Source organism: Glaciecola punicea (assembly GCF_001756615.1).
Lineage (GTDB): Bacteria > Pseudomonadota > Gammaproteobacteria > Enterobacterales > Alteromonadaceae > Glaciecola > Glaciecola punicea.
The window spans coordinates 172,415-287,757 of record NZ_LZXY01000004.1; the positions used below are offsets into that span (position 1 = coordinate 172,415).

96 protein-coding genes, 2 pseudogenes and 1 riboswitch (1 of these 99 cut by a window edge) are annotated in these 115,343 nt (G+C 43.6%); of the genes and pseudogenes, 46 read left to right on the forward strand and 52 right to left on the reverse strand.

Features of this window, described 5'->3' with window-relative positions; genetic code table 11:
- On the reverse strand, positions 1–44 hold the 5' end (the start) of the coding sequence (locus BAE46_RS06780; protein WP_070112093.1) for a heme/hemin ABC transporter substrate-binding protein. 829 nt of this gene lie to the left of the window's left edge; 44 of the gene's 873 nt are visible here — the first part of the coding sequence; it begins with the start codon at positions 42–44; its stop codon lies beyond the left edge, outside the window.
- Positions 45–123: 79 nt separating this feature from the next.
- Here BAE46_RS06780 and BAE46_RS06785 point away from each other — a divergent pair, with 79 nt between their 5' ends.
- Both BAE46_RS06785 and BAE46_RS06790 read left to right on the forward strand, forming a co-directional pair.
- A complete protein-coding gene (locus BAE46_RS06785; RefSeq protein ID WP_070112096.1) occupies positions 124–2,367 on the forward strand; it encodes a TonB-dependent hemoglobin/transferrin/lactoferrin family receptor in 2,244 nt (747 codons plus the stop codon).
- A 327-nt stretch (positions 2,368–2,694) separates the two neighbouring features.
- A complete protein-coding gene (locus BAE46_RS06790; protein WP_006005567.1) occupies positions 2,695–3,165 on the forward strand; it encodes a TspO/MBR family protein in 471 nt (156 codons plus the stop codon).
- A 125-nt stretch (positions 3,166–3,290) separates the two neighbouring features.
- Here BAE46_RS06790 and BAE46_RS06795 read toward each other — a convergent pair whose 3' ends face one another.
- Both BAE46_RS06795 and BAE46_RS06800 read right to left on the reverse strand, forming a co-directional pair.
- Positions 3,291–4,100 carry a ferredoxin--NADP reductase gene (locus BAE46_RS06795; protein ID WP_006005566.1) on the reverse strand — a complete coding sequence of 270 codons (810 nt, stop codon included), beginning with the start codon at positions 4,098–4,100 and terminating at the stop codon, positions 3,291–3,293.
- A gap of 409 nt (positions 4,101–4,509) precedes the next feature.
- On the reverse strand, positions 4,510–5,511 hold the full coding sequence (locus BAE46_RS06800) for a YhdH/YhfP family quinone oxidoreductase (protein ID WP_070112098.1): 1,002 nt from the start codon (positions 5,509–5,511) through the stop codon (positions 4,510–4,512).
- Positions 5,512–5,921: 410 nt separating this feature from the next.
- Here BAE46_RS06800 and pckA point away from each other — a divergent pair, with 410 nt between their 5' ends.
- A complete protein-coding gene (gene pckA, locus BAE46_RS06805; RefSeq protein WP_070112099.1) occupies positions 5,922–7,532 on the forward strand; it encodes a phosphoenolpyruvate carboxykinase (ATP) in 1,611 nt (536 codons plus the stop codon).
- Here the strand turns inward: pckA and BAE46_RS14575 are convergent.
- Positions 7,471–7,761: pseudogene (locus BAE46_RS14575) on the reverse strand (RNA polymerase sigma factor); the annotation flags it as partial. The gene pckA and the pseudogene BAE46_RS14575 overlap by 62 nt on opposite strands.
- A gap of 227 nt (positions 7,762–7,988) precedes the next feature.
- On the opposite strand from BAE46_RS14575, the gene rimK reads away from it, so the two are divergent.
- Both rimK and BAE46_RS06815 read left to right on the forward strand, forming a co-directional pair.
- Entirely contained in the window at positions 7,989–8,894 is a 906-nt protein-coding gene (rimK, locus tag BAE46_RS06810) for a 30S ribosomal protein S6--L-glutamate ligase (protein WP_006005558.1), read from the forward strand.
- A gap of 3 nt (positions 8,895–8,897) precedes the next feature.
- Positions 8,898–9,926 (forward strand): succinylglutamate desuccinylase/aspartoacylase family protein, encoded by a 1,029-nt coding sequence (locus BAE46_RS06815; RefSeq protein ID WP_006005556.1) that lies wholly within the window; start codon positions 8,898–8,900, stop codon positions 9,924–9,926.
- A 23-nt stretch (positions 9,927–9,949) separates the two neighbouring features.
- Here BAE46_RS06815 and BAE46_RS06820 read toward each other — a convergent pair whose 3' ends face one another.
- The 3 genes from BAE46_RS06820 to BAE46_RS06830 all read right to left on the reverse strand — a co-directional run bounded on the left by BAE46_RS06820 (position 9,950) and on the right by BAE46_RS06830 (position 12,898).
- A complete protein-coding gene (locus BAE46_RS06820) occupies positions 9,950–11,083 on the reverse strand; it encodes a flavohemoglobin expression-modulating QEGLA motif protein (RefSeq protein ID WP_006005555.1) in 1,134 nt (377 codons plus the stop codon).
- 17 nt (positions 11,084–11,100) lie between these two features.
- On the reverse strand, positions 11,101–11,934 hold the full coding sequence (locus tag BAE46_RS06825; protein WP_006005553.1) for an HAD family hydrolase: 834 nt from the start codon (positions 11,932–11,934) through the stop codon (positions 11,101–11,103).
- A 595-nt stretch (positions 11,935–12,529) separates the two neighbouring features.
- A complete protein-coding gene (locus BAE46_RS06830) occupies positions 12,530–12,898 on the reverse strand; it encodes a rhodanese-like domain-containing protein (RefSeq protein WP_006005550.1) in 369 nt (122 codons plus the stop codon).
- A 280-nt stretch (positions 12,899–13,178) separates the two neighbouring features.
- Between BAE46_RS06830 and BAE46_RS06835 the strand changes: the two genes are divergently transcribed.
- The gene (locus tag BAE46_RS06835) at positions 13,179–13,883 is read left to right on the forward strand and encodes a DUF445 family protein (protein WP_070112101.1); all 705 of its coding nucleotides are present in this window, start codon (positions 13,179–13,181) and stop codon (positions 13,881–13,883) included.
- 80 nt (positions 13,884–13,963) lie between these two features.
- Here the strand turns inward: BAE46_RS06835 and BAE46_RS06840 are convergent, their stop codons facing one another.
- The 4 genes from BAE46_RS06840 to BAE46_RS06855 form a co-directional block, all read right to left on the reverse strand.
- Positions 13,964–15,862 (reverse strand): DNA topoisomerase III, encoded by a 1,899-nt coding sequence (locus BAE46_RS06840; protein WP_006005546.1) that lies wholly within the window; start codon positions 15,860–15,862, stop codon positions 13,964–13,966.
- A gap of 148 nt (positions 15,863–16,010) precedes the next feature.
- Positions 16,011–17,084 (reverse strand): hypothetical protein, encoded by a 1,074-nt coding sequence (locus BAE46_RS06845; RefSeq protein ID WP_244884993.1) that lies wholly within the window; start codon positions 17,082–17,084, stop codon positions 16,011–16,013.
- Positions 17,085–17,086: 2 nt separating this feature from the next.
- Positions 17,087–17,584, reverse strand: coding sequence for a hypothetical protein (locus BAE46_RS06850; RefSeq protein ID WP_006005542.1), 498 nt, complete (start codon positions 17,582–17,584; stop codon positions 17,087–17,089).
- A 135-nt stretch (positions 17,585–17,719) separates the two neighbouring features.
- Positions 17,720–19,330, reverse strand: coding sequence for an NAD(P)/FAD-dependent oxidoreductase (locus BAE46_RS06855; protein ID WP_070112104.1), 1,611 nt, complete (start codon positions 19,328–19,330; stop codon positions 17,720–17,722).
- A 242-nt stretch (positions 19,331–19,572) separates the two neighbouring features.
- On the opposite strand from BAE46_RS06855, the gene fdxA reads away from it, so the two are divergent.
- The gene (gene fdxA / locus BAE46_RS06860) at positions 19,573–19,896 is read left to right on the forward strand and encodes a ferredoxin FdxA (RefSeq protein WP_070112105.1); all 324 of its coding nucleotides are present in this window, start codon (positions 19,573–19,575) and stop codon (positions 19,894–19,896) included.
- Between the two features lie 71 nt (positions 19,897–19,967).
- Here fdxA and rlmE read toward each other — a convergent pair whose 3' ends face one another.
- Entirely contained in the window at positions 19,968–20,588 is a 621-nt protein-coding gene (rlmE, locus tag BAE46_RS06865) for a 23S rRNA (uridine(2552)-2'-O)-methyltransferase RlmE (RefSeq protein WP_006005537.1), read from the reverse strand.
- 324 nt (positions 20,589–20,912) lie between these two features.
- Between rlmE and BAE46_RS06870 the strand changes: the two genes are divergently transcribed.
- Both BAE46_RS06870 and BAE46_RS06875 read left to right on the forward strand, forming a co-directional pair.
- Positions 20,913–21,659: a TrmH family RNA methyltransferase gene (locus BAE46_RS06870; RefSeq protein WP_006005536.1), complete on the forward strand. Its 747-nt coding sequence runs from the start codon at positions 20,913–20,915 to the stop codon at positions 21,657–21,659.
- Between the two features lie 129 nt (positions 21,660–21,788).
- On the forward strand, positions 21,789–22,133 hold the full coding sequence (locus tag BAE46_RS06875) for a hypothetical protein (RefSeq protein WP_006005535.1): 345 nt from the start codon (positions 21,789–21,791) through the stop codon (positions 22,131–22,133).
- 267 nt (positions 22,134–22,400) lie between these two features.
- On the opposite strand, the gene katG (BAE46_RS06880) is transcribed toward BAE46_RS06875, so the two are convergent.
- Positions 22,401–24,608, reverse strand: coding sequence for a catalase/peroxidase HPI (gene katG / locus BAE46_RS06880; RefSeq protein WP_070112108.1), 2,208 nt, complete (start codon positions 24,606–24,608; stop codon positions 22,401–22,403).
- A 252-nt stretch (positions 24,609–24,860) separates the two neighbouring features.
- On the opposite strand from katG (BAE46_RS06880), the gene BAE46_RS06885 reads away from it, so the two are divergent.
- From BAE46_RS06885 to BAE46_RS06895, 3 genes are all read left to right on the forward strand, one after another.
- On the forward strand, positions 24,861–25,877 hold the full coding sequence (locus BAE46_RS06885) for an energy transducer TonB (protein WP_070112110.1): 1,017 nt from the start codon (positions 24,861–24,863) through the stop codon (positions 25,875–25,877).
- Between the two features lie 511 nt (positions 25,878–26,388).
- Positions 26,389–29,556 (forward strand): TonB-dependent receptor, encoded by a 3,168-nt coding sequence (locus BAE46_RS06890; RefSeq protein WP_006005528.1) that lies wholly within the window; start codon positions 26,389–26,391, stop codon positions 29,554–29,556.
- 184 nt (positions 29,557–29,740) lie between these two features.
- Positions 29,741–29,989, forward strand: a complete 249-nt coding sequence (locus tag BAE46_RS06895) for a GlsB/YeaQ/YmgE family stress response membrane protein (RefSeq protein WP_006005527.1) — start codon at positions 29,741–29,743, stop codon at positions 29,987–29,989.
- Between the two features lie 94 nt (positions 29,990–30,083).
- Here the strand turns inward: BAE46_RS06895 and BAE46_RS06900 are convergent, their stop codons facing one another.
- From BAE46_RS06900 to BAE46_RS06915, 4 genes are all read right to left on the reverse strand, one after another.
- Positions 30,084–32,657: a TonB-dependent receptor plug domain-containing protein gene (locus tag BAE46_RS06900; protein ID WP_070112112.1), complete on the reverse strand. Its 2,574-nt coding sequence runs from the start codon at positions 32,655–32,657 to the stop codon at positions 30,084–30,086.
- Between the two features lie 270 nt (positions 32,658–32,927).
- On the reverse strand, positions 32,928–33,368 hold the full coding sequence (locus tag BAE46_RS06905) for an OsmC family protein (RefSeq protein WP_006005523.1): 441 nt from the start codon (positions 33,366–33,368) through the stop codon (positions 32,928–32,930).
- 49 nt (positions 33,369–33,417) lie between these two features.
- A complete protein-coding gene (locus BAE46_RS06910; protein WP_006005521.1) occupies positions 33,418–34,002 on the reverse strand; it encodes a hypothetical protein in 585 nt (194 codons plus the stop codon).
- 303 nt (positions 34,003–34,305) lie between these two features.
- Positions 34,306–35,838 carry a DUF3612 domain-containing protein gene (locus BAE46_RS06915; RefSeq protein ID WP_070112114.1) on the reverse strand — a complete coding sequence of 511 codons (1,533 nt, stop codon included), beginning with the start codon at positions 35,836–35,838 and terminating at the stop codon, positions 34,306–34,308.
- 295 nt (positions 35,839–36,133) lie between these two features.
- Between BAE46_RS06915 and BAE46_RS06920 the strand changes: the two genes are divergently transcribed.
- Both BAE46_RS06920 and BAE46_RS14775 read left to right on the forward strand, forming a co-directional pair.
- Positions 36,134–37,732 carry an isocitrate lyase gene (locus BAE46_RS06920; protein ID WP_006005514.1) on the forward strand — a complete coding sequence of 533 codons (1,599 nt, stop codon included), beginning with the start codon at positions 36,134–36,136 and terminating at the stop codon, positions 37,730–37,732.
- A gap of 253 nt (positions 37,733–37,985) precedes the next feature.
- On the forward strand, positions 37,986–38,159 hold the full coding sequence (locus BAE46_RS14775) for a hypothetical protein (protein WP_006005512.1): 174 nt from the start codon (positions 37,986–37,988) through the stop codon (positions 38,157–38,159).
- A gap of 27 nt (positions 38,160–38,186) precedes the next feature.
- On the opposite strand, the gene mnmH is transcribed toward BAE46_RS14775, so the two are convergent.
- The 3 genes from mnmH to BAE46_RS15100 all read right to left on the reverse strand — a co-directional run bounded on the left by mnmH (position 38,187) and on the right by BAE46_RS15100 (position 40,590).
- The gene (mnmH, locus tag BAE46_RS06925) at positions 38,187–39,314 is read right to left on the reverse strand and encodes a tRNA 2-selenouridine(34) synthase MnmH (RefSeq protein ID WP_083256820.1); all 1,128 of its coding nucleotides are present in this window, start codon (positions 39,312–39,314) and stop codon (positions 38,187–38,189) included.
- Complete coding sequence (selD, locus tag BAE46_RS06930) at positions 39,311–40,363, reverse strand: selenide, water dikinase SelD (protein ID WP_006005508.1); 1,053 nt, start codon at positions 40,361–40,363, stop codon at positions 39,311–39,313. Before selD ends, mnmH begins: the two co-directional genes overlap by 4 nt.
- Positions 40,364–40,467: 104 nt before the next feature.
- Positions 40,468–40,590, reverse strand: coding sequence for a hypothetical protein (locus tag BAE46_RS15100; RefSeq protein WP_006005506.1), 123 nt, complete (start codon positions 40,588–40,590; stop codon positions 40,468–40,470).
- Between the two features lie 250 nt (positions 40,591–40,840).
- Between BAE46_RS15100 and speA the strand changes: the two genes are divergently transcribed.
- Positions 40,841–42,802 (forward strand): biosynthetic arginine decarboxylase, encoded by a 1,962-nt coding sequence (speA, locus tag BAE46_RS06935; RefSeq protein ID WP_006005505.1) that lies wholly within the window; start codon positions 40,841–40,843, stop codon positions 42,800–42,802.
- A 31-nt stretch (positions 42,803–42,833) separates the two neighbouring features.
- Here the strand turns inward: speA and BAE46_RS06940 are convergent, their stop codons facing one another.
- Positions 42,834–44,033, reverse strand: coding sequence for a serine hydrolase domain-containing protein (locus BAE46_RS06940; RefSeq protein ID WP_083256821.1), 1,200 nt, complete (start codon positions 44,031–44,033; stop codon positions 42,834–42,836).
- A 124-nt stretch (positions 44,034–44,157) separates the two neighbouring features.
- Here BAE46_RS06940 and BAE46_RS15210 point away from each other — a divergent pair, with 124 nt between their 5' ends.
- The 7 genes from BAE46_RS15210 (at position 44,158) to BAE46_RS06970 (ending at position 50,849) form a co-directional block, all read left to right on the forward strand.
- Positions 44,158–44,262: an Ada metal-binding domain-containing protein gene (locus BAE46_RS15210; RefSeq protein WP_141567259.1), complete on the forward strand. Its 105-nt coding sequence runs from the start codon at positions 44,158–44,160 to the stop codon at positions 44,260–44,262.
- Between the two features lie 8 nt (positions 44,263–44,270).
- Positions 44,271–45,170 carry an AlkA N-terminal domain-containing protein gene (locus BAE46_RS06945; protein WP_070112116.1) on the forward strand — a complete coding sequence of 300 codons (900 nt, stop codon included), beginning with the start codon at positions 44,271–44,273 and terminating at the stop codon, positions 45,168–45,170.
- A gap of 46 nt (positions 45,171–45,216) precedes the next feature.
- On the forward strand, positions 45,217–45,762 hold the full coding sequence (locus BAE46_RS06950; RefSeq protein ID WP_006005499.1) for a methylated-DNA--[protein]-cysteine S-methyltransferase: 546 nt from the start codon (positions 45,217–45,219) through the stop codon (positions 45,760–45,762).
- Positions 45,763–45,828: 66 nt separating this feature from the next.
- Entirely contained in the window at positions 45,829–46,716 is an 888-nt protein-coding gene (locus BAE46_RS06955) for a DMT family transporter (RefSeq protein WP_083256822.1), read from the forward strand.
- Between the two features lie 126 nt (positions 46,717–46,842).
- Complete coding sequence (gene glmU, locus BAE46_RS06960) at positions 46,843–48,219, forward strand: bifunctional UDP-N-acetylglucosamine diphosphorylase/glucosamine-1-phosphate N-acetyltransferase GlmU (RefSeq protein WP_006005494.1); 1,377 nt, start codon at positions 46,843–46,845, stop codon at positions 48,217–48,219.
- Between the two features lie 7 nt (positions 48,220–48,226).
- Positions 48,227–50,065 (forward strand): glutamine--fructose-6-phosphate transaminase (isomerizing), encoded by a 1,839-nt coding sequence (glmS, locus tag BAE46_RS06965; protein WP_070112120.1) that lies wholly within the window; start codon positions 48,227–48,229, stop codon positions 50,063–50,065.
- Positions 50,066–50,480: 415 nt separating this feature from the next.
- Positions 50,481–50,849, forward strand: a complete 369-nt coding sequence (locus BAE46_RS06970; RefSeq protein ID WP_070112122.1) for a serine hydrolase — start codon at positions 50,481–50,483, stop codon at positions 50,847–50,849.
- 248 nt (positions 50,850–51,097) lie between these two features.
- Here the strand turns inward: BAE46_RS06970 and BAE46_RS06975 are convergent, their stop codons facing one another.
- Positions 51,098–53,812: a TonB-dependent receptor plug domain-containing protein gene (locus tag BAE46_RS06975; protein ID WP_006005488.1), complete on the reverse strand. Its 2,715-nt coding sequence runs from the start codon at positions 53,810–53,812 to the stop codon at positions 51,098–51,100.
- Between the two features lie 662 nt (positions 53,813–54,474).
- Here BAE46_RS06975 and BAE46_RS06980 point away from each other — a divergent pair.
- The 5 genes from BAE46_RS06980 (at position 54,475) to BAE46_RS07000 (ending at position 61,889) form a co-directional block, all read left to right on the forward strand.
- On the forward strand, positions 54,475–56,190 hold the full coding sequence (locus tag BAE46_RS06980) for an amidohydrolase (RefSeq protein WP_070112124.1): 1,716 nt from the start codon (positions 54,475–54,477) through the stop codon (positions 56,188–56,190).
- Positions 56,191–57,062: 872 nt separating this feature from the next.
- A protein-coding gene (locus BAE46_RS06985) for an IS5 family transposase (protein WP_141567265.1) occupies positions 57,063–57,804 on the forward strand; the annotation gives its coding sequence in 2 pieces (ribosomal slippage) (positions 57,063–57,167 and positions 57,169–57,804; 741 coding nt in all).
- Positions 57,805–57,949: 145 nt separating this feature from the next.
- A complete protein-coding gene (locus BAE46_RS06990) occupies positions 57,950–58,627 on the forward strand; it encodes a response regulator transcription factor (RefSeq protein ID WP_070112126.1) in 678 nt (225 codons plus the stop codon).
- A complete protein-coding gene (locus BAE46_RS06995) occupies positions 58,573–61,341 on the forward strand; it encodes a hybrid sensor histidine kinase/response regulator (RefSeq protein ID WP_171901012.1) in 2,769 nt (922 codons plus the stop codon). Before BAE46_RS06990 ends, BAE46_RS06995 begins: the two co-directional genes overlap by 55 nt.
- Before the next feature lie 128 nt (positions 61,342–61,469).
- Positions 61,470–61,889, forward strand: coding sequence for a hypothetical protein (locus BAE46_RS07000; protein WP_070112130.1), 420 nt, complete (start codon positions 61,470–61,472; stop codon positions 61,887–61,889).
- 223 nt (positions 61,890–62,112) lie between these two features.
- Here BAE46_RS07000 and BAE46_RS07005 read toward each other — a convergent pair whose 3' ends face one another.
- From BAE46_RS07005 to katG (BAE46_RS07085), 17 genes are all read right to left on the reverse strand, one after another.
- Entirely contained in the window at positions 62,113–63,432 is a 1,320-nt protein-coding gene (locus BAE46_RS07005; RefSeq protein WP_006005867.1) for a dicarboxylate/amino acid:cation symporter, read from the reverse strand.
- 27 nt (positions 63,433–63,459) lie between these two features.
- The gene (locus BAE46_RS07010; RefSeq protein ID WP_006005865.1) at positions 63,460–64,308 is read right to left on the reverse strand and encodes a substrate-binding periplasmic protein; all 849 of its coding nucleotides are present in this window, start codon (positions 64,306–64,308) and stop codon (positions 63,460–63,462) included.
- Between the two features lie 49 nt (positions 64,309–64,357).
- A complete protein-coding gene (locus BAE46_RS07015; protein WP_171901013.1) occupies positions 64,358–65,623 on the reverse strand; it encodes a DcaP family trimeric outer membrane transporter in 1,266 nt (421 codons plus the stop codon).
- Positions 65,624–65,716: 93 nt separating this feature from the next.
- Positions 65,717–66,493 (reverse strand): pentapeptide repeat-containing protein, encoded by a 777-nt coding sequence (locus tag BAE46_RS07020; RefSeq protein WP_006005861.1) that lies wholly within the window; start codon positions 66,491–66,493, stop codon positions 65,717–65,719.
- 7 nt (positions 66,494–66,500) lie between these two features.
- On the reverse strand, positions 66,501–68,240 hold the full coding sequence (locus BAE46_RS07025) for a hypothetical protein (RefSeq protein WP_158309266.1): 1,740 nt from the start codon (positions 68,238–68,240) through the stop codon (positions 66,501–66,503).
- A gap of 137 nt (positions 68,241–68,377) precedes the next feature.
- The gene (locus BAE46_RS07030) at positions 68,378–69,364 is read right to left on the reverse strand and encodes a TAXI family TRAP transporter solute-binding subunit (protein ID WP_006005858.1); all 987 of its coding nucleotides are present in this window, start codon (positions 69,362–69,364) and stop codon (positions 68,378–68,380) included.
- Positions 69,365–69,959: 595 nt separating this feature from the next.
- Positions 69,960–71,054, reverse strand: a complete 1,095-nt coding sequence (locus BAE46_RS07035; protein WP_006005854.1) for a PTS sugar transporter subunit IIC — start codon at positions 71,052–71,054, stop codon at positions 69,960–69,962.
- 315 nt (positions 71,055–71,369) lie between these two features.
- Positions 71,370–73,247: an NAD(+) synthase gene (nadE, locus tag BAE46_RS07040; protein WP_006005852.1), complete on the reverse strand. Its 1,878-nt coding sequence runs from the start codon at positions 73,245–73,247 to the stop codon at positions 71,370–71,372.
- A 55-nt stretch (positions 73,248–73,302) separates the two neighbouring features.
- Positions 73,303–74,541: a nicotinate phosphoribosyltransferase gene (pncB, locus tag BAE46_RS07045; protein WP_006005850.1), complete on the reverse strand. Its 1,239-nt coding sequence runs from the start codon at positions 74,539–74,541 to the stop codon at positions 73,303–73,305.
- Between the two features lie 253 nt (positions 74,542–74,794).
- Complete coding sequence (locus tag BAE46_RS07050; RefSeq protein ID WP_070112134.1) at positions 74,795–75,571, reverse strand: 3-oxoacyl-ACP reductase; 777 nt, start codon at positions 75,569–75,571, stop codon at positions 74,795–74,797.
- A 68-nt stretch (positions 75,572–75,639) separates the two neighbouring features.
- Positions 75,640–76,758 (reverse strand): 2-iminoacetate synthase ThiH, encoded by a 1,119-nt coding sequence (gene thiH / locus BAE46_RS07055; RefSeq protein WP_070112136.1) that lies wholly within the window; start codon positions 76,756–76,758, stop codon positions 75,640–75,642.
- Positions 76,745–77,515 carry a thiazole synthase gene (locus tag BAE46_RS07060; RefSeq protein ID WP_006005843.1) on the reverse strand — a complete coding sequence of 257 codons (771 nt, stop codon included), beginning with the start codon at positions 77,513–77,515 and terminating at the stop codon, positions 76,745–76,747. The genes thiH and BAE46_RS07060 overlap by 14 nt, the downstream gene beginning before the upstream one ends.
- Before the next feature lie 3 nt (positions 77,516–77,518).
- Positions 77,519–77,734, reverse strand: a complete 216-nt coding sequence (thiS, locus tag BAE46_RS07065) for a sulfur carrier protein ThiS (RefSeq protein ID WP_006005841.1) — start codon at positions 77,732–77,734, stop codon at positions 77,519–77,521.
- Positions 77,731–78,573, reverse strand: a complete 843-nt coding sequence (locus BAE46_RS07070; protein ID WP_070112138.1) for a HesA/MoeB/ThiF family protein — start codon at positions 78,571–78,573, stop codon at positions 77,731–77,733. Before BAE46_RS07070 ends, thiS begins: the two co-directional genes overlap by 4 nt.
- Positions 78,570–80,162 (reverse strand): bifunctional hydroxymethylpyrimidine kinase/phosphomethylpyrimidine kinase, encoded by a 1,593-nt coding sequence (locus BAE46_RS07075; RefSeq protein ID WP_070112140.1) that lies wholly within the window; start codon positions 80,160–80,162, stop codon positions 78,570–78,572. Before BAE46_RS07075 ends, BAE46_RS07070 begins: the two co-directional genes overlap by 4 nt.
- A gap of 151 nt (positions 80,163–80,313) precedes the next feature.
- A riboswitch (TPP riboswitch) is annotated at positions 80,314–80,435 on the reverse strand.
- Between the two features lie 229 nt (positions 80,436–80,664).
- Complete coding sequence (locus BAE46_RS07080; RefSeq protein ID WP_070112143.1) at positions 80,665–81,861, reverse strand: FAD-dependent monooxygenase; 1,197 nt, start codon at positions 81,859–81,861, stop codon at positions 80,665–80,667.
- Between the two features lie 306 nt (positions 81,862–82,167).
- A complete protein-coding gene (gene katG, locus BAE46_RS07085) occupies positions 82,168–84,471 on the reverse strand; it encodes a catalase/peroxidase HPI (protein WP_070112144.1) in 2,304 nt (767 codons plus the stop codon).
- Positions 84,472–85,006: 535 nt separating this feature from the next.
- Between katG (BAE46_RS07085) and gnd the strand changes: the two genes are divergently transcribed.
- From gnd to rlmF, 4 genes are all read left to right on the forward strand, one after another.
- Positions 85,007–86,458, forward strand: coding sequence for a decarboxylating NADP(+)-dependent phosphogluconate dehydrogenase (gene gnd, locus BAE46_RS07090; RefSeq protein ID WP_070112146.1), 1,452 nt, complete (start codon positions 85,007–85,009; stop codon positions 86,456–86,458).
- Positions 86,459–86,537: 79 nt separating this feature from the next.
- Positions 86,538–86,885 (forward strand): hypothetical protein, encoded by a 348-nt coding sequence (locus BAE46_RS07095; RefSeq protein WP_006005823.1) that lies wholly within the window; start codon positions 86,538–86,540, stop codon positions 86,883–86,885.
- Between the two features lie 31 nt (positions 86,886–86,916).
- Positions 86,917–87,246, forward strand: a complete 330-nt coding sequence (locus tag BAE46_RS07100; RefSeq protein WP_238528963.1) for a hypothetical protein — start codon at positions 86,917–86,919, stop codon at positions 87,244–87,246.
- Positions 87,247–87,336: 90 nt separating this feature from the next.
- Positions 87,337–88,272: a 23S rRNA (adenine(1618)-N(6))-methyltransferase RlmF gene (gene rlmF, locus BAE46_RS07105; RefSeq protein ID WP_006005820.1), complete on the forward strand. Its 936-nt coding sequence runs from the start codon at positions 87,337–87,339 to the stop codon at positions 88,270–88,272.
- Between the two features lie 286 nt (positions 88,273–88,558).
- Here rlmF and BAE46_RS07110 read toward each other — a convergent pair whose 3' ends face one another.
- A complete protein-coding gene (locus BAE46_RS07110; protein ID WP_006005818.1) occupies positions 88,559–88,906 on the reverse strand; it encodes a NirD/YgiW/YdeI family stress tolerance protein in 348 nt (115 codons plus the stop codon).
- Positions 88,907–89,298: 392 nt separating this feature from the next.
- On the opposite strand from BAE46_RS07110, the gene BAE46_RS07115 reads away from it, so the two are divergent.
- Positions 89,299–91,191 (forward strand): propionyl-CoA synthetase, encoded by a 1,893-nt coding sequence (locus BAE46_RS07115; RefSeq protein WP_070112252.1) that lies wholly within the window; start codon positions 89,299–89,301, stop codon positions 91,189–91,191.
- 3 nt (positions 91,192–91,194) lie between these two features.
- Here the strand turns inward: BAE46_RS07115 and BAE46_RS14325 are convergent, their stop codons facing one another.
- Entirely contained in the window at positions 91,195–91,530 is a 336-nt protein-coding gene (locus BAE46_RS14325; protein ID WP_081483938.1) for an Mpo1-like protein, read from the reverse strand.
- Positions 91,531–91,862: 332 nt separating this feature from the next.
- Here BAE46_RS14325 and BAE46_RS07120 point away from each other — a divergent pair, with 332 nt between their 5' ends.
- The 6 genes and pseudogenes from BAE46_RS07120 to BAE46_RS07140 all read left to right on the forward strand — a co-directional run bounded on the left by BAE46_RS07120 (position 91,863) and on the right by BAE46_RS07140 (position 97,014).
- Complete coding sequence (locus tag BAE46_RS07120) at positions 91,863–92,840, forward strand: sodium-dependent bicarbonate transport family permease (protein WP_006005812.1); 978 nt, start codon at positions 91,863–91,865, stop codon at positions 92,838–92,840.
- Between the two features lies 1 nt (position 92,841).
- The gene (locus tag BAE46_RS07125; RefSeq protein ID WP_006005810.1) at positions 92,842–93,150 is read left to right on the forward strand and encodes a P-II family nitrogen regulator; all 309 of its coding nucleotides are present in this window, start codon (positions 92,842–92,844) and stop codon (positions 93,148–93,150) included.
- Between the two features lie 92 nt (positions 93,151–93,242).
- On the forward strand, positions 93,243–93,626 hold the full coding sequence (locus BAE46_RS07130; protein WP_070112148.1) for a SpoIIAA family protein: 384 nt from the start codon (positions 93,243–93,245) through the stop codon (positions 93,624–93,626).
- 62 nt (positions 93,627–93,688) lie between these two features.
- Positions 93,689–93,784 (forward strand): annotated as a pseudogene (locus BAE46_RS14590) (hypothetical protein); the annotation flags it as partial.
- A gap of 138 nt (positions 93,785–93,922) precedes the next feature.
- The gene (locus tag BAE46_RS07135) at positions 93,923–94,459 is read left to right on the forward strand and encodes a superoxide dismutase family protein (RefSeq protein WP_070112151.1); all 537 of its coding nucleotides are present in this window, start codon (positions 93,923–93,925) and stop codon (positions 94,457–94,459) included.
- A gap of 425 nt (positions 94,460–94,884) precedes the next feature.
- Complete coding sequence (locus BAE46_RS07140; RefSeq protein WP_006005804.1) at positions 94,885–97,014, forward strand: TonB-dependent receptor family protein; 2,130 nt, start codon at positions 94,885–94,887, stop codon at positions 97,012–97,014.
- 121 nt (positions 97,015–97,135) lie between these two features.
- Here BAE46_RS07140 and moeB read toward each other — a convergent pair whose 3' ends face one another.
- On the reverse strand, positions 97,136–97,888 hold the full coding sequence (gene moeB / locus BAE46_RS07145) for a molybdopterin-synthase adenylyltransferase MoeB (protein ID WP_006005802.1): 753 nt from the start codon (positions 97,886–97,888) through the stop codon (positions 97,136–97,138).
- Between the two features lie 167 nt (positions 97,889–98,055).
- Between moeB and BAE46_RS07150 the strand changes: the two genes are divergently transcribed.
- Together BAE46_RS07150 and moaC are read left to right on the forward strand one after the other, a co-directional pair.
- The gene (locus BAE46_RS07150) at positions 98,056–98,838 is read left to right on the forward strand and encodes an AsmA family protein (protein ID WP_006005800.1); all 783 of its coding nucleotides are present in this window, start codon (positions 98,056–98,058) and stop codon (positions 98,836–98,838) included.
- Positions 98,831–99,328, forward strand: a complete 498-nt coding sequence (gene moaC / locus BAE46_RS07155; RefSeq protein WP_006005798.1) for a cyclic pyranopterin monophosphate synthase MoaC — start codon at positions 98,831–98,833, stop codon at positions 99,326–99,328. Before BAE46_RS07150 ends, moaC begins: the two co-directional genes overlap by 8 nt.
- Before the next feature lie 36 nt (positions 99,329–99,364).
- Here the strand turns inward: moaC and BAE46_RS07160 are convergent, their stop codons facing one another.
- Positions 99,365–100,951 carry an ABC-F family ATPase gene (locus BAE46_RS07160; protein WP_070112152.1) on the reverse strand — a complete coding sequence of 529 codons (1,587 nt, stop codon included), beginning with the start codon at positions 100,949–100,951 and terminating at the stop codon, positions 99,365–99,367.
- 405 nt (positions 100,952–101,356) lie between these two features.
- On the opposite strand from BAE46_RS07160, the gene BAE46_RS07165 reads away from it, so the two are divergent.
- On the forward strand, positions 101,357–102,148 hold the full coding sequence (locus BAE46_RS07165; protein WP_006005794.1) for a CLCA_X family protein: 792 nt from the start codon (positions 101,357–101,359) through the stop codon (positions 102,146–102,148).
- A gap of 44 nt (positions 102,149–102,192) precedes the next feature.
- Here BAE46_RS07165 and BAE46_RS07170 read toward each other — a convergent pair whose 3' ends face one another.
- The 3 genes from BAE46_RS07170 to BAE46_RS07180 form a co-directional block, all read right to left on the reverse strand.
- Positions 102,193–102,432 (reverse strand): TIGR02647 family protein, encoded by a 240-nt coding sequence (locus BAE46_RS07170; RefSeq protein ID WP_070112154.1) that lies wholly within the window; start codon positions 102,430–102,432, stop codon positions 102,193–102,195.
- Between the two features lie 307 nt (positions 102,433–102,739).
- Positions 102,740–103,597, reverse strand: coding sequence for a class I SAM-dependent methyltransferase (locus BAE46_RS07175; protein WP_070112156.1), 858 nt, complete (start codon positions 103,595–103,597; stop codon positions 102,740–102,742).
- Between the two features lie 200 nt (positions 103,598–103,797).
- Positions 103,798–104,265 carry a GNAT family N-acetyltransferase gene (locus BAE46_RS07180; protein ID WP_070112158.1) on the reverse strand — a complete coding sequence of 156 codons (468 nt, stop codon included), beginning with the start codon at positions 104,263–104,265 and terminating at the stop codon, positions 103,798–103,800.
- Positions 104,266–104,466: 201 nt separating this feature from the next.
- On the opposite strand from BAE46_RS07180, the gene efpL reads away from it, so the two are divergent.
- The 4 genes from efpL to ylqF all read left to right on the forward strand — a co-directional run bounded on the left by efpL (position 104,467) and on the right by ylqF (position 107,528).
- Positions 104,467–105,033, forward strand: a complete 567-nt coding sequence (gene efpL, locus BAE46_RS07185; protein ID WP_006005782.1) for an elongation factor P-like protein EfpL — start codon at positions 104,467–104,469, stop codon at positions 105,031–105,033.
- 99 nt (positions 105,034–105,132) lie between these two features.
- Entirely contained in the window at positions 105,133–105,411 is a 279-nt protein-coding gene (locus tag BAE46_RS07190) for a hypothetical protein (RefSeq protein ID WP_006005780.1), read from the forward strand.
- Between the two features lie 146 nt (positions 105,412–105,557).
- On the forward strand, positions 105,558–106,466 hold the full coding sequence (locus tag BAE46_RS07195; RefSeq protein ID WP_070112160.1) for a cache domain-containing protein: 909 nt from the start codon (positions 105,558–105,560) through the stop codon (positions 106,464–106,466).
- 63 nt (positions 106,467–106,529) lie between these two features.
- Positions 106,530–107,528: a ribosome biogenesis GTPase YlqF gene (gene ylqF, locus BAE46_RS07200; RefSeq protein WP_070112162.1), complete on the forward strand. Its 999-nt coding sequence runs from the start codon at positions 106,530–106,532 to the stop codon at positions 107,526–107,528.
- A gap of 152 nt (positions 107,529–107,680) precedes the next feature.
- Here the strand turns inward: ylqF and BAE46_RS07205 are convergent, their stop codons facing one another.
- From BAE46_RS07205 to BAE46_RS07215, 3 genes are all read right to left on the reverse strand, one after another.
- Positions 107,681–108,958 (reverse strand): O-acetylhomoserine aminocarboxypropyltransferase/cysteine synthase family protein, encoded by a 1,278-nt coding sequence (locus tag BAE46_RS07205; RefSeq protein ID WP_006005772.1) that lies wholly within the window; start codon positions 108,956–108,958, stop codon positions 107,681–107,683.
- 379 nt (positions 108,959–109,337) lie between these two features.
- Positions 109,338–110,231, reverse strand: coding sequence for a putative RNA methyltransferase (locus BAE46_RS07210; RefSeq protein ID WP_244884994.1), 894 nt, complete (start codon positions 110,229–110,231; stop codon positions 109,338–109,340).
- 62 nt (positions 110,232–110,293) lie between these two features.
- Positions 110,294–110,827: a DUF2058 domain-containing protein gene (locus BAE46_RS07215; protein ID WP_006005767.1), complete on the reverse strand. Its 534-nt coding sequence runs from the start codon at positions 110,825–110,827 to the stop codon at positions 110,294–110,296.
- Positions 110,828–111,344: 517 nt separating this feature from the next.
- On the opposite strand from BAE46_RS07215, the gene BAE46_RS07220 reads away from it, so the two are divergent.
- Positions 111,345–112,571: a threonine/serine exporter family protein gene (locus BAE46_RS07220; RefSeq protein ID WP_006005766.1), complete on the forward strand. Its 1,227-nt coding sequence runs from the start codon at positions 111,345–111,347 to the stop codon at positions 112,569–112,571.
- Between the two features lie 92 nt (positions 112,572–112,663).
- Here BAE46_RS07220 and BAE46_RS07225 read toward each other — a convergent pair whose 3' ends face one another.
- The 3 genes from BAE46_RS07225 to hppD are packed head-to-tail and all read right to left on the reverse strand — an operon-like array spanning position 112,664 to position 115,340.
- Entirely contained in the window at positions 112,664–113,674 is a 1,011-nt protein-coding gene (locus BAE46_RS07225) for a fumarylacetoacetate hydrolase family protein (RefSeq protein ID WP_070112164.1), read from the reverse strand.
- A 32-nt stretch (positions 113,675–113,706) separates the two neighbouring features.
- Positions 113,707–114,249, reverse strand: coding sequence for a VOC family protein (locus BAE46_RS07230; RefSeq protein WP_070112166.1), 543 nt, complete (start codon positions 114,247–114,249; stop codon positions 113,707–113,709).
- Positions 114,249–115,340, reverse strand: a complete 1,092-nt coding sequence (gene hppD, locus BAE46_RS07235) for a 4-hydroxyphenylpyruvate dioxygenase (RefSeq protein WP_070112168.1) — start codon at positions 115,338–115,340, stop codon at positions 114,249–114,251. Before hppD ends, BAE46_RS07230 begins: the two co-directional genes overlap by 1 nt.
- Between the last annotated feature and the right edge of the window lie 3 nt (positions 115,341–115,343).

Sequence of the window (115,343 nt, forward strand, 5' to 3'; positions counted from 1 at the left end):
GAGACTAAAATATGCGTAGTAAAAATTAATTTGCCGTTTTTCATTATAATTTCCATTTTATCTATTGCTAATGATAATAATTATCATTAGCATTATAGTCAACTACTAGGTAAGGAAATATTTATGAAACCTCATTTTACAGCGTTCGCTTTTCAATCGTCACTTTGCTCACTAGCCGTTTGCCTGGCATTAACAGGCGCTGCAAATGCCTCAGCAACAGAGGCTAATACTGAATCTGCAATAGAAACTATTTCAATCAGCGGCACTAAAACAGCGCGTAAAATAAATGAAATAGCCGCCACGGTAACCCGCATCAGCAGTGAAGAAATAGATGCAATAGGCGCAACCAATATTCGTGACCTTCTTCGCTATGAGCCGGGTGTATCGGTAGAAGGTGGCGGGCGCTTTGGACTGTCCAGCTTTAATATTCGGGGTATTAGCGGTGACCGAGTGCTCATATTGGTTGACAATATTCCCATTGCCGATGAATTTAGTTTTGGGCCTAACCTGTCTGCGCGGCGAGACTTTGTGGATGTAGATCTTATTAAATCTGTGGATATTGTGCGTGGCCCTGCCTCTACCCTGTATGGCAGTGACGCAATAGGCGGGGTGGTGGCGTTTACCACTAAAGATCCAGCCGATATTGTGGCCAACGGCGAGTCATTTGCCGGCAGAGCAAAGCTTGGTTACGTGAGTCAGTCAAACGCGTCCTACGTAAATGGTATGTTAGCGGGTGTAAGCGGTAATTGGCAATGGTTGCTTAACAGCACTTATCGTGAAAGTGGTGAAACGCAATCGTACTTCGACGATGATGTCTTGGGAAGTGATCGCAACAGCGCTAATCCACAAGACAACGAATCTCTTAGCATGTTGGGAAAACTCATTTTTCAAAGTGATAAGGCGCATAGATTTGAGCTTGTCGGTGAGACCTTCGAGCAAAACAGCGATACCGTATTATTGTCTGATATTGGCTCTGTAGTACGCGGCACCATGACGCTTTCTAGTGAAGGTTTTGACGAACAAGAACGTTCGCGGGTTTCGGGGCGTTATCTTTATCAGCCTGTGTCGCAGCATCACTTGAAACGTATCGATTTACTTGCGTTTTACCAAGAGTCTTCTAGCAACCAGTCATCTGAATTAGTAAGGCGCAGTTTAGCACCCGATGCATCTTCGTTTTTTAGAACTCGCGATGGACTATTTGAGCAAAGCACCATTGGCCTTAATGCACAATTTGACCATGCATTCACATGGGGCGGTGAGCACTATTTGATTTATGGATTAAGCGTTGAAACCACTGACTCAGAAGGATTAAGGGAAGGCCAAACGCAAGATCAAGCCACTGGTGCCGACATTCGTGAGTTTAGCGTGTTTCCCGCACGAGATTTTCCGCTTTCTGAACTGTCTGAACAATCTTTATTTATTCAAGACGAAATTCAGTTCTTAGATGGACGACTATTGCTCAGCCCTGGCTTACGCTATGACCGTTTCAAGCTTACGCCCGAGTCGGACTTACTGTTTGAAACAGCAAACCCAGGTGTGCAAGTGTCGAGTTTTAACGACAGCCAGTTATCAAAAAAACTGGGCGCTGTTTACTCCTTAACTGAAAATTATAATATTTGGCTGCAGTATGCAGAAGGTTTTAGAATACCGCCCATGGATGATGTAAACGTGGGCTTTACAAACTTTGCCGGGCGTTACACCTCATTATCAAACCCAAACTTAAAACCTGAATCGGTGGCCAGTGTTGAAGTCGGATTAAGGGGCTTTACCGACGCGCTAAGCTGGAGTGTTAGTGCCTATCAAAACGACTACAAAAATTTTATTGAATCCTTAACCTTTGTGGGCATAGACCCAAACAATGGCTTTATACGTTTTCAGTCTGTTAACGTAGACGATGTGGAAATTCGCGGCATTGAAGGACAAATTACGTGGTCTTTGGGCGACACTTTTACAGATGCACAAGGCTGGCAGGTAAGAGCTAGCTACAGTATTCAAGATTCTGAAAATAAAGCTACCGGTAATGAGCTTGATTCCATTTTACCTAATCAAGCGGTTCTAGGTCTACAGTACCAAGACTACAGCGATCCATGGCGTATAGAGATAGCGAGTACTTATTCGCAAGACGCCAAAGCAATTGCTGACGCTGGCGACGCTGAATTTTTTAGTGCGCCAAGCTACACCACTATAGACATACTTGGACATATTAATATTACGCCAAACATCAAAGTGAACGCGGGTATATTTAATATTAGCGATAAACAATATTGGCTTGCTTCAGAAGTACGCGGACAAGCTGCTAGTGCTAATTTGCAGCCGTTTACAGCGCCAGGTCGCAATTATTCTATCAATGTGGTGGTGCAATTTTAACGTAAGTTTGTTGGGCACTTGGGAAGTAAAAACGGATGTTGTTGGCGTGAGTGCTCCAGCAACCCTCGGCTTCGCGATTTTAGGCCTTGCTTTATAGCCTGCAGAAAATTATTGCATAAGCGCTATAAAATCTAATGGAGTCACCCACAAGTTTTTAACTTCACATAATGCGTAATAAAAGTAAATTTACTACGACTATGCATCGTTTAGTTTTAATGGCGCTTTAACAATGCAATCGTTGTGGGATAACGCCCTTCAGTAAGTTGCCTACACCTAACTTTTAGCTTAGTCTTGCCCAATTTGAAAGCAATAGGGGATTATCTGTTAATGAACACAACGCTAATCAAATACATTGTCATTTTTTTCATCATCAATTTTGCGGCTTTAGGAATAGGCAGTTTAGCCACAGGCGCTGCAGTAAGCGGTGAATGGTACACGAGCATAAATAAAGCACCTTGGACGCCACCGGGTTGGGCATTTGGAGCCGCGTGGACCACCATTATGGTCTTTTTCTCGGTGTTTATGGGGTTTGCTTACAACGAGGTGGCCGACAAAAAGAAGCTAGTAGCCTTGTATACGGCTCAGTGGATTTTAAATGTAAGTTGGACACCCGTATTCTTTATGCTTGAACAAGTCATACCGGGTTTAATTATTATCGGAGCGCTAAGCGTGCTGGTGGGATATTTTCTAGTGCACTACCGCGCTGTCTTGAAGGTGAAAGTATTGCTTATGCTGCCATATTTTGTATGGTTGCTAATCGCTACCTCCCTAAACGCGTATATTCTGTTTAATAATTAACAGCAGCGCGTTGAATAGAGCGCTTATTCACCGCATATTTTGCGGTGAATATATTACTTCCGCTTATGTTTACCTAATATAATAACGGGCGAAATCGACATTTCGTCACTGCATTTTTGCAATGATTACTTGTCAATAAATGCCTGCTCAATTACATAATCGCCTTTCACACGAGAGGTGGCCCTAGAAAAGCCTAAATCATCGAGCAGTTTCATGGTGTCTTGCAGCATATCGTTATTGCCGCACAGCATGAAACGGTCATTGTTAGTGTCTAGTGCTGGAAGCCCAATATCACTGCTGAGTTTGCCACTGGTAATAAGCGTAGTGATGCGCTCATAGTGCATTTTTATATCAGCGCCTTGTTCAAGCTGCGACGCCACGTTTTTTTCACGGGTAACACTTGGGTAATAAATGAGTTTTTCTTTAATTAAGTCACCGTAGAATTCGTTTTCAGGCAGCACATTGAGTATTTCATCTTGATAGGCTAGCTCTGATGCGTACCTAACACAGTGCACTAAAATTACTTTTTCAAATTCGTCATAAATAAACGGGTCGCGGATAATACTCATAAAAGGTGCTAAGCCGGTTCCGGTACCTAACAAATACAGATTTTTACCAGCGTTAAGATAGCCTGGTACCAGCGTTCCCGTTGGCCTGGTGGTTACAATTACATCGTCACCTACTCCTATTTTTTGGAGTTTAGAGGTTAGTGCGCCGTCGGCGACTTTTATACTAAGAAATTCTAATTCGTCAGCATAGTGGGGGCTGGCAATACTGTAAGCTCGTAACAAAGGTCTGCCGTCTACTTCTAAACCGATTAGGACAAACTGCCCGCTTTCAAACGTTAAGCCCTGTCCGCGAGTAGTTTTGAAACTAAATAGCGTGTCGTTCCAATGATGCACCCAAGTTACTTTTTCTATTACCGTGTTACGCATTTACCACTTTCCTTTCAAACAAGCTTTAAAAACAATATTATTACCGTAAAAATTAAGCCAGATATTATACAGGTTTAGTACCACAGAAGTTTAGTATTAACGTAATAAAGATAGGTTCAAATCACTTAATATTTTACACCTCAATAAATTAAGGTAGCTAAGAGCTTGTGTGATGGGATGAATTGACACGCTACTTTGCCTACTGACGGCCTAAGGCATTTCAGTGAAATTATGTAAGAAACCAAAGCCTATGGTTTTGAGAAAGTATGTCAAGAGCAGGCAGAACTATGCAAGCAGGTTAGAGCATTGTTGGCTCAATAAGGCTTTGCCGCGAGGCGTAAATGTGGTTTGCATGCCTTCTTGGGCAGAATCACCATTATCGAAGCTAAGTTCGTCAAGCGCGGTTTCCTTAGCGCATGTTCACCACGTATCGCCCCACTACTTTGCTAGCAAAGAAACGGTCTAGGTACTCAGGTGTTTGTGCGAGGCTAATTTCTTCACAATACTGATCGAGTTGCTCTAGCTTCATGTCGGTGGCAACGCGCTTCCATACCTGTTGTTTTTCAGCCAAAGAAATATAAACCGAATCGACTCCAAGTAACGATACCCCGCGCGTAATAAAAGGAATAACCGTCATTGCAAGTTCAGGAGAAGAGGCTAGCCCACAAGACGCGACCCCGCCGCCAGATTTTAGTTGTTTGAGCAGGTTGGCTAAATATGCACCGCCTAAAGTGTCGATGCCGTGGGCCCATATCTCTTTGCCAGCAGGTTTGCTATTTTCTTCAGCGATGGTGTTTCGGTGCAACACTTCTATTGCGCCTAGTGCTTTTAAATGCTCACTTTGTTCGGGTTTACCCGAAAAAGCGACTACCTCGTAACCTAACTGCGCAAGCAAGGCAACGCTCATACTGCCTACACCTCCTGTTGCACCTGTTACAGCAATTTTCCCGTCACTTGGCTTCGCGCCCATTTTTTCTAACTTTTGAATGCACAATGCTGCGGTTAAGCCGCCAGTGCCATAGGTCATCGCTTCTTTGAGTGAAAGCGTGGCTGGGCAAAGCACCGCCCAATTTGCTGGAATTGATATCATTTGACCAAGACCACCGGCGGTATTCATGCCTAAATCATAGCCAAAAACTAACACCTCTTGGCCCGCTTTGAAAGTGTTTGAAGTGTCGCTAACCACCACGCCTGCAGCATCTATGCCGGGCGTATGTGGATAATGCTGGGTGATACGCTTATTGCCGCTGGCAGACATAGCATCCTTAAAATTAAGCGACGAATAGTGCACTTCAATTAACAGCTCGTTGCTTGGTAAATCACTTATAGCTCTTCGACGAATGTACTTGCTGAAAGTGTTATCAGCGTTTTCTTCAACCACCAGCGCGTCAAAATGGGTAGGTGTTGCCATAGTTACTTTCCTTTATGTAATGAATGTAGGTTGGAAGAGATGAACATCAAGAGATATTGGCTTCCAACCGAAATCGTTAATGTTTGCGTTAATGTTTGCGTTAATGTTTGCGTTAATGTTTGCGTCAATGTTTGCGCTCATACCAATTAGCATAAACATTGTAATTGATTCATGCAACCGACCTTCGTCGGTACTAAAGTTAACTTTACCTGAACCTTCTGCATTTTGATCATAGCGCTGTAAGTATACGAAAGCGATTTCTTCAATTTAAAAATGCGAAAACAGACTTTAGTCGTAAACAGTGACGTATTCGTGCTTTTTATCGCGAGTATGTGCTTAAGGGGTGGAGGATTTGCGCTAAAGACTATAAACTAAAAACATATATTGACTAAATATGAAGAGAGCCTTAGGTGAATTTGATCGATGCGTTGAAACAATACAATATTAATACCAATTCTGAAATTTTACACAACCCTGACTACGACACTCTGTTTACTGAAACCACTAAACCCGAGCTCTCAGGGTTTGAAAAGGGAGATGTTACTGAGTCGGGCGCTGTTTGCGTTAAAACCGGTAAATTTACGGGTCGCTCTCCAAAAGACAAATATATTGTAAAAGATAGCATCACCCAAGATACCTTGTGGTGGTCTGATCAAGGTAAAAACGACAACAAAGCTATAACCCAAGATACTTGGGATCAACTTAAAACCTTAGTGACAGACCAGCTTAGTGGCAAACGCCTGTTTGTGGTAGACGCTTTTTGCGGCGCTAATCAAGACACGCGTATGTCGGTGCGCTTTATCACAGAAGTTGCCTGGCAAGCACATTTTGTCACCAACATGTTCATTACGCCTACCGCACAAGAACGAGCGGATTTTGCCCCCGACTTTATCGTTATGAACGGCGCCAAAACCACCAATCCAAACTGGCAAGCGCAAGGCCTAAACTCAGAGAACTTTGTTGCATTTAATTTAACTGAGCGCATCCAGCTCATTGGCGGCACATGGTACGGCGGCGAAATGAAAAAAGGCATGTTCGCGATGATGAACTACTACCTGCCGCTGCAGGGAATCGCGTCTATGCATTGCAGTGCTAACGTAGGCAAAGAAGGTGACGTGGCAATATTCTTTGGCTTGTCAGGCACCGGCAAAACCACGCTTTCAACCGATCCTAAAAGACAGCTTATTGGCGATGATGAGCACGGCTGGGACGACTACGGTGTATTTAACTTAGAAGGCGGCTGCTACGCTAAGACAATAAACCTAAGCCAAGAAGCAGAGCCTGATATTTACGCCGCCATTTGTCGTAACGCATTGCTTGAAAACGTGACGCATAATGAAGCCGGCGTTATTGACTACAGTGACAGCTCTATTACTGAAAACACCAGAGTGTCGTATCCGATTAACCACATTACCAATATCGTTAAACCAATTTCTAAAGCAGGACATGCTAAAAAAGTTATCTTTTTAACCGCTGATGCTTTTGGTGTACTGCCGGCAGTGGCTAAATTAACACCGGAGCAGGCGCAGTATTACTTACTGTCGGGCTTTACAGCCAAACTAGCTGGCACTGAGCGCGGGATCACTGAGCCAACCCCAACGTTTTCAAGCTGCTTTGGGGCAGCCTTCTTAACCTTGCACCCTACCCAGTACGCAAATGTATTAGAAAGGCGTATGCAGGCGGTTAACGCGCAGGCCTATCTGGTAAACACCGGTTGGAACGGCAGCGGTAAGCGTATATCTATTAAAGCGACCCGCGCCATAATAGACGCTATTTTAGACGGCAGCATGGACGAGGCTGAGGAGCAATTATTACCCATCTTTAATCTTAGCATTCCCACTCAGTTGGCTGGAATTGCACCTGAGATCCTAGATCCAAGAGGCACTTACACCGACACTCAAAACTGGTATGAGAAGGCAGAAAACTTAGCGGGTCTATTTGTTGATAACTTTGAGAAGTTTACTGATACAGCGCATGGCCGCAGTTTGGTGGCAGCGGGGCCGACTGCAAGCGGCTCTTAGCCGCCTTAACTAAGCGGGGCAGCGCTAAAATAGCTTCAGTTTCACGTAAAGCTAACTCATCGACTTGGGCGGTATATTCATCCACGGCGAATAATTCATTAATTTCATCACTCTTTTTGTTGTCTCTCAACACATCCATGGCATTGTTTCTAACGATAGTAATGACCCATTGAAAGAAGCGTTCATTGTCTTTTAATTGATGGATGTTGTTCCAAGCCCTTGAGAAAGTGTCTTTAGCAAGGCATTCGAATAATACAGTCGTAAAATGCCGTTAATGATGGGCCTTTTTTTACGCACATATTTAACGGTGATTTGCATACAATAACGGCATCTCAACATATAATGAGTCGCTTTGCTTTCTAATGTAGTGTCTAATTAAGGTAAGGTAAGATAAGTTGTGACTTTTTTCTTCACCGTCACGTCTACCCACCATATAAAGTCAAGAACGGAAGTAAAATGAAAATCGCTATTTTATCTAGAAACAAAAATCTCTATTCCACGCGCCGTTTAAAAGAGGCTGGTGAAGCCCGTGGTCACGACGTCGATATAATAGACACGCTTCACTGCTATATGGACATTACCAGTAGCCGTCCAGTGGTCAGGTATAAAGGTAAAGAACTGCCTCAGTATGATGCAATTATTCCGCGTATCGGTGCTTCTATCTCATTTTATGGCACGGCTGTTGTGCGCCAGTTTGAAATGTCGGGCAGTTTTTGCGTGAATGAATCGGTTGCTATAAGCCGCTCCAGAGACAAGTTACGCTCCACCCAGTTGTTGTCTAGAAAAGGCATTGGCTTGCCTAGAACAGGGTTTGCCAACCGTCCTGACAACATAAAAGATTTAATTAAAAATGTGGGCGGCGCGCCCTGCGTTATTAAGCTATTAGAAGGCACGCAAGGGATAGGTGTGGTGTTAGCTGAAACAGCCAAAACCGCCGAAGCGATAGTTGAAGCATTCATGGGCTTAAATGCAGACATTCTTATTCAAGAGTTTATTAAAGAGGCAGGCGGCGCCGACATTCGCTGTTTTGTAGTGGGCGATAAGGTCGTTGCGGCCATGAAACGCCAAGGCGCTGAAGGCGAGTTTCGCTCAAACCTTCACCGAGGAGGCTCAGCGGTGCTAGTTAAGCTAACGCCAAAAGAGCGCGCTACCGCCGTTGCCGCGGCTAAAATAATGGGCTTAAACGTATGCGGTGTTGACTTACTGCGCGCTGAACGTGGGCCGGTGGTAATGGAAGTAAACTCATCTCCTGGTTTAGAAGGCATAGAAACTGCGACTAAAAAAGACGTTGCAGGACTCATTTTTGCGCACATTGAAAAGCATGCAAAACCGCATGCTACGCGCACAACTGGTAAGGGTTAATTTGTGGCTGCAGGAATACAAATAGGCGACACCTTCGTAAAGCCGGGAACTCGCGTAAAGCTTGAGTTGCCGGCGGCGCGTTTATACACCGATACAGAAATATCGATACCGGTAGAAGTCATTAATGCCAGGAAAGCCGGCCCCGTCATGTTCATCAGCGCCGCCATACATGGCGATGAGCTAAATGGCATTGAAATTATTCGCCGTTTATTACAAATGAAGTCATTTAAACTGATAAAGGGCACTTTACTCGCTGTGCCGATTGTAAACGTATATGGCGTGCTTAACCAAACCCGTTATATGCCCGACCGCAGAGATCTTAACCGCAGTTTTCCGGGCTCACCAAAAGGCTCATTAAGCGGCAGATTAGCGCACTTGTTTTTAACCCAAATTGCGCAAAAATGCGACTACGGAATAGACTTGCACACGGGCGCTATTCATCGCAGTAATTTTCCGCAAATTAGAGCGGATTTAAGCGATCCTGAAACGACCGAAATGGCGCGCGTATTTGGCGTGCCGCTGCTGTTAAACTCGGTCTTAAGAGATGGCTCGCTGCGTGAGTCAGCCTCGCAGTCAGGCACCAAAGTATTACTGTATGAAGCGGGTGAAGCTTTACGTTTTGACGAGCTTTCTATTCAAACGGGTTTGAAAGGGATACTTAATGTACTGTCATACCTTGGTATGATCCGCAAAAGAAAGCAGCGCACAAAAGCGGTCGAGCCTTTTATAGCATATAACAGCGCGTGGATAAGAGCAGATTCAAGCGGCATGGTGCGCGACATTAAAAAATTAGGCGACTATGTTAAAAAAGGGGAAGTACTGGCTGAGATATCTAGCCCAACCGGCACTTTTTCAAACAGCTTAATAGCGCCTAAAAGCGGCGTTATTATTGGTAAACAGAATATCCCCTTAGTGCAAGAAGGCGACGCTATGTTCCACGTAGCAATCTTCGAAACACCCAGTGACGTAGCCCAGCACATTGAGCAACTGCAAGACAACGTGGTGCCCGAATATGAGGTGGTACGGGATTAAAAGTAGCTTTCTTCAAGCTGCTTTTATTTTATAGCGTGAGCAATGAACTGTTTTATTTCGTTTAACTCGTTAGGCTGTTTGAATATAGGCGAAATGTGTTCAGGCTCATTCAATATGCCTTTTTCTACCAAGCGGCTAATATGAGGTAGGTAATTAATTGAGGCTTTGCCTGTAAAGAGCAAATTGAAATTAGGCTCGTTCTCATAAGCGTGGAGCATGGTGTGAAAGCCCTGCAGATACAAATAATCTTTAACAAAGCCGCCGCCTCTGTATATTCTGGCACAGACTGAAAAAGCGAGTTCATCGGCCGCGCCGTATTCTTCTTTAAGCAGTGAAAAAGTCCTTCTAAAGCTTCTTTCTTTTATCATTGACGCAACGGCCACTACCCTTAGCGCTAGTATCTTCAAGCGGTTAATGGTGAGATTATCTGATAAGTACTCGCTTAATATCGCCAAACCTTCTTGTGTCATGGTATTTAAGGGGTTGCCTACTTCAAGAATTCTTAAAGGTTGCGCGCGTGCATTGAGGGTGGTGACTAAGTGCACGCCTATTTCATGATGCGCCAGTGCGCTTGTGTTGCTTAGCGATAGCTGCGCATTTTTATTGACCTTTATAGTGGTGCCTGCGGCTATTGCGTTTGCCACCATATTGTCTTCCACTTTCATGGTGTGCTGCAAGTTATTGTTACTAGCAAATTCACTCAAAACATTAACTATTTGATCTAAGCTTAACAGCGTTTCGTTTTCTTCATTCACGTTGCCAGGCAAGTGCAAAATGAAGCGTGCGTTGCTAATATCCTTGGCTGTTGGTTCGCCAAAATAACGCAAAGAGTCGTACATGAAATCGGGCGTGCCTATGGAGTTAAACTGGTCAACTTTGTCTACATAGCTGTTAATCGTATCAAAGTAGATTTTGTGAAGATCTTCATCAATAACAGCCTCAAGGGGAAGGGTAAACAATTGTCTTTTTGTTGCAAATACATCCACCGTTCTAGCCAAATAGCTAAAGTCGGGCTGCGTAGAGAAGTGGCTGTCAAAAAAGGCCTGCTTTTGCGCTTGAAAATTTACAGGGTTAACGGCGCTTAAAATATTTACGCTTCTTACCGTATCAAATAATTGCTTGTCAAATTCGAGTACTTCACACGATATACTATTCATTGTATATAAAAGCTGCCTTATAGTGAGAAACGCTCACGCAAGAAATGCGCTATGCCGTCTTTGTGATTGTGGCCAATAACTGCGCTAGCGGCCTGTTTAATGTCGGTCGTTGCATTTTCTGGAGCATAGCTCTCATCGGCAAGAGCAAACATACTCATGTCATTGTCGCTGTCACCAAAACAAATAACATTGCTGGCCCCTAGCTGCTCTTTCAAGTTAATAACAGCACTGCCTTTATTGGCTAGGCAGTGATGAACATCCATCCATCTGTATTTTTTCCCTTCCAAAGCGGGACCAGAATAAGCAATTAAATTTTCGTGCGCATTTAGTTCTAACCACATCTTATGGATAGGCTCGGCCAAACCAATCATACTTATATTCGTGACTCTGCTATTTTCCGGCAGCGCTTGTAGCGGCATCAATTTGGCATCGGTGCGCGAATAATATTTATTCACTAAGTCTTTTTCTACCTCGTGATGGGTTAGTGAATGAAAAATAAAGTGATGATTTTCGTTACTATCGTGTCTATCTATGGTGTTCACAAAAGGGGCAATGCCTTGGGCAAGCGCAACATTGATAACGGTTGAAATTTCAGCCTTACTGAGCAAGTTATCAAGCGTAAGCTGTTCAATTTTAGGATCCCACACCGCTACCCCATTATTATATATTTGGGGCAAGTTGAATTCATGTCCGGCAACAATACCGCGGGCCGAGAGCATAGTACGTCCTGTGGCTACCGTGTAGGCAATATCATTTTCTTTTAACAGGCCTAGCGTTTCTTTGGTAAATATCGATATTTCAGACGCATCGTTTAATAGCGTGCCGTCTAAGTCAAAACAAATCAGATGCATAGCGTTATCTTTAGTTGGGGACGGGAGTCTTGATTGAGGCTTACATACTAACGCTGTTGCTCAATTTCAGCAATTGTAAAACGAAGTAAAACAGCTGTGTAAATTCTACTTAGTTTTTGTAAATTCGACTGGTCAACGCATTATAATATAAATAAGATTTCGTAATACTCTCGCAAATTCAGCGGTTTAAGCTTCGATTATTTAGGAACGCTACTTGCTAAACAATAGTATGTGTCTGCGGCTCATGACAAAAATTTAATTACAGGAACAGATATGTCAAACCAGACCCAAAAAGTGCAAAAAGTAAGTGATATAATTCAGGTAATGAAATCAGGCACCGATTTTACAGCGGCGCGTCCAATGACGCTGAGCAGTTTGCTGGTGCCATAAGCATATTGACGGCCCTAAGAGCAAAGGCCTAAACGATGCATGATGAAATGATAGCAGTGCAAAAATCACTGGGTAATTAACAATAAATCTTAGTTCACCGCTCCCGAGCGATTGCCATGTAGCGTTCTACGTTACATGGCCTTTTTGTATTTTACACTGCTGAAAAAAATCAAGCCACTCGCAATATTGCGCTGTGTTTAAGCTCTTATTCGCGCGTCTTATCTGTAGGAATAATCAGTTCGCTAATACCGCCAGCGTTTGTCACATCAGTAAAACCTTGATCTTCCAAAAATGCTTTAGCCTGCCCAGCACGACCACCAGTGCGACAATACAATACGACGGGCTTTGTTTTGTCTAAGTCAGCGAAGCCTTCTCCTTGCAGCATGGTTGTGTGAGGAATGTGCAGGGCTTGTGAAAGATGGCCTTCGTTAAATTCGGCATCGGTGCGAACGTCAATGACTTGTATATTGTCATCAAACGTCTTATATTCAATTTTTTCTTGGACTAAAGCCCCAGCGCTTAGAGAAAATGCTATGGCGAAAATGGCAATAATGGCGGTCAGAAACTTTTTCATTAATATGTCCTTGTTAAGAATATTGGCTCTTTAGTAGCTTACACTACTTGCTAATCAGGCAGTAGCATATTGTGAGTAAAAGGAGCTACCTTGGCTTTATTTAGTGATTTCACTGATTTTCTTGATAGCAAATATTGACAGCGTTTTTTTAACTGATATAAACCATGCTGAACCTAGATACTTAAACATAAATACATGATTTTAAATACGTGATCATAAGCCGGCGTATATAATTACTGGGTCATGAGTACACGAATTTACTCAACCATGGAGTCTTTTTTTGAATAAAAGCATCATCACCAATGCTCTCGCCTTAGGGCTCGTGACGCTTGGCTTTATTGTGAACAACGATATCATTAAAACAGTCGGCTTGTTCGCAGTGTCGGGCGCGCTCACCAACTGGATAGCGGTGCACATGCTATTTGAAAAGGTACCTGGATTGTACGGTTCAGGCGTCATACCGGCACGCTTTGAAGACTTTAAGAGCGGTATTCGCTCCTTAGTAATGGAGCAGTTTTTCAGCCAAGAAAATATTGACCGTTTTTTAACACAAAGCAAGCAAATTACCAACGTAGACCTAAGCCCAGTTATCAAAAAAGTAGACTTATCGCCTACATTCGATTCGTTGGTAGAGCTTATCAAAGCCTCTTCATTTGGTCAAATGCTGGGCATGATTGGCGGCGTTGAAGCCTTAGAGCCTATGCGTCAGCCTTTTGTCGATAAGATGGCGCTATCATTAACTGAAATTACGCAAGATCCTAAGTTTGCACAATTATTACAAGAAGAGTTGACTCAATCGGATATGCCGCACGACCTGCATGAAAAAGTCAGCCAAATAGTGCAGCAGCGTTTAAATGAACTAACGCCTACAATGGTGAAAGATATTATACAAACCATGATTAAAAAGCACTTGGGCTGGCTAGTGGTATGGGGCGGCGTGTTTGGGGGCTTTATAGGGCTATTAGCAGCCTTATTTACTGCTTAAACGCTTACTTTTTTACTAGTATTTCCCGCGCATATGTAAACAAACTATTTGTGTGCCTGTCCGTTTTCGAATCAATACAATTAAGATTTCTTTTTGTAGAAGCGCTTCTTTGCGACTGGCTTTACGCTTTTCAAACCTGCGAACTTGCTGGTATCAAGCTGCTGGCTGCTGTTTATTAACTGTGTTATAGATTCAGTTAAAGGCTTCATAAAGGCTTCATAGCGCAGTTGCTGATGCGCTATTTTGGTCAAGTCTGCCTCCCAAATAGCGGTCATGTCAGGATGCGTAGTTTCACTTGGTAAGGCGTTTATTAACGCGCTTCCAGTTTGCGTGGCATGAATTTCTTTTCCCACTTTTTGCATAAACTGGCGTTTAAAGAGTAAATCGATAATTGAGGCACGCGTGGCTTCGGTACCAAGGCCGTCGGTCTCTTTCAGAATTTTCTTAATTTCACTGTTTTGCACATATCGTGCTATTCCTGTCATGGCAGCTAATAAAGTCGCTTCGGTGAAATGCTTTGGCGCAGAGGTTTGTTTCTCTAGTAGCGATGAGTCAGTACACCGCAATATCTCGTCTTTAGTTAAGCTTGGCAGCGCAGTTTGTGTTTTGTTGCTGTCATTATTGCTTAGGGCCAACCAACCTAAATCGGTGTTGGTTTTACCTTTTGCTAAAAACTCACCCCCTGCAATATCAACCTTAGCCACTTGCTCTTGATACTTATGTGGCCCATAAAACTGCATGAGATACTGTGTGGCAATTAACTTATAAATTTTTGCTTCATCGTTAGTTAAACTGGCGGTCGGCTTTTTGCGAGTAGTGGGTATAATCGCGTGGTGAGCTTCAACCTTGCTATCATCCCAAGCCTTAGATTTTAGCTTTGAATTGGCATTGTTTACCATGCTTGTAAAGCTTGGTTCATTGCTTTTAATAACAGTTAAAATGGCTGGAGCTTGGCTAAACTGTTCTTTGGGTAAATAACGAGAATCAGAACGAGGGTAGGTAATTAACTGGTGCTTTTCGTACAAAGACTGACACAGGTCTAATACTGTTTTGGGCGATAGGTTAAAACGTTTGGAAGCTTCTATTTGTAAAACGGACAGACTAAAGGGTAACGGTGGGGGGCTTTGTCTGCTTTGCACTTTATAAGCACTCACCCTTGCTTTTTGCCCTTGAGTCTTATTCACCACGGTCTGTGCAAGTTTGCGTGATATAATCCGGCCTTCTTCGTCTTGATAAGGTTCGCAGGCTTTACTTGGCTGCCATTTAGCAGTAAAGACTGCTTTGTCTGTGGTTTCGAGGGTGGCGAGCACTTCATAAAAGGGTTTTGACACGAAATGGGCGATATCCTGGCAGCGTCTCACCACTAAGCCTAACACCGGTGTTTGCACTCGTCCTACTGACAGTACGCCGCTGTATCCCCCTTGTTGCCCCAGTAGAGTATAGGCGCGAGTTAAATTTAAACCATACAGCCAGTCGGCGCGAGACCTTGCTAGAGCTGATATTGACAGGCCTATAAATTCACTATTAGTGCGTATGTTTTGCAAGGCAGTTTTAACCGCGCTGGTGTTTAAATCGTTTATTAATAAACGCCCAGCGCTTTCTATGATGGCCGGTTTAACACCGCAGTAAGTAATGACCTCGTCTACCAATAATTGGCCTTCACGGTCGGGGTCGCCTGCGTTTACGATATGGGTGGCGCTTTTGAGTAAGCGTTTAACTACACTAAGTTGTTTCTGGGTGTTTTTTTTAGGCACAAGTTGCCATTTACTGGGCACAATGGGCAGATGTGTAAAAGACCATTTGCCAAAGGCGGGATCGTATTTGTCAGGCTCGGCTTGCTCCAATAAGTGTCCTATACACCATGTTATACAGTCACCATTGTTTAGCTCAATGTAGCCGTCACGCTTTTGCTGACGGCCGCTAAATCCGGTGGCTATTGCTCGGCCTAAACTGGGCTTTTCGGCGATATATACAATCATGAAGGTTCACTGTATGAAAAACCAGTATTCTAGCAAACTTTTTAGCATAAGGTTAGTGTACTAAACGACAGCCTAGCAAAAGGCCAAGCATAATCACAAGAACTGCCAGTGGCCAATTTGCGACTTACTTATGCTGTAATGTCGAAGCCTAAACCTGGGCTTGGCGCTTTACCACCACCACGGTCGCTATAATAGCAACGCCAATGGTTAAGCTATAGCTGTGCTCGCCACCTATCAAAAAGCCTATTGAGTAAGCAGGGGTGCATATTGCTAGTACCCATAAAAAGAGTGGCTTTGACTTACCTAATAGCAAGTAAAGGGGAAATACTAGGCTATAAAAGAAGAGGAAGGTTTTATACAAGGTTTCTTCTAATGGCAAATTTACCCAAGGTATAGAGCTGTCTTTGATCATTGTTAATAAGCCAATGCAAAACACAGAAAAAACCGCTATTGAACTGCCCAGTAAGCCTGGTTTTAAGTATCGCTGAGTACTTAACTCGCTCGCGTGGGCAGCCACAGTAAAGCCTATTTGTAAAACCAAAAAGCCTACTACTGGATAAATAATAGCCGCTGGTATTGCTTGGTTGAAGAAAACATTGCCTAAGCTGGTGGCATAGAAAAACACAAATCCCAACAGGCTTAAAAACAAAACACCAAAGCCTATTAAAAAACTCATTTTAGGATTTTTACTGTCTTTAAAGGCGCGGTGAAAAGTAATGTCTAGGTAAGGAGAAAATATAAAGCCAATGGCTAAGGGTAACAAAGCATGCGGCCAATAGCCTTTTGCACTGATTTCAACAGGCGGCCAATCACTGCCTAAAAAGCCCACAAACAAACCAATAGACAGTACATAAAATGCTTGTGCCCAATATGTGATCACTTTTTTTGTGTGGTATATAACAAAGGCAATAAGTAGTACCGCTGGCAGCAGCAATACCTGGCCAATAACGGCGCCAAGCCAAGCCATAAAAAATAGCTGATAGGCGAGGGTAATGTAAGAGAAAATTGCGATAGCAGGTTTGTGGGTATTTTCAAAATCTTGTTGTTGACTGCGGTTTTTGAAGTAAAACCCCATTGCCATAGCGCCTCCTACGTTAAACACAGTGAAGGCGGCTAATGCTGGCCAGCCATAGTCTCGGCCTAATATCAAAGGGAAAAACCCACCTAAACACCACAGCCACGAGCAGGCTAAATAGAAACCATATTGTAAAGTTGTTGACAAAGTTAAGTACCTATCGGCCACATATGAAAGCTTATAGTACCAGAGCCAATTCGGCGAGTGGCCTTGTTTTTATTCGTTCTGAATACTTTTATGGTCATTTCTATATTGAACTTACCACCTTCTTTAATTTTTTCAGCCAGCTCTTCTAAATCTACATAGGCTTTGTACATGATGGCGTCTATGCTTGGCAGTAAAAAGCGATAATTTAAGCGGGTGCAAATCATGCGATATTCACCTTTACTTAACATAAACAAATACGAACCTGCGGCTAATTCTGAATTACCTAAAATAGCGCCGCCGGCCATGGTCCCGTACCAGTTCAGGTTCATTCGTCTTTTTGGCAAAATTGCATAGTAGTCATCTTCAACGAAATTCATTCTTAAGCCACTTTTAGATACAAAGGGCATAAAAAAGAAGCTGAGTAACTTGTTAAAAAACCGGCTCTTTATCGACAGACGATTAAAATACTTTTCTAACTTTGGGGGTAGTGGGATAGCCATGGACAACCTAAAAACGAATCAGTAGTAATAAAAAAAAGTAATTTGCGCTTGAATAATCAACGCTTATCTTAGCAGCCGTGAGCAAAGATGTTTAGTTAAATTAATGTTAGCACTAGCGCACTAACGCATCATCGATTAATGCGTGCTCATATAATCTAGTGCTACGGCCTCGGCAACGCGAATGCCGTCTATACCCGCCGACCAAATACCGCCTGCATAGCCGGCGCCTTCGCCTGCAGGATATAGGCCTTTAATATTTACACTTTGATAGTTGGCGTCGCGTTTAATGCAAATAGGAGATGAGGTGCGGGTTTCAACGCCCGTTAATAAACCGTCTGCTTTTGCAAAGCCCTTAACCTGGCGTTCAAAAGCAGGAATGGCCTCGCGAATAGCTTTGGTCACGTAATCTGGCACCACTTTGCTTAAATCGCCCAGCGTAATACCCGGCGTATAAGATGGTTTAACGCCACCAATTTCGGCGCTTGCTTTGCCTGCCAAAAAATCACCAATTAGCTGGGCGGGCGCGTGGTAGTTTTCGCCGCCTGCACTAAAGGCCAGCTCTTCTAGACTGCGCTGTAGTTCAATTCCCGCTAAAGGATTGCCGGGGTAATCTTCTTCAGGGGTAATGCCTACTACAATAGCGCTGTTGGCGTTTCGTTCGTGTCGTGAATATTGGCTCATGCCGTTGGTGACCACTCTGCCGGGCTCAGACGCTGCGGCGACAACGGTGCCGCCGGGGCACATGCAAAAACTATAGACCGTGCGGCCATTTTTGCAGTGGTGAACTAGCTTATAGTCGGCAGCGCCCAAAATGGGGTTGCCCGCGTTATCGCCAAAGCGACTCTCATCTATCATGCTTTGTTCGTGTTCAATGCGAAAGCCTACTGAAAAAGGCTTAGCTTCTATATACACGCCCTGCTCGTAAAGTGCGGTGAAGGTATCGCGCGCGCTGTGGCCAATGGCTAAAATAACGTGCCTGCAGGCTAGGTAGTTGCCGCCAGATAAGTGTAGGCCTTGAATTTCCTTATCTTCGTTTAAATCTAATTTTTCAACCTTTGTGCTGAAGCGAAACTCGCCGCCTAAAGCTATTATTTCTTTGCGCATTTTTTCGACCATATTGACCAGTTTGAAGGTGCCAATATGGGGTTTGCTGACATACATTATTTCTGCGGGCGCGCCTGCCGCCACAAATTCGTGCAGTACTTTGCGGCCGTAGTGTTTGCGGTCTTTTACTTGGCTGTAAAGTTTACCGTCGGAAAAGGTGCCGGCGCCGCCTTCGCCAAACTGCACGTTCGACTCAGGATTAAGCGCTTGCTTACGCCAAAAGCCAAATGTGTCTTTAGTGCGTTCGCGTACTTCTTTGCCGCGCTCTATTATAATAGGCTTAAAACCCATTTGTGCTAAAATTAGCGCCGCAAATAAGCCACATGGGCCAAGGCCAACCACCACCGGGCGATGGCTAAGTTGCGCGGGTGCTTGAGCGACAAATTTGTAGCTCATGTCTGGGGTAAGGCGCACGTGTGGATCGTTAGTAAACTCAGCAAGCAAGTTCTCTTGGTCTGTTACCTCAATGTCGAGCGTGTAAATTAGCATAATGTTGCGGTTATTGCGTGCATCATACCCGCGCTTGAACATATCAAATGACAGCAACTGGCTTTTGCTAATCTTAAGTTTGCCTAAAATAGCTTGCTCAATTGCATGTTCATCGTGATCAAGGGGGAGTTTAATGTCAGTTAACCGCAGCATAGTGTACTTACTCTTAAGGTCGCCTAACAGCCTGTCTGTAGGTGAACAGTATTTTAAATCACTTCGTCTTTTTTAGATAGCCTAGTGTGACTGCCAAGCCATTAACAAAGAAACTTGTGTTTTGAGTGCGCTACTTTATTATATCGTGGTCGAGCGAGGAAATTCTCCTCATTTTGGCTTCTTTACATTTACATGTTCATTTTTAACCATTCATTCCCTCTAACCTTTGATGATTAGCCAATATGACCTTTGTAGTAACCGACAGCTGCATTAAATGCAAATACACCGACTGCGTTGCCGTGTGCCCAGTAGACGCTTTCTTTGAAGGCCCTAACTTTTTAGTGATCGATCCTGTTATCTGCATCGACTGCGCCCTATGCGTACCCGAATGCCCGGTGGATGCAATTTATCAAGACACTGAGCTTCCTGACGATCAAGAGGCGTTTTTGGACATTAATGCGCAATTGTGTCAGCAGTGGCCAAATATTACTGAGATAAAAGACGCGTCAGACGATGCCGATGAATGGAAGACTGTGGTAGGTAAATTGCCGCTGCTGGAAAAGTAAAGGGCTTAAAAAAAGGTAAAGGGGATCTGAACCCATTACCTTGTGACCACTTCACATACTTTTACCTTGCTTTACCTTTTAAAGCCTTTACCCACAATATAAACTTCGCGAGACCTTGGTCTTGACGCAGCAGGCTTGCGCACAACGACTTTGTCAAAAGACGTGCGTACGTCTTTTACGTATTCCTCATAGCCCACACCTTGAAACACTTTGGCGCAGAAGCTGCCACCGGGTGTTAATACGTTTCTGGCCATATCGAGCGCTAGCTCTACAAGGTATATTGACGAATACTGGTCGGTGGTAGCTACCCCGCTGAGGTTAGGTGACATGTCAGACATCACCACATCGGCCTTTTGGCCGTTTAAAGTGCTTAGAATCTGTGCGTAAACGGCTTCGTCAGTAAAGTCACCTTGAATGAATGTTACGCCTATTATTGAATCCATATGCAGAATGTCAGAGGCAATAACGCCGCCCCTTTCACCTACCAAGGGCGCCACAATTTGCGACCATCCTCCAGGCGCCGAGCCTAAATCCATAACAATATTACCGGGCCTAAAGAGCTTATCTTTTTCATTAAGCTCAATAAGTTTATAGCTGGCGCGTGAACGATAACCGTCGGCTTTTGCTTTTTTAACATAGGGGTCGTTAACGTGTTCGTCGAGCCATTTTTTGCTAGTTTTTGATCGCGCCATAAAGTGCATTAGCTTCGTAGTATTTAAAACGTACCTCATTGTAGGGCCGCTTATTGAATTTGCAAATTCAATAAGACTTTGATTGTTTCTTTATTCTCAGTTTATATAAAGCGTTTATGCGCGCCAGTAGTGCTATTGAACCTGCTTTTTTGTTCTGTATTTAGTTTTATACCTGACTTGATCTCGGCTAAGTGCTACGATATTGCGATAAAGATCTGAAGGTTTTAGATGTGCTAAATTATTAATAGGACACGACGTGATAGGCGCTAATAAGCTAATTCTGCACACACAATGGGTGCAAAAAAGAGGTGAAGGCAAAAGTATATGAAACTGGACGATGTTAAAAAGCTGCACCAAAAAAAATACCGTACGCAGTTAGGTTGCTACCTTGTAGAAGGCGAACATCTTGTTCTTGAACTACAAAACGCATTAAAAAAAGGCGCTATCGCTACACCAATAAAGCTTTTCGTTACCCAAGAGCATGAGCCGTGGGCGAATGCTTTAAACGCAGGCTTCAGTATATCTGTCATTAATCAAAAACAAATGAGCCACATTAGTGACACCAAAACACCGCAGGGGATCGTTGCATGCGTGCGTTTACCAGCATTAAGTAATAAAAAAACGGCTATCAAACAAGATGAGCGCTGTATTTATTTGCACGAAATTCAAGATCCTGGCAATTTAGGCACAATTTTAAGAAGCTTAGCCTGGTTTGGCAATTTTCGCTTACTGCTTAGCCCCGACAGTGTCGATCCGTTTAACCCAAAGGTAGTGCGAGCTAGCATGGGCGCTATTTTTCATGTGCCTATTGAGCTTGATGTTTCGCTTAATGATTTACAAGCTCGCTTTACTACGTTTGCTTATTTAGATATGCAGGGCAAAAAAATAAGCGCGGCCGTTTTTGCAAACTACGACTGCTATTTGTTTGGTAACGAAGGGCGCGGTGTTCCGCTTCACGCGTTAGCGCAATGCAATGCTGATGCCTTTACAATACCAGGCACTGCTAATGTGGATTCTCTTAACCTTGCTAGCGCGGTGAATATATGTGTTTATCAGCTGTCTTTGTCGTGACATTGTGCACTGTTGTGATGCTAGCAATTTTAAACTGCTAATCCTGCAGTATATTACGAGTTTCAATTTATTGTATGTAGCGTAAAATGATACCATTGCGTCACACTTCTTAAATTTCGGAAAATTACCATGAACAGAAAAAGCACACTAAAGACATTGGCAATATCTAGCGGCATTCTTTCGTTTTTACCCGCGCTTTTTTATTATTTAGTATATGCTAAGTTACTTCACGCTGGCAAGAATATAGTCAAGCTAGAAGAGCTTTATGTACTTTTTGCGGTTACCTTTATTGCATTTTTTAGTCATGTTGGGGTGATGTTTGTGTCGAGCAGCATTGGCCTTGGTGCCGCCTTCTTTATGGTGTCGTTGTTTGTACAAGTTACAGTAGTGGCGGCGCTTATAATGTTTTATAAGGCCGCTCGTTATGAAAACTACAACCCAGATAAGTCGGGCTCAGATCCGCTTACTCATTAAAACAGTGTCTTGCTTACACTATTCAAAATAGCCGACACCTTATCTGTGCATAAAAAAGGTAAGTTTCAAGGATTGCTTTTTTTGCGCCCAAAAAAAAGTGGTTTTATAAGGGCGGTTGGCAGACTTAGCGCATCATTTTTGATGGTCTACTGACCCATGTCATCAATTACTAGCACGCGGTGCTTTGGCCAGCGAAACTGGCAAAAAAAACGAGCCTGGTCAAATATGATTAGGCTCGCTGTTTTTTCTAAGATAGCCTATTAGGGCCTAGGCTATATCAAATCTGTCGGCATTCATCACTTTATTCCACGCCATTACGAAGTCTCTCACAAACTTCTCTGTAGCGTCATCTTGTGCATACACCTCACTAACAGCGCGAAGCAAAGAGTTGGCGCCAAACATTAAGTCTGCGCGACTTGCGATATATTTCGCCCCTTCTTTGCTAGTGTCTTTGCCTGTAAAATACTGCGCATGTCCATTATTGGGTGTCCACGTTATGTTCATATCGAGTAAGTGGGTAAAAAATGCGTTGTTTAATTTACCGCCTTCGCTGCCAAACATGCCGTACTTGGTTTCTTGGAAGTTAACGCCAATAGCACGCATTCCGCCGACTAAGACTGTCATTTCAGGCGCGGTTAAGGTTAGTAGCTGCGCCTTGTCTAAGAGTAGCTCTTCGCTTGAAGCCGTAAAGCGCTGTTTTTGGTAATTTCTAAAACCATCGGCTATTGGTTCAAGCACGTCAAATGACGCTACATCTGTTTGCTCCTCAAGTGCATCCACTCTGCCTGGGGCAAACGGCACCGTGATGTCTACTCCCGTATTGCTTGCTGCTTTTTCAATACCCACCGCACCTGCAAGCACAATCAAATCGGCAATAGAAACCTGTTTGTTATCCGCATTGGCATTAAACGAGATCTGTATTTTTTGCAGTACTGCTAACACTTTCGCTAGTTGCTCCGGCTGATTTACGTCCCAATCTTTTTGCGGGGCAAATCTTATTCTTGCGCCATTAGCGCCGCCTCTTGCATCTGAACCTCTAAAAGTAGACGCCGATGACCATGCGGTATACACCATTTCATTCATAGACAAACCGCTGTGTGCAATTGTTAGTTTTAACTGTTTAAGGTCTTGCTCGCTGACTAAGTCGTAATCTCTAACAGGCAACGGATCTTGCCAAATTAAGTCTTCCTTGGGCACATCACTGCCTAAATAACGCGATTTTGGACCCATGTCGCGGTGGGTTAACTTAAACCAAGCACGTGCGAAAGCATCGGCAAACTCTTGTGGGTTTTTATGAAAATGCGCTGAAATTTTACGATACTCAGGATCCATTTTCATGGCCATGTCGGCAGTGGTCATCATAATATCCAGTTTTATGCTGGCGTCTTCAACGTCGGGGGCATGATCTTGTGTTTTAAGATCTATCGCTTGCCATTGTTTTGCGCCTGCTGGCGAGGTGGTTAATTCCCACTCATAGCCAAACAGCATATCAAAATAACTCATGTCCCACTTCGTTGGTGTGGGTGTCCATGCGCCTTCAATGCCACTGGTGATGGTGTCGCGTCCTTTACCTGATTTGAAATTGTTCTTCCAACCAAGTCCCATTTGCTCAATAGGGGCAGCTTCAGGCTCCGGCCCGTGGTGCAAGTCGGGGGCAGCGCCGTGACTTTTTCCAAAAGTGTGCCCGCCTGCAGTTAAGGCAACGGTTTCGTAGTCATTCATAGCCATGCGCGCAAAGGTTTCGCGAATATCTTTGGCAGATGCAAGCGGGTCAGGGTTGCCGTCGGGTCCTTCTGGATTAACATAAATAAGGCCCATTTGCACCGCGGCTAAAGGCTGTGCTAGCTCGCGTTCGCCGCTATAGCGCTTGTTATCCAGCCATTTCTTTTCGCTGCCCCAGTATATGTCTTCTTCAGGCTCCCATATGTCTTGTCTGCCACCGCCAAAGCCGAAGGTTTTTAAGCCCATCGAGTCTAGCGCTACGTTACCGGTTAAAATAAATAAGTCGGCCCATGACAAGCTACTGCCGTACTGTTGTTTTATCGGCCAAAGCAAGCGGCGCGCTTTGTCAAGATTGCCGTTGTCGGGCCAGCTGTTTAAAGGTGCAAAACGCTGATTACCACTACCAGAACCGCCGCGCCCGTCGCCTTCGCGATATGTGCCTGCTGCATGCCATGCCATTCTGATCATGAAAGGTCCGTAGTGACCATAGTCGGCTGGCCACCAATCTTTGGAATCGGTCAGCATTTTTTCAATGTCATTTTTAAGCGTGTTTAGGTCAAGTTTGTTAAAAGCGGCTTGGTAGTCAAAACTCTCCCCTAAAGGATTCGTTTTTTTATCGTTTTGATGCAAAATTCTGATATTTAGTTGGTTTGGCCACCAGTCTATATTCTTGGTGCCGTCACCGCCTACTGTGGTATTGCTGCCATGCATGAAAGGACACTTGCCGGCTGGTGAGTTTTGGTCTTGTTGCATACGACTTCTCCCGAATTTTGTATTTGTAAGGTAGCGCTAAATGCCTGGTGGCGGCACGAAGCCTTGGTTCAATGGAGACGAGTGTATAGAAGTTTCTAATAGTTAAAAGTGAGTAAAATAGATTGCCTTAATCGTATTATACGATTGGCTAATCATGTTTTTTTACACAACAAAAAAGGTTTACACTCAATCTCATTGTTCGTAATATCGAGCTCTTATTATCAGTGCCATTTGGCTATCAAGGAATGCGGCATGCCAATTTTAAAATCATTATTTATTTTCTTACTGATACTCAGCGCGTCAATACAAGCTCAAAGCTTTGTTTCTGCCACGTTAGTTGGGCAAGGGTCAGAGCAAGATTTTGATTATAATCCGCGCAATGGTCAAGAAGGATGGGCCTTACTAAATTACGTCATAAACGACAAAGGTAGCGTTGAAGATATTATAGTAGTTGATTCATCAGGCGATGACATAATTACCGCTGCCGCTTTTCGGCGCGTAAATGCGTTTCAATACAAACCGGCAACACGCGATGGCACAAATGTGGCAAGTCACACTGAACTTTTCTTTCGTTTGCTTGAATCTCGTGGCGGAAAAGATAGAACCGCAGTGTCTAGAGACTACAAAATAAAATATGATAAAATACTCACATTAGTAAATGCTAAAAACTTCGAGCAGGCGTCCCAAGAAATTGAAGCCTTAGACATGCGCGGCAGCCGTAATTTATTCGAGCACGCCAGAACCGCTTGGCTTAAGTCGATGTATTATTTTCACACGCAGCAGTTCAATCTTTATACTCGTGAAATGCGCGTGGTTACTTTACTTAAAGACTACTTGGCGACCAAAACAGTGTCAGCAGGCATGAGCAGCTTGTTTGAAAGCTATATATTTTACAACGAATTAGGCAAGGCACTTACACTAGTGGCCACAATGAGCGAGTTTGAAGGCGTAGAGGTAAGCCAAGACGTGCAAAACGAATTACTGACGCGCATTGCACTTAAGTCTGCAGGTAAGAAAATTATTACGATAAAGGCAGAAATTTTAGACGGAGGTGTTTATCACCATGTGATCTCTATGGCGCAGCAGATTAACATCCAAACCGTAAGGGGTGAGTTAAATTCATATGATTTACGCTGCCAAAACTTTAGAAAAGTCGGCGATGATGTCAACAAGCTCTTGCTATTGTTTGCTGATGCTTATGGTCCTACCTGCGATTTGTTTATAATGGCTAAACTTGGCGCTAGTTTTGAGTTGTTTTACACGATATAAAAAAATTGTAGCGTGATGGCTTGTAAAAGACGTTCGACACAAGCTCAAAGTCAACGATAGATAAATTACAAAGCTGGAATAAGAAAAAGTAACGCTTCTAAAATAAATTAAGGGAATTTTCACTATTTTTCAGCGTAATTTTATCTTTTATAATAATTACTCAACATTTTGGTGAAAACAATCATTTCTTGAGTCACATCAATATTCGTAGCCGAGTCAATAACATAGCCTCTACAGTTAGCCATATTCCTTATGCATTCACATTTAGGGTGTTCTTTAATCACATAAGTATTTTGTAACCAAAGCTAGCTTACTCTATACTCATTTTGTCGTGCTATTGATTTTAAATCTTGAGCTAATATGTTTAAGCGATGGCTGCGAAATAAAATAAGAAAACACAAAAACACAAAAAACATAAAAAAGACAAAACTGTAATGAAACTGTAAAGGATACCGTGGACAATCTCCTGGGGAATTTAAGCATTATTCAAAACACACATAGGGAAACTTCAATGTTTACAAACAATAATTTAAGCAAAATCGCAATAGCAGTTGCCTTGTCTGTTGGTCTTTCAACCGCCACTATGGCGCAAGAAACATCATCAGCTATGGAAGGATCAATAACGACTCCTTCCGGCGCTCCTGCTGCCGGGACCTTGGTAACAGTGGTGCATTTACCCTCTGGTACGAGTCGTCAAACAACGGTTAGTGACACCGGTACATTTACCATGCGCGGCTTGCGTGTAGGTGGACCCTATCAAGTAATCGTTGATTCTGATCAGTTTCAAGACGCTAACATCGACGGCGTGTTTTTGAATATTGGTGAAGCTTTTGATATAGATTTGCAGCTAGAAGACGCTTCATCAATTGAAGTTATTACGGTTAAATCTTCTGCGGTAAGCACGTCTGTTTTTGGCGCAACTGGCCCGCAGTCAGTGTTTAGTTTAGATGACATTCAAAACGCACCGGCGATAAACCGTGATATAAACGATATTGTGCGTGCCGATCCGCGTATCTTCGTAGACGAAAGTGCCAACGATTCAGTCCGTTGTGGCGGCGCAAGCCCCCGTTTTAACAGCCTAACGCTAGACGGTGTTCGCTTGAACGATACCTTCGGCTTAAGCAGTAACGGCTACCCGACTATACGTACTCCATTTTCGTTTGACGCGGTACAAGAAGTCGCGGTTGAACTAGCGCCAATGGATGTTGAGTACGGTGGTTTTACAGCCTGTAACATTAACGCGGTTATAAAATCTGGTACCAATGAAATTACCGGCGGCGTGTTTTTTGATTACACCAGCGATTCATTTCGTGGCGACACCGCCGATGGCGAAAAACGTGATAACGGTAACTATACCGAAGAGCGCTATGGTTTCAACATAGGCGCACCTCTTATTAAAGATAAGTTGTTTATATATGCAGCATACGAAGCTTTAGAAGGCGTTCGTTTGTTCGACTACAACTTTGGCGGGGACAGAGTTACCGAGCAAGACATAAGCGACGTTTCGCGCATTGCACAAGAAGTATACGGCTATGATGTTGGCGGTACCCCCCCAAGCTCACCGGTTGACGATGAAAAGATTTTGCTTAAGCTAGACTGGAACATCAATGATGACCACCGTGCAGCTTTAGTTTACATATACAACGACGGCTTTACATTAAGCCAGTCAGACGGCGGCTTTGGTCGTGTATCATTGTCTAACCATTTTTATGAGCAGGGCGCTGAACTAGATTCAACCGTTTTAACAGTATACTCAAACTGGACAGACGACTTTTCTACTGAATTCCGTTTAGGCCAAACTAACCTAGATAACCGTCAAGTATCAATAGATGCTGCATCTGGATTTGGTGAAGCGCAAATTAGAACAGAAGGCGGAGGCACAGTCTTCATTGGTCCAGATGACTCGCGCCAGTCAAATGACCTAAACTGGGAAAGGTTTGATTTTAAACTGGCGGGTACCTACTACTTTGGCGACCATAAAATAACCGCTGGTGTCGAATATGAAGAGCAAGACGTATTTAACTTGTTTATGCAGCACACCATTGGTGAGTACCGATTTAATAGTATTGATGATTTTGAAGCCGGATTAGCGAATAGTATTTACTATAACAACTCAGCGGGAACTAATAACCCAGCCGATGCGGGCGCTACATTTAACTTTGATATTTTGTCATTGTACTTACAAAATGAATTTTATATAACAGACGACATCCAAGTTAAAGTTGGTTTGCGCTATGAAGAGTATTCGTCGGGTGATGTACCTAACTTAAACAATAACTTTACGCAGCGTTATGGTTTTAGTAACCAAGGCAACGTAGACGGTATAAGTTTGCTACAGCCGCGTGTTGCGTTTAACTGGGCGGTAAGTGATGTATTAGAAGTACGTGGTGGTGTTGGCTTGTTCTCAGGTGGTAACCCTAACGTGTGGATTTCGAACGCTTACTCAAATGACGGCGTAACAAACATCAGCACGCGTGAGCGTGACATAAACGGATGGGATGGTGGTACTACTTCTATTCTTGATATACCACTTTCTGGTGGAGGTCGTCCTATCTTTGATGCACCGCAAGAACTAGTTGATTTAGTGGCTAACACTAGCACCGAAAATGGCGATGGAAATACGGTTGCAACTGATCCTGACTTTGAAATTCCGTCAGAGTGGAAGTATACCTTGGGCCTAACGTATATTGCGCCTATGGACTATATTATATCAGCAGATATTATATTTACTGACAAGCAAGACTCTGCGATTTATCGCGATCCAAACCTGACACTTGTGGGTGCGGGTACTACGTTGGGCGGTCGTCCAGATTATGCGCTAGTAGATCCTAGCAGAAGAGTAGGTAGCGATTTTGTATTAGGTAACGTAGCGCAAGGTGACGGTAAATCGTCTATCTTTTCATTGAGCGTCGCTAAATCTTGGGACATCGGTATTGATGCAACCTTAGGCTATTCATACGTCCAGTCAGAAGATGCCAACCCAATGACAAGTTCTGTTGCATTTTCTAACTATTCTAACTTTGCCACAAGTGCGGCTAATAACCCAGGTGCTGCAACGTCTGACTATGAGATACCGCATCGTGCAACGCTTAGCCTAGGTTACGCAACTGAGTTTGTTTCAGGGTACGAAACGCGCTTTACGCTGTTCGGCCAAGCCAGCGATGGCAAGCCAATATCATATGTGTTCAACAAAGACCGTCCTCGTCGTGAAGACGGTATCGAAGAAGCGTTTGCATTTGATTCACCGGATCGTCGTCAACTGCTTTACATTCCAACAGGTGATGGCTCTGACGGTGTTTCATTCTTAGATGCAGCAGATGAAGCCGCTTTCTTTGCATGGGCTGACGGTGAGGGCTTTGCACGTGGTCAAACGACTGAGCGTAACAGCCGAAATGCAGACTGGTGGGTTAAAGCCGATATTCGTGTAAGTCAGCAGTTACCTGGTTTTATTGAAGGTCATAAAGCTAGCGCATTTATTGTTATCGAGAACTTTACGAATATGCTAAACGATGACTGGGGCGATTTTCGTCAAGGCTCATTTGTAGGCGACGAAGTTGTTGACGTTGATACAGATGGCAATGGTAACTTTTTCTACAAAAACTTTGAAAAGCCAGGTCAGTCTATTTCCAGAGCGCCTTCTCTATGGGAAGTGCGTGTAGGTGTAAACTACCGCTTCTAAGCTTTAGTTAACGATATAAAAACCCGGAATTAATTTCCGGGTTTTTTTTAGTTTAGCCTTTATGGCCCTGTGCAGCGGTGAAAAGGGATATTACAGCACCCCAAAGCTGCCCGTCATTATCGTGACATTAAAGTAGCAAACTGAAAAGATTTAGGTGAGTTCACAAGAATAAAAAGGAAACACTATGGGTATTTTATCATGGATAATATTTGGCTTAATTGCGGGCATCATTGCTAAAGTGATTATGCCCGGCAAAGACGGCGGTGGTTTTATTATGACCACCGTACTGGGCATTGTCGGCGCCTTTGTTGGCGGTTGGATAGGCGCATTTTTTGGACTAGGCAGCATTGGTACTTTTAGTTTAGGCAGCATGGTAACTGCTGTTGTTGGCGCCTTACTTGTGCTATTTATCTATCGCCAAATCAAAAAATAGTAGTGCTTTGTTTGGTCGATATACTACATTGAGATAGACATAAAAAATGGGCCAGTAGGGCCCATTTCTTGTTTACATTAACTACTAGCGCATATTAGAACGTATAGCGTATCTGTCCATACACATAGCGGCCGTTAAAACCAAAAGGCGAAAAGCCAGAGTACGAGAACAAGCGCGAGAAGGTAGTAACATCATCTACCAGTTCGCGTGTTGTATCGGGATACACATCAAGTATGTTGTTGGCGCCTAACGATACGCTTAGCTGCTCGGTGATAGGGTAATTAACATCTAAGTCGGTTATCCACTTACCCGGCAGTACTTCGTTTCGCAACGGGTTGTCAGACGGATCTTGCGTCTCACCATAGCGTGTTGTTCTTAAGGTGGTGGTGGCATAGGGTGATGTCCATATCGCGCTTAAGTTAAGCTTTTCGTCGGGTGAGCCAACTTCAAAGCGGCGCAGTTCGTTGCCATCAAAGAGGTTGTTTTGATCCACGCCAGCGCCCTGGAGTAAGGCCGGTGGATCGATAACGCTAGTCACTTCATTATCGTTTTGGTTGTAGCCCACACTAAACATTACACTGTTGTTGTCTAGTTCAAGATTATAACTCGAGACTATGTCAAAGCCTTTGGTGGTGGAGTCAATAGCATTTAAAAAGAAACGGCCGCGGTTAGCGCCTGTGCCTGCTAACAACTCTTCAACCGCTGCTCCCGACAGGTTGCTTGACAATACAATGCGGTCATCAATGTCTATTTCATAGAAGTCTACGGTTAAGTTGAAATTTGATGAAGGCGCAAAACTAAAGCCTACACTCATATTGGTGGATTCTTCCGCATCTAAACCTGGGCTACCTAGCGCAAGGGCTACCTTTGACGAGGGTGAGAATGTGCCTGTTTCAGTCGGTTCTCCATCCACAAACACGGTCGCAATTGAGGTAAAGAACTGCTGCTGTAGTGAAGGTGCTCTAAAGCCGGTAGAGATTGAACCACGCAGTGAAAATGCGTCTGTTAACATCAGGCGGTTAGACACTTTCCAGTTGAAGGTTGAGCCAAAATCAGAATAGTCTTCAAAACGAGCGGCAACAGCTACGTTCCACATTTCAGTCACGTCAGCTTCTAAATCGATGTAAGCACTGAAGTTTTCACGCGAGTTATTGCTAGCAGATGCAGTTGTAAAACCGGGGAATACTTGCGAACCGGCGGCGCCTAAACTATTACTTACACCAGGCGCTGCACCGCGAGGTCCAAATGGGCCTTGGGCAAAAGAGGCTGAATCGCCTGCTTCAATAGCGTAGTCTTCACGACGATACTCTGCGCCAATGGCAAGGTTCATATCGCTGGCAAAGAAGTCAACGCGGTAAAGCCTGCTGGCGTCTGCATTAAATACAAACTGTTCATATATGAGTGTGCCCGCATCAAACTCAGTTGGACTCGTTGGACCTAAGGACGTATTTAAGCTGTTGATTACACCGAAGTTGAAGTCGTCACTTCCGTACACTGCAGATAAATCGTAGTCCCATTCATCGTATATGCCTTTTACACCAAACGCGAAAGAATAGTCAGCAATTTTTGAGGTGATGGTGGGTAAGAAACCGTCTGGATAAATTTCTGTCACGTTTCTAGCGTCTTGCGCCCGGCGATAAAAACCGCTGCCTTCGCCCGTGCGTGAGCTATATGAACCAAAAGAATACCAGTCCATATTCGCATTTATGCTGCTGCCTGCGTTATAAAATATGGCAAGATCGGTAACGTCGCCGTTACCAAAGTTGTGATTGTAGCGATTAACGGTCAGTTCGCGAGGATCTAAGCTAGCGTCGTCTAAGCGTGCGTAGTTTTCGCGCTGATCATAGTCTGAGCGATTAGTTGCGTTGCGCTGTCTATATTCGCCTGACACGTTTAAAAAGCCGTTATCGGCTATACTTAAACCGATGTTTCCGCGTACGGTGGTAGTTTGACCATCGGTGATCTTGCGATCAGAGCCTTCGGTAAAGGCTAGTTTACCGTCAGCGCCTTGTGATACGCCCGTTAACCTTGGCACGCCGTCCATGGTGGTTGCGTTCGCACCATAAGTAACTGACATGGAGCCGCCGTTGTCAGCGTCTTTTAGGACAATATTGATAACCCCAGCAATGGCGTCTGAACCGTATTGTGCGGCAGCGCCGTCGCGCAATACTTCAATGCGCTTAATAGCGTTAACGGGGATAGCGTTTAAATCGACCGCAGAGGAGCCGCGACCTGCTGAACCGTTCAAGTTAAGCAATGCGCTGGTATGGCGACGCTTTCCGTTTATCAATACTAATGTGTGATCGGGTGCAAGGCCGCGTAACTGAGCGGGTCTAACGTGGTCTGTCCCGTCAGTAATAGATGGCTGAGGAAAGTTGAAGCTAGGTAATAATGTGCTAAGTACCATATTAGTTTCGGTAAGTCCTGATGAAGATAGCGCCTCTGAATCGATAATATCAATAGGCACTGAGCTGTCTTCAACCGTTCGCCCTATACGGCGTGATCCGATAACGCTTATTTTTTCAATCGCGGTGTCGTTGGTTACGACGTTGTCTGGCGCAGATTGAGCAAGTGCACTTTGACTCGCTACCACAGTTGCGACGAAGCCAGCGCATAAAGATAATTGAAATAACGGTCTTTTATGAATGTGCCTGCGTTGTTTAGACATAATTTTTTTCCCTATTGATGTAATGTTTGTGTGTGCTGCTTAATACTGGCGGTAGAGTAAACTGTATTCTGTAAAAAATAGCTACTAAATTATTAGCTAACACGTTCTAAAACAATGTTATAGCAAGGTTTATATTACGAGAAGAAGAGGCAGCAGGTCAAACACGTTTTGGTATTAGATAGGCGAATGCATTCTTAAAGTTAATATTTACTTGAATTTGATGATAGTTAAAGAGGGTGACTTGCGCGAATCACCCTCTGGCTAAGTAGATTAGCCTGCGGCAGAAAATCCCTCTATTTCAAGAGTGATCTCGCACTTGAGTACCTTTGAAATAGGGCAGTTTTTTTTAGCGCCTTGTGCAATCTTGGTAAACTCAGTCTCGTTAATACCGCTTACTTTTGCGTGTAATACAAGCTGCGACTTAGTGATGGTGAATCCATCGCCATCTTGCTCTAAACTCAACGTTGCTTTTGTCTGTAAATTACCATCATTATAGCCCTTATCGGCTAGTGCAAATGAAAGCGCCATTGTAAAGCAACTAGCATGCGCTGCCGCAATTTGTTCTTCTGGGTTAGTCCCGTTGCCGTCTTCAAAGCGCGTGTTGAAACCGTAAGGCTGTTTGTCTAAAGCACCAGACTCTGTCGACACATGTCCTTTGCCTTTTTTACCTAGTCCTTCATAGCTTGCGTTTGCTGAATTCTTGGTTGTCATATTCTCTCCTTTGGTGTCTTAGTCATTTGCGTCATTCATAATTTGTGCACTAATCAGAAGTTGCCCCCTTTTTTAATATTCCGCCGATATGTGCTGCGTTAATTTTTTCATTCACTTGCTTTACTTGCTCAGATCGTAAATAGCAAAATATTAGTGTGTCTTCGTTGTTTAAAGCATCGTCAAACTCTGCCACTAAGGAACTGCTTTTACTAGTACCCACCATTGAAGCTGACCATGCGCAAAAAACGGCGCCGCCTGCCGCCATACTGGCAATTGCCGCACTAATAGCCACCATAGAAGCTGACCATGCGCCAAAAACGGCGCCGCCTGCCGCCATACTGGCAATTGCAGCGCCGCCTAGCGTTACGCCAGCGACAGGAAATGCAGTAAGCAGCACACCAACAATTAGACACAATCCCGAGCCTATGAGAGCCCCTCGGGTTAGCGCTTCGGGTAGTTTAGATTTACCGCTAGTATCCAATTCAGGGAGATCTGCCAGTGCTATTTCGCTGTCTTTACTGACCACGCCAATGCAATCTTCGCTGACTCTAGTCTCGCGCAATATATTGATTACATTCGTAGCGGCTTGAACGTTTTTCACGACGAGATAGGTGTTGAAATTAATATTAGACATAATGCCTCCATTAGCACCATGAATTAGTGCAGATAGGGTGCCAATTGGCGCTTATATTTTAAATTTCATATTTTCGATTTTAAACATGTAGTTACAAACACGATCACGCGCCCTTAATAAAGAACTGCTTACAATGAGTGAAATTCTTTCTATTAAATTGTAATATTTTCAGGCATCAATAGTTTGCAAAGACACTATCATCAGGAAATAAGGCTTCTACAGCCAAGAATAGAATCTAAAATTTGAAGGAATGCTTCGCCGCCGGCCATGCAGGCAGCGGTAGCAAAAAGAGATTAAGCTAAACTATGAACATTCTTTGCTGCTAGCATAGCAACTTGGGACGCGCGGACAATGCGCCCCGCGCGAACAAATAAGCCGAGCGTCAGCTGCTATGCCACGTTCTATCCAATTAATATTCAATATACGCGACACACTCGACAGCTTATTCTTAATAGAGGCGGGTATAGCACTTTGCCCTTCGTTTTCGGCACACGCTTTCTTCAAGTCTTCAGCCATCTGATTAGCGTCACCGCCTTGTGCTTCTATTGCGGGGTTCAAATCTATGCCGGTGCACAACACGTGGTTGTTGTCGGCTAAGTCTTTTACGCTGGTTGACTCACAGCAGTATATTCTTGGCTTGTCTTCTACATTTAGAATAGAAATTTGTGCTGAAGTGCCGGTGGTGGGTACGTTTATCATTCTAAAAACCGCCCAGTGCTGGCATGGATCTTCGACTAAGCGCATATTGCCCCAGGGCAGGGGAATGCCGTTGCCTCGGTAAACGGCTTTTAATTTTCCCGGTGCGTAAGCATCAAAATAATGCCAGTGCGCGTAGGGTGAAACTGCTGTCATTCGGCGCATTGCCACCGAGGCCGATACACCTAGTTGCTCGTGCACGCTAACTTCATAGCCGTGACGGTCAAGTAATTGCCTAAAAGGCACTTTGGGGCATAACAACGCGCCTGCAAAAAAGCTAGACTCGAAATCGCGCCACGCATGCAAAATGTCTTGTGCGTTTACGGTAGACGACTGTGGAGTTGCATCAAACAATGCGCTGCTAGATTGATCCACCGTGTTGCCAGTGACTAACACGCTTTTCAGCCCATCGCGATTGTGCAGCACGCTATGACCAATATGCACCGCTAAATCATATTTTAAGCGAGTGGGGAATTTTTTTAATAGAGTATTTAAATTAATGGAGCTAGGCGGATCGTAAAACGAAGTAACGACACTTCGTGAACTCACCCCAAGCTCGTCTTTGGCCGACTTAGGCATGCTGTCAAACCATTTAATGTGCAGGCCTAGGTTTTTAGCAATATCAAACAGGTCTTCTACACTCAAGGGCATTCGTTTCAGGCCCACCTCTTCGGCAGCACGCTCTAAGTCTGGAAAATGGTTTTGGTGGTGTTCTTGGTGAGCACGAATTAACAAGTGAGCGAATTGACGACCGCTTACGCCGGTTTGCGACAGCATTTCGGGTATGGCAATTTGTAAAATTTCGTTGGAAAAAAGAAAGCTTGGCTCTAAAGCCATGCCGCTTATGCCGCCTCGGTTGCCCTTGTCAGGGGTAATAGACTGCTCTTCAGGCACGTCATCTAAAAACCAATCTACCTCTTTTTGAAACACATTCGCAATTACCTCTAGCATGTCGTAACTAGGCACACGTTTGCCGCGCTCAATCATAGATAAATAGCTGACGGACGGCGCTAGCTGGGCACTCACTCTTATGCAACGAGCCGATAAATCTTCCATGGTCAGGTTATTACGCTTTCGTAAATTACGAATTTTAGTGCCAAGTAAATGTGATTTTCGACTTAAGCTTTTACTAATTCTCATGGGTGTGTCCTTGTTTCATAAAGTCACGTTAGCACCGATATTTTCATACTAATCATGCCGTTTACCGTTTAACACTTTTGTAAAATTTACATTGTAAAATTTTAATTGTGAAATTTTTAATCAATTTACACTATATTATTAAACAAGAAAAGCGAAGGTTAGCAGCGGCAAAATAATTAATTGTTAATAAGGTATTCAACTGCTAGTAAACACACGATTGGCTGAATCGTTACACACTGCGCGTAAAGCGGCAGAGATACTAAGGCCAATAATTTTATAATGAAAAGGAAGTATAATGAAAACGTACAATGAACAAACCAATGAGGTAAGCAGCATAATCAAGAAACGTGATGGGCTATGGAATGCGATTAACCCTGAGAATGTAGCGCGCATGCGCCTGCAGAATCGTTTTAAGACAGGTTTGGACATTGCTAACTATACTGCAAACATTATGCGCAGTGATATGGACGGCTACGATCAAGACAGCAGCAAATACACGCAGTCTCTTGGCTGCTGGCACGGGTTTATCGGCCAGCAAAAAATGATTTCAATCAAAAAACATTTTAGCACAACCAAAGGTCGCTACCTGTACCTGTCTGGCTGGATGGTCGCGGCGATGCGATCTGAGTTTGGTCCTCTGCCCGACCAGTCTATGCATGAAAAAACTTCTGTTCCCGCACTAATAGAGGAGCTATATACGTTTTTAAAGCAGGCCGATGCGCGTGAGCTAAACCATCTTTTCAAAGATTTAGATGCCGCTCGTAGTGCCGGCGATGACGTAAAAACACGCAGCGTTGAAAAACAAATTGAAAACTTTGAAACCCATGTTGTGCCAATTATTGCCGATATAGACGCCGGCTTTGGTAACGAAGAAGCCACCTACTTACTGGCTAAGAAAATGATTGAAGCAGGTGCGTGCTGCATTCAGATTGAAAATCAAGTGTCTGACGCTAAGCAGTGTGGCCATCAAGACGGTAAAGTAACCGTTCCTCATGAAGATTTCTTAGCCAAAATAAACGCTGTACGCTATGCGTTTTTAGAGCTTGGGGTGGAAGACGGCGTAATTGTTGCGCGCACCGATTCATTGGGCGCAGGCCTTACTCAGAAAATACCAGTGTCGCAGGCCCCTGGTGATTTAGCGCAGCAGTACAACGCTTACATAGACGGCGAAGAGGTGACTTCGTTGAGCGACCTACAAAGCGGCGACTTAATTATTAAGCAGGGCGATAAAATTATTAGGCCCACTCGTTTAGCTAACGGACTCGTTAAATTCAAAGCTAACACGGGCGAAGATCGCTGCGTTTTAGACTGTATAACCTCATTGCAAAACGGTGCTGATTTGCTGTGGATTGAAACTGAAAAACCCCATATAGGCCAAATTGCCGGTATGGTGAACCGTATTCGTGAAGTGGTGCCTAATGCCAAACTGGTTTACAACAACAGCCCTTCGTTTAACTGGACGCTTAATTTCCGCCAGCAAGTATTTGACCAGTGGGCAGATCAAGGCCGCGACGTGGGTGCCTATCAGCGTGAGCAGTTAATGAACGAAAGTTACGATAGTTCAGAGCTTGCTATAGTCGCGGATGAGCAAATTCGGAGCTTCCAAAAAGACGCCGCGCAGCAGGCGGGCATATTCCATCATTTGATTACTTTGCCCACTTACCATACCGCAGCCTTATCTACCGACAACCTAGCCAAGGATTATTTTGGTGAGCAAGGTATGCTAGCCTACGTGCAGGGTGTGCAGCGCCGCGAAATTAGGCAAGGACTAGCCTGCGTGAAGCATCAAGACATGTCAGGGTCGAACATTGGCGATGATCATAAAGAATACTTCTCGGGCACCCAAGCGCTTAAAGCGTCGGGTGAAGACAATACTATGAACCAGTTTTCATAGTAGCGATTAGCTAATATGATGGTGAGTTAGTCACAGATATCATTTTCTCTATGCTGCTTTTCACTTCATGTAAAATGGCAGCGGTAACTAAAAAGGCAAGCATTAACATGCTTGCCTTTTTTATGGCTAGAAATATTTAAGGTGCATACAGTTCATGCAATGCTTTAATCACGTTGATGCAATAAATGTTTGAGCCATACAGCATTGGCGAACGTAAACATTTACATAAATAATTAAACGGAAGGTATCATTCATGCAAAAAGCTCTTAAATTAGTTGCCACAGTGGCCGCATTTGTGGCAATTGCTTATATCGTTTTTTTGGCAGGCGATTTAGCGATGTCTCGTCCTCTACTTGCACTAATACCGGTGGCGGTATTGCTTTTCAGCGTGGTAGTGTATGTTCGCATTAAAGATAAACAAGACTAATTGGTTTTATTAGTTCTACCAACTGCGCTATTCATAGTGCTGCTGTAACCAATGAACTATGGCGCTGTAGTTACCTTTGAACACAATTCGGTCTTTGCGCTTTTTTAGTTGATAAAGGTACATAGGGTCGTAGTAGTCAACAGTGATTGCGTGCAACCAGTGCTGGTGGCTGCTAAAAGCGTCTGCATGCTGATGTTTAATGGCCGCCTTCATCAGCGCCATTATTTCTTTGCTGCGCTGACTGCCGAGGCGTTTGTTTAGTCTTTGCAAGCTATCTGTTAAATAGTCTGAAAATGCCTGTTCAGCGCGCTGTTGGTAGTTTTCAGGATTTATACATTTGTGATGCGCAAGGGTGTCTGCATAGCGCTGTACAACATATTCTTGCAAGAGCTTATCGATGCGTTGCTCCAACGGCACTTCAAGCACAATTATATCGCTGACGGCCATGGTCATATTAAGCGTTTCTGGCAAGTGAATGCCGCCAATGTTGCGGCTTTCATCTTCTAATATTATGCGCTGTCCCGGATTGTTTTCACGCATATTTAGCAGCGATAGAATAAGTGAGTGTTCAAAATTTATTTGCATAGGCTGCTGGTTTAAAGGCCGCCCAAAGCTTGAGCCTTTGTGGTTGGCATGACCTTCAAGATCGAGGCTGTTTGGCAGCATTTTGAGAATGTCGGTTTTACCTGTGCCGGTCATGCCCGACAAAACTGTGAAGCGCTGTTGCGTACAGGCCTTTTCTAAATAATCCAGTAAATATGTACGCAGAGATTTAAAACCGCCGTCTACGCGCGCGCAATCAAGCCCACTTTCCTTTAGCCACTGTTGGCTAAGCTGCGAACGCAAACCACCGCGAGCGCAGTACATTATTGCATTTGGATGCTGGCTTAAAAACTGCTGCCATGCCTTCACTCTTGCATGCTTAGCGTCGCCATTTACTAGCTGGTGGCCAAGTTCAATGGCTGCCTGCTGTCCGTGCTTTTTATAACAAATACCGATAAGCCGGCGTTCCTCATCATTTATGAACGGCAAATTAACCGAAAACGGTAGGGCGCCTTTTGCAAATTCGACCGGCGCTCGCAGGTCGATCATGGGAGTCTGTTGTAGCAAAAGTGTTTTATATGCAGTACTTGTTACTAAATCCGTTTTATTCAAATCATTACCTCAATTAACGGATGTGGGTCGTTTACGCTTATTTCTTGTAAATAGCCAATCGCTTCATAATAACAACCGGCTTGTGTCAGTAAGTTTTTAGCTTCGCCTAGCGCTTTTGGCGCGATAGCCACAAGTAGTCCACCGCTGGTTTGTGGGTCGCATAGCAGCGCCTGCGTAATGGCATCTATTTGTGATATGTGCTGGTGTATGCTGTCCCAGTTACGCTGGCTGCCGCCTGACACACAGCCTTGCTTTATATAGTCATATATAGCGCTATCTAATATTGGTACTGCGCGGCTATTAACGGTGGCTTTAAGGCGGCTGCCTTGACATATTTCTAATAAGTGACCAAGTAAGCCAAAACCTGTCACGTCGGTCATTGCGTTTACGCCATTGAGGCTGCCAAGCTTCTCGCCAATGGTATTTAGCTGCATCATGCTGTTAACCGCCAAGCGGCTGTGCATGGCTTTGAGCTTGCCTTGTTTTTCAGCCGTGGTGAGAATACCTACGCCCAGTGGTTTAGTTAAGAAAAGGTGGTCACCAGCTTTGGCAGAACAGTTTCTTTTCATATGCGCTAATTTTACGCGACCGGTAACGGCTAGGCCAAATATGGGCTCGGGTGAATCAATTGAATGACCACCTGCTAGCTGTATGCCCGCTTCTTGGCAGGTGTGCCTGGCGCCGTCTATGACGCGCTGAGCAATGTCGGGTCCAAGGCTTTTAGTCGGCCAGCCGAGTATCGCAATAGCCATAATGGGTGTGCCGCCCATGGCATATACATCGCTAATAGCGTTAGTGGCTGCCACTTTACCAAATTCGAAAGCATCATCAACAATGGGCATAAAAAAGTCGGTGGTGCTAATAATGCCACTGCCATCGCCTAAGTCATACACTGCCGCGTCGTCTTTTGTGCTGTTGCCTACGAGTAACTTAGGATCGGGCGTGGGCACAAAATCTGTCTTTAGAAACTGTTCGAGTAGGTTTGGGGCAATTTTACAGCCGCAGCCTGCGCCGTGACTAAATTGTGTTAAACGTATTTTATCTGACATGCACTACTGACTTTAAGGAACAAGTGCATAGAGTACTTGTTTTGCGCGCTTAAATCATAGTTAATGCGTAAAAGAGCACTGTAAACAAATCTTTAGGTTTATCCTCAAGGAGTAGGGTTAAGCTCATTTACCCATAAAATACTTTCATCTTTGAAAATTTTGACTGCTGAAGCGGTAAGGCTATAGAATTCGCCCGTGCCGTTTTGCGTGTAAACTGCTTTATTCATTTTAGCGTTAAGACTTATGCGCTTAAAAACACGGTTGCTGTTAGGTCTTACATCACGCTATAAGACCATTACAATTGGCGTAAGGTATATTATTTACGTAATTTTACATTTGGCGTTTAATTTACGGTACAAAAGCACTAAATTATCATTTCGTTTAGACTAATTGATAGATATAATCGTAACATACACCTTATTCATATTACATCTGTAAAGTCTTTCATTCTTGCCATCTCAATAGGTCAATTCATTAATGCAAAAAAAGTATACTGAACAAAACGCGCCCTTACTTGGTTCTGCCCAAAACTGGTCTATTGCTGATGCCGAGCGCACCTATGGCGTGTCAAGCTGGGGCGGCGGCTATTTTAAAATTGGCGAGAACGGCAACATACATGTGGTACCCGATCAAAATAAAAGCGACACAAAAATAGACTTTGCCTCGGTACTTAAAGAAATTAACGACGAAAATGTTCAATTCCCGGTGGTGGTGCGGTTTCATGACGTATTGCGTTCTCAGGTTGTGAGCCTAAACGAAGCGTTTAACGACGTTATAAAAGAAGCTAACTACACCGGCAGATATAACGGCGTTTACCCGATAAAAGTAAACCAAATGCGCGAAGTGGTAGAGGAGATTGTAGATGCCGGTGCGCCATATGACTTTGGGTTAGAGGCTGGTTCAAAACCAGAACTGCTCGCGGTACTGGCGTACAATACAAATGCCAACTCATTAACGATATTAAATGGTTATAAAGACGAAGAATTTATAAAGTTAGCGCTATTAGGGCGCAAACTGGGCCGAAAAGTGGTGGTGGTAATTGAAAAGTTCAGTGAGCTAGCCATGCTTGTTAAAATTAGTAAAGAGCTAGATATAGAGCCTATTATAGGTCTGCGCAGTAAAATGCGCAGTAAAGGTCAGGGTCGCTGGGTGGGTTCAAGCGGCGATAGAGCTAAATTTGGTTTAACTATTTCTGAGTTAATCAAAGGCGCGCGTTATTTAGAATCGCAAGGGATGGGGCATACGCTTAAGCTTTTACATTTTCATATTGGCAGCCAGCTTCCCGACATACGCGCGATTAAAGACGCGGTGAATGAAAGCGCGCGCATTTACGCCGAACTGCACAAGCTAGGCTTTAAGTTAGAATATGTGGATGTAGGCGGCGGTTTAGGCATCGATTACGACGGCAGCCAGTCTACCAACGATTCATCGCGCAATTATAGCCTGCGCGAGTATGTGGCTGACGTAGTTTACGGTCTGCGAGAAATGTGCGACCTAGAAGGCGTGCCTCACCCGAATATCGTGTCTGAAAGCGGGCGCGCAATCACCGCTCATCATAGCTGTGTTATTACTGAGGTGGTGGGTGAAATTAAACCCGAAGGCGTCGACCTTGATACAGTTGCCACCGAAAATGAACATGTTTTACTAAAGAACATGCGCTATTTGCACGAGTCTTTATCTGAGAACGATAATTATCAAGAGGTATTTAACGACGCCTCTCGGTGGAAAGAACAGGCCTCTCAGGCCTTCAGTTTACGTGTAATAGGCATGGAAGAGCTAGGCAAAATTGAAACACTTTATTGGCAAATATTACGTTTCGTGCATGCTTACTATCAGCAAGCTGACTTCGTACCAGAAGAAATGCAAGATCTTGACTATGCATTGTCGTCGCAATATTTGTGTAACTTTTCTGTGTTTCAGTCAGCGGTAGACAGCTGGGCTATTGGCCAACTATTACCCGTTGCGCCGCTCACAAACCTGCATAAAGCGCCCGTAAAAAACTGCTCCTTGGTAGATATTACCTGCGACAGTGACGGTAAAATAGACCGCTTTGTAGTTGATCACGTCTTAGGTAAAGTATTGCCACTACCTGAACTAAAAACAGATGAAAAGTGTTATTTAGGCATATTTTTGACCGGCGCATATCAAGACGTAATGGGCGACATGCATAATCTGTTTGGGCGCTTAAATGAGGTACACGTATTTAGCCTTGAAGACGATCCAGAGAAGTTTTATATTGAAGAAGTGATTAAAGGGACTACCGTTGAGCAAGTCTTATCGATAATGCAGTATCACCCAAGCGCCATGGCACTTGACGTGAAAAAGACCATAGATAAAGAGGTAGCCCTAGGTAAAATCAAGCCACGCGAAGGCGTGAAATGGACTGACTTTTACGAAGAATGCTTAGGCGGTTATACTTACCTAAGAACTGAAAAGTAATGGCGAATATTTATACCTAATACATTTTTTGTTAATGACTAATAACTTGCGCGGTCTTGTTTTTTTCATCATCTTTATGAATAACAGCTTGCTCCCAAAACTTTGCGCTTATGGTGTTGATGAGGTTGCTTTCGGCATTCATTAAAATGGCAATGCCGGTTTCAAGCGTGGGTGAAAACGCGACATCGGCCCTGTATCCTTGCACCCAGCCGCCGTGATAATTTACGTCGATGCCTTTAAAATTGTACACGCGCCAGCCTAAACCATAATGAGCCGTTATAAGGTGCTTTCGCCACTCGCGTCTGCCTAGCTCGTTTTTAGTTTCCACGCGTGGTAGTGTCATTTGCTCAACCATGGTGGCATTCACCACCTCTGGGTATTCTAAGAGCATGGCGCGTAGCCAAATTTCCATATCGCTAATACTGGCGTTTACCCCTGCGGCAGGTGAGAAGCGATAATAGTCCTCTTTTACCGCTACTTTTCGCCACTTGCTTCTAGACACTGCTGCATGGGGTTTAGCCCAGTTGCCAGAATTTTCAAGCGCAGTGCGGCCCACCGAAGACTTCATTTTAAGCGGGGTAAAAAGATCTTTGGACAGTTCTTGTGAAAAGGAAGAGTTCTGCGTTTTATAGTACTCTTCCAACACGCCAAAGAGGGCATTTTGATAGGTGTAGCAAAAGCCTGGCTTACAAATACTGTCTAATTTACCCATTTCTCGCAGTACTCGCGGGCGATTGTAGTTTGCCTCTATTAAATTGTCGTAAGCGTTAGGCATAAAGCCAGTCGACTGGCCTATAATATGGCGCAGCAATATAGGTTTGTCGTTAAAATTGTCAAACGTATACTCCGGCGTCAGTGTTGCTAAGGGTGACTGCCAATCGAGGGTTTTTTCACTGTTTTGTTTAGCAACGAGGGTTGCGGTGAAGGTTTTTGAGACCGACGCTAGTCTGAACTTCGTGTCTCTATTAATGGCAGTGCCACCGTGCTCAGTTAAACCATAGTATTTGAACTGCGCAGGCTGTCCCTTTTTGACTATAACGACCGCAAATCCGGGTATGTTGACTTTTTTGGCCTGCACAGCAACCGAATTAACGTAGTCATCTATCCAGTCGTTTTCGTTTACTTGAGCTGATGGCCTAAACACTACTAAAAGCAAGGTAAATGCTAACAGCAAAGACCAAGCTTGCTGTCTTGATAAACCTTGAATACTTTTTATAATGTATGGCGTCATAATACAACTCGTAATAACAGAAGCTAGAATAGGGCTGGCAGATTGATTATAAGTTCCGAAAACAAGGTGTTTTTATTTTGTGTTCGGGTACTATTTACGAAAGCTTACCATTTATTAGGCAAACATGTTAACAACACAAATATGTGAACAAGCTCGACTAGCGCGCGATCCCCGATTCGACGGTTTATTTTTCATTTTAGTGAAAACCACTAACAGGCAGGCAGTTTAAGTGAAAATGTGAGTATATTATTGACGTATAGGCCACCGTACAACTGGCCACAGCTGCGCGATTTTCTGGCCAAACGCCAAATACATGGCAATGAGCAAGTGCACGAAAATGGCTTAAGCAAAATTTTGTCAGTGGCAGATAAGCGCGGTGATGGGTCTAATGAGTACGTGCCGATAAAAGTCGACATTACTCATGCGGCCAAGCAAAACGGATTTTATTTAACCTTTAATGCAGCGCATTCTCGCCACACCTTAAGCATTACTAATACCATAAGACGAATGCTCGATTTAGATATTAATCCGCAGCTAATAGAAACGGGACTGCGTAATGCAGGCTTACCCGAAAATGAAATAGTCAGCGGGCTTCGTATTCCTGGCGTTGCGAGTGGGTTTGAAGCAGGGTGCAGGGCTATTTTGGGTCAGCAGGTGTCGGTGACGGCGGCGGTGAATAAAGTGAACCAGCTGCATGCGTTTTTTGCTGAGCAAAACGGGGTTTATGACCTTGTCTTTCGTTTCCCCACGCCTGATGAAGTGGCTAGTAATGACTTACTTTTTTTAAAGATGCCGGCGGCAAGGCGCCAGTCCCTCATTTCACTAGGAAAATTTTATCAGCATTGTGAGCCTTTGGCGGCGCTTGAAAATGATGAACCTAGTGATACTGCTGGGCTTACTAACACTGCTGAGCTTACTAACACTGCTGGGCTTATCAATATTAAAGGCATTGGGCCTTGGACGGTAAATTATGTGTTGCTGCGCGCGATTGGTGAAAGTGATATCTGGTTAGATACAGACCTGGTGATTAAACAACAACTCGCTAAGCGCCGCGAACAGGGCCGTGCCATAAATGCCGAGCTAGCTGCGCCGTGGCGCAGCTACTTAACGCTGAATTTATGGCGTTTAGCGGGGTAATCGCATTAGTATTTGGCGTAAAAAAATAATAAAGGGAGTAAATATCTTGGCCGATAAACAAACCCAATTTAAGCAGTTAAGTAATATTCAATCAAGTAATATTAACAACGCACCTTGGCCGTTGCAAAACGAAGCAGTAGATGTTGGTGAATATGTTAGCCAAATTCATACGCCACAGGGTTATATTCAAATGCACGCTAACGCTAACGCCATTACCCGTATTGGGTTCGCAGATACCAGTATTTCAGAAAAACTAAACCCTATAAGCGAGCTTGCCAAAAGGCAAATGCTGGCATATTTAATGGGTAATTTAAAACAGTTTAACTTGCCACTTGCGCCTAAAGGCACCGGGTTTCAGCAATCGGTTTGGCAGCAGTTGCTTAAAATAGCGCATGGCCAGAACGCCAGTTATTCTCAAATCGCCACCGCGATCAACAATCCTAAAGCCTGCCGTGCAGTGGGCGCTGCAAATGGCAAAAATCCCATTGCAATTGTGATACCATGCCACCGCATTATAGGGGCTAACGGCAGTTTAACCGGTTATGCAGGTGGCTTGCCCCGAAAATCCTTTTTGCTTTCAGTAGAACGCTAAACAAAACAACGTTTTTCTAAGAACGTTTATATCATCAAAAATTAACACAGAGACACACTATTGAGAATGCAAGATTTCCTAGAGCTTTTGCTGCTAGGCGCTATTTGGGGCTCCTCGTTTATGCTCATAAAATGGGCTGCGCCCGAATTTGGTATTTTTGCGCTAGTAGAAGTGCGTGCTATTGGCGCGACTATACTGCTCATTCCCTTTGTTTTTTTGAAAGGACAGCAGCAAGATTTATTCAAGTATTGGCCGCAGCTATTGGTGGTTGGCCTACTTAACACCGCCATTCCATTTTGTTTGTTCAACTATAGCTTGTTGCATATTGAAGCAGGTTTAGCCGCAATTTTAAACGGCACCGCGCCCATGTTTGGCATGCTAGTGGCGTATTTGTTTTTAAAAGAAACCATAGGCTGGGTAGGTCTTGTTGGCGTACTAATGGGCTTTGCCGGCGTAGTGCTCATTAGTTATGCGCAGGCCACAAATGCAAACGCCAGCGTGTGGCCGGTGCTAGCAATATTGCTAGCTACTCTTTGCTATGGCATTGTGGCCAGCTACCTAAAACACAGTATGAGCCATGTGAAGCCCTTTGCAATTGCTGGCGGCAGTCAGTTCTTTGCGGCTTTGGTACTGGCACCATTTGCTTTAATGAATTTGCCAGAGACGATGCCAAGCTCACGAGCACTTACCAGTGCATTATTATTGTCATTTGTATGCACAGGCTTTGCTTACGTACTTTATTTTGACCTTATTGCTAAAATTGGCCCTTCGCGTGCGCTTACTGTGGGGTACTTAGTGCCTTTATTTGGGGTGCTTTGGGGTTATATTATATTAAATGAAAGCTTAACGATTAAAGAACTAGCCGGTGGCGCTTTAGTGATAATTGGCGTTATGTTGGCCACTAATATTTTTTCTCGTTTCAAGCGCAAACCAAGCATTGTAATACACAAGTAAGGCCTTGACTTTTAAGGATCCTATACAAGTTTATAGGGGATTAACAATTTTAATAAAGTGTAAATAATTCTGACAATTACCTTCGGTTTTTGTACACTTTGCAATTTATATCTTCAAGGACAAATAATGGCACTGTCAGTTATCATTTTAGCCGCAGGGAAAGGGACTAGAATGAAGTCTAGCCTGCCGAAGGTTTTGCATAAAGTTGCGCACAAACCCATGGTTGAGCACATTATCGACAATGTATACGCGTTAGGCTGTAGCAACATTAATCTTGTCTACGGCCACGGCGGCGATTTGCTAAAAAGCGCGCTGGCGAAGCATAAGGTTAACTGGTGTTTGCAAGCCCAGCAGCTCGGCACTGGGCACGCTGTAATGCAGGCCATAAATAACGTTAACGATAATGACGATGTGTTAATTGTAGTGGGCGACGCCCCGCTTATTTCCACCACGACTTTACGCAATTTAGTAGACGTCAAAAAAGAAGCTGACTTAGCGCTGTTAACCGTTAATTTAGACGACCCAACCGGCATGGGCCGCATAGTGCGCGACCCTTCCAACCACAATAATATTACCGCCATAATCGAGCATAAAGACGCTAGTGATGAACAGCGCCTGATTAAAGAAGTAAATACCGGCATGATGATTATGCAAGGCCACGATTTAAAACGCTGGTTGGGCAACTTGTCTAGCGACAACGCACAAAACGAATACTACCTTACCGACGTAATTGCAATGGCGGCCAAAGAGGGCAGGCGTATAACAGCTGCGCACCCACAGTGGGATCGAGAAGTTGAGGGCGTGAATAATCGCGCTCAATTAGCCTCGCTTGAGCGCGCTTATCAATTACGCGAAGCAAACAACTTAATGATGCAGGGCGTGTCTTTAGCCGATCCGAGTAGAATTGATATACGCGGCAAGCTTAGTGTAGGTGAAGACGTATTTATTGACATAAACGCTATTTTTGAGGGTGAAGTGACTATTGGTAACAACGTGCGCATTGGTGCCAACTGCATATTGAAAAACTGTCATGTAGGCGATAATACCCATATAGAAGCGTATTCACTGCTTGAAAATGCTACCGTTGCCAACGATTGTAATGTTGGCCCCTATGCGCGCTTGCGTCCCGGCGCAGATCTGCACCAAGGCGCTAAAGTAGGCAATTTTGTGGAAATCAAAAAGGCGGTTATTGGCAAAGGCTCAAAAGTAAATCACCTAAGCTATATTGGTGATGCCATTATAGGCCAAAACGCGAATATAGGCGCGGGCACCATTACCTGTAACTATGACGGTATAAACAAATTTATTACCAAAATAGGCGACGGCGCATTTATTGGCTCAAATTCATCACTTGTTGCCCCCGTGATTATTAGCGCGGGTGCAACAATAGGCGCAGGCAGTACCATTACAAAAGCAGTTGAGAACGATCAGCTAGCCATTGCACGCAGCAAGCAAAAGAATATTTCAGGTTGGCAAAAGCCGACTAAACAAACTAAGGAATAACAATACCATGTGTGGAATAGTCGGAGCAGTTGCCGAGCGCAACGTTGTACAAATTTTATTGGAAGGCTTAAAGCGCCTTGAGTACCGTGGCTATGATTCAGCCGGTGTTGCCTTAGTAGATACAAACAACCACAACAAACTGTCGGTGGTGCGCCGCACAGGCAAGGTAATAGCGCTTGCCAACGCCATTAACGAGACCAACGGTTTAGGTACCACTGGGATTGCACATACCCGCTGGGCCACACACGGCGGCGTAACCGAAGCAAACGCCCACCCACATTCAAGTGAAGAACGCTTTGCGGTAGTTCACAACGGTATTATTGAAAACCATAAAAGCTTGCGCGACATGCTCACTCAAAAAGGTTTTACCTTCACCTCAGACACCGACACTGAAACCATTGCCCACAGCGTTGCCTTACATATGCAAAGCACTGACGATTTGTTAAGCGCGGTGCAAGCGGCGGTTAAATCATTCAAAGGTGCTTATGGCGCTGTGGTAATGGACCAAACTACGCCAGAAAAACTAGTCGTAGCGCGCTCAGGCAGCCCCCTTGTTATCGGTTTAGGCATTGGCGAAAACTTCTTAGCGTCAGACCAAATGGCTTTGCTGCCAGTAACGCGCCGATTCATCTTTTTAGAAGAAGGCGACGTGGCTGAAATTACTCGCACCAGCGTTAAAATTATAGACGGTAACGGCGATATTGTAGAGCGTGATGTTGTAGACAGCACCGTAGAGCACGACGCCGGCGATAAAGGTGGTTATCGCCACTACATGCTAAAAGAAATTCATGAGCAGCCGCTTGTATTGCGCAATGCCTTAAATGGCAGAGTAAGCAGCGAAGGCATAGCGCCTGGGATATTTGGTGAAGGTGCAGATGAGATTTTCAAGCAAACTAGCTATGTGAAAATTATCGCCTGCGGCACCAGTTACCACGCAGGCGTTACCGCTAAATATTGGCTAGAACAGTATGCAAACGTGCAGTGCGATGTTGAAATTGCCTCCGAATTTAGATACAGACGCTCTTACGTACCAGCCAACAGCTTGTTAATTACTATTTCACAGTCGGGCGAAACCGCCGACACGCTCGCCGCGCTTAAACTAGCTAAAGAAATAGGCTACATGTCGAGCTTGAGCATTTGTAACGTAGACGGGTCGTCGCTTGTTAGAGAATCGGCTTTGAGCTTTTTAACCCGAGCAGGCGCTGAAATTGGCGTTGCCTCTACCAAGGCCTTTACCACGCAGTTAGCAGCTTTGCTTATGTTGGTGCTGAGTATTGGCAAACATAAGAATATGGACCCGACAGTTTCGGCAAATATCGTAAAAGCGCTTGTGAGTTTACCCGCTAAGTTAGAGGAAACCCTAGCACTGGCAGGTGAGATTGAAAACCTAGCAGAAGAGTTTTCAGACAAGCAACACAGCCTGTTTTTAGGCCGAGGGGACCAATACCCCATCGCGATGGAAGGCGCACTTAAGCTTAAAGAAATTTCGTATATTCATGCTGAAGCCTATGCCTCGGGTGAGTTGAAGCATGGCCCGTTGGCGTTGATAGACGCCGATATGCCGGTGATAGTGGTTGCGCCTAACAATGAACTGTTAGAGAAGCTTAAGTCGAACGTGGAAGAAGTGCGTGCGCGTGGCGGTATTATGTATGTGTTTGCTGATAAAGAGGCGCATTTCGAGAGCGATGACACTATGCGCGTGGTGCAAGTACCTCACTGTATGGAGTCGGTGGCGCCTATTGTGTATACCATTCCGTTGCAGTTGTTGTCGTATTATGTGGCGTTGATTAAGGGGACTGATGTGGATCAGCCTAGGAATTTAGCGAAGTCGGTGACAGTGGAGTAGATTTAAAAATACCAAAAATGCTAGTGTGGGTGAACAATAAAGTTGTTACGTAGACAATAAAGTAGTTACTAAACCAATATAGTTGTTAACTTTTATAATCTAAATTTACTTTTGGGTGAAGATTTCAGCAGAGAAAGAGGCCAAACCTGCCGTTAATTTTTAAGTTATGACCGTCGCAAAAGTGCCAATTACCGTCATTGAGGCTTTCTTAAATTGAACTCATTTTTGCAACTAAACCGTTCCTCTGGTTTTTAGCTAAAAGGGCAAATACACAAGCTATAGCGGTCATTAGAGGATCATACTATATTTAGGTAAAAATCATTTTGAAAATGAAAATGAAAATGAAAATGAAAATGAAGGTGATTAGGCTAACATAAGTCATCCAAGTTATTGATAATTCGTTTTAATTGTCCTTATGAAATCCATTCGTATTTTCTTATTTGTCCTCAGTCTATTTGCCGCTAATTTTTCTTATGTTCAGCAAAATGAGTTCAATCATGCATCGCAGAATGAACCAGCGCAAACTGGTCAAAGCGTAACGAATCAAAAAAAGTCTGCTAAAGCGATTGGAGATTTAGATAAAACGCTCAACCGTATTCTTAAAACCAATGGCATTACCGGTATGAGCTACGCCATTATCGATTCACAAGGAAATTCCTTTACCAATGGTTTAGGGTTAGCAAAACTCGAAGGAAAAGTCTCTGCAACTGCCGATACTATTTTTCGTATAGGCTCTAACTTCAAAAATATTTGTAGATTTGGCTGCTTTAAAATCAGTAGATGAGAGCAAGCTCGATTTGCAAGCATCACTATGCACCTAAACCGAAGCATTTCAGCGTATCGTTGAGTTAAATTCTCATTATCATTATTAATATGATCTTGATGACTGCGTTTACATCCAGTTCCTTCGTCATATAACGTGCAGCATCGGTGTCTTCCTATAAACTAATCACCATGCAAGGCGAAAGCGTGCTAATAAAAAAAGCCACTCGTTCTTGCACGAGTGGCTTTATAACAATACAACTGGATTACCTAATAGGTGAATCGAGCTTGCAAGTACCAAGAGCCGCCGTTAAAACCAAATGGACTTGACTCTGAATACAACTCCCCCGAACCTCCTGCACCAGGATTTTTCTCAGGATAGGCATCAAGAAGATTATCTGCACCGAGCACAAATTCGAGCTGTTCGCTGAATTGATAGGCAACTTGCGCATCAATTAGTACTTGTGCACCAACTCCATTCACACCATTTCCAGTATCATCCCATCCGCCATAATAATTTGCGCGTAATAACGTTCTGATATTCCCTTCGGTGTGCGACCACGATACGTTAGCTCGCGTATTCGGTAGCAAATCCTCAATTGCTGCAACTCGCCCTGCACCGATAGGATTGACTGTTCCAACACTATCAACTTCAGTCTTGTTATAGTTGGCCGCAACGGTGACTCTAGAATCACCACCCCACAAATCAAACGAAATATTACCAACAACATCTACGCCTGTTGTTGTGGTGCCAAAGCTGTTAGAGAAAAATCTAAATTGTGATAGATCATCTAGCCCAACAAATTGCTGACGATCGATAATACCTTGTGCATCTAGGCTGGTTAACGCCTCGGATACTGTTTCAAAGTTAGTTCCTGATGGAGCAGCAAATGTGAGTGCTTCAAGAAAGTCTACATTAGCGCCAAGAGCAACTCGGTCAGTTAACTCAATATTGTAATAATCAATCGTCCAAGTCGAACCTGCGAGGTTAAAGCCGACCCCAATTGCAAAGTTTTGAGCATCCTCTGTTCCAAGTTCTGGTCGGCCATTTCCTAAACTTTCTATAAAGTTAGACGCTAACTGCCCCGCCGCCGAAGAAAGCGGCAAAGTACCTTGATCGATAAGTACGCCCTGAACGTTTTGCGTAGTTACATTCGTTATGTTGGCTTGACCCGCAGTTGGAGCATGGAATCCAGAAGAGATCGCTCCACGAATTCTAAAGTCATCACTAAAATGATAAATACCGGCAATTTTATAATCTGTAGTATTTCCAAATTCACTAAAATCTTCAGCTCTGACAGCAACTGCAAGCGTTACCTTTTCAGTAATGTCAGATTCAACATCAATATAAAAAGCAGTACTGTCTTGAGATGCAGATGTATCTGCTGGAAAACCACCGAAGCCATTCGAGCTTGATGAAAATCCCTGACTAGCTAATGGACCAAGTGCATAAGAAGCTTCGTCACCAGCAAACAGATCAAACTCTTCTTCTCTATATTCTGTACCAAAAGCGATGTTTACGTCCGATTCGAGACCAGCATCAACCCGATACACGAAGTCTAGCTTAAATTGGGTTTCAGTTTGTTCTTGACCACCCGGTACAAAATCTCTAGGCGTAGCAGGACCAAGAGAAGCATTAATGGTATTTCGAATGAAGAAATCGGTTTTGTTCGAACCGCGCTGAGCACTCGCGTCATAAAATAAACCGGTGCCTATCTTAAGTTCGCCACGAATACCGACGGCAATAGCCATATCTTCGTTGTTACCACCGAACCTAGGCACAAATCCACCCGGAATAGTGTTAATAAATGAGAAGCAGTTATCGTCAGCAGCTACCTGTGCAAGAAAATTTGGGTCAGGGAACACATTGCCTTCGCCACCAATAGGGATACCTGCAATACAAGAGCCACCAACACCAAGACCATCAAGGTCACCTACTAACACCGAGTGAACTCCGTCAGGATCAGCAAGGCCAGTTAATGGGTCAACTCTTGGGCCTCTGTAAACGCCTCCTCGCTGATTTCCATCAGTGACGGGGTTACGGTAAAAGAAACCACCGGTGACTTCTCTCTCACCGTAGTTACCAAACATGTAAACTTCTGCAGCTTCACTAATTTCGAATGCCGAGTTAATAAAGAACTTTATGTCCCCCTCCACATCCGGTTGGCCCCAGTACTGTGGGACATCGCCTGTGTAATTATTCATTGTTTGAAAATTAAAAGCTGGTGTGTAACCGGCAGAAACCATCGCGGCAACATCGTCTCGCACAACCGACCTTACTGTCCCTTCGACATCTCTTATTTCAGCGGTCAAGCTTACAAAACCAGTATCACCAAGGGGTAATCCGGCGTTTGCGGATAGCGTATAGTTATTACCGTCACCCTCATAAGTAGAACCATAGCGTGTTGAAACTTCAAAGCCTTCTGAATTATCTTTTAAGATAAAGTTAATGACTCCTGCGATAGCGTCTGAACCATACTGTGAAGATGCACCATCTCGCAACACTTCAACCTGTTTTATTGCCATTGATGGGATTGCAGAGATATCGACCCCTTGAGCTCCATCAGAAATACCACCGCCAAGGAAAGAAATTATAGAGCCTCTGTGACGACGTTTTCCGTTCACTAGCACTAAGACGTTATCCGGAGAAAGTCCGCGCAGGTTTGCTGGTCTTACAATCGTTGCTGCATCACTAATTGGTTGGGTGTTAATATCGAAAGAAGGGATTGCCGTACGCAACATATCTTGGATATCAGACGAAGAATTTATACGCAATTCATCGCCGCTTATTATATCTACAGGAACAGGTGAATCAGCCGCCGAACGGTCCATCATTCTAGTTCCGGTTACAATCACTTTCTCGACGGTACTTTCTTGTTGAGCCGATACTTGAATTGGCAGTGTAGCCATCAGTGCAACTGAAATCGCTATCGCAATTTCGTTCCTTTTCTTAAGCTTACTCTTTTTGTGGGCCATAATTATCATATATTTTTCTCTATTTATTAGGGTAAAAAGCTAAAAAGCTAAAAAGCTAAAAATCTAAAAAACCGTCGTAGTGCCAAGCAAATAGTCTTGGCGAATTCTGTAGCAAATTAATAGTGTTTGCTGTATCCAAATAATGTTTGGTTGTCTGTTGACCTATACTAGGCGCTTGTTTTAAGTCGTCTCAGTATCGCAAATAGGCAATTTGGAAATGTATAATTGTTCTTTCACTCCTAAATTCTAAGCAAGCGTTTAGTCTCATTACAAATAAGCCTCGATTTGTGTCATTGCGTTATTAATTTACAACAAAGAGACTATTTTAAGTTGTAAATCTGCGACAATTAAGCGCACAGACGTAAAAATTAAAGCATTATCTTTGCCAACTTGTTATTTTATATTTTTTATATGTAAATCAATAAACTGTACACTAAAATACAGATTTAAGTTATGTATGCACTGCGTGAACTGCACTGCAATATACTAATTGCACCAATAAAGAGCAAGATTTTACTTGGAAACTCTAAAGTCGTCGAGCACGTTAATATCAAAGCTGTTTATTTTTGCTTGTATGTTTTCTATACTCTAAGAATCAAAACGCAAAATACATAAATTTGGATCGAGAGCAGATTATTGTTATTTAAAAAATAGGTCAGTAGGAGGAAAATTTGTTGTACAAAAATAACCTAACATTACTAAGTTTACTTGGGCTTAGCTTGACGTTGGTGTCATGCGCTAAAATTGATGTCGCTGCATCAGCAACATCTTCAAAATGCATTCGTGCTGATATGGTGCTTTACAACACCAAAATTTATACTGCAAATGAGGCGCAGTGGACAGCTGAAGCAACAGCAATATTGGGCGATAAAATTATATTTGTGGGAACAAACGCAAAGGCTGTCAACTATATGTGCGGTGGTGCACAGATAATGAACATGGCTGGGAAATATGTTTACGCAGGTTTTACCGATAGTCACCAGCACGTGGAAGGTGTCGGACAGCGGCCAAAAACGTTAAGCCTTTTTGGTATTAACTCACTGAAAGAAACTGTCAACGCCATTGAAGCCTTTTCAGTAACAGTGCCTGCAAATGAATGGGTACAAGGGCGTGGCTGGATTGAACGAGAATGGATAGATGAAAAAAGATTTCTTAGCAAACATGACGTTGATTCATTTACCGCGGATAAGCCTCTATTTATGCCACGTGCGGACGGTGTGTCAGCCCTTGTTAATTCCAAAGCACTCGAGCTTGCAGGCATTACTAAAGATTCTCTTGATCCACTTGGAGGTAAGTTTGAGCGTGACGTAGACGGCTCGCCCAACGGTTATATCCTAGCTTCGGCAATGGATATTTTTCGAGACATTATCCCGCTAAAAACACGTGACTATAAAAAAGACAGTTTGGTACAAGGAATGTTTGAGAACGCTAAGGTTGGCTGGACAAACACTCAAGACGCTGGCATGCCCTACGTCAACGTTGAAATAATAAAAGAGATACAAGCAGAAGGAAATATGGCTACCCGTATTTACGCGGCAGCAAATGTTATAGAGGCGTCAACAATGCTTAAGCGTGGACGTGAGACAACCCCCGACAATATGTTCGATTTACGTGGTATTAAAGTCTATATCGATGGCACACTTGGTTCGCGCGGCGCCGCACTTCTTGAAAATTATGCAGATGCTGAACATAATGGGTTTATGAACCGCACCACGAAAGATGAACTTGACCCGATTTTACGTGAGGCATTACGTAAAGGTATTCAGATTCAAACCCACGTAATTGGGGATCGAGCCGTTCGGGCAGTATTAGATTGGTATGAAGAAGCCTTCAGTGCTGTGCCAAAATCTGAATGGGCCGTGGCTGACCCAAGATGGAGACTTGAACACGTGCAAATTATTCCCGCTCAAGACCAAGCACGCCTTGTTAGTCTTGGTATTCTTCCATCCATGCAAGCAAGTCATGGTATCGGTGACCTTAACTTTGCGCCAGATAGACTTGGTCCTGACCGTCTTGGTTATGCTTACCCATGGCAGCAATTGGTTGATCGCGGATTGATGATACTTGGAGGATCTGATGCGCCAGTGGAACTTGGTGATCCACGAATTGAGTTTTACGCGGCAGTCACTCGTAAAAGGCTTGACGGAACATCAGGCGAAGGATGGCATCCGGAACTCGCAGTAAACCGCGAAACAGCCCTTAAGATGTTCACCATTTGGCCTGCCTATGGTGCATTTCAAGAAGATATTCGTGGCTCCGTAGAAGTGGGAAAATATGCTGATTTTACAATATTTGACCGTGATTTGCTTACTGTTTCAGAAGCAGATATTTTGACATCAGAAAACCTAATGACCATTGTAGGTGGAAAAATTACTTACCAAAAATAGAGGCGACATGGTCGCTAATATCGAAGCTAAGTAGAAAATGAGAGCGAACTATCGATTATGATACTGAAATTAAAATGGAGAGTAGCCACAATACTCAGATGAGTTTACGTATGTTTGGTAAAAGTCCAGCAGAACCTATGCTCGCAATGTGCATCCGATATTATGAAGAGGTATAAAACTGTGGCAACGGCAATATGCTAGCCATTGCGCCGAGTCCAAAAGAAAAATTTGATGAAATGTATTAGCCTTGCGTGCAACTGGTTACGGCAAGCCTAGATAACGTCTATACTGCGTATTTCTGTGATATTACTACGTTTCGTTACAGGTGGCTTTTGAGTAGGATGATGTTTATCAGGAGGAAGTTACACTTATTTTGGTTGAAATGACAACTGTCAATTTCTTACGTTGGTAGTCTATTGGTACAAGAACATTGAGAGTCTTATGCGAACGTTCCTCTCATGAAATGACGGTTAAACGTGCTCAATCCAATGTTGGGAACTAAAAAAGCGTTCAAGTCACTTTGTTCTGACATTAGAGCGTATAAACCAAGCTGATTCGCGATTATACCCTCGTGCTTGCGCCGCATAGCGGCATGTTCCCCTAAAGAGCCTTGGAATAAAACAAGCTTATTGAATAGCAGTCACCGTTGAAACTTCAACAAATTTGGGTTATACATATAAGCAACTATGTGCTTTGATAATTTTGATTCTAAAATGGAAATTTTTATTTACTTAAGGCACTTGATTTTGACCGTATCAAGATTTTAAAAAATACTAAAAAACTAGGACGTGTTGATCTTTGTAGTATAAAAATAAGCGGCATGTAAATAAGGTATAATTAACTCCGCTAAGAATAAACGATAGCAAAACTACATCCCCAGATTAAGGTTAACAGATGAGACATGGAATGTCTTATCCACAATGATGCACTTAAGTGGTCGAATTTATAATAAGCCGGAGAATAGAAGAACCCTGCAAAGGCATACTGTTCAAGATGCGAACAGGTATTCCATGGCCCGACCTACCCCCTTACTTTGGTAAGTGGAGCGCTGTTTTCAGGCGGTTTAACTTATGGTCAAAAAAGGATGTTTTGAACGAACTGTTTCGCGTACTTACTTGTCATGCTGACACCGATTGGTTATTTATTGATGGCAATATTGTAAGAGCGCATCAGCATAATACCGGCGCGGCCACCGCTGATGATGAGTCAATAGGCAAAAGTAGAGGTGGGAATTCCACCAAAATTTACCTTGCGGTAGATAGCGGTGGTTTGCCTGTCTACTATGAATTATCTTGTCGAAATACGCATGATATTATCCATGGCGAGTCGCTAGTAGCTAATTCTCCTGCCAGCAAAATAGTGGTTGCAGACAAAGGTTACAGTAGTGAAAAATTAAGGGATTATATTCGTGAAAATGACGCTACACCGGTTATTCCGCGAAAGGTGAATAGTTTAGTGGGCAATGACCATATTGATTGGTGTATGTATAAATATCGACATTTGCTTGAGAACGCCTTTGGCCGAATTAAACAATATAGGGGGATAGCCACCAGATATGAAAAGCTAGAGCGAAACTACCATTCAATGGTCGCTCTCGCGTTTGCCATGATGTAGCTACCAATGTGGGCTGATTAATTTATGTATAGCTAAGATCAGCACGCCCTAGCATATCAAGCAAGTTCTTAGGGTAACATAATAGATTTATTTGCCTCACTTTTGTATTGTGATTTTGAGTAGAGAGCTTTAGGATTGTTAAAGTATGAATGAAAATATACAAATTCTTATCGTTGAAGATGATGAGGCAACTCGGTATATATGTGAATTTGCACTTCACAATGAGGGGTATCAGGTTACCAATGTGACAAATATCGCTGAAGCGAGAACTGCACTGGCGAAGATACATTTTAGTCTAGTGGTATTGGACTTGAATCTTCCTGACGGTAAGGGAATTACTTTGATTAGAGATTTCAATTGGCAATCTTTTTTGATTATGACGGCGAGTGCCACTCCCCTAGACCGTTATCAGGGCTTTAATTCCGGTGCTATGGATTATTTGGTTAAACCTTTTCATCCTGGAGAGCTGTTGCACAGAATAAAAAATATATTATTTAATAAACATAGCCAATCTGTAAAAAGTATCCAATTTGGTGAGTGGATGTTGGATCTTACCAACCATACCTTCAGCCAGGCTGGCGAATTAGTTGAGTTGACACGTGGTGAATTCGCCATTTTAACTATGCTGGCGAGCGCTAAGGGTAGAACTCTTAGCCGTGATACTCTGCTCATATCAGTCGCCCGAGAGTCAGGGGATGGGCACCCTCGGACTGTGGACGTTTTAATCTCTAGATTGCGGAAGAAAATCGAGAAAGAACCACGACGGCCTTGTTATATCTTAACTATACCGGGACTTGGATACCGTTTGGCAGATACCTTGTAGGCATGATGATACCAATATCAGCTCTGCTCATTCTTTCCCTTTTTTCTTCAATGCTGTACGGTAAAGATAAGACGCTGAGCCTAAATGAACAACAACAGCAATACCCAATGGGGCATCTTTTATCACTTTATGAAGATACATCGTCATTAATGTCCATCGAAAATATTGTAGACCCCTCGACTATTTTTTCACCTAGCCAAAGCGAAGTCCCCAATTTTGGTTTCACTGACTCGGTAATATGGTTTCGCTTCAAGCTCCGTAACGATAGTACTCTTTTTACGTGGTGGCTTGATATTGGTCACGCTCGCTTAGAACACGTAACTTTGTACCAGTTCACACCTCAAGGTTGGCAAGCACAACATAGAGGTATGGCAAATCCTCTCAACAACCCACTGCTAAGTATTCGCAGTGACCCGTTTCCTATTACGATCGCACCGGGCGAGTCGCAGACTTTCTATGTGCGGGTGCAATCACGCACTGCGCTTTCTTTGCCAGTTAACCTATGGCAACCTTTATCATTTAACGCATTTATCGAATTTTCTTCGTTGCTGAATGGCGCTAATCTGGCTGTGATAATCATTTTAACCCTCTACTCGTTATTGACTTGGTTGCTAACACGTAAGTTGCTCTATCTTCAGTTTGCCCTATTTTCCTTCAGCGTATTTCTGTTCTGGTCTACGGTGGGCGGTCATTTTCATCAGTATATCGGCCTACTGCCACAGGCCGAGTCTATAAGGATCATCTCGTTTTTTGCTTCATTAGTTAACTTATGTTATCTAATTTTTGCACGGAACTTTCTACAAAGCCGACATTATGCTCCCTTATGGGACAGACTTTTAATACTACTGATAGGCATTATTGCTCTTGAGATGGTATTGTCCATATGGGTCAACTTCAGTATTTTAGCTCGTTTCATTACTTTAGTCATGTTACTCAGTAGTTTAGTAGTATTCTCAACAGCCATCGTCATTCTGGCTAGGGGCTACAAACCAGCCCAACTATTCATCATTGTTCAAGCTATTTTATTTCCCTCTATCGTAATAAGAGCGCTGGGCATGTTTAGCATATTGCCCATTATGTTCGGCCAAATCTCTATATTTATAACCATCAGTATACTGATGCCTCTGCCAGTGATGTTATATAACCGCCGAATGAATTTCCTTGCGCGCGAAAAAGAAACAGCGCTTGCCCAAGCCATGAAGATAGAACAGATGATGGTTCAGGAACTTGAGAAACAAGTGCTCGAACGTACCCATAAACTCAAAGTGGCTCAAACGCGGGCAGAGGAGGCCAATCTTGCCAAAGGGGAGTTCCTTGCAGTAATGAGCCATGAGTTGCGAACACCAATAACAGCGATAGCCGGGGCGGCGCAACTAATCGACACGAATAGCCTGAATGAGCAAAATCATCATTTGCTAAAGACCGTGCGCCATGCAAATAAACAACTCCTAACACTCATTGATGATGTACTTGACCTAGCTAAAATGGACGCTGGACAATTAAAGCTGAAAAACAAAATCTTCTCGCTGAAACAAGTATTGCTTGATGTAATTACATTACTTACGCCAGAAGCTGAGGAACGTGGATTAATCCTTAAACTGGAAACTGAAACACTGCCAGAACAGGTCCAAGGAGATGCATCGCGCTTACGACAGATAATCACCAATTTGATAAGTAATGCGATTAAATACACCGATCACGGCCTTATCACAGTAAGAGCAGAGCTGCTCGAATCCGATGACGGTATGCTACCTATCTATATTTCGGTGGAAGATACCGGACGTGGTATTCCTAATAGATTGAAAACACAAATTTTTAGGCCTTTTATACAGGTAAACAGCAACACTAGTGAGCCCGGTAGCGTTGGCCTAGGTTTAGCAATCTGCAAACGATTGGTAACTGAGATGAACGGCACTATCGGTGTAGAAAGCGAATTAATGCAAGGCAGTCTATTTTGGTTTACGGTAGACCTGCTCCTGCCCAGTAAGCAATCCAATTTGGTGAAGACTCACTTTAAGAGCGTAGCGCCTATACATATTCTACTGGTGGAAGACATCGCGATTAACAGAGAAATCATTACGCTGCTGTTAACGCAAGACGGCCATAGGGTTACTGGTGTGGCGAGCGGACAAGAAGCACTTGACTTGTTAAACGTAGCGCCATTCGATTTGGTGCTTATGGATATACAAATGGCGGGTACAGACGGCCTGCAGGCAAGCGTTTTAATCCGCCAACAAGCGCATCAAAACTGTATCCCTATTATCGCCTTGACTGCCAGTTCTAGTCTTCAGATGAGCGTAAAATGCCGCGCGGCAGGAATGAATGCTTTAGTGAGCAAACCTTTATGCCTACAGACACTGTATGCAACGCTCGCCGCTCACACCACTATCCCAATGTTAGACTGCTTAGAGCCTCTAGATAAACAACAAATAATGGACCCACTATACGGTTTTAGCGATATTGACTCCAAAAGAATAACAGCAATTAGCCAACAAACATTAATCGAGGAAGGAGACAAGTTAACGACCGCTTGGGCAAATCAAAACTTAATACTTTTGGCCTTAGCCGCGCATAAAATTGCCGGTTGCGCCGCCATGACCGGTTTGACTGAACTGTCAAATATCAGCCTGAAATTGGAGGCAGCGGCCACAGCAGCGGATATTGAGCAACTCTATATCCTGATGGATTTATATAATAAATATCGCAAAAACTGAAAAAAATGAATATAATTACGATTTTGTTAATATTGTATTAACACACGTTAACTGACTATTTACTCTGAAATGTTATTTTTGCAGAGCTTGGTGATTTCCATCAAGAATAATGTAATGAGGAAGTTTAAATGAAAAATCTTAAAAGTTTCGTCTCAGGCACACTTTTAGTTGTTGCTGCTAGCTTAATGGTTTCTACAACTGCGAATGCACAGAGTGGATCTCGCCTTTGTGGCGTAACCATGGGTACAACGTTTGTCGGGGTAGAGATACAACAACCGGGTGGACCAGGTGGAAGAAACGCAGCGAATAACTTTTGCAATCAATTATCCAGTGAACTTTATAATAAGCTTACAGCTGAAGGTGTACCTGCAGCCTTGGTTATACGGTTGAACCCGCGTACTGAGTGTGAAGCTGTGGCAAGGACTATTTCTGGTGGCCAAAATAGTGAGTCGATATGTAATCTGATGGAAAGATCAAGCGTAGGTAACGGAGCTAATCCGTATACGGTTAAATTCACAGGAAATGGGTTTGTAGCTACGAAGGTATAGTAGCTAAGTAAGTTTAACATAAGACATTAATCTAAAAGAATTTAAGCAGACTATCGTCTTCCACGGTTCTTTTAGATTACCAAATATCGTTTAATGAAATTAATGTTGTTCATGACTCAACTAAGTATATTTTTTAACATTGAGTTACCTAGTAAATGTCAATTAACATGACCGGTTCAAGACTTGTTGAGACCGTCAACGTTTTTATCAGCGTGCCCAATGGTTACGACTCATTGAAAATTTTGACTTGCTCATTATCTGACTTTCTTGTTTGCTTCGGCATAATCATTGCGGTCACTGCACAAGCTGATACAACAATAGTAAACACCCGAAATGGTGCAACAATAGGGTCGATAACAATAAACAAAATAATTACTGCTTCAAAGGGTAATCCTAATGGTGCTAATACAATTGCTAACAATGATAAAAGTGCAATACCGGAAGAGCCAGCACTTGCTATTCCGGCCAACATAGACCCCACAACAACAATAAGCAGCTCACTGACACCTAAATTGACTTCATATAATTGTGCGACAAATATCGTTGCCAGTGCGAAGTAGACCGTTGGCCCGATACGGCATAAACTGAACGTAAGTGGTATTAAAAGATCAACATTTTCTTTGTCATAACCGAGTTTATTCTGCATAGTATTTAAGGACGAAGGTAAACATGCCAGACTGTTTGCAGTGGCAAACGCAATCGCAGCAGGCTCTTTAAATGTCTTAGCGGTTTCTACAAAATTCCCTGTTCTGCTGCGTAACACGATAACACTCAGGATAATCAGCACGACAAAAGAGCATAGCGCTATTATGATAAACTTCAGCATCGATAAAATTACATCAATGCTAACTTGCGAAAAACTACTCGCCAGCAAACCACAGATACCAAATGGCAGCAAATACATTAGCCAATTAACCAATTGAGTAAATGATACGTAAATGGCTTCCAAGGTTGTCATCATATGCTCAGATACTTCTTTTTTTATTGACCCTACAGCGAGTCCAAATAAAATAGAGAAAAATAATATGTTAAGCATACTGCCAGTGGTTAAGGCATGAAAGATGTTGTTCGGTACAATGCTATATAAAAAGTCCTTCAGGATATTTTTATCATTTAATGCTTCATAGGGCGTAAAAATGGATATTTCTAGCTCGGATTCATTTGCTGATTGGACAATATTACCCAGAGACAACTGCGCATCATTACCCAAATTGTTGCCTGGGCCACCTAAAATACCTAAACTGACACCTACTACACCGGCTATCAAAATGCTACCCGCAAATACGAGCAGCATTCGCTTAATAAAACGAGTGTCACCCTTGCCGCTTTTTAAGCGACCAATACTCAACGAGATTGCTGAGATAACAATAGGTAAAATACACATTTTAAGTATATCTAAGTAGATCACACCCACAGGGCTGAAAAAGCCGACATATTCTGGCTTAAAGAAACCAATGTAAACACCAGAACATAGACCAAGAAATATAGCCCAGGGACTTTTCAGCGCCTCAAAATTTATCCATTTTATCTTATGCTTGCTCATACATTTTCCCTGTGAAATTAGGCATACTCATTCAGTATTGCGTTTAATGCTTTTGATAATATCATCGTAATGATAAAGCACTTTATTGGTGGTAAGATTTAAGTTGAGCGAATCGATATAAAACTCTAGTAATTCTTTCAAGTGGCTTGCATTCTTCGATACAGCAATGCCTTTAGGATCCGCGGCATCTTTTAAAGTAACCGTGAGCACGGTTAATGACAAATCTGGATTGTCGCGCACTATTTTTTTAATTTCAGCCTCATCTCTATAAGCGGCAGTTACTTCACCTTTTATAACTGCGTCTACAACATCATTCCAAGACTTATATTCTACTACTTCCATGTTGATAAAATTTCTTTTGGCATACTTCACGTAGGAAGAATTACCGATCACCCCTATTTTGCCTGACAGCGATAGTAGGACCTCTTCGCGAGATCCGCCTTCGAGTTGTTTAGCTAATGATAATTGATTGACGAGTAAGGCTTGGCGCATTTCAATATAGGGCTTCGTAAAAAGAACGCGCTGCACTCTATTAAAAGTAATACTTAGCTTAGAAATACCCACATCAGCTTTTTCATCAGCGATCATATCAACAACTGCCCCCAATGAGGTAGGCGAGCGGTCAAATACAACATCGACATTGAGAAGTCGGGCAAATCCTTTTATCATTTCGACATCGACACCAGTAAGCTGGTTTTCTTCATTAACGTAATAAAACGGTGGCGTATCCTGAGCAAACATTGCAACGACTAACGTGCCACGATCCAGTATTCTTTGAATGTCTGGAGAGAAAGTATTATTAGCGAAGCTTGGTGAACTAAAAAATAGAGAAAAAGCAATTATGATATTGATAATGGCTACCGTGTAATAGTTCATTTATACTCCTATTAGATACTTAGTATTAATATGCAAACGACTGCCATCATTAAAACTCATATTTTGCGCTCATCTGTACCCGATTAATATTACCCTTAGCTCCATTAACCTGTTCGCGTTCGGCTTTTGATATTTCAAGGCCCAGATTTACTTTAGGTAATAATCGCCAAATGATATTTACGTGATACGATTTAATATACTTGTTTTGTAGATCACTTACACTTTGGCTTAGAAGCGGCTCATTCCAGTCTACTGTGACGAATCCTAAATTGAAATTTGAACGAACATTTTCTGTCCACCAATGTTGGTAACCAAGATATCCACCCCATGCTTTTTGAGTATCTAATGTTAGGTTGTCAGTACCCGTCCCAGAGACAACAGCAGCGGTATTAGCAGCCTCTTGAATATAACGGCCAATACCGTCGCCAGCACTTAAATGAAAACGCAGCTGGTTACGATTGAATATTTTAACTTTACCCGATATACCCAACCCAAAACCATTAGTGTTGTCTTTAAAAGTACCATCGTTAACCGTCAATTTACGAAAAACACTTTGTAAAGAAACATGACCAAAACTATCCTTGAAGAGGATTCGAGCGGTAACGTCGGGGATCGAATCTTGTCCATTAGGCCGCTTTTGGCCAGCAGTATCGATAAAATCAGCTTCCGGATTTTCTAATGAAAATGAATAGGTAAATCCCTTGTAGGGCAATGTATAGCGAAGCTGTGACTGGCGAAGTAATACTTGACCAGTATCATTTGCAAAGTTCAAATTTTCAGGGTAGGAGGCTACATCAACATAATTCGACGATGCTTGTCCAAGTAGCCAAGGGCCCAGTTCAGCATAGGCATGACGTAATCTAAAATCAACGGCATTGGAAATGACTTCAGAGCCAGCAGGACTAAATGTATCTCCACCAAAAAAGTCTCCCTCAATCAATGTTTTGAGTTGGCCATACTTAGTGTTCATCTTTGTTTGGAAGTTAATGCGTGACTCACGGGCATGCATTCTATAGTGACCGCTAATATTATCCGCAGGACTGCCTTTGAGTGGAATTGCTCCATAATTAATTCTATCACCACTTTGAGCGCCAATGTCATAGATCAGATCAGCTTTTATATAGCCATGAAATGCCACTGTGAGCCCTTCGTCTATGTTTGGCGCAGACGCTTTAATGAGAGCGCTATTTTTATAGGTTTCTGTTGTTTGCTCGAGCTTAAGTAGTCGCTGCTCAAGCATTTCATTCATCTTGATCAGGTCATCAATTGTGTTCTTTGGTTGTATAGTTTCATTTGCAAAGACTGTAGATGACAAACAAAAGCACATAAAAAAAGGCACACTTTTAATATAGTTTTTTTAGTTTTTAAAAACATCATATATCCTAAATTTGTGATTTAAACATCATAGTTATTTGATTACACTGCTCATTTTCGCTTGAGATAAGTCAACTTTTGTAAAGTCTACTCTCTTCATATTTGCGCCAACTATTTGTGCACCATCCATGATAGTGCCATTTAGGATGGCCCCTTCAAGGTTGGTATAAAGTAACATAGCGTTTTTTAAATTAGCCGCAGTTAAATTGGCGCCACGTAGGTTCGCCATAGTGAGATCGGCTCCTTCTAGATTTGCATTGCTAAAGTCGACGCCTTCGAAATCACCCCAGCGCATATCTGCATTGGTGAGAACGGAGCGCGTAAACATAGCACTGCGGGCTCTTACATTTTTTAACGACGAATCCCTCATATCTGCGTCTATAAAAGTTGAACCGATTAAAGTAGCGTCAATGAATCCGGTATATTGTAAAACTGCTTTATTAAAATTAGCATTGCGTAAATTACTTTCACTTAAATCAGCCCCCAACAACTGTGCTGCACCTAAGTTGGCATTCTGAAAATTTGTGTTTGTTAAATTGCTTCTCTTAAATTTTGCTTTTACTAATACAGTACTACTGAAATTGCTACCCGTTAAGTTCGAACCAGAGAAGTTAGCGCTAAATAAATAGGCGCCCTGATAATGGCTGTCGGGAATATTTTTGGATGAAATATTAACATAGCGTAAATCACAAAATGGGCAGTTAGTTACTTCTTCGTCATTCGCTATTGATCCTCTATTTGTTTTTATTGTTTGGCAGGCCGATAGTAAAATAAGACTCAATAATACAAGCCATTGGTAGTTTTTTTTCATAGAAGTCTCAGTAATAAAGAAATGATGCCGCTTTTTTTATTCTGTCTGAAAATGACTGTTGACTCTGCCATTTTTCCATAGTCACATCGCCAGTCCGAAATTCTCTATACAACGAATTAGATTGCATATGATTAAACACTGACGCCCAATTGGGAGAAGGTTTAAACCAGTCACTGTATTTTGCCTGAAGTTCAGAAACGGTGCCGCTTCGATTCCCTGAACCATCAGTGATATTTTCCTGATAAACATAATTGGGTAAGCGAGGAGTGACTAAAATTAAAACAGATTTTTCGAAATCAACAGTGCTCTTTTCTGAAAATAGATACTGAATGACAGGAATATCCTGAAGAAAAGGAACGCCATCTCGAACAATCTGAGATTCTTTTTCACTTAAACCACTTAATAAAAGCGTCTCACCTGAACGAAGAAAAACATTTGCGTTAACACTCGTTTTTGAGGTTTCCAGTTTAAACTCGAATTGAACACTTCCACTGGGAGCTTTTAAAAAAGTTCTTTCCGCTTCAATATTTAGGCCTATTAATCCGCCTTCCAATTGCGTGGGCAGAATAGACAATTTAATTCCTATTTCTTTTTGAATGGATATAGCTCCACCATCTCCATTACTGACTGCGGCAGCCTCTATTTCAGAACCAGAAAAAAAAGTAGAACGTTCACCAAAGCTTGCTACTAATGTTGGCCTGGCAAGAACTTCGCTACGATCGTTCGATGAATTAAATATGTTTAGTGAATAATTTAGTGCAGGTACCGTAATAGAGCTAACAATACTATTGCTAATGCTCGTAGATAATGAATCGTCATCAGTTAATGTTGTATTGGTCCTACTTCTATTGTAGGCAGCAGAACCCTCTTCTCCTAGAGCACCGAATTGTAACTTTAAACCGCTTAGTATATTTAGCCCTTTAGTGGACCCAACTGTTTCTTCGGTTCGCAAAATAACAACATCGACAATGACCATCCTTGAATTACTATTCAATGGTATTTCGCTTTCTTCAATAACGTCTTGTTCTGCGTCAAAAACAACAACTGAATTTTCACTTTTGTCGTTTTGTGAGTCTCGTGCATCGGTTTTTAATATTTGATCAGAATTGTTTTTTTGGATGTCCTTTTCAAATAACCCCGCATTTACGCCTCTTTTATATTGCTGATAAAAGTTATTCCAATCGCTCAATCGTTTGGTCAAGTTACTAGTATCGTCTGCATTATACTTATTGCTATATTCTTGTAACTGTCGCGAAGCGTCCTGACTGTCACCGAGTGAAGCCGATAACATCGCTTGAGTTCTTAATACACGTTCAGTTTTTCCTTCAAGTTCCATCAATTTGCTTAAAACACCACTTGCTGTCACAAGATCTTTTGAAAAATAGGAGGCCACCACTGTGCTGTAGAGTAGATCACCATCTCGGTTATTATATAATAATGCTTCACTTAATACTTGTTGTGCCTGTGCAAATTGTCGATTGTCTAGTTTTAATAAACCAAGTTGATAACGTGCCAACCAGTTAGACCGGTCAAACTTAATAGCAAGGTCATAACCTTGCTCTGCCAATGCGTATTTTGAACTATCTCCTCTTTTTGCCATTAAATGGTAGGTAATAGCATTAAGGAATTGGAGGTATGAGTTACCCGTATCCATCATCAGCGCTTTATTAAATCCTGCGGATGCTTTTTCCAACTCTCCTTTATTTAACGCTTCTATTGAATTCCTGATTATACTATTACTATCCATTGATAGAAGCGTTTCAGCCGTAGAGGTTTGATGCTGTCTTTTTGGGGTGTTGTTCGATGTCTCAAACGTGCGTGTAGAAGTGCATGCAGTCAGACTGAATATAGTAATTAGCACGATTAACCTAAAAATTATTGACATCATTTTCTTGCAAATTTAGTTTGTTCATTGCTATTTTCAACAGATTGCCCGTCGATGAATAATTTTGAACCATCATGGAGTGGCGCTCCAATTGCTCGGGAAAAAAAATCATACCCACTAAAATGAGAGGCTTTGATCGCGCGATGGATTTCATATACTTTATCCGGGGTTGAGAAAAGCGCATCGAGCACTGAACCTACTGCTTCATTTGATACTGTGTCGCGTGTTACAACAACAACGTCCATTTCTAAGGTATGAACATCTCTATCATTATTGGGTAGCAGCTGATGTGGAATATAACCTTTCTTATAGAAAGCATTTTTTTGATTTATTTCATTGATGACGACGCTTGGAAGGCTTAGTAATTTAGCATCGCATTTGTTCAGAATATTATCGTAAAATCTACCGGGCAAACCGAAAACGTGAATCAGGATATCAATATCACCACTACAAAATCCATCAGTCACTTTACTTGTGGCATATTCAAAAATTTCAGAAAAATCTTTATTGGTCCATCCCATTTGTTCAAACAATATTTTGGCGATTTCACGTTCACCAGATCCTTCTGGTCCGATATTAATAGACCTTCCCGTAAAATCGGGCAAGCCTTCGATAGCAGAGTTTTTATTGACAAGGATGCCGACGGGCTGAGTATAAATTGCGGCAACAGTGCGTAATTGTCTTTGTGGACCTATTTTTTTGAAAACACCTACGCCTTCATAAGCTTGGTTAATTAGTGCCGGCATAGTTAAACCGGCATCAAATTCGCCTGATATAACGCCAAGCAGGTTATGCATAGAACCACTGGTGACGATGACTTTACAACGCTGTTTACTTTCCTTGGCAAATGAAACGTCAGCGCATATTGATTCAACGATGGGACCAAACACACCCGTTGACGACCCACCCCCGAAAAGTATTAAGGTGTCTTCAGAATGGACCTTAGACACGAACACTAAAAAGCACAAAAAAACAACTAACTTCATAATACACTCAGGCTGTTAATAAATTGTTGTGAGCAATAAATAATTGCGTAAAATTAATCTATATATTTAATTATATTATGACATTGTCAGGTAAATGTGAGGTTAACGCGTGTTAATACGATATTAACGTAGCAGTGTTTTTATCTATTATTTTTAGTTTTCTTCATGTCGGCGTATGCAAATAATACAACACGCACCTTTATAACTGCTTGATATTCTGCTTTTAGTGCGATGGTTGCTGACACATTTTGCGATGCTTAGGGCGGTTTCCGCCTTTTGGCGTCTAAGACAAAATGAGCGCGTTAATTTAGGTATCGAAAGGGCAAAAGCACTTGCCAGAGCTCTACGCTGTCACCCTGCAGTGTTAGTCTTCCCGGGTTGGGATGTCGAAAGTGAGCACACAGCATAATAAATGAAATGAAGACGGACGTTTCCTAAGAGCAGGGGCGAAATTTAGTTACGACTAGGCTTACTAACTTTGTACGTCATGAGTACGACACAGCGTATTGTCCGATATTTAGAGAAAGTTGGTTTAATGATGCGTGATCTGAAAAATAGCTACCTCAGCTTGCCTGTTGTTGTTTAAAAATGATGGTTAAGGCAGTTTCATATCACCCGCTACTATCCAGCCTAATCGGCGCATCATATGAGCGACACTCCAGGCAATAATAGCGGGTAGTACAAACATCAATAATATAATGGCTGTCCATAACTGGGTGCTGCTCATTATTTCTTGCGAGGCTTCAATGACCCCAAATACGCCGACCAGACCTGCGGTGCCCATACCGGCCCCCGTTGCTGTGCAGGCAAGCTGAAATCCGACAGTCGCAATAGGACCAACGATAGCACTGGCGATTACAGCCGGTAACAAAATTAATGGCTTTTTGAAGACATTTGGGATCTGCAACATACTAGTGCCCAGGCCTTGGGATATAACGCCGCTGATGCCATTATCCTTGTAGCTGGCAACCGCAAAGCCAATCATGTGTGCTGCGCAGCCGACCACTGCTGCCCCGCCAGCTAAACCGCCAAGTCCAATTGAGATACAGATAGCGGCGCTGGACGTTGGTAGTGTTAGCAGGATACCAACGACTACAGCAATGACAATACCCATCAATAAGGGTTGCAACTCAGTTGCTGCTTGAATACCGAAACCGATGCTATTTACCGCGGCTACGACAGGCGGATTGAGCAGCGCACAGACTACTAAGGCGACCACACATACCACCAAGGGAATGAGCAAGATATCAAGTTTGGTTTTGCCCGCTATCCAAGTCCCCGCGCGATAGGCAAAAACAGCCGCTAAATACGCGCCAATTGGATTGCCCGGTAGCGCAATGAAGGCCGCAGGGCCTGTTGCTTGTGGAATAAATAGTGTACCCGCCATTAGCGCTTCAGAATGCGCGCCAAGCATCCCTGCTACCAAACAGCTAAGCACCACCAAAGTCGGCGCTTTCAGGTAATAAGCAATACCTATACCAATACCAGCGCCCATGAGCACAGAGGCCAGCTTGCCGACAGCTGCCAAAGCTGGTAGCTGTAACCAGTTGCCAATCTGCGAGATGATCAGCCCAGCAATCAAAGTAACGAACAGCCCTAACGCCATACCCGTGAAGGCATCAATAAAATATTTTTGAAAGAATGCTTTAGTCTTACTAGGCGGCTTTGTCACTGTGCTAAATACATTCATGGGCAGGCTCTTTAGGTAGCGGTTGATAAAAAGGTATAAACTGCTGCGAAAACACCATTAATAGAACTAACAACATATTAACGCATTACTTCGCCAAGGCAAAGCCGAGGCCACTATTGACGCCTATGCCTATGCCCGTCCGCCGGCTCACTCACTTCTTGACCTACGCTCAGGCCTATTAACCCAACGGCAGCTAAACGATTATTTTTCCTTCCTCGTCAAAACCCAAGGGGTTTGGGTATAAGGCAAATAAACGACATTCCTTATCTATATAAAAAGGATTAAACATAATTTTGACTAAGCTGATCCATACTCTTAGATTTTGAGAAGCTCTTCTTTTAGCTTCTTGTACCTCACTGTCTCTACCCTCTTAAGAATGCTCTCGCGAAAGTCGAAGCCGAAGCTTCGTTTGTCGACCACAGGCCCCGGCACGCTTTGTACTCGCTTGAAGATGGCGGCGTGAAACAAGTCCATGCACCGTTCGAGATCTTCGACAAAGTCTCTTGTAGTTGGAAATAAACTGGCCAGCTTGCCAGTTGGTAGCTGCAAGTCTGACTCAAGTGAACCAGACTGATAGGCTTGCAGAAAGCTCTCTGCACTCCAGCGAAAAGCCACCAGAGCCCGAACCATCTGATCATGGTAACCATTGTCTGAGACTGAGCCGTAGTCAAAGGGATCGCCTCGCGCGCTAGTACCCGCTTCGGTCAGCTCATCCATCGGTTGACGGTCCATGATTGACTGCAAAATGACTTCCCGACTGTATACCACTTCATTCATATAGTGACCTAAGCGATAGACGTCTTGCTTGAGGCAATTCATCCACGGTGCAAAGGTTCCCCGTAGGTCGGCATTAAGTGTACCGTACCCAAACGCAATCTCAGTCATGTTGGCATTACAAATCAAAAACGCTCCGACCTTTGCAGCCAAGGCCGCTTCGACACTTTTACGCTCGATCGCTTGGACCGTTTTATGCGCCGAACTTCCCACCAAGACACCGGTCAGCCTGGCGCGAGTATTCACCATCTCGTCAATAGGAATAATTCGATACTCAACTCCCAGACGACGACACATTTCTTTTGCGTCGTCTTTCGTTTTTGCTGAGTTGAACGAACCATAAGGCATGTTTATCGCAATGACATTTTCAGGACCCATCAGATGCACAAACAACGCAAGCGATAAAGCCGAGTCAATCCCACCACTGACCCCAATCACCACCTTTCCTTTTACACTCGTAGGAAGAGTACAAAGAAAGCCAAGGGTAGCAACTTTGATACCAGTGAAGAGTTCAGCCACGTCAGAGTTTGCCTCTCGCTTGAGCGATGTTCGCTTGCTTGCAAACTGCACTACCATAGTGACTTCCTCGTACCGTTTGGCTATGGCGACTAAATTGCCTTTTTGGTCATAGCACGAAGAAGCACCATCGAAGACCAAAAAATTCTTACCGTTGTTTTGACTGCCGACGTTATTCACATAGACAAACGCTAGGCCCGTAGCTTCGCAGATAGTTTGCACCACCTGATCACGCTTGCGGTTCTTTTGCCAGCCCCAGGGTGAAGCTGATAGGTTGATAAGGATGTCGGCGCCGTTGTCAGCCAAATTCTTGGCTGGCTTTTGTGCGTAGTCAGCGTCCCACATGTCTTCACAGATCATTACGCCCAGATAATGTACCTTCCCGCGAATTGTGACTGGAAATGGCTGCTGTAAATCTTTTAATACAAGGCCTTGCTCGTCAGCCAGTTTCCGCAAATCAAAGAAATGTCGTGAATCGTCGAAGTATCGGTAGTTTGGCATCAGTGACTTGATGGCAAACGGTAGACCGGCTTTATTGAAAACAAAGCTACCGTTTTGAATGACAAAAGCCGCATTGTATTTACGCCTGCGACCGTCTTCACCACCTTTTGATTCAGCGTCAAGTGCGATACCACCGAAAATGAGTACCGCTTCACTACGCCATTGGCTAGCGATGTACACGGCGGTCGACCACATTTCGTCAACGAATCCTTCTTCTTCGTAACGGTCGCCACAGACATAATGACTGAGCATCATCTCAGACCCTATGACAACGTCAGCGCCTTGCTCAACTGCCAAAGTAGCTTGATAGAGAAACTTCTGCGCGTTATTCATTGGTTGGTTGTCGATAGCCATTTGGACCAACGCGATATTCAGTTCAAGTATACTCTGCGTCTGGTTCATGATTCTGATCCTTATGAAAGTAAGGCGCGACAAAGTAATCTGCCGCGCCGAATATTTAGTACACCACTTCCTCGCGGAACGTGGTGTCGTAGCCGAAAATACGCTTGGCGATCTCAATTTCTTTTGGGTCGCCCGTCGCCTTAGCGATATTGTCCGACAGCTTTACCGTTTCCAAGCCATTGACCTTGGTCAGCTTCATCACCAATGAGAGAGGTTTTATTAACCCGAAGTCATTGGATAGGTTGGTACCAACGCCAAACGCGACGTTAATACGACCGGCAAAGTGCGACTGCAGCTGCTGCATCCGCTTTAGGTTTAGCCCGTCACTAAAGATGACTAGCTTCTCCAGCGGGTCAATACCGTAGCGCTGATAGAAAGTAATGATCTTTTCACCAAACTCTATTGCGTCTCCAGAGTCTTGCCGAAAGCCACGCCAATCATAAGCATAGCTATCAGGTATTTTTTCCAGAAACACATCAGTGCCATAGGCGTCGGGCAACATGATAAGCGCGGTCTGACCATACAGTGCTTGCCAGTCAGCCAGCACTTCATAGACAGAGTTGCGTGCATCGAAGTTGCTCTTAGCTCTGGCGTACGCATAAGCTGCCATTGGCAGTTCGTGCGCGTTAGTACCTTGAGCTTCCACTTTAAGCTCGCGCGCCAGTCTGACATTTGAGACACCGGAGAGGAAGTTGGTTTCAGCTAACAGCACCTCTGTCATCTGCTGCTCCCACGGACCAGAAAACCGCCGACGCAGTCCAAACTGTGAACCATGCAACTGCGGATTCTCTTTCAGAAACGCCACTTTTTCAAGCAGTATATCCATACCCGAGTTGTATAGCTGAGTTTCGCTCAGACCTTCGGCCTTGGCCTTGCCTCGACCATACAGCTCAGTTACGATTGCAAGTGTCGCAATCTCCCATAGGGTGGAATGTGACCACAGACCGCTGGCTTCAATCTGCAGACGACCGTCTGCACTCTTTGAAACTTCAGGAACGCTCAGCTTGAGTTCAGCCAGATTCTTTGCAAACCCCGACTGAAACATTGCCCAGCCTTTGAGGTGCGCAATTTCATCTGCAGTAAACACAAGGGTTGAAACGTGTGCCAGCTCTTCTTGCAACTGGTCGATGTCGACATACTGAAGTAAATCAACATCGGTCCTGTTGATGAAAGAAAAAGTAGCCTGCAGGTTGGTGTAGTTGCGAAAGATATAGTTAAGCATCAGAATCTTGTATACGTCAGTCTCCAAGAGTGACTTTATGATAGGCTCGTCTTTTTTCCATAGCTTTGTCATGTTTGTTTCTCCTTTTTTAAGAATAGATTGTAAAGAACAAAATTCCGCCTTCGAGTGTTACTCAGGCGCGACTAGTTTTAGCAACTGCTCATTTAAATCACCCATTGGGTAAGATCTATGCCGCCTCGACTCGCATCGCTTATAACCTTGAACCTAGCAAAGTCAAAGCCTGTTGAACAGATCAGTCATGTGTTTTATTCTTACTATTGATGGTTAACGGTTCAAATCAGCTCTCATTCGGTATTTATTTGTACTAGTTTTTGACTAAACCGCCGTCTACCACTAAATTTTGACCGGTAACCGACCGCGACCATGGCGATGCAAAAAATAAAGTGGCATCGGCAAATTCTGCAGGAGTGATGACGCGTCGCAGCGGTGTATTTTGCGCAATATAATCAAACACGGCTTCAGGTGTCGCTGAAGAAGCGTCGGTTGTTCGCAGCAGACCACCAGAAACCATATTGACGGTAATTTGGTCAGGCCCCAAGTCTTGAGACAAGGTTCGGGTAAGTGACAGCAGCGCCGCTTTAGCTGCGGTATAGTCGTGATATGGCACCACCGGATTTTGAAATAAATTGGTACCCACATTAATAATGCGACCAAAGCCTGCGCCTTGCATATCGGGTATTGCTGCCTGTGTCGTGTTAAGCGCGCCTTTAACTACTCCTTCAAATTGATTTTGCATGCTGCCCCAGCTAATTTGCTCACCGCGTTCGCGTGCATCGCCGTTAAAAGAAAAAGACGGCAGCGCATTATTAACAACCGTGCTTATGGCTTGGCCAAAATGTTTTTTTGCGTGCCTAAACATCGCCTGTACAGCCCTCACATCAGTTACGTCGGCCTGAACTGCAAGGGCCTGATTTGGATAATTGGCAGCAACTGCGTTAGCGGCTTCAGCGCTATGTAGGTAATTAATGACGACCTTAGCACCTTCACGTAAGAAGGCATTGACCAAATGCTCACCAAGACCGCGGCCACCGCCGGTGATTAATACTAGCTGCTGATTGAGTGTATTTGCAGAATGTTGCATATGTATCCCTTAAAAAATTAAAACGATATTGACTATTTATTAGCGGTGTTTGAAGGTGTAAGGACTCACTATAACCGACCCGACCAATCAGCCTCCCAATCTTTAAAAACGGGTATATAGCCTTGTGCTCGTATCGCGCTTGTAACCTCTACGACCGAGCGTTCATCACTAATCTCAAATTGATCGAGTTGCGTTGCGGGATTGGCGTACCCACCAGGTTGAGTCGAGCTAGCAGCGCTCATATGAGTGATGCCTAAAGGCATTATATTGCTGCGAAATTGACTGTTTTCACGCGTTGACAAACTTATTTCAAGCTGTTCGCTAAACAATCGAAATGCGCAAACTAGCTGCACCAGCCCTTTATCAGTAATCGGGTATTTCACCTCAATCCCCCCTGTGCATGGCCGCAGGCGCGGAAACGAAACGCTGAATTTACTGCGCCAGTAGCGGTTTTCCAAATACGCTAAATGGTGCCCCATTAGCAATGCATCTAAGCGCCATTCGTCTAAGCCTAACAGAACCCCTAGGCCTATTTTATCGACCCCAGCCTGACCCAAGCGATCGGGACTTTGTAGCCTATACGTGAAGTCTTTTTTCTTGCCTCGGGTATGATGTTTTGCATACGTACGTGGCTGATAAGTTTCTTGATATAGCATTACCGCATCCAGGCCCAAATCAACTAACTTTTTGTATTCATGAGTTTCAAGAGGCTGTACTTCTAAGGAAACATGGCTGAAATACTGCTTCATATGGGGTAATACGTCGGCAAAATAGTCAATGCCAACCTTAGTTTCATGTTCACCGGTAACCAGCAGAACATTGTCAAATCCATATCCCTTTATGATATCAATTTCTTGCTGAATCTCTTGTTTATTGAGAATTTTACGTTTTATTTTATTGCTCATGGTAAAGCCGCAATAATCGCACTCGTTGGCACATAAGTTTGACAAATACAAAGGGATAAACAAGTTTATATTGTGGCCAAAACGCTGCTTAGTAAGCAAGCTTGCTTGCTGCGCCATTAGCTCAAGGTAAGGCTGCGCAGCAGGGGACAACAGCGCCATTAATGCCTCCACACTTCCGCTTGGCCGCTGCAAGGCCCGCTCTACATCGTCACTAGTGGTGCTATACAAAGACATTAGAAGATGATCGCGGTCTAGTTTTGCAAATGTATCAACAAAGCTCATGCAAAAACCCCGTTAGTGGGCTGGTGCTATTGGCCTTATTTGAGACTAAACCTAATCCGGCCTCATAAGCACGGCGCCCGGTTATAACCGCTTCACGAAAGCAATTAGCCATTATTACCGGTTGGGCGCTTGAAGCGATAGCGGTATTAACTAATACGGCATCGGCGCCAAGCTCCATTGCGGCGGTAGCATCAGAAGGACAGCCAATTCCAGCATCGATGATAACCGGCACGTTGGCTTGCTCAATAATAATGCGTATAAATTCTTTGGTGAGCAAACCCTGATTGCTGCCTATTGGACTAGCTAAAGGCATCACCGCCGCGCAGCCAACCTCTTCTAATCGACGACACAATACAGGATCAGCGTGCACGTAGGGCAGCACGACAAATCCTTGTTTCACTAAGACTTCGGCCGCAGCCAATGTTTCTATTGGGTCAGGCATTAAATATTTAGGGTCTGGGTGAATTTCCAGTTTTACCCAGTGTGTATTGAACATTTCTCGGGCAAGCTGTGCGGCAAAAATAGCCTCTTGCGCATTGCGTGCACCTGAGGTGTTGGGTAACAATTTTACGCCTAAGCTGCTTAGTGGCGCCATTAAGTTGTCGGTGCTTTGTCTAATGTCGATGCGCTTAATTGCCAAGGTCACAAGCTCGGTGCTTGAGGCTATTAATGCGTCTAACATAAGCTGCGTATGCGAAAACTTGCCAGTACCGCTAAACAAGCGTGATGAAAAAGTATGATCGGCAATAGTTAACATGTCTTATCCTCCGGCAACAGCGTGATACAATTCGATATGGTCATTTTCTTGGCAGGTAAGCTGTGACCATTCACTTTTAGGCACTATATGTTGATTACACGCAGCTGCTACAGAGCCTAAATTCCACTGCTGCTCTTTACTGTTTGCTTCTAAAATTTGTCGCAAACTATGGGATTGTTGTACTTTTATGGCTTCACCGTTGATAAAAATAGTGATCATGAAATATTCTCCTGTTGGGCTTTACGCGTAGGCTCTTGCTTACTCAAGTTTGTCCAATGCTGGCAAATAGGGCATTGAGCGTCTTTATGCCGATATATTCGTCGCCAGTTGAGCGTTAATGCATTGAATATATGTAGGTATGAATCGGGTGTGTTAATTTTCAAAATATGCTTAACCGTAGTAAGTGCTTGCATACTAGCCATAATCGCAACAGTTGGGCCTAATACGCCTACACTGGCACAGCTTTGAGTTAACTCTTGAGTATTGAATACGCAGTGAACACAGCCTGCTTGAGGGTTGTTTACTGCATCGATAACCATAAGTTGACCGCTAAAGCCGCTTACTGATGCACTAATAAGCGCAATTTTTTTTTGTGCACACCAGGCATTAATTAGCTGACGTGTGGGCATGTTGTCAGTGCAATCAAGTACCGTTAACTTCTGATTTACATACGCTTTTTTAAGCATCTCATGCTCAGCCAACAGTGTTTCGGCAAATTCAAACGAAAAGCGCTCGCAGTAGGTGTTTACGCTAATATCTGTATTACTTGTGCGTAGTCGCTCACCAGCGCAGTTTACTTTTAATTTACCAATGCAGGATGCATCAAACAATATTTGCCGAGGTAAATTGGATTTTTCCACACTATCGTCATCCACTAAGTACAGGTGGCCAATTCCTACTGCGCTTAATTGCTGCGCAACATGCGTACCTAAACCGCCTATGCCGATAATAATAATATGGTGATCAAGCAAACGTTGCTGCCCTAGCTCACCAACCTCAGGTAGCAATATTTGTCGATAATACTGCACGAATTGTCTATCATTTAAGGCTTGTGTCATGTGAGCGCCTGCCACTTTTGTTGCAAAGCTTGCCAGCTTTGTCCCGGATTTTCTGTGCTTTCAATGCCTCTAACCACGGCAACATCATGTACGGCAGTTGCTTTTAACTGTGCTAAGTTTTGTAAATCAACGCCGCCTATAGCCACTAATGGCATTTTGTTTTTAAGCAACTTGCAATAACGCGACAGCTTCAACAGACCTTGAGGCTTTGAGGGCATTTGTTTGGTTGGAGTAGAAAAAATATGTCCAATGGCCAAATAACTAGGATTAAGTTGCTGTGCTAAGAGCATTTCAAAATAACCATGTGAAGATAAACCTAAGGCGAGCCCGGCATTTGCTATTTGTAGTAAATTGGCTTGCAAGACATCTTCTTGGCCTAAATGTACGCCAAAAGCACCGTGTTTGAGTGCAATCTCCCAGTGGTCGTTAATAAACACTTGTGCCTTGTATTTATGGCCTAGCGAGATTGCTTGAATAATGTCCTTTTCAATCTCATTTAGGGGTCTCTTATCAACGCTGTTATTTTTTATACGTAGTTGCACAGTACGTGCACCCGACTTAAGCACCTGCTCCAACACACTGACTGACTTTGTAACGGTATAGACGCCTAAGGGCTGGATAACCTTGGCAAAGACAAGCCCGTGGTTAATGCTTAGCGAAGCATAGTGGGGCATCAAAATTTCAGGGAAATGCACAAGATCGTGTGGCCAACCGTTGCGGCCCAGCACACCAGCTCCCTTACCCAAGCCGTAGCCGCTAGATAAACCTTGATGTACATATGCTTTAGCAATCACAATAGCGTCTAGCAAAGGATGACCAAACGCCATCGCCGTAGCAATGGCAGCAGACAAGGCGCAGCCCGTACCATGATTATGCCTAGTGTCTACTCTACTGCTTTGAAACCCAATTCGCTGGTGTGCATGAAAAACAGAGGTATGCGCAATACTTTTAGCCATTAACCAGTCGATGGCAAATGTATCAATATCAGCGCCACCGGTCACCAAAACACTTGATAAAACTGCGTTAGCAAGGCACTCAAGCGGCTCTTGGGAAGTGTTACCTTGAGCTTGTAACAACCTTGCAAGCACCTGCAGTTCAAACGCGTTAGGTGTTATCAGCGTGACGTGATTAGCCAAAGATATATAGTCGTCAACAGTGGGTGAATTATTGGCAAGGGTGAGTGATTGACCGCTGGTAGAGACCATCACCGGATCCCAAATTACAGGGATGAGTAAATCATGTTGTTGCTGATAAGGCCTTAAAGTATTGCTTAGCCAGTGGCTAATTAGTTGAAATTGTTCAGCGTTGGCCAATACCCCTATCTTAATTGCGCTAGGGGGTAAATCGTCAAGTAAGCAGTTAAGCTGATTGAGTAAGACCATTGCACAGGTAGGTGCAACATCTATAACTTGGTGAGAGTTTTGCGCGGTAATTGCGGTTACCACATTACAAGCGTGTCCGCCTAAGTCATGAATTGTTAGGCTATCGGCCTGAATACCCGCGCCTCCGCCACTGTCTGAACCGGCAATACTCCATACAATAGGTTTAGCGGGCTGTGTTCTAGCAAAAATTTTGTGCTGATTTGACATAAGCAATCTCTCATATTAAGTAAGATGAAGTTGCTTGTCTGGAGAAATGAATTGTTGAAAAGCGCCAATAAGAGTAATCGAATATAAAAATATTACTCGCGTGTTCTGGCAAAGTGGCTTTTTAAATCAAATACTGGTGTGTCCGGTATTATTAAATGCCACGCTTGTTTCCTTCGCGGGTACTAGCCCGATCAGGTTCAACGGATCCCGAATTAACGGTCTCAGCTATACAAATCACCTAGGTGAAACGTACTAGCACTCCGACAAGAAGACATAACTATAAGCATAGTAAAACAATTTCTCAAGTGCTATCTGCAGTCGTGCGATAAGTCCACAAAAAGCAGAGTTGAAAATTCCCTATGAAAACCAGAGGTTAAGAAGGGCAGGCCCCGCGTGTTTTCCCTTGGCCGTACTTCGTTTTACTTCAGATTTAACGGCTATTTACCCCTAAAACAATTAAATACATAAACAATAAGCTGTCAATTGCGCCTGCTCTACTTGATCAGTTTAATTGTTTAACAATATTATATGCATAGATGGGGTCTAGCATATTTGCCGCGATCCTATTGCTGAGGCCAATACTAGATAGTCCGGAAAGAAGTGCTAATTTGGCCTGCTCAATTGGTGAACTCATATGATACAAAGCTGCGTTTTTACGCGCATTAAGTTGAATGTTGCGGGTGCGTGGTAAACGCGTTTTTTGATAGGTTTGCAGTGCGGTTTTAGTATCGGTGCAAGCAGCCAAACAATGCGCCAAAGCATAGCTGTCTTCAATGGCCATTGCCGCGCCTTGCGCTAAAAATGGCAACATAGGGTGGCAAGCATCCCCTAAAAGCGCCACGTTTCCATCAGACCATCGGTTTAGGGGCTGTCTGGCAAACAAGGCCCATAGCGAACATTCGTCCGTAGCCTCTAATAACTCGCTTACCTCTGGATGCCAGCCAGCGAATGCGCTGCGCAGTTCACTTATATCACCATTTTCATGCCATGATTCTTTTTGCCAATCTGTACGCTCTTGTACAGCAACAAAATTGACTAAGTTGCCGGCGCGCAAATAATAACTAACAAAGTGTTTGTTTGGGCCCACCCATAAATTAGCGTTTGATTTAATCAAGCCTTTAGGCAGTTTGTTTGCTTGTACCATGCCACGCCAGGCTACTTGTCCGGTAAATTCAGAGGGTGTTTGCCCTAACATGCAAGCTTGGATATTTGACTTGATACCGTCAGCGCCTATGAGCACATCGGCGAAGAGACATTCATTGTTGTCAAATTGTACTGTTAGATTCTGTGGCGTTTGTTGGTAACTTTGGATAGTTTGACCTAAGTGAATACTTACGTTCATATTTTTGCAGGCATTATGCAAAATAGAATGTAAATCAGCGCGGTGAATATGCAGATAATGAGCGCCATATTTTTGTGTGGCGGTATCACCCAAAGGAACAGTAAAGTAAGTCTTGCCAGTTTTATAGTGGCGCATCACGGCTGAATTTGGACGAAAGGCCTTAGTTTTAATCTCGTCTGCTATACCAAGTGTTTGTAATACATGCATGGCGTTGGGACTAAGCTGTAAACCTGCACCTACTTCGTTAAGTTGCGGACTTTGTTCATAAACAAGCACCTCAAATTTGCGTTTTGCCAGCGCCAAGGCAGCACACAATCCACCAATGCCGGCACCAGCGATAACAATTTTTTTACTCAAAACAACTCCCCTATGATTATTTGTGAACAGCTATATCTGCTCAGTTACACAGAAAATAGCCAGTTCGATAGATCTTTTGATTTAACCTGAGTAAGGCTTACTAAGATGATCCATAATACCTATATTTCTCGGCTTTACTTATACTGTTTTGAAAGTGGTGACCAAAGCGCACATTTTTTCTGCGGTGCTGCAGGTTTGCTTACTTCGTTAGCTTATTTTGACTGAGTAGCTGTCACCTTGGCGCTAAAAAAAAACCGCGGCTGCAAATTAATCACAGCCGCGGCTTACAAACTAACTCAAATCAAACTAAAGATCTAAATTCATCACCTTCGCCCAAGACGCAACGAAGTCATTCACAAATCTTTCTTGCGACGTATCAAAAGCATACACTTCGGCTACTGCACGTAATTCAGAGTTAGAACCAAAAATAAGGTCGACCGAGGTTGCTGTCCATTTCAATTCTTCAGATTTACGATCAAAGCCTTCATACAAACCATCGGTAGCAGATTTTCTCCACACGGTAGACATGTCAAGCAAATTCACAAAGAAATCATTATTAAGTGTACCTGGTTGATCAGTTAATACGCCATGCGCAGATTGTTCATAATTTGCATTTAAGGCACGTAAGCCACCTATTAAAGCGGTCATCTGTGGCACGCTTAGGTCTAATTGGTCTGCGCGGTCAATTAACATTTCTGTAGGCGAACGTTCATAGCTTTCTTGTGCTACAAAATAATTTCGAAACCCGTCAGCATTCAGTTCAAGCAGGCTAAACGAATTAACGTCAGTTTGTGCTTGAGTTGCATCACCTCTGCCTGGCATGAAGGGTACTGAAACAGCATAACCAGCGTCTTTTGCGGCTTTTTCTATTGCTGCTGAGCCACCTAGTACTATTAAATCGGCCAATGATACATGCTTTCGCTTCGACGAGCCGCTATTAAAGTCGCTTTGTATAGTGCTCAATACCTTGAGTACTTTAGCTAGTTCTTGCGGGTTGTTTATCGGCCAATCCTTTTGTGGGGCTAGCGCTATACGAGCACCATTGGCACCGCCGCGCATATCAGAAGCGCGATAGCTAGCGGCCGAGGCCCATGCTACACGCACAAGTTCTGATATAGTCAAATCAGCGCTAAGTATGTCTTTCTTAAGTTGATTAATGTGCGAATTGCTAAGCGTAGACTTAGTGTCTTCGGCAATAGGATCTTGCCAAATTTTGATACCCTTAGGCACTTCATTGCCCAAGAAATTTCTAGAAGGTCCCATATCTCTGTGCGTTAGTTTGTACCACGCTTTTGCAAAGGCTAAGCGATATTCTTCTGGGTCTGCCAAAAAGCGTTCAGCAATTTTACGATAATCAGGATCAAATTTTAAGGCTAAATCGGCGGTGGTCATTACTGGCGGATTAAATTTACCTTTAATGTGAGCGTCGGGCACAATGGCATGCAGCGATTCATCGGTAGGTATCCATTGAATAGCGCCAGCTGGACTGCGAGTTTGCTTCCACTCAAAATTTAACAAATTGCTCAAATATAATGAAGTCCAGCGCGTTGGCGCTTGTGTCCACGCACCTTCAAGTCCACTGGTAATGGTATCTTCAGAATGACCTTTACCACAGTTGTTTTTCCAACCTAAGCCTTGCTCTTCTATGCCTGCAGCGGCGGGTTCAGCTTCAAGACAGTCTGCTGGTTTGTGCGCGCCATGCATTTTACCAAAAGTATGCCCACCTGCTATTAATGCTAAGGTTTCTTCATCATTCATTGCCATTCTTTCAAATGTAATACGTATATTTTTGGCAGATCCTATAGGATCTGGCACGCCTCGTGGACCTTCAGGATTGACGTAAATTATGCCCATGTGCGTGGCTCCAAGTGGTCTTTGCAGCTTGCCGTCTCGGGTCTCTCTATCGCTTGCAAGCATTTCTACTTCTGGTCCCCAATACACTAGGTCGGGCTCCCAGTCGTCTGCGCGACCGCCCGCAAAGCCATAAGTTTCAAAGCCCATATTTTCAAGTGCAACGTTACCCGCTAATACCATTAGGTCAGACCAAGAAAGCGCCTCGCCGTACTTTTGTTTAACTGGCCATAGCAAACGTCTTGCTTTGTCTAGATTCGCATTGTCGGGCCAGCTATTGAGGGGTTCAAAACGCAGCTGTCCACCGCCTGCTCCGCCTCTACCATCGAGCGTTCTGTAGGTACCAGCGCTGTGCCATGACATACGAATAAAAAATGGTCCGTAGTTACCAAAATCAGCAGGCCACCAATCTTGTGAGGTAGTGAGTAGTGTATTTAGGTCAGTTTTAACGGCTTGAAGGTCGAGCTTACTAAACTCTTTTGCATAGTCAAAATTAGGCCCCAATGGGTTTGAACGAGCATCATTGTCTCTAAGTGTCGCGAGGTTAAGCTGTTCAGGCCACCAAAAGTCATTTGGTTTTGCTTGTCCTTGCTTTACTGAACCGGTTCCAATGGCCCCTTTGGGCTTACTTATTTCCGGTCCTTGCGCAAGCTCAGCGCCCGAGAGGTACGGTGTTTGCGCAAGCGCAGCGCCCGATAGTAAGGCAATGCTTACCCAGCCAGCTACAACTGATCTCAAAAACATTTTTTGTTTTTTCATTTTAAAATTCCTTTTGTTGGGTTATTTTCGTCGTATATGCAATATACGGCGACGTTTATCTGATTTTTAGGTTTAGATCGTAAACTTAATATGCCACTACACGATTAATTAGGCACAAGGAAAATTATATCGGTTTATAATGTAAATATATTGTGAATAAAAGTAATTGGTTTAATCGCTTTTTACGATGAGTGAAATGCATCGTTAATGAAAGGACGTGAAAATTTCAGTGCTAGCAGGGAAGCATTTTCACTGATGAGACGCAACTGGTGCAAATGAGCAGAAATGGCTATGACTATTCCACGCGTTTACCATAACAGGAAGACCAGTCTCATTTATTTGACTGTATGATTGACGAGAAAACTGGCTTAGTAAACTGCCGTAGCCTGCAATTAGTGCTTTTCTTTTAGCAATATTGAATAAGGGCCTAAATAAAAGGAGTGTCGTTTTTTCCAGTTAATTTATATTACCCCTTGAGTATGCCCTCGCTAGTCACTATTTATATTATATATATAATAAAGAGTTAACTAATTTTATGAAAGTACTGTCAGATATTGGCCTAATCGGCCTTGCCGTTATGGGCGAAAATTTAATTTTAAACATGGCCAATAAAGGCTTCACGGTTACCGCATATAATCGTTCAACCGACAAAGTAGAAAGTTTTATTAACGGGCGGGCTAAAGATAAAAGTATCCGCGGTGCCTACAGTATTGAAGCATTAGTGAACTCCTTGTCTACACCGCGTAAAGTTATGTTAATGGTGAAAGCCGGCGGCGTTGTTGATAACGTAATAGAGCAGCTTATACCGCACCTTGATAAAGGCGATATTATTATAGATGGCGGCAATACGCATTTTCCTGATTCAAATCGTAGAAGCAAATACCTTGAAAGCAAAGGGCTCTTGTATATAGGTACTGGTGTTTCAGGTGGAGAAGAAGGCGCGCTAACAGGGCCTTCAATTATGCCCGGCGGTTCGGCGGCGGCGTGGCCTGCGGTAAAAGATATTTTTCAAACGATATCGGCCAAAGTAGAAGACGGCACACCATGCTGTGATTGGGTTGGTGAAGGCGGTGCAGGCCATTTTGTTAAAATGGTGCACAATGGCATTGAGTATGGCGATATGCAGCTAATTTGCGAAGCCTACCAAATAATGAAAGATTTACTGGGCATGTCTGCCGATGAAATGCATGCAGTGTTTGCCGACTGGAATGAAGGCGAACTTGACAGCTACTTAATTGAGATCACTCGCGATATTCTTGCTTTTAAAGAAGACGGGGAGCCCCTAATTGATAAAATTTTAGATACCGCCGGGCAAAAAGGCACTGGCAAGTGGACCGCGGTTTCAGCCTTAGAGCAAGGCGTACCCTTAACCCTAATCGGCGAAGCCGTTTTTGCTCGCTGTTTGTCGGCGCAAAAAGACGAGCGTGTTTTAGCATCGGGCATATTGTCGGGGCCTAAACCGGCTTTTGAAGGTGACAAAAAAGCCTTCATAGAAGACATTCGCCAAGCGCTGCTGGCCTCTAAAATTGTCTCGTACGCACAAGGCTATATGTTACTACGAGAAACGGCAAACGAATTAGGCTGGGATTTAAACTATGGCGGCATTGCCCTTATGTGGCGAGGCGGCTGTATTATTCGCTCAACCTTCTTAAATAAAATTAAAGACGCTTTTGATAAAAATCACGATCTGACTAATTTAATGATTGACAATTACTTTGTTGAAAAATTACATGCGGCACAATCTGGTTGGCGAACAGTGGTGGCTACTGCCGCTATGAACGGCGTGCCGACACCAACCTTATCCTCTGCGCTCAGTTATTTTGATGGCTATCGCAGTGCGCGTTTGCCGGCCAATTTGTTACAAGCCCAGCGCGACTATTTTGGTGCTCATACGTATGAGCGTATCGACAAGCCGCGCAAAGAGTTCTTTCATACTAATTGGACCGGGCGGGGCGGCGATACTGCATCCTCTACCTATAATGTGTAAGCGTGGTTTTAAAAAAGATGAGCTAGGCAATTATAAATGAAATTCATGAGCTTACTACCAGCATAAGGACAGTAACAAAATGCACCATTACAAAAAGCGTATCAGCTTAATAGCAATCTGCTTCTTTACTTTGATAGCGCTGTTTGGATGTGCTGAAAAAGAACCAGCTCGGGAAGTCAGCTTGTCAGTGCTGGTAGACAGCCCTGCAGAATTTAACAACAGCCAAGTGACCACCAACGGCAAAGTACGTCATTTTGAAACGCCTATGCATTACTGGATTGAAGATGAGAGCTTAAACCGCGTTGAAGTTGTGCCGCATGATAAAGTAGGCCCTTATTTAGGACAATTCGTAGTGGTAACGGGAGAGTTTCGCTTCTCGGCGACTACAGGGCGTTCAATAATACTAAGTGAGATTAAGCGTCAGTGAGAGGCGAAAGCCACGCATGGTAGTGACAATTATGAAAATAATGTTTATGACACAAACTGCATCCGATGAAATGGCATTTCTCATAAATCAGTATCTGATTATGACAAAAGAAACTATGCCAGAAATGGCACGTAAAGCGTCAAGCACTTGGCCGGTTAAGCATGATCATTGTTTTCAGCGTATTGTGCTTGATTCAGTATGCCAAGGTGTATGGTACGAGAGCATTAAGCGTCCTGCATATAAACATTTGACTTACCCGCAGGCAGAGCTTGCCGTTAAACTGTGTAATGAAATTATTGCGGGTCAGGTCGACTTGTCAGGCCTGAATTTACAGTCACTCACTTGGCGGGGCAAGCGCTAGGTTAGCGTGTTAATAGTGGCTGGTTTAACAGGTAAATTTGCATTCTTTATAAATTGAATGAAGAGTCTAAGCATGTTTCAATAGCATGCTATGCACTCACGCAACTTACATAAAAACGGCTATGATTTCGAGGCGCTAACGCGAACTCACCCTTTGCTTGCGCCCCATGTTATACGAAACCCTAGCGCAAGAAAAACAATCGACTTTGGTAATGCGCATGCAGTGAAGGCGCTAAATGCGGCTTTGTTAAAGCGCTACTATCATATTGAACACTGGGACATTCCTGAGGGATATTTGTGTCCGCCCATTCCTGGACGAGCCGATTATATTCATGCCATTGCCGATTTATTAAGCGCTTCGCCCGCCACCCCAGCATCGACGAGACAGTTTCCTGCCAGGCTCGTAGGCCTAGACATAGGTACTGGCGCAAATCTAATTTACCCCATTATTGGTAGTCAATCGTATGGTTGGCATTTTGTGGCTAGTGATGTAGACAAGGGTGCCATTGCGTCTGCAAATTTGATTCGGTCTAGTAATTCTGTGCTGCGAAAAAGCGTCAGGATCCTCCAGCAGCATAAGCTTAACAGCATTTTTGATGGCGTAATAAAGCCACATGAGCAATTCGCATTTAGCATGTGTAATCCACCTTTTCACAATAGTCAAAAAGAAGCGTTAGCGGGCTCTATGCAAAAAAATCAAAACATTAAGCGTAACCAAGATAAGCGTCATTCCTCAATTCAAGGCCATAGCTCGCCAAAAAATGATCGAAGTGGCTCTCATCTGAATTTTGCAGGACAAAAGAATGAGCTGTGGTGCGCCGGTGGTGAAGTGGGCTTCATCAGCCGCATGATTGCTGAAAGTGTGCATTATAAAGAACAAGTAACGTGGTTTACGTCTTTGGTGGCTAAGCAGAAAAGTTTAGCGCCACTATATAAGAAGCTCACTCAGGTTGGAGCACTAGAATATAAAACAGTAGGTATGGCGCAAGGCAGCAAAATAAGTCGTTTTATTGCATGGCGCTTTTAACTGTCTTTTTTCCCACAAAATGTTCGATATTGACACAGCCCAGATGTCTCCTTTTAGTGGCATTGTGTCAGTACCACCGTATATGTTGGGAAGTACAATCGAATAATTTTGTGTCAGGCGAGAATAGAGCGAAATTCACATCCACTTGGGCATGGGTTGGCAATTATTTTCAGACGAAAGAACTAGCAAGCGCCTGTCGCTGGGTTTTACCGATGGACAAGCCCTATTTACGGCAAACGAACTTAGTCCGTCATTCAAGGCTCCAGAAAAAAGGGTATGCTTAAAGTTATTGATCCGAAAGCTCTAATGATTTTATCCAGAGATAGCGGCCCGTTAGTCCTGTATCAATTTCGCCTAACAAGCGAACTTTAGTTTCTGCACCAATCTCACGGCTTTGCCAAACAGAGCTTTCAATTTCTACTCGAATTTCGCCAGTTTCATCTTTGAAAGTATAATAATCTTCTCTTAAGTGCGAGGTAATATTGCCTAAAACGGTGATGTAAGTTCCCAGTCGTGCATCAGCAATTTGCGACACTGTAGTTTTGTTCCCCTTGGCGCTAGGACCAGTGAACTGGGCTGACACGCTTAATGTCATTATTACGAGAATAACAGAAATCATTATTTTTATTTTCATAGCGACTTACTCCATTGATTAAAGTTTTAGTCCATGTGGCTAACGGTCATGGCATTTCTTAGTTCTTTAATTGTGAAAATAGTTCAATTTATCGAATCATGCTATGGCAGCGGTTATTCAATATATATCGGTGCTAATAGGTAAAAAGAAGCTTAGCGCGTATGTTATTACTTTGAATTGTCGAAAATTCAGGAGCCTGTTAGGAGTAGCCCAGGGTAAATTAATTGCCTTTAAGCCTTAAGTCTCATATCGTTCCCACCGTGTTTTGTTTTAGGATAAACGTCAAGTTCACGCATTCACTCGGTCTAGCGTTAGAGCAAAATTTACGATTTGAAGACCAAAAAGTCGCGTATCTTTTATTTTTATGTAGTTTGACAAAAGGCCTAATTATTATGTCATATCAGCAAGAATACAAACATTCTATCGAGTCTCCCGAAAAGTTTTGGGCCGAAAAAGCTGCAGATCTCGCTTGGTTTAAGCCACCTTCAAGTATCTTATCTACTGATGAAAACGGTATGGCCCAATGGTTTGCCGACGGCGAAATGAATACTTGCTACATGGCGCTTGATCATCACGTAAAAAATGGTCGTGGTGATCAACTTGCCTTAATTTACGATTCACCGGTGACTGAATTAAAAAGCCGATTTACCTACCAAGAGTTACGCGATAACGTAGCCACTTTTGCGGGCGTGCTCAAGCAATACGGTGTGGACAAGGGCGATACCGTTATAGTGTATATGCCAATGATTAGTGAGGCTATTATTGCCATGCTTGCAGTTGCGCGATTAGGCGCAGTGCACAGCGTAGTGTTTGGTGGCTTCTCAGCTCATGAACTAGCGGTGCGTATTGACGATGTGCAGCCAAAGCTTGTTGTTACGGCGTCTTGTGGCGTTGAAATTAATCGAATTATTGAATATAAGCCGATGGTAGATGAAGCCATAGTGCTTGCTAAACATAAACCTCAACACGTTATTTTGCTGCAGCGCCAGCAGTGTATCGCTAGTATGCAAGCTGTTCGAGATATTGATTGGCAAGACGCACTTTTTTCAGCAAGGCCTGCCGATTGCGTGGCAGTTAAAGCCACCGACCCGCTCTATGTACTATATACATCGGGCACCACGGGCAAACCCAAAGGTGTAGTGCGCGATAACGGCGGTCATGCGGTAGCACTTAAGTACTCTATGAGTGCGGTTTATAATCTCAAACCCGGGGATGTATTTTGGGCTGCTTCCGATGTCGGCTGGGTGGTAGGGCATTCATACATCGTGTATGCGCCTTTGCTGCACGGCTGCACGACTATTGTTTATGAAGGAAAGCCGGTTAGGACGCCCGACGCTGGTGCATTTTGGCGAGTCATTGAAGAATACAATGTTAAGGCTATATTTGCCGCACCTACTGCATTTAGAGCCATACGAAAAGAAGACCCCGAAGCTAAGTTGTTAGCCAATTATAATATAGACTGCTTAGAGACAATTTTTATGGCGGGTGAACGTTTAGATCCTCCCACTTATGAATGGACGTTCAAAAAAACCGGTAAGCCGGTGGTTGATCACTGGTGGCAAACTGAAACCGGCTGGGCAATTTGCGCTAATTTAATGGGCATCGAAGCTTTACCGGTTAAAGCGGGCTCGGCCACAAAGCCAGTGCCCGGTTTTAATATTCAAGTTTTAGATCCTTATGGAAAACCTCTGCCTGCTAATACACAAGGTGCGATTGTGCTAAAGCTTCCCTTGCCGCCTAGCTGCTTGGCGACTATCTGGGGAAATTTTGACCGCTTCAGTGACGGCTACTTAACAGAGTTTCCTGGCTATTACAGCTCTGGTGATGGCGGCTATATAGACGAAGACGGCTACTTGTTTATTATGGGCCGAACAGATGATGTCATCAACGTGGCCGGCCACCGCTTATCAACGGGCGAAATGGAAGAGATATTAGCGGCTCATAATGCGGTAGCCGAGTGCACGGTTATTGGCGTGTACGACAGTATAAAAGGACAAGTGCCTGTAGGTTTTGCTCTGCTTAAAGATGGCGCAGATATTAGCGCCGCAGCCTTGCAAACCGAGCTTGTTGCCATGGTACGTAAAGAAATTGGCGCACTGGCTTGTTTGAAGCAGGTTATTGTGGTGCCTAGATTACCTAAAACGCGTTCAGGTAAAATATTGCGCAAGGTGCTTAGGCAAATTGCCGACAATGAAGAATTTACAGTGCCCTCAACGATAGATGATCCCGCTAGTGTGGCGGAGATAAAAGACATAATGCGCAGTAGTGGTCTGGTGAAAGAGTAGCTATTACTCCTTAGTTGAAGTCCTTGCTGACAAAGATATCTTGCCCAGTAATATGTCTTTAAACATGACCCAGTCACCCAAAAAACTGTAAAAAGGATACTTGAACGTAGCAGGCTTGTTATGCTCGAAGAAGAAGTGGCCCACCCACGCAAAGCCATATCCTATTATGGGAACTAGCCACAGCAGAGCGCCTGACGCGCTTATTATTACATAGGCAATAAGAGCTAATACCAGACAAGAGCCAATGAAATGCAGTAAGCGACACGTTGGATTAGTATGCTCACTTAAATAATGTGGGTAAAACTGTGAGAAGCTGGTGAATCGGGATTCTGACAAAATGCTTACCTCTTATATCGCTGGGTCATGAAAGGCTTTTTCAAGGCTTAATAAACGGGGCACAGCGGATTTCTCAGATAGCAAAACGCGTCTTCGTAAAGCGATGGTTTCGTTCATTAAAAAAGCAACGACTGTTATATGCTCTATATGAGTTTGTCATATTCAGCAAATTTATCATACTGTTTATATCTGATTCTTATTTCCAAGGAAGTTGTCTATGCATAAATGTTTGAAATTAATAAAATACTACCTGTTGAATAGTGCAGGTTTATAGTCTATTTTGCTTACACTATGCACCGACAAGTTTGTCGTCATACAAGGTCTAGGAAGACACGATGAACGAAATTTTATCCCTCACCGGCGCAAATCTGATCTCGCCTATTATTCTTAGCTTTGCACTGGGTCTTGTTGCTGCTTTGGCGCGCTCCGAACTTACAATACCTGAGGCGGTTGCCAAAGGTATGTCGATATACCTGCTGTTTGCAATAGGCTTTAAAGGCGGTGTTGCGGTTAGCGCGCACGGTATTGACACAACCTTGGTGCTATCGCTTGTGGCCGGAGTGGTGCTGTCATTTGGGCTGCCAATGCTCGCATTTGGGATGCTGCGACTCATGACGGGACTGTCTAATATTGATGCCGCGGCTGTTGCTGCGCATTACGGGTCGATAAGTATTGTGACTTTCGTTGCGACCACATCGGTACTCAAAGGCCAAATGATCGACTCTGAAGGCTACATGGTGGCAGTTGCTGCCGTAATGGAAGCACCTGCCATTCTCTCAGCGCTGTGGCTAGTGGCACGCAGCGGGTCTAAAGCTAAAATGGAGCCTGACCTTATGCGTGAGCTAATGCTTAATGGCTCCATTGTGCTGCTTGTAGGCTCGTTCTTTATAGGCGCGCTTACGGGTGAAAAAGGCTTGGCTGAAATAAGCCCTTTCATTGTGGCGCCCTTCAAAGGTGTATTATGTTTGTTTTTGCTAGATATGGGGTTAATCGCCGGGCGTGGCCTGCGCCAGTCAAAGAAAGTGCTTAGTGTAGGCGCGGTCGCTTTTGCGATCGCCATGCCGCTGGTGAGTTCTTTCATTGGTTTGCTAGTTGGCATGCTAATTGGATTGTCGCTAGGGGGGATTGTTCTGTTAATGGTTCTATGTGCATCAGCCAGTTATATCGCGGTCCCAGCTGCCATGCGAGTGGCCTTACCTGAGGCCAATCCAGCGATCTATTTAACCCTTTCACTTGGGGTCACCTTCCCCTTTAATCTTGCGCTGGGGATACCTTTGTATCTTGCCATTGCCCAAACTGTAACCGGAGCTTAATATGCAAACCCATATCGCAAAACGTGTCGAAATTGTTATAGAAGCCCCATTGGAGCGCCGCCTTACCACCGCACTGACTAAGGCCGGTGTTACGGGCTACACAATACTGCCGGTGTTAGGTGGATCAGGCCGCTCAGGCCAGTGGACGCTCGAAGGCCAAGTAGGCCGCGCGGGCATGGTGTCGGTTGTTTGCTTAATCAAACCAGAGCGCTTAGACACCCTGCTAGAAGCTGCATACAGGGTGGTTGAAAAACATATTGGCGTTGTCAGTATTACCGACGCGCACGTTGTTCGGGCTGAGCGATTTTAATTTCCGCCAGCACTTGAATACGCGCTTTTTGGCGCAGTCTCAGGTTTATTAACTACCCCCCTTAGCAATATTTTTATTCGGAACACTACATTATGTTTGCAAGGTTTCATCGTGAAAAAGCGCCGTTAATCGTTATCGAGTTCACTGGCGAAAAAGCGAATGCACAAAATTTCGCAGTCTATTTGAAAGGACTAGAAGAAAACTACGCAGGCAAAGAAGACATTGCCTTAGTATTTGACGCGCGCAATGCGCTTGATTTAAACCCGGTGTATCAGCTAAAGCAGGCTAAGTGGTTAAGGCAAAATAAGGATGTGGTTGAGCGCTACTGCCAGGGGATTGCCTATGTTATCCCCAACGCTTTTTTAAGAAATATGCTCGCTTTAGTATTCAAAATTCAACCTAGCCCTGTTCAATTTAAGGTGTTTGAAACTTTTGAAGACGCTTACGCGTGGGCAAATGCGCAGTTAAAAGACTGATTTTTTTCGGGTCTACTTTGATAGTGAGGCAGCGCGATTTCAAATAGCTAGAAGATCGCAACGAGCGGATCCGCGATGTCGTACAAGGTCACAACGGTAGCATATATGTACTAACTGACCGCATAAATGGCAAAGTACTTAAGCTAACCTCGAGCTAAAACGCAAAGGGGACATAAAGACTGAAGTGTTCAAAAGTTCAAATATCATTTTGAACACTCTTGCTGTTAGTTGCGTACCCATTAAGTAACAAAGACCACATAATTTTGTGTGAATTAATTACCCTTATGGAGACCCTTATGATTAATCTTAAAGCTGCCGTTTTGTTAACGTCTGTTTGTGTTTTAGCCGCTTGTTCGCCTTCAACACCCCCAGAGATGGCCGATCTAGAAAACAGTATTTTAACCGCAACGGGCAGCACGCTTGGTACTGTTACTTTAAAAGATCTTGGTGAAGGCGGAACGCAAGTGACTGTTAGCATCAGCGGTCTTGACGGCGCAGGAACGCATGCGATGCATTTTCATGAGTTTGGTTTATGTGACGCGCCTGACTTTACCTCGGCCGGTGGGCATAAAAACCCGATGAATATGGCGCACGGTAAATTGGCTGCCGATGGTCCTCATGCAGGCGACATGATGAATATAGAAGTAGGCGATGACGGTACTGGCAGCTTAACAGTTATTAATGAGCTGGTGTCCATAAACGGTGAACATGGTTTACCGGCATTGCTAGATGAAGACGGTACCGCGCTTATTATTCATGAAAAGGCTGACGACTATATAACGCAGCCAACAGGCGCTGCGGGCAGTCGCATTGGCTGCGCTTTGATTGAGTAAGTCTGCATAGTCCTAATAGTAGCTATAGAATAAATGGTAGTGGGTCTTATAAGGACTAATACCATTGAACTATACGGAGTAACTAAGTAAGTAAAAACAGCAAGTCATGTGAGTCATTTGCTGTTTTTATAGACTTATGCTTTTACATGCCTACTCAAAAAAAGTAGCCTTTAGTAAGATATATTACAAGTATCATTCTAGGGTCCCGTTACTCAAAGAACAGCCCCAGGTAAGAGCGTAGTGCTCAACCCAAGCAGCGTAGCCATGAGCAGCACCTAATGGCAGATTTACCTAAAGGTATAATTAAACCCTTCCTACCGGTGATACGCTACAAAAATAGTTCCATTTATTTTGATCCTTATCTTAACATTTGATAGTAAATAGTAATCATTATCATTCGTATATTATTCCAAAAGGTAAAATAAATGTACCAACGCACAACAATCGCAATTTGTATCGCATCTGCGCTATTTGCTTCATCTGTACATGCAGTCGTCACGCAAGTTGATCCTCAAAAAAACGAAATTGAACGCATAGAAATAAAAGGACAGTCTGGAACATTTGAGGCATTTCCATTCAACATAAATACGGTTGAAGAGGGCAAAATTTTAGCGGGTAAAAAAGTGTCAGTCGTTGACTTAAGTTTACAGCCTACTTTTGTTGAGCCCAACTTGCGTCAAGTGTTTTCTCGTCTGCCGGGCTTATTTGTTTCTGACCAAAAAATACCGAGCATTTATAACGTTAACTATCGTGGTTTAGGTAACCCACATGAATCAGAATTTGTGGCTTTTTATCAAAATGGCATACCGCTGGCGTCTGATGTGTTTGGCTACGCTACCATTTATTATTTACCGCCTGCGCAGCGCATTCAGCGCGCTGAATTTATAAGAGGCGGCGGTGGTTTACTGTATGGTCCGCAAATTGGTCCGACCATCAATTTCATGACAACACGTGCTAACCCTGACGCAAAAAACAGCGCGTCAACCGAGCACAGTATTGGCAGTGACGGTTTCTACAGCACCTACAATGAAGTACGCTACGCAAAAGACGATTTTGGTTTTATTGCCAGTCTAGAGCATCGGCAGGCCGACGGGCCCCGCACTAACGAAGACTACGAGGTGAATTCGGGTTACGTTGGGCTCGCATACAAAGGTTTTGACGATATTCGTATTGGTTTTGATGTAGATGTATATCAATCAGACTCAGGCGAAGCAGGTCGTTTAAGCTCACGCGAATTTGCGCAAAACCGTGACTTGGTAAATACCCCTTTCAACCGTATCGAGATAGACAGAGTAATTGCTTCACTTACCTACGATCAACAGCTTAGCAATGACTCAACTCTTAACGGTAAGCTTTATTATTCCTACCAAGACCGTTTCAGCCGACGTTCTGGTGCGTTTTTAGAGCCTGCTGACGAGCCCGCAACCACGAATATTGATCAACAAGAATTCACCACTGTGGGGCTTGATGTACGCTATGCACAAGCATGGGGCGCTAACAATGTATTTACCGCAGGCACTATGTTGTATCGTGGAGACAGTCCTAGAACACGGTATGTAAGCAGCAATATTCGCTCAAACACCCAAAACGCTGACGATTTATTGTTTGATCAGGACCGGGTTATGACCTACTCATCGGTGTTCGCTGAAAACTTATTTCGCTTTGGTGACTTAAGTGTAGTGCCTACGCTGCGCTACGAGCGCGTAAATTATGATTTATTTGAGCCATTAAAGCGTGCAAGTTTAGAGCGCAGTGCCATTAATATTGATAAAACCAGTAATGAACTGTTATTTGGCCTTGGCGCAAGCTATAGAGTAAATAATGCAACGGAGGTATATGCGAATGTATCAGAGTCTTACCGGCCGCAGCGATTTGATGATTTAGCTAATCCTAACGCCGAACTCACTGGGGCAAACGGGCCTGGTATTTCCAGCGCAAAAAACTTCGAGCTAGGCGTGCGCTCTATGGTGATAGACGGTCTTAACTTGGATGTGAGTCTTTTTAGAATTGATTTTGACGACAAAGTTGAGCAAATACAGGTAAACATCGTAGATGTGCAGCGAGTGAACTCTGGTAACTCTCGTCATCAGGGCATTGAGTTTAGTGCTGAATATGATTTCTTTCATCAGCAAAATAACGACAGCAAACTAATTGGCTTTATTAACGGGTCTTTATTAGATGCAGAAATTACGCAAAGCACAAACGCCAACCTAGTGGGTAATACACCAGGATTTGCGCCCGATTATGTGCTGCGAGCGGGCTTTATTTATAGCCAAGACAAGCTAAACGTTGCCTTAACCGCGACGCTGGTAGACGAGCAGTTTTGGCAAGATTCAAATCAGCCGCGAGGAGCAGGTAACGGTCAAATAAATGCTATCATTGATGCCTATCAGGTAGTCGACTTAAGCGCTGATTATGACATTAATCAGTCGTGGTCAGTGCAAGCCGGTATTAATAATTTGCTTGATGAAGATTATTACAGCCGTGTTAGAAACGACGGCATTGAGCCGGCGGCTGAGCGCACCTTGTACCTTGGGTTTAAATTTCAGCTTTAGGCTAGTTGAGGAATTTTGTAGTCACCCTCAACTAAATGCGTAAATACAAGCTGTCTTTGTAAATAAAGGCAGCTTTACGTTTAGTTTAAGCATATTCAAGTAATCCGAGCGACAAGCACCATCAAGATTTAGAGCAACATGCGCAATTAGCTAAAGGCTCAACCGTAATGTTTGTCCAAGTACAAGTCATTGCGTCAAAGAATTGCAAAGTATTTACCGGAGTAGTGCCATATTGGGTGAGTATTTTTATCGCTTCCAATGCCTGCATTGCCCCCACAATACCCACCAAAGGCGAGATAACGCCGGCTTCTGTACAGCTTAAACTTTGCTCACCAAAAAAATGACTCATACAGGCATAGCATGCACTTTTACGCTGCGGGATAACGCAAAATACTTGCCCTTCCATGCGAATAGCGGCGCCCGACACCAGCGGTGTTTTTTGCGCGTAGCAATGCTTGTTAAGCTCGTTTCTAGTGGCTAGGTTGTCACTGCAATCAAGTACTATATCGTGCTGCTGTATGGCCTGACAAAGTTCATCGGGACCTAGCCTATGATCAATCGGAAGCACCTCAACAAAGTGGTTAATATTACGCAAAGTCTGCGCGGCTGAATCTACTTTTTTATCACCTATGCTACTTTCAAAGTGAAGCACCTGACGTTGTAAATTAGTACTTTCAACAATATCATCATCAACAATAGTAATCTTACCTATACCGCCTGCCACCAAGTACTGCGAGGCCGCGCAGCCTAATCCGCCAACCCCAATAAGCAATACACTGCTATTGATCAGTAACTCTTGTTTGTCCAAATCAAAGCCCGACAGCATAATTTGGCGGCTATAGCGCATAGCCTGTGCTGTAGTAATTGTTTGCATTTATATTTTCCAGTGGACATTTATGTGTGAGCAATAATAAGACAGCCCTTATGGGTAAAGTATACAGCGTATAAGTGTATTGTGAATGGCAAGTCTTTTGACGATGATGTATTCTTTAAAACATACGCAATGACGATTAGACCAATGTCATAATAATGGAGAACTAGATGAAAAAGTTTTTAATAGCAGTGGTAGTCATTGCAGTATTGCTAGGTGGCGGCGCATGGTATTTGCTAAGCGGTGCAGGAGATTTTATTCGTGCTCAAATTGAAGAGCAAGGTAGCCAGTTTTTAGGCACGCGCGTTTCTGTTTTTTCCGTAGACGTAGCCTATTCACAAGGGCGCATGACGATTACAGATGTAGACGTAGAAAATCCAGCTGGGTTTAGTCAGTCTAACGCCTTTAGTTTTGAGTCAATTACACTTGAATTAGGAGAGGTATTAGGCGAACCCTACACGGTTAAAACGCTTATTGTGAACGCGCCAGAAGTACTATATGAAGTAGATGCAAAAGGCCAAGGCAACCTAATAATATTAAAAAATAACCTGATGGCTAACTTGCCCAAAAACAACGAGCCTGTTGACCCTAACAAAAAGGCTGCTAACCCCCTTGTTATTGTTGAAAACGTGACGCTCAGCGAGGTGCGCCTTAAGCTTGATTTTGAAAAACTGTCCACAGGGGAGTTAAACATTGAGAAAAAGGTGTATGAAATTACCTTGCCCACGTTCAATGCGGGTTCAATTGGGAAGCCAAACGGTATTCCAGCAGACCAAGTAGGCGCGGCCATTGTAAACGCATTGCTTGACAACATAATTGCTCAAGCTAAAGCCGAGGCTAAAAATCGCTTAAAAGAAGAGGCAGAAAGAAAGCTCAAAGAAAAGGTGGATGAAGAAAAACAGAAGTTGCTAGACAAAGCAGGTGATAAACTGAAGGGCTTATTTGGTGAGTAAAGCACAGCCCATACCCAATAGCTTGAGTCATATTGATGAAAGCGGCAAAGCGAATATGGTCGACGTTTCAAATAAAGAGATTACGCAGCGTATCGCGCGTGCTGAAGGATATATAAGTATGCTGCCAACGGTCATTGAGCAAATACAGCAAAACCAAATTGCTAAAGGTGATGTGTTTAGCGTGGCCCGTATTGCCGGTATTCAAGCAAGTAAAAACTGCGCTAATTTAATTCCGCTGTGCCACCCTTTAATGCTGACTAAGATACAGATTGATTTTGAAATTGATGAAGAGCAAAATCAAATACGTATTCTGTGCATGTGCAAATTAAACGGTAACACAGGGGTTGAAATGGAAGCGTTAACGGGCGTGTCGGTGGCGGCCCTAACTTTGTTTGATATGTGTAAGGCTGCTGATCCCAATATGACTATTCATTCTATCCGCGTACTTGAAAAAACGGGCGGTAAGACTGGGCACTGGCAAAGGACGTGAGTAAGCGCGACTATGCCACGCCCTTTGTCGCCTCTCTTAATTGCGGTTACTCACGTACTCATCGTAACTGCCTTGGAAGTAGTTTAACTTTTTATCTTTAATTTCAATAATAGAGCTGGCCAAAGTAGACACAAACTCACGGTCATGGCTAACAAAAATAAGCGTACCATCGAAGTTTTTGAGGGCAGTGTTCAACGCTTCAATTGCTTCCATATCCATGTGATTTGTTGGTTCGTCCATTACAATGACATTAATCTCTTGCATCATAAGTTTGCCAAACAGTAGGCGATTCTTTTCGCCTCCTGAACAAACCTTTACGTCTTTTTCAATGTCGTCGGCGCTAAACAACAATCTTCCCAATATAGCGCGTACGGCTAGGTCGTCGTGCTTAGGTGTGCGCCATCTTGACATCCAATCAAATACCGTCGCAGAGCGCTCAAAGTCGCTGCTAACGTCTTGAGCCAAATAGCCAATAGAAGCATTTTCAGACCATTTTACGATGCCTTTGTTGGCTTCAAGCTCTTTTACTAAGCAGCGTAAAAAGGTTGTTTTACCCGCACCGTTTTCGCCTATTACAGCAAGCTTTGCGCCAGCTTCAAGTAAAATATCTGTACCTGTAAATAAAGTTTCGCCGTTAAAGCCATGCGATACGTCATGAAGTTCAAGCGCTAAGCGGTGCAGTTTTTTATGTTGCTTGTAGGTAATGTAAGGAGTTTGTCGACTTGACGCTACGACCTCGTCTAGCTGAATTTTATCCATGCGTTTGGCCCGCGAAGTCGCCTGTTTTGCTTTTGACGCATTTGCTGAGAAGCGTGCTACGAAGCTTTTTAGCTCAGTAATTTCTGCGGATTTTTTGGCATTTTCAGTATGCAGTTGTTCTTGAACTAGGCTGGCTGATGCCATATAAGACTCGTAGTTGCCGACATAAATGCGCAATTCGCCATAGTCAATGTCAGCCATATGCGTGCACACCTCGTTTAAGAAATGGCGATCGTGCGAGACAATAATCATTGTGCATTTTCGCTGGTTTAAAACGTCTTCTAGCCACTTTATGGTAAATATGTCGAGGTTGTTGGTCGGCTCATCTAATAGTAAAATTTCTGGATTTGAAAATAAAGCTTGAGCAATTAGCACGCGTAGTTTTACACCTGGTGCAACTGCCGACATCAAACCGAAGTGATATGACTCGCTAATGCCTGCTTCTAGTAGGAGTTCTATGGCGCGCGATTCTGCGGTATAGCCGTCCATTTCTGCAAATTCAGATTCCAAATCGGCTACTCTCATGCCGTCTTCTTCAGACATTTCAGGCAGTGAGTAAATACGATCTCTTTCTTTTTTGACTTTCCACAGCGCGGCGTCGCCCATGATTACCGCATCGACTACCGAGAATTCTTCAAAGGCAAATTGGTTTTGATTCAATGTGCCAATACGCTCGCCTGGCATTACTGATACATTACCTGAGGATGGTGTTAGCTCACCGCTGAGAATTTTCATGAAGGTTGATTTGCCACAGCCGTTAGCGCCAATTAAGCCGTAACGATTGCCGTTACCGAATTTAGCCGAAATATTTTCAAACAATGGCTTAGCGCCAAATTGCATAGTGATGTTAGCGGTAGTGATCAAACTGGTATTTCCTTTGACGGTATAAAATGCATGGATACTGATAAAAGATGACAGACAAGCATATAGTTTGTGCAAAAATTGCGCGCGCACTATACCCTAAAAGCCATATTCATTAAACCTATGATTGGTTGATACTTAACAAATTTCTAATTTGAACGGATTTAGCGCGTAAAACCGTCCTTTTGTAACGTTTTGTTAACCTCAATGTGCTAAAACATTCTACGGACTGCTGAAAAAATGCGACGTTTTTGAAAATCATGTTACCGGCTAAGATGTTTACGGCAACATTAATTAACGCACCAATTTAGTATTTTAATAGCATTCGTTATTTCACTTTCTTTTTGTAGCTTATAGACTCACACAGTCGTTAAGCAATTTATTTAATACAGCGCAGCTAATATAGTTATGATGGAAGAGAAAAAAGGCCGTTTGCACAAAGCTTACTACCGTAATGGTGAAAATCATCGCGCGGGTGCCGACGTTAGTTTTGGCGATATTGTAAAAGTATTTGGCTTTAGAGGTGTTGAGGTTGGACGCTGGGTAAGCAAAGAAGAACAGCAGTTAGCGGCTAACCTATTTTTTGACGCGCTGTGTGACTTAATGGATATTTTGTCAGTACCAGAGCAAGTTATATCGTTGAACGCCACGTTAGCGATTAATTTTGGTATAGGCGGCCGTAAAGGCGCTTATGCCCATTATAATGGGGCAAGTCGAACCCTAGCGTTGGCCAAGAACGCGGGTGGAGGCGCGCTCGCGCATGAGTGGTTTCATGCCTATGACCATTACATTTGCACCCGCCAGTTCCATACTACCAACCCGAGACTTTATGCCAGTGAAGTATGGCTTAACAACATAGCCCAACTTAAACCACATCCGCTCAACCTAGAATTAGCAAGCGCTTTTGAAAGTATGTTCCTAAAGCTTGATAAGACCGGCCCGAGTGAACTCATGCAGCAAAGTATTTTGACCGACAAATCATACAATATGTTTTACTATGCAAGGCCGCAAGAGGTCGCTGCAAGAGCCTTTGAGAGAATGATACAAGAACATAGGCTTAAAAATAGCTTTTTAGTCGCTGGCACTATGCAAAGTAAAGAAGCACGAGTTGGGCTGTATCCGCATTCTGATAGTCTATTCAAAATTCAGTACCATTTGTACGGCTACTTTGCAGGTTTAGCACGTAGTTTACGACGCTAAGCCTGTCCAGTTTAATAAACCAAGGTGGTGGCGTTCAAACGATGCTATGGTTTAGAAGTAAGCGCCGATTGAATAATGGTCGCATGTTCAGCCAAATCGTGGCCTAAATTGGTCAAGTAACCGCCGTCGTGCTGATCAACAATCCCTTTTTCAAATAAACGCTGGGCTGCGTTGACTAAAGCTGGGTCGGCATTGTTATGGATCTTTATACCCTGCATAAGACTTTTGTCTGGAAATTTTAAGATAAGATTTAATTCGTCAATAAGCTCTTTAGTAAATGACATGCTTTCTCCTTTAAAATTATGTTCTCGTACTGTAAATAGTATCAAATTTCATGTCTTAGACTATCGTTTTACGATCACAAACACAAAACAAAAAGTAGGTTAATGAAAAATAACTGCAGCGGTTTCTGCCCTAATCTTTGGCTTGATATAAAGCCTTGTCAGCTTGCTGTAAGACAATGTCTGGGGTCCACTTTCGATTAGGGCTAAACGGGAAAGTGGCGCCGGCCATGCTGCTGAGCCGTTGGTTCTCAAAACTTTCGGCTAAAAGGATGCGAGCGCGGCATAGTGGCTGATCTTGGCGACTACGTTACTCTGCTGCTGGCTTCACAAACTTCAATGTCATTCTATCTGACTCACCAATTTCTCGGAATTTTTCGTCTTTTTCAGCAATAGGTCTGCTGGCTTGCAGTGCCCACACGCCGTTTTCCCAATCGGCTGGGTCTTTTGCGTTGGCATTTATTTCGCTGGCGGCGGCTAGCTCAAAGCCTGCGTTCTTGACTAAGTCTACAATATAGCTTTGTTTTACATATCCACGCATACTTGTTACTGGGTCGTGCTCTAAGCCTTCAGGTCCGCGGTGCTGAACAATACCTAGAACGCCGCCTGGCTTTAGACTCGCCAATACTTCTGCTAATAAACCGTTTACATCGCCGCGGCCAATTTGGCCGTGCATGCCACGGAATATAAGCACGGTATCAACGCTGTTAGGCGAGGCAAACGGGACTGTTTGTCCAATGAAGCGAGCCGTAGCATTGTCACCAAACATGTCGCTGTCGTGATCGATAAATGTTTCGCGCCACTGCATAGAACCGTCATAGCGCTCGCCGGGGGCTGGGCTGCCATTTAATGCAATGTATTTGCCGTCTTGCGCGGTAAGTGGCGCTAGTATGCGGGTATACCAGCCGCTTGACGGACCAAGCTCTGCCACTGTCATATTTGGCTGTATGCCAAAAAAGTCTAGGGTAGCGACGGGGTTGCGATACTGGTCTCGCTCCATGTCTCTTGGTGTACGAAACTCATTACCACTAACCGCTTTTTCAATAGCGGCTTTACCCGACATCATATTACTGTGAACTTCGTCTTTTTTATGGTCATCAGCTTTAACAGCGGCTGCGGTGAGCAAGAAAAGTGCGCTGGTTGCGCCTAATATTAGAGGCTTTATCATATCGGGTTAGGTCCTTGGCTGATGTAGCTTACTAAGCTAAGCTACTTTAATGTTTAAGATATAGCCTTATTCATACATATTCCAGTCAATTTTGGATGTTTTGATACGGCTTGTATATTTGCTATTTCTCGAATTAAAGCGTACTGGCTAAGCTTTTACCAAGACAAAAAAAGATGCAATTGATTCTCCACATAAGTCTGTTAGAGACTGGGCGCTGTATTCTTTGAAATGCACATATCTACATGCATTATGCCATCTTCTAAATAGTGCTTTGAAACCTCTGTAAACCCAAACGTACGATACAGGCGACTCAAATGGCTTTGGGCGCCAATAGTTATATCGCATTTTGGCCACAGTAGAAAAGTGCGATCCACACACTCTTGAATAAATTTGCGACCTAAGCCCGAGCCGCGCATAGATTGGACGAGTAGAATTCGGCCTATGCTTGATGTGTTAAAGCTGAGCCCTTGTGGTAATAAGCGAGCATAAGCAATAAGCTTTTCATGCTCATACAGCATAAGGTGATGCACATCATCTTGAATATCTTTATAATCAATGTCCTGATAAATGCAGGTTTGCTCGAGCACAAAGGTTTCGCTGCGTAAATGCAGTATTTCATAAAGCTGTAGGCAAGTGAGTTCATTAAAGGGTAAACAAAGGTAATTCATTGAAAATACTCATATTGAGCTTGTAAACAGGCAAGTTACATAAAGTAAACGATTGCCTTAGAACAGTGAAGTAAATAATTCGCTGACCAAGCGTTAGGGCAGCAAGCTTAGCAAAAATCATACAAGGTTTTACGCTACAAATAACAAAAATGATATATGATTACAACAACGTAGTTTGTTTATACAACAATGAGAAGCAGTATGCCAAAAGCCAGTGAAATTAAGAAAAATGCCGCGATAGAATATAACGGTAAAGTCTACTTTGTAAAAGATATTGCCAAACTGACCCCAAGTGGCAGAGCAGGGGCTAGTTTATATAGAATGCGCCTGTACGAAGTTGCCACCGGCGCTAAGGCTGATGAAAGCTTCAAAGCCGATGAAATGATAAACACTGCAGAATTCAGTAAAAAGAAAGTGATGTTTTCATATGTAGACGGTAACGAATATGTGTTTATGGACAACGAAGACTACACCCCATACTCACTTGACAAAGAAGTCATTAGCGACGAACTGATGTTTATTACCGAAGAAACGATTGGCTTGCAGGTGTTAATAGTTGACGAAAAACCCGTGGGTCTTGAATTACCGACCTCGGTAGACTTAGTCATTACTCAAACCGATCCTTCTATAAAAGGTGCTTCTGCCAGCGCCCGTACCAAGCCTGCCGTATTGTCTACCGGCTTAACGGTGCAGGTGCCTGAGTACATTTCAAGGGGTGAAAAAATTAAAGTGAATACGGCAGAAGGTAAGTATACTAGTAGAGCCTGATACGCGATCTTATAAGCCTATACTTGGTCGTAATTGGCTAGTTTTGACAGTGCGAAGTGATAAACTCTCCGTAAGCAGACACTTAGGACGATTAGTACAATGATTACGCATAATGACATAAGCGACTTAACGGTAGCGGCTCATGCAATTAAAAAGTTGCTCGACATAAAGTTTACCCGAGCAAAAGAACGCCACGCGGCTGCAATGGGCTACGCGTCTTCAAATCATTTGTTAGCGGAGCTAAAAGAAGGCCCAATTCAGCAAGAGTTTGATGTGTATATAGACGTTTTAAAAGCACAGGCTTTAGCAAAACATCAAATTAAGATAGACGATGACTTAGTTGAGCGCTTACGCTTTGAACTAGTAGAACAGCCTTGAGGCACTGCTAAAACTCACTAATATTGTGCCCTAAGGCTTGGCAAATTCCGTCTGCTATAAAACTTGTTTGATGACATTTAGCATTTTTATGCTCATCGTTAAACGCTATTTCGGCCGTTAAATTTACACCTATAAAAGAGCTACTAATGTTAAAAGTATCTACTACCAAAACCCGTGTTTACGCTGTTAGCGCGGCAATTTTATTTGTTTTTATGCTGGCTGGCGCAGTGTATATAAATTCGCAAGGTATACAAACAAATAAGTACAATGTTGAAAATACCTTAGGGCTTAGTTTAGATGTTTTAAGCGCTAAGGTAGATGCGCGAGTGGCACAAATGAAGCTTATTTCTAAAGGCCTAGCGAATGACAAGCACATTCACGCATGGGTAAACGATGGTTTTGATGCTAGCCAGGAGTCGGTCTTGGTGGATAAGCTAGGTTTTTATGTTGAAGAATATGGCCTTACCAGTGCTTCATTTGCGGATAAAAATTCACATAAATATTGGAATCACGAAGGTTTTTTAAGGGTTCTTACGCCTGAAACAGACACGTGGTATTTTGCTTACCTAGCAAGTGCTAAGCAAGATTTGGTAAGTATTTATTATGATCAAAATAAAAAGCGAGTTGACCTTTACGTTAATTATCAACAAACAGATGGGAATGGGCTGTCGGGCATAGCTACGTCTTTCAACGGTGTGCTTAATATGCTAAATGACTCAGTTTTTGCGCAGCATGGCAATGTGTTCTTGGTGGATAGTGCAGGCATTATTCAGGTACAAAGCGGCAGTTCGGGCGAGAAAAAGTACGATCAAGTTGGCCAAGACGACGCCAGCGGTCCGCAAAATTTGCAGTTATTGCTTGGCGAAAATAACGCTAAGTCAATGCTAAAGGCACAAGGTGAGCAGGGCGCGCAGTTCACAAGCAGTCTATCAGATGAAAACATGCTTATAGGCAGCAGCTATATTCCTAGCATGGCTTGGTTCATGGTGGCGCAGGTGCCTAAAGACGCGCTTGCCACATCGTTGAGTGCGCCACTGACTAAACATGATGAATAAGTGCCAGATTACTTACTACATTTATAATAGTTTTATTTTACACAACAAAAAAGGATAGTTGATTTGGCCGTTCATTGGTTCCCCGGGCACATGCACAAAGCCCTCACAGAAATGAAAGAAGCCTTACCAAAGGTTGACGTGTTAATTGAAGTGCTTGACGCGCGCATTCCTTATTCAAGCGAAAATCCTGAAATAGCCAAAATAAGAGGCGACAAACCCTGCATTAAAATTTTCAATAAATCTGATTTAGCCGACCCTGACTCTACCGCCGAATGGCAGGCGCATTTAGAAGACGATCGCGCGGTTAAAACCTTTACCACTTCTATTGACAACATCGCCAAAACTAAACATATATTAGAGCTTATACGAAAAACATGTGCGCAAAAAGATGCCTCAGTTAAAACCATTAACGCGATGATTATAGGTATTCCAAACGTCGGTAAATCTACCCTAATTAATATACTGGCAGAACGGGTGATAGCCAAAACCGGCAACGAACCTGCGGTTACAAAAAGCCAGCAAAGAATAAATTTAGGTAATGGCATAGTATTGCTCGATACACCAGGCGTGTTGTGGCCAAAGTTAGAAAACCCCAACACGGGTTATCGACTCGCTATTTCAGGTGCGGTCAAAGACACTGCCCTTGAATACGATGACATTGGTTTTTATGCCGCCGACTATTTACTTAAAGCTTATCCGCAGCTATTAAAAGAGCGCTATAAAATTGATGATCTACCCGCAACCGAGCTTGAGTTTTTAGAACTTGCCGCGGCTAAAAGAGGCGCATTAATGGCCGGTGGCAGGGTTAACCTACATAAAATTTGTGAACTGCTTATCGGTGAATATAGATCAGGTAAGTTGGGTCGAATTACCCTTGAAACCCACGAGATGATTGCAAAAGAAGAAGTAGAAATGGGCAAAGCTGCTGAAAAGAAAGCTGCAGAGAAAGCCAGCCGCAAACAGAAGTTTAAAGACGGGTCACTTACCCCCGACAAAAGAGATAGAAAAGAAATACGCACGGGTAAACGTGAAATGCAAAAAGAATCAAAAACAAAGCGATAATTTAATTACCGCTGTCTTCTAAAACAGAATTAAGTGCTATAACGTAAGCCTACAAAAGAGACCCCGACCTTTGTGGGAATGACCGAGGGCGAATTAACGTTGGTATTTACTTACAACGGCACTTACATCTCTAACCCTACTACCTTCCTTTCTCAAGCTTGGCTGGCAACAAGCGCTTGCTCAATATCAGCAATAATATCGTCTATATGCTCAATACCCACCGATATTCTTACCATATCTTCAGAGACGCCAGCAACCGCCAACTCCTGAGGGCTTAATTGTCTGTGAGTGGTGCTAGCTGGATGGCAGGCTAGAGACTTTGCATCGCCAATGTTTACCAAGCGCAAAATTAGGTCAAGTGCATCAATAAACTTTGAACCGCCCTCAACACCGCCTTTTATACCAAAGCTAATAATACCGGCTGCTTTACCCCCGCATATGCGCTGGCAAGTGTCGTAGTATTTACTTGAAGGCAAGGCTGCATAATTGACCCAGCTTACCGCGCTGTGAGCGCTTAAATATTTGGCTACGGCTTCTGCATTTTCGCAGTGTCTTTCCATACGTAATGACAAGGTTTCAAGGCCCTGCATAATTTGAAACGCGCTTTGTGGGGCTAAGGCCGCGCCAGTATTACGAAGAGGTACTACGCGGCAGCGGCCAATATAGGCGGCTGGTCCGAGTGCTTCGGTATACACAACCCCATGATATGACGGATCGGGTGTGGTCATCATTTGGAATCGTTCAGAATGAGCGGCCCAATCAAATTTGCCTGAATCGACAATGATGCCGCCAATGGTGGTGCCGTGGCCACCAATGTATTTGGTTAGTGAGTGGATTACAATATCGGCGCCATGATCAAATGCTCGGCATAAAATAGGCGTGGCTACGGTGTTGTCGACTATTAAGGGGACACCTGCCGCATGTGCAATTTCGGCCCAACGTTCTATGTCAACGACGTTACCGGCTGGGTTGCCAATTGACTCACAAAAAAGAGCACGTGTGTTTTCGTCAATTAAAGAGGCTATCTTGTCAAAGTCTTCACCCGGCGCAAAGCGGGCTTCTATGCCTTGACGCGGGAATGTGTGCGCAAACAGGTTATAAGTGCCGCCATAAAGTTGGCTCGAACTAACAATATTTGAACCTACTTCGGCAATAGCTTCTATGGCATAGCGAATAGCGGCCATGCCAGAGCCAACGGCGAGTGCGCCAATACCGCCTTCAAGCTCAGCAACGCGCTGCTCAAGCACCGCGTTGGTTGGGTTCATTATACGGCTGTAAATGTTACCAGGAACCACTAAGTTGAAAAGATCTGCGCCATGCTGCGTGTTGTCGAAAGTAAACGAGGTAGTTTGATAAATAGGGGTAGTGGCTGCGTTGGTTGTTGGGTCGCTTTTAAAGCCGGCATGTAGGGCAATTGTTTCTGGTTTCATCTATTTCTCCGTTGTCATTGAGGCGTTTATTAGTGCTAGCGCTTAATAAGCCTAAAGATTTGTATTGTGTTAGTTTCAGGATTATTTCAAGGGTAAAGATTATTAAAAACTAGAGTGAATCTAAGCGTTTCACAAAAGTAGTCAATGATTAATTCGGTCTATAATATAAAGGAATGTAATTTATTATGCTAATTACTCCTAGGTGTCATTCTTCTTTTCTTGGCCACTTAAGATTAACGCTAGCTCTTCTAAACTTTTGCCCTTTGTTTCTGATGCAAGTTTTATGACAAAGCTAAGGCCTATCAGCGCAAATACACCATAAATAGCAAAGGTTGTCGATGCGCCGAAATTGGGTAGTTCCCAAGGAAATGTTTATAGCCTATTGTTTACGCAGTACTGTAATATCAAAGTGTGCATGTGTGCTCGTTAATTCCTCGAGCAGCTTTTGCTTTTTATCACGTGAAATAGTCCAGTAAAAAGGTGTCATCATAAGCAAATTTTGCCGCTGCTGAGCGTCTGCTAGTATAAGCTCAAATTTAAGTGTTTGTTGTGAAACAAGGGTGAAGCCTTCAATATTATCAGTCTCAGGGATATGTTTTTGTGGACTGTCGTAAACCATATTCTTTAATTCAAATAAATGTTCGCTGGCGGGGTTTACGTTTATCCACATGCCTTCAGTTTTTAGTATGCGGTGAATTTCATCGGGTTTTGATGGCGCGAATATTTGGATAACAGCGTGTTGACTGTCATCAAGTACAGGTAAGTTGAATGCGTTTGCGACTGCAAAATCAAAAATATCCGGAGAACCTATTTGCGCTTGTTTCGCCGCTTTTTGCACAGCAGGTTTCGCGATATCGATGCCGCAAAAAGAGTATGTTTGGCCTGCGTTATCAAAAGTATTCGTCAGCAAATAATCAGCAATACTGCTTAGGTAATAGCCTTCACCGCAGCCTGCGTCAAATACCGACAGGTGGTTTCGCGTATGTGCGTTTTTTGAAAATATGCTAAGTAGGTACTCGCTTACATGCTGTGCCAACGGCAAATAGTGGTCTTGCGATAAAAAAGCGCGCCTAGCGAGCACCATTTCTTTGCTGTCTCCGGGTGCTTTGCTTTTCTTATGTTGAGGCTGCAATAAATTAACGTAGCCTTCTTTTGCAATGTCAAAGCGGTGCTGATTGTCACATTGCCACAGCCTTGCTGTAATTGTTGAGTTGAGCCTTAAGGGCAATTCACAAACAGGACAACGCCAGCATGAAGGTGCTTTATTTTTCATATATTAGGAAGCGCCTATAGCTAAATGTAAAAGCGAAATTTTAAACAATACCAAAACGCGGGCTACCACATCAAATCATCAGGCACGACATAGTCAGCGTAAGGATCGTCTTCAACTGGAATCTCTTCTTCCGGAATTTTGTTTTCTAATATCGTTTGTTCGTCGCGCTGGGCAATTTTATTTGCCACAATACTAGGAATGACCGCATAGCTTGTTTCATTTACGCCTTCATATTTTGCTATCGCTAGAATGCCAGCTATCAGTTGTTTGCGAGTTGCTTCATTTACATACACATAGCGAATTAGGGTGCCGTCGGTGAAGTTGTATTTTATGTCAGCACGTTTTAAGTCAAGCTTGTTCATTTCAATAAGCTGTTTAACCTGTGCTTTAAGCTCTTTGGACACTATTTGTTCTTTTTTAAGTTCGTTAAGCTGTTGTGTACGTTCTTGCTGGACCTGTTTTGTGACGGCAACGCCTGCCTTTATTTCTTTGGCTAAGTCACGTGATTTTTTGGACCCTTTCTTCGCCTTCTTGAGTTTCTTTTCGTTTACCAAACCGGCTTTTAGTAGTTGTTCCTGTAAAGATAATTTCGCCATTTCCTACCCAGTGAAGTTCATTGAATTTGGCTAATGAGTTTACCTCTTGGCGGGAATCAAATAAAGGTTTGTGTAACGCTGTGTCTTATAAAATAGCAAGTGGGTACTGATTTGACTAATTCGTTCATCGTCTATAGATTTTAAGACATAATCTGTTGCGTTGGCGTCAAATATATCAAGGGCGTCTTGTTCATAAGCCCTGGCCAAGAAAACACCTTATGATAGAAAATGGTGAATTTCACCTGCGGATAGGGCCAACTTCCACAGTATCTGACTTTGTTAGCTTTAGGCTCGTAAGCTAGTAAAGTAAAGCGTAGCGCTTATGATACTTTAATGCGCCAATAAACTGCTTAGTTCTTGACCTAAATGACGTACTAAACTAAGCTACGCGAAAATATGCAGGGGCGATTTTTGGCGTTTACGCCCTGCTACACATCATACAAAACTGCGCTTGGTATTACATTAATACTGCACTCACTATAGCTTATTCCACCCACGTTATTAAGGTTTTTGTTGAATGGATTTATTTGAATTTATTCGTATTCGCCGCTTTATTGTTAAGCTTGGTAAAATGTTACATAAGTACGGTACACCTGCGTTTAGACTTGAAGCACATTTAGCCGAAGTGGCTGCTTATTTGAATGTGAACGCCAGTTTCATTTCAACGCCTACCTCGCTTACCTTCGTTATTTGGAGTGACAAACATGAAGAAGAATACAACCATTCAGCGCGCATGCAGCCGGGTGAGCTCGACTTAGGTTCACTGGCGCGCACCGATGAATTGGTTAGCTCATTGATTGCTGGTGAACGTACTTTAGCAGAGGCCGACGAGCGGCTTAGCGAAATAGAGGCTAAAGTTAAGTATTTTCATCCGCTGGGTATGATGTTTGCCTACAGTTTGTCCACAGGCTCATTTGCTGTACTTATGGGGGCGAGCATGCTTGATGCGGCAGCCACAAGTGCTATTGGCCTGATCATGTACCTATTTGTATTTTGGGCACAGCACTCAAGGCGCGTGCTGTATATGCTTGAGCCGGCTGTGGCTATAGTAGCGGGCGTGTTGGCCTGCGCCATAGCGCACTACTTACAGCCTGGTATTAATATTCGCTTAGTGGTGTTGTCATCAATTATTATTTTTATACCAGGTTTGGCCTTAGCAATAGGACTTGCCGAGCTGTCATCACGACACGTAGTCAGCGGTACCGCCCGAGTGATGGACGCGTTAATGCAGCTCTTTAAGCTGTATTTTGGTGCCTTCTTGGGTATTTCTATTGGCTTTTTTCTATTTAGTGAGGTTGAACACAACCCTTTAACAAAGTTACCGTCTTGGTCATTGTTTGTCGCAGTACTTATCTTATGTACCGCGCTGGTACCTATTTTTAATATACGCTTAAAGCATGCGCCATTTGCCATAATGTGCGGTTTTGTGGGTTATTTTTCCACTTACTGGGCGTCTAAATACATGGAGTTTGGATTAGGAACTTTCGTGGGTGCTTTTGCGGTGGGTATATTCGCCAATTTATTTTCACGTATTGCTAAAGCGCCGTCTACCATTGTATTAATGCAGGGTCTTATAGTACTGGTGCCGGGTTCTAAAACGTATATTGGCTTAAATTCTTTTGTGTCGGGCAAGGACTTTGTGCAGGCTGAACATATAGGCCAAGAAACCTTTGTAATTTTTATGTCTTTGGTGGCGGGTTTAATATTTGCAAATGTTATACTGCCATCTAGAAAAGCCCTTTAGTAATGGCCGTATATTTGAACTTGCGTGTAGTTTATGGGGGTTCCCGCCTGCGCGGGAATAAGCCATGGTGGATTGTAGATCTCAGCTAATTATTAGCTACTTTGTTTCACGAGCTGTGCAATTTGGCCAAAAATTGACTGCCCCTGCTGATCAAACATCTCGATGCTAACAGAATCGCCAAACTTCATGAATTCAGTACTTGGCTTGCCATCTTGAATGGTTTCAATCATACGCAGCTCAGCAATGCAACTATAGCCTGCACCGCCTGCATTTATGGCTTTACCAGGTTCACCGTTTAACTTGTTTGACACTGTTCCCGAGCCAATTATTGTGCCTGCACACAGGGCGCGAGTTTTGGCCGCGTGAGCAATAAGTTCGCCAAAATGAAAGGTCATATCAACGCCTGCATTGGGTTCGCCGAATTTACTGCCGTTAAAATGCGACACCAAGGGTAAATGCAATTTACCATCTTTAAAGCTATCGCCTAATTCGTTAGGGGTAACGCACACTGGACTAAACGCGCTAGACGGTTTAGATTGGAAAAACCCAAAGCCTTTGGCTAGCTCCCCAGGAATTAATCCACGCAGCGATACGTCATTCACAATCATGACTAAGCGAATATAGTCTAAAGCGTCAGTGGGTGACACACCCATGGGTACATCGCCGGTTATAATTGCCACTTCAGCTTCAAAATCGATACCAAAACCTTCGTCTTGGGGCATAACAATGTCTTCTAGGGGCGCTAGAAAGGTGTCACAGCCGCCTTGATACATTAGTGGATCGGTCCAGAATGTTTCAGGCATCTGGGCCCCGCGCGCTTTTCGTACAAGCTCAACGTGGTTCACATAAGCGCTGCCGTCGGCCCACTGAAAAGCGCGTGGCAGGGGAGATGCAAGCATAGAGGCGTCATAGTCTTCGCCTTCTAAGGAGCCTGATTCCAGCTGATTGTAGCGATCTTCTAATTTAGCGCTAACGCGCTCCCAGTTGTCTAAGGCATACTGCAGTGTTGGCGCAATAAAGTGCACGCTTGCCATTTTCGTTAGGGCTTTGTTTACCACCACTAATTGACCATCGCGGCCTTGTTTTACACTTGCTAATTTCATTAATACCGTCCCTAAAAATTTGTATTTTATGGCTATTTGCTAGGAAAACCTTCACCTGTATGTAGCCAGTTGGCATGCTGGGGCGCCTGCTTAGTTTGCGACCACTCTTTTAGCATTGCTGGTGCCACTCGCTTAAGTTCGGCCATCATTGCGGGTGTGCCAATATTGGCCGCTAGCTCAATTCTATGCCCATTGGGGTCAAAGAAATACAAAGATTTGAAAATGCCATGGTCGGTGGGGCCTAGAACAGACACACCATTTGACTCTAAGTGGGCTTTGGCGCTCAGTAAGTCGTCTATGCTAGCCACTTCAAAGGCAATATGCTGTACCCATTCGGGCGTATTGCCGTCGCGGCCCATCTCTGGTGAGTTGGGCAATTCAAAAAAGGCCAGTACGTTACCATTGCCCGCGTCTAAAAACACGTGCATATAAGGGTCGGGGGCTTGGGTAGACGGCACTTTGTCCTCGGCAATGGCCAACTGAAAATCCATATTCAACATTTTTTGATAAAACTCAACGGTTTCTTTGGCATCTTTACAGCGATACGCTACATGGTGAATACGCGATAGTTTCATTATTGGGCCGCTCCTGCTGGCTTACCTACCACACCGCGTGTTACTTGGTCGCGTTCAATAGACTCAAACAAAGCCTTAAAGTTACCTTCGCCGAAGCCTTGGTCTTCTTTACGTTGAATGAATTCAAAGAATACGGGACCTAGCATGGCGGCTGAAAATATTTGCAGTAATAATCGCGGTTCGCCGTCTTTGGTGGTGCCGTCTAACAATATTCCGCGAGCTTTCAATTCATCAGTCGGTTCGCCGTGGCCAGGTAAGCGCTCTTCAAGCATCTCATAATAAGTGTTTGGGGGTGGCGTCATAAATTCGAGACCAAGTTTTTTCAAACGGTCCAAACATGCAGGTAAATCGTCGCAGGCAAACGCAATGTGCTGAATACCTTCGCCGTTGTACTGCATTAAAAATTCTTCGATTTGACCGCCACCGCCGCCCGCTTCTTCATTTAGCGGAATTTTTATCTTACCGTCGGGAGCAGTTAAGGCCTTTGATAATAGGCCAGTGTATTCGCCTTTTATGTCAAAAAAACGTACTTCGCGGAAGTTGAATAAGTCTTCATAAAATTTTGCCCAGTAGCCCATGCGGCCGCGATAAACGTTATGAGTAAGGTGATCAAGCGTATGAAAACCACAGCCTTGTGGATGAATATCAACGCCTTCTATCCAATCAAAGTCTATGTCGTAAATGGTTTCGCCTACTTTGTAGCGGTCTATCAAGTACAGGGCGGCTGAGCCTATACCTTTTATCGCAGGTAGTTTAAGCTCCATTGCGCCGGTTTGCATGTCTACCGCCTGTGCCCCGTTTTTAAGCGCTAGGGCATAGGCTTGCTTGGCATTTTTTACTCTAAATGCCATGCCACAGGCAGAAGGGCCATGCTCTTGCGCGTAATAAAAGGCAGGGGTATTTTTGGTATAGTTGGTGATAAAGTTAATGTCGCCTTGGCGCCACAGCGCAACTTCTTTAGATTTGTGATTAGCTACATGGGTAAAACCCATTGCGGTAAATACGGTTTCTAAAATACCTTTTGTGGGTGCGGTGAATTCTACAAATTCAAAGCCGTCTAATCCCATTGGGTTTTCAAATAAGTCTGCCATGTG

Excerpts from the sequence above, each read along its gene's own strand:
- hppD (WP_070112168.1), bottom strand. The coding sequence starts at position 115,340 with ATGGCAGACTTATTTGAAAACCCAATGGGATTAGACGGCTTTGAATTT.
- gnd (WP_070112146.1), top strand. The coding sequence starts at position 85,007 with ATGAAAGTACTGTCAGATATTGGCCTAATCGGCCTTGCCGTTATGGGC.
- BAE46_RS06825 (WP_006005553.1), bottom strand. The coding sequence starts at position 11,934 with ATGCATCTGATTTGTTTTGACTTAGACGGCACGCTATTAAACGATGCG.
- BAE46_RS06940 (WP_083256821.1), bottom strand. The coding sequence starts at position 44,033 with ATGACGCCATACATTATAAAAAGTATTCAAGGTTTATCAAGACAGCAA.
- BAE46_RS07100 (WP_238528963.1), top strand. The coding sequence starts at position 86,917 with ATGAAAATAATGTTTATGACACAAACTGCATCCGATGAAATGGCATTT.
- BAE46_RS07120 (WP_006005812.1), top strand. The coding sequence starts at position 91,863 with ATGAACGAAATTTTATCCCTCACCGGCGCAAATCTGATCTCGCCTATT.
- BAE46_RS06850 (WP_006005542.1), bottom strand. The coding sequence starts at position 17,584 with ATGGCTATCCCACTACCCCCAAAGTTAGAAAAGTATTTTAATCGTCTG.
- BAE46_RS07095 (WP_006005823.1), top strand. The coding sequence starts at position 86,538 with ATGCACCATTACAAAAAGCGTATCAGCTTAATAGCAATCTGCTTCTTT.
- moeB (WP_006005802.1), bottom strand. The coding sequence starts at position 97,888 with ATGCAAACAATTACTACAGCACAGGCTATGCGCTATAGCCGCCAAATT.
- BAE46_RS07130 (WP_070112148.1), top strand. The coding sequence starts at position 93,243 with ATGTTTGCAAGGTTTCATCGTGAAAAAGCGCCGTTAATCGTTATCGAG.
- speA (WP_006005505.1), top strand. The coding sequence starts at position 40,841 with ATGCAAAAAAAGTATACTGAACAAAACGCGCCCTTACTTGGTTCTGCC.
- BAE46_RS07165 (WP_006005794.1), top strand. The coding sequence starts at position 101,357 with ATGATGGAAGAGAAAAAAGGCCGTTTGCACAAAGCTTACTACCGTAAT.
- glmU (WP_006005494.1), top strand. The coding sequence starts at position 46,843 with ATGGCACTGTCAGTTATCATTTTAGCCGCAGGGAAAGGGACTAGAATG.
- BAE46_RS06970 (WP_070112122.1), top strand. The coding sequence starts at position 50,481 with ATGAAATCCATTCGTATTTTCTTATTTGTCCTCAGTCTATTTGCCGCT.
- BAE46_RS06990 (WP_070112126.1), top strand. The coding sequence starts at position 57,950 with ATGAATGAAAATATACAAATTCTTATCGTTGAAGATGATGAGGCAACT.
- efpL (WP_006005782.1), top strand. The coding sequence starts at position 104,467 with ATGCCAAAAGCCAGTGAAATTAAGAAAAATGCCGCGATAGAATATAAC.
- BAE46_RS06905 (WP_006005523.1), bottom strand. The coding sequence starts at position 33,368 with ATGACAACCAAGAATTCAGCAAACGCAAGCTATGAAGGACTAGGTAAA.
- BAE46_RS06910 (WP_006005521.1), bottom strand. The coding sequence starts at position 34,002 with ATGTCTAATATTAATTTCAACACCTATCTCGTCGTGAAAAACGTTCAA.
- pncB (WP_006005850.1), bottom strand. The coding sequence starts at position 74,541 with ATGACAAAGCTATGGAAAAAAGACGAGCCTATCATAAAGTCACTCTTG.
- BAE46_RS07175 (WP_070112156.1), bottom strand. The coding sequence starts at position 103,597 with ATGATAAAGCCTCTAATATTAGGCGCAACCAGCGCACTTTTCTTGCTC.
- BAE46_RS06855 (WP_070112104.1), bottom strand. The coding sequence starts at position 19,330 with ATGCTGCGGTTAACTGACATTAAACTCCCCCTTGATCACGATGAACAT.
- katG (WP_070112144.1), bottom strand. The coding sequence starts at position 84,471 with ATGAAAAAACAAAAAATGTTTTTGAGATCAGTTGTAGCTGGCTGGGTA.
- BAE46_RS06870 (WP_006005536.1), top strand. The coding sequence starts at position 20,913 with ATGAAACTGGACGATGTTAAAAAGCTGCACCAAAAAAAATACCGTACG.
- thiH (WP_070112136.1), bottom strand. The coding sequence starts at position 76,758 with ATGAGCTTTGTTGATACATTTGCAAAACTAGACCGCGATCATCTTCTA.
- BAE46_RS07150 (WP_006005800.1), top strand. The coding sequence starts at position 98,056 with ATGAAAAAGTTTTTAATAGCAGTGGTAGTCATTGCAGTATTGCTAGGT.
- BAE46_RS06875 (WP_006005535.1), top strand. The coding sequence starts at position 21,789 with ATGAACAGAAAAAGCACACTAAAGACATTGGCAATATCTAGCGGCATT.
- BAE46_RS06900 (WP_070112112.1), bottom strand. The coding sequence starts at position 32,657 with ATGTCTAAACAACGCAGGCACATTCATAAAAGACCGTTATTTCAATTA.
- BAE46_RS06885 (WP_070112110.1), top strand. The coding sequence starts at position 24,861 with ATGCCAATTTTAAAATCATTATTTATTTTCTTACTGATACTCAGCGCG.
- BAE46_RS07060 (WP_006005843.1), bottom strand. The coding sequence starts at position 77,515 with ATGTTAACTATTGCCGATCATACTTTTTCATCACGCTTGTTTAGCGGT.
- BAE46_RS06800 (WP_070112098.1), bottom strand. The coding sequence starts at position 5,511 with ATGGCAACACCTACCCATTTTGACGCGCTGGTGGTTGAAGAAAACGCT.
- BAE46_RS07170 (WP_070112154.1), bottom strand. The coding sequence starts at position 102,432 with ATGTCATTTACTAAAGAGCTTATTGACGAATTAAATCTTATCTTAAAA.
- BAE46_RS07005 (WP_006005867.1), bottom strand. The coding sequence starts at position 63,432 with ATGAGCAAGCATAAGATAAAATGGATAAATTTTGAGGCGCTGAAAAGT.
- BAE46_RS07190 (WP_006005780.1), top strand. The coding sequence starts at position 105,133 with ATGATTACGCATAATGACATAAGCGACTTAACGGTAGCGGCTCATGCA.
- BAE46_RS07125 (WP_006005810.1), top strand. The coding sequence starts at position 92,842 with ATGCAAACCCATATCGCAAAACGTGTCGAAATTGTTATAGAAGCCCCA.
- rlmE (WP_006005537.1), bottom strand. The coding sequence starts at position 20,588 with ATGGCGCGATCAAAAACTAGCAAAAAATGGCTCGACGAACACGTTAAC.
- BAE46_RS07210 (WP_244884994.1), bottom strand. The coding sequence starts at position 110,231 with ATGAAAAATAAAGCACCTTCATGCTGGCGTTGTCCTGTTTGTGAATTG.
- BAE46_RS07000 (WP_070112130.1), top strand. The coding sequence starts at position 61,470 with ATGAAAAATCTTAAAAGTTTCGTCTCAGGCACACTTTTAGTTGTTGCT.
- BAE46_RS07230 (WP_070112166.1), bottom strand. The coding sequence starts at position 114,249 with ATGAAACTATCGCGTATTCACCATGTAGCGTATCGCTGTAAAGATGCC.
- BAE46_RS07140 (WP_006005804.1), top strand. The coding sequence starts at position 94,885 with ATGTACCAACGCACAACAATCGCAATTTGTATCGCATCTGCGCTATTT.
- BAE46_RS14775 (WP_006005512.1), top strand. The coding sequence starts at position 37,986 with ATGCAAAAAGCTCTTAAATTAGTTGCCACAGTGGCCGCATTTGTGGCA.
- BAE46_RS06790 (WP_006005567.1), top strand. The coding sequence starts at position 2,695 with ATGAACACAACGCTAATCAAATACATTGTCATTTTTTTCATCATCAAT.
- thiS (WP_006005841.1), bottom strand. The coding sequence starts at position 77,734 with ATGATCACTATTTTTATCAACGGTGAAGCCATAAAAGTACAACAATCC.
- BAE46_RS06895 (WP_006005527.1), top strand. The coding sequence starts at position 29,741 with ATGGGTATTTTATCATGGATAATATTTGGCTTAATTGCGGGCATCATT.
- BAE46_RS07010 (WP_006005865.1), bottom strand. The coding sequence starts at position 64,308 with ATGAACTATTACACGGTAGCCATTATCAATATCATAATTGCTTTTTCT.
- BAE46_RS07220 (WP_006005766.1), top strand. The coding sequence starts at position 111,345 with ATGGATTTATTTGAATTTATTCGTATTCGCCGCTTTATTGTTAAGCTT.
- BAE46_RS07075 (WP_070112140.1), bottom strand. The coding sequence starts at position 80,162 with ATGTCAAATCAGCACAAAATTTTTGCTAGAACACAGCCCGCTAAACCT.
- BAE46_RS07205 (WP_006005772.1), bottom strand. The coding sequence starts at position 108,958 with ATGAAACCAGAAACAATTGCCCTACATGCCGGCTTTAAAAGCGACCCA.
- nadE (WP_006005852.1), bottom strand. The coding sequence starts at position 73,247 with ATGAACCAGACGCAGAGTATACTTGAACTGAATATCGCGTTGGTCCAA.
- BAE46_RS06840 (WP_006005546.1), bottom strand. The coding sequence starts at position 15,862 with ATGATTGTATATATCGCCGAAAAGCCCAGTTTAGGCCGAGCAATAGCC.
- BAE46_RS06920 (WP_006005514.1), top strand. The coding sequence starts at position 36,134 with ATGAAAACGTACAATGAACAAACCAATGAGGTAAGCAGCATAATCAAG.
- BAE46_RS07025 (WP_158309266.1), bottom strand. The coding sequence starts at position 68,240 with ATGGATAGTAATAGTATAATCAGGAATTCAATAGAAGCGTTAAATAAA.
- BAE46_RS06795 (WP_006005566.1), bottom strand. The coding sequence starts at position 4,100 with ATGCGTAACACGGTAATAGAAAAAGTAACTTGGGTGCATCATTGGAAC.
- BAE46_RS06915 (WP_070112114.1), bottom strand. The coding sequence starts at position 35,838 with ATGAGAATTAGTAAAAGCTTAAGTCGAAAATCACATTTACTTGGCACT.
- rimK (WP_006005558.1), top strand. The coding sequence starts at position 7,989 with ATGAAAATCGCTATTTTATCTAGAAACAAAAATCTCTATTCCACGCGC.
- BAE46_RS07070 (WP_070112138.1), bottom strand. The coding sequence starts at position 78,573 with ATGACACAAGCCTTAAATGATAGACAATTCGTGCAGTATTATCGACAA.
- BAE46_RS07030 (WP_006005858.1), bottom strand. The coding sequence starts at position 69,364 with ATGAAGTTAGTTGTTTTTTTGTGCTTTTTAGTGTTCGTGTCTAAGGTC.
- BAE46_RS07035 (WP_006005854.1), bottom strand. The coding sequence starts at position 71,054 with ATGAATGTATTTAGCACAGTGACAAAGCCGCCTAGTAAGACTAAAGCA.
- selD (WP_006005508.1), bottom strand. The coding sequence starts at position 40,363 with ATGTCAGATAAAATACGTTTAACACAATTTAGTCACGGCGCAGGCTGC.
- BAE46_RS07215 (WP_006005767.1), bottom strand. The coding sequence starts at position 110,827 with ATGGCGAAATTATCTTTACAGGAACAACTACTAAAAGCCGGTTTGGTA.
- BAE46_RS07115 (WP_070112252.1), top strand. The coding sequence starts at position 89,299 with ATGTCATATCAGCAAGAATACAAACATTCTATCGAGTCTCCCGAAAAG.
- BAE46_RS06955 (WP_083256822.1), top strand. The coding sequence starts at position 45,829 with ATGCAAGATTTCCTAGAGCTTTTGCTGCTAGGCGCTATTTGGGGCTCC.
- BAE46_RS15100 (WP_006005506.1), bottom strand. The coding sequence starts at position 40,590 with ATGAATAAAGCAGTTTACACGCAAAACGGCACGGGCGAATTCTATAGC.
- BAE46_RS15210 (WP_141567259.1), top strand. The coding sequence starts at position 44,158 with ATGTTAACAACACAAATATGTGAACAAGCTCGACTAGCGCGCGATCCC.
- BAE46_RS06830 (WP_006005550.1), bottom strand. The coding sequence starts at position 12,898 with ATGAAAAAGTTTCTGACCGCCATTATTGCCATTTTCGCCATAGCATTT.
- BAE46_RS06975 (WP_006005488.1), bottom strand. The coding sequence starts at position 53,812 with ATGATAATTATGGCCCACAAAAAGAGTAAGCTTAAGAAAAGGAACGAA.
- fdxA (WP_070112105.1), top strand. The coding sequence starts at position 19,573 with ATGACCTTTGTAGTAACCGACAGCTGCATTAAATGCAAATACACCGAC.
- BAE46_RS06890 (WP_006005528.1), top strand. The coding sequence starts at position 26,389 with ATGTTTACAAACAATAATTTAAGCAAAATCGCAATAGCAGTTGCCTTG.
- BAE46_RS07020 (WP_006005861.1), bottom strand. The coding sequence starts at position 66,493 with ATGAAAAAAAACTACCAATGGCTTGTATTATTGAGTCTTATTTTACTA.
- BAE46_RS07195 (WP_070112160.1), top strand. The coding sequence starts at position 105,558 with ATGTTAAAAGTATCTACTACCAAAACCCGTGTTTACGCTGTTAGCGCG.
- glmS (WP_070112120.1), top strand. The coding sequence starts at position 48,227 with ATGTGTGGAATAGTCGGAGCAGTTGCCGAGCGCAACGTTGTACAAATT.
- BAE46_RS06785 (WP_070112096.1), top strand. The coding sequence starts at position 124 with ATGAAACCTCATTTTACAGCGTTCGCTTTTCAATCGTCACTTTGCTCA.
- rlmF (WP_006005820.1), top strand. The coding sequence starts at position 87,337 with ATGCACTCACGCAACTTACATAAAAACGGCTATGATTTCGAGGCGCTA.
- BAE46_RS07050 (WP_070112134.1), bottom strand. The coding sequence starts at position 75,571 with ATGCAACATTCTGCAAATACACTCAATCAGCAGCTAGTATTAATCACC.
- BAE46_RS07180 (WP_070112158.1), bottom strand. The coding sequence starts at position 104,265 with ATGAATTACCTTTGTTTACCCTTTAATGAACTCACTTGCCTACAGCTT.
- BAE46_RS07110 (WP_006005818.1), bottom strand. The coding sequence starts at position 88,906 with ATGAAAATAAAAATAATGATTTCTGTTATTCTCGTAATAATGACATTA.
- BAE46_RS07135 (WP_070112151.1), top strand. The coding sequence starts at position 93,923 with ATGATTAATCTTAAAGCTGCCGTTTTGTTAACGTCTGTTTGTGTTTTA.
- BAE46_RS06820 (WP_006005555.1), bottom strand. The coding sequence starts at position 11,083 with ATGAATAGTATATCGTGTGAAGTACTCGAATTTGACAAGCAATTATTT.
- BAE46_RS07225 (WP_070112164.1), bottom strand. The coding sequence starts at position 113,674 with ATGAAATTAGCAAGTGTAAAACAAGGCCGCGATGGTCAATTAGTGGTG.
- katG (WP_070112108.1), bottom strand. The coding sequence starts at position 24,608 with ATGCAACAAGACCAAAACTCACCAGCCGGCAAGTGTCCTTTCATGCAT.